Here is a 113,384-nt window from a genome sequence, read left to right as displayed (position 1 = left end):
CCAGGAGGTGAGGCCCGAGATCGCGGCCTGTCTGCCGGCGAGGCCGAACCGGTCGTCGAACGACCGCTCGTCCAGGGGGATGTCCTGCAGCAGGCGTCGCCACAGCTTGAGGCGTCGGGCCCGCTGCCGGGCCGTCTCCGGCTGGTCGTCGGCGGTCAGCTCCAGCAGGGTCCGCAACCGGGCCAGGTGCCGGTCGCTATATCCCGTCAGGCCGTGCAGTGCTGCGAGCAGCAGATCCAGCGTCGCGCCTTGGCTCGCCATCCGCGGATTCCACCACCCTCAGTCTCGGCATGGCACGGATGCCTCCGCGGCGCAGCAGCTCGACCGGCCTGTCCTCGGTGGCGCAGAACGCGATCCCGTACGCCATGCGCGCGCTGTCGAGAAGCCGCTGCCGGTCCAGCTCGTGCCGTTTGAGTTCGGGCATCCAGGGCAGCGGTGCGAGATCGAGGACGTACGGGGAACCGGCTCCGGGGGCCGTGCGCAGCCGGCGCAGCCAGTCCTGATCGCGGTGCTTCTGACGGATCGCCGCCAGATAGCCGCTGCCGAGACCGCGGCGCATCCGCTCGAGGTGCAGATACGTGCCGCGGTGCAGCAGGGAGAGCCGGTCATCGGCCGGCCGCATCGGCCGCGTACTGAGGGAAAGGATGTGTGTGCAGCCGTCGTTGACCGCGAGCCGGAACGGCAGGGCGGTGAGCACGCCGCCGTCGACGGCGCGTCGCCCGTCGGGTGTCGCGGTGGTGCCGGGGAGGGCGATCGGCAGCCAGGCGGAGGCGCGCAGCGCGGCTTTGAGGTCCTGTCTGGAGGCGAAGTCCCGCAGTACCACGGTTTCCAGCGCATCGACGTCGGTGACCGGGACGGCCAGGGGAACCGCCGACCTGAGAACGGCCTCGTAATCCAGGGGCTTGACCCGTTCCATGATGTGGTCGAAGGAGTAGGCCAGGTCCAGGATCGGGCGCCGGCGCAGTATCCGGGAGAAGTCGACGAACCGCTTGGTCGTCAGGTCGTCGTAGTAGATCGACAGCGGATACCAGGTCTCCCCGGCGAGGAAGTAGGCCGCGTTGATTCCCCCGGAGGAGCAGCCGAAGACCACGTCGAAGGCGTTCGTGAAGCCGTAGTCCTCGAGCTGGGTGAGCATCGCCGCCGAGATCACCCCGCGCATACCGCCCCCCTCGACGGCGAGGGCGACGGTCGCACCGTCCTTGCGCTGCCCCGGTAAGCTTCCGGAGTCGCGCCGGGCGCGCAGGATCTCCAGCACAGGATGCGCCGAATCCCAGTATTCAGGCGTGCTCTTGACCTCACCGGCCTGCATGGTCCCCCCGCAGGATCAGTTCCTGATCTCCCGATACCACACAACGCACCACACTGTGCCAGACAGCGCTCCCGACCGACACGGGTTCGCCTGAACTCGGCTCCCCCGCCGCTCCACCGCAGCCCTGGCCGAGCGGTGGATGCCGTGCCGCGTCCCACAGCGGCGTCCTGGCCCGTGCCGTTCGCGCTGGTCAGCGGGTGGGACATCCCAGGAGTACGGCAGTTGGGCGGCGGGGGTGGCCCTCCCGGCGGTTTGCCCCGCACGCTCGATGGCACAGCTCGGGCGGCGTGACCCGCCGCCCTCCCTCACGCCAGGGAACGCCAGAGCACCAGAGGAAAGGACTCCGCGTCATGAGGAACACGCTACGCAAGCGCCTCGTACTCGCCGTCGCCGCGGCGGCGCTCGGCGGTGGGCTCGCCCTGCCCGCCGGGCCCGCGGTGGCCGCGCCCGCGCAGGTGGGCCCCGACGACCGCGCCACCGCCGGGACCACGGAGGGCGCGGGCATCCTGGGCACCGCCCCGGGGTGCGTCCGGCGGGACGTCATCAAGCACGAGAAGAAGGTGACCGTGGGGAACGACTGCGGCAAGGCCATGCACCTGAAGGTGGTCATCGACTGGGGACCCGACTCGCGCTGCCTGACCTACCAGCACGGTCAGGCATGGACCTGGCATTGGGGCAGGGGCTCCTACGGCAAGGTCGTCACCTGCTGAGCACCTGACGTCTCAGCCGGCCCCGGTGAGGATGCGCGCCAGATCGATGACGTCCGCGGCGATGAGATCGACCTCCGCCGGTGCCGGAACCGGGGCGGCTTCCGGTCCCCACTCCAGCGGGCGCGGGATGTACGCGGTGCGGAGCCCGGCGCCGGCGGCAGCTTCGAGGTCGTCCGCGTGACAGGCGACCATCAGGAGCCGCTGTGGCTCCACGCGGAGCAGTTCGGCGGCCGACAGGTAGACCCGTGGGTCGGGCTTGTACGACGTGGCCAGCTCGGCCGAGAGGACGCAGTCGAAGCGGAGCCCGGTCCGCTTGGTGAGGCGGGTGAGGAGGCCGACCCCGCCGTTGGACAGCGTTGCGGTGATCACGCGGCTGCCGTGCAGCCGTTCCAGACCGGCCGCGGCGTCCGGCCAGGCGCGCAGCCGGTGCCAGGCTCCGACCAGCGCGTCCCGGTCCGCCTCACCGAGGGCTTCGAGGCCGTGGGCGACGAGTGCCTCGTCGAGGGTGAGCCGGTGCAGGTCGTCGAGGGGCATGCAGGGCAGCTGTCCCGTCACGACCCTGGTCAGGGCGGGCCGGTAGCGGCGGCGCCAAGTGTCGGTGACAGCGGGCCAGTCGGCGCGCAGGCCCGCCTGGTCACCGATGTCGGCCAACGCGTCGGCCACACTGGACCGCCAGTCGGTCATGGTCCCGAAAACGTCGAACACCGCGGCGTCGATATCCATGCGGCTCGCCCTCCCCTTCACTCCGTGACGCCAGGTCAAGGCCCGCTAACTGTAGCCTTCCTGTTCCCTATTGATCTTTCCTGATCCTTTTTGGTGAAACCGACTTCGGGCTTCGTCAGCCCTCCAACAGCCCTTCAACGCCGCTCCGTCGGCTCTCCTTCGGTGGCGCGTGGGCTCTTCTTCGGCGGTACGTCCGCGCTACTTCGGTGTTTCGTCCGCGCGTTGCCTTCCGGCTGACCTGTCGTTGAGAACGGCATGACCAGAATGCACCGGACTTTTGCGGCTCTTGTCCTGGCCTCCGGAGCCATGGGGAGCGTCTCGCCCGCCACCGCGAACGCCACGCAGACCGACCGTCCGCTGCTGTTCAGCGTGGACTACGAGCTGGCCAGGCTCAACGACCTCGGCCCCCAGGGCAGGGTGGGACAGGCGGCGACGTCCTTCGCACCCGTACTTGAGCTGTTCGGTCCGCTTTCCGGCGCTCCCCAGCGCTGAGGTGACGAGGAGCGTGCCCCTTGGCGCGTCCCCGTTCTACGGGACGTCCGCGACGCCGCGCGTCATGCCATGTCGTGTGCGCTCAGACCGCGTGCGGCGGCGGCCTTCGGCGCCATGGGGCCCGACCAGGAGCGGCGCGGCGGGCGGCCGACGAATGCGCCGAAGAGGAGCGCCGCAGCGGTGGCCGCGAGCACGCCGGGCACCATTTCGTAGATTCCCGACTGCAGTGGGCCGAGCAGCGGGTCGATCTGTTTCCAGAGGAGGACGGTCGCCGCCCCGGTCACGATGCCGGCCATCGCTCCGGCGCGGGTCATCCGCGGCCAGTAGAGGGACAGCAGGATCACCGGGCCGAAGGCGGCCCCGAAACCGGCCCAGGCGTACGCGACGATGTCGAGCACGGCACCGCCGCTCAGGGCGATGACGTAGGCGACGAGGGCGACCACCACCACCGTCGCGCGGGCCGCCAGGACCTTCGACGCGTCGGAGGCCCGCCGCTTGAGGAAAGCACCGTAGAAATCCTCGGTGAGGGCCATCGCGGAGACCAGCAGCTGGCTGTCCGCGCTGGATTTGATCGCGGCCAGTACGGCGACGAGCAGGACGGCCGCGCCCCACGGGTTGACCAGCTGGGCGGCGAGTGCGATGAAGACCGTCTCCGGGTTGTCCAGCGGGCGGTCCAGCGTGGCGATTCCCGCCAGTCCGATGAGCGCGGCGCCCGCGAGGCAGAGCACGACCCAGCCCACGCCGATACGGCGGGCCAAGGGGACGTCACGGGAGCTGCGGATGCTCATGAAGCGGACCAGGATGTGCGGTTGGCCGAAGTAGCCCAGCCCCCAGGCGAGGAGGGAGACGACGGCCACGGCGCCGAGCGGCTCGCCGGATGTCCAGCGGTCGGCGCCGAAGCCGGCCTTGGCGGTCACGTCCAGGAGAGAGGTGCTCTTGTCAGTGATCGCGGTACGCAGCGCGTCGAAGCCGCCGAACATGCCGATGGCGATCGCGGGGAGGGCCACGGCCGCGCCGAACATCAGGGTGGCCTGCACCGAGTGCGTGACGCTGACGGCGCGGAAGCCGCCCAGGACGGTGTAGACGACGATGACCACGGCGAAGACGGTCAGCGCAAATTCGAAGCCGCCGCCGAAGATCCCCTCGAACAGCACGCCTCCGGCGAGGAGTCCGCTCGCGACGTACACGGTGAAGAAGACGACGATGACCGTTGCCGACAGCACGCGCAGGAGTCTGCTGCCGTCTTCGAAACGTTCTTCCAGATACGCCGAGAGCGTCATGGCGTCACCGGCCCGCTCGGTGTACGTACGCAAACGGGGCGCCACCAGGCGCCAGTTGAGATAGGTGCCGATGGCCAGCCCGACCGCGAGCCATGAGGCGCCGATGCCGCCCGCGTACACTGCTCCGGGCAGTCCCAGGAACAGCCAGCCGGACATATCACTGGCGCCGGCGGAGAGCGCGGCCACCGGTGCGCTCAGCCGTCGCCCGCCCAGGGCGAAGTCGGAGAAGGTCAGGGTGTCCTGATACGTCCAGATACCTACCGCCACCATCGCGAGCAGGAAGATCCCAAATGTGATCATGACTGGAACGATCAGGCTTGTCATCGCTGCTCCTCGATATCGGCAACTGTGGGTGGCGGCAAGGGCCCGGGAGTGATCGCGCGAGTGACGGGTGAGTCGGGTCGTGGCGTGAGGACGAGTCGTGGTGTCAGGGCGAGTCGTCGCGTGGGGAGGGTGGGCGGTCGCGTGGGGGTGAGTGGTCACGGAGGTGCGCTCGGGGCGGGAATGCGCCGGCGTTCGCTGACGATACGGATCGGCCGTCGTCAGCGTCAGGGTTTTCGCAGATCTCCTGGCAAGCCGCGCCGCCGAACGGCACGCGCAAGCGCGAAGACTGTGTCAACAAAGCGTAAGAGTCGTGTAAGTTTGCGGGTGGTGAGCCGGGAAGTCTGGTCGGCGGTCAACAAACAGTTGATCTGGTAACCGATCGGGGGTTCGTCTCATGGTGCTCGTCGCTGTCTTCGGCGTCGCACTGCTCATCGCGGTTCTCCTCTCCGGGCTCGCCGCCCGTACCGTCCTGTCCACCACCTTCCTCTTCCTCGTCGGCGGGGCGCTGGTCAGCGACGGGGCTCTCGGCCTGATCCACATCACTCCGGACAGCGAGATCGTGTCCGTGACGGCGGACCTCGCCCTGTTCGCCGTGCTGTTCACCGACGGCATGCACGTCTCCTTCCCCAAGCTGCGTGCCAACTGGAAGAACCCGGCCCGTGCGCTGGGTCTGGGGATGCCGCTCGCCTTCGTCGGGATGGCTCTGATCACCCACTTCCTGGTGGGGCTCGACTGGACGACGTCCTTCCTCGTCGGGGCGGTACTCGCGCCCACCGACCCGGTCTTCGCCTCCGCGATCGTCGGGCGCAAGGAGGTCCCCGCCAAACTCCGTCAGTTGCTGAACGTGGAGAGCGGCATCAACGACGGCCTGGCACTTCCGGTCGTACTGATCCTGATCGCGGCCGCGTCCACCGGGGCCCACGCGTCGGTGGACGCCTCCGGGATCGCCCTGGAGCTGGCCATGGGCCTGGGCTTCGGCATCGTGGGACCGCTGCTGGTCTCCCAGGTGGTACGGCTGCGGCTGCTGGGTGCGGAGCCCAAGCTGCAGCCGCTGCTGCCGCTGGCCATCGGCGTGATCCTCTACGCCGCCTGCCACCTCACCCACGCCAACCCCTACCTCGCCGCGTTCTCCGCCGGGGCGGTGCTGGTACACGTCTCCCCGGAGGCGAAGGAGGCGTTCGAGCCGCTCGGGGAGGCGCTGGCGGAGCTGGCCAAGTTCGCGGCGCTGCTGGTCTTCGGCGCGCTGCTGACACCGCGTCTGTTCGCGGACCTGTCGCTGGGCGGCTATGCGGCGGTCGTGCTGGCGATCATCCTGATCCGTCCTGCCTCGCTGCTGCTGTCCCTGATCGGTACGCGCTTCACGCGACGGGAGAAGCTGACCGCGGCATGGTTCGGGCCGAAGGGCTTCGCGTCCGTCGTCTACGGCCTGCTGGTCCTGCAGGCCGGGATTCCCCAGGGCCAGGAGGCGTTCACCCTCATCGCGGTGTGCATCGCCTTCTCGATCGTCGCGCACAGCAGCACGGATGTGCCGATCGCCCGCATGTTCCACGTCGACGACCTCGTCGGCATACCCGACGACAATGACGAGGCGCGGAAGGTTCGACACCGCGACCGCGACCCGGTGCCCGCCGTCGGCGCAACGGGACGCGAGTAGGGGATTCGGCCTTGTGCGCACGCGGGCGGCACAGCGCTGTCCGTCCGTGTGCGCCCGTGCCGGCCGACGACGATGCCTGTCCGGCTGCCCGCGAGGCGGTCGAACAGGATCCGACCGCCTGCTGGATCACTTCTGCGGCGGATCACGACCGCCCTGTCCGTACGGCAGAGGCCTCTCCCCTCCGCCGTGCTGTCCCCGCCGAGTTCCGGCCCGCTCCCCCTGTATGAGGAAGGCCCACTGTGCGCGCACGCGACCTGGCCCAGGACTACGAATCCGTCCGCCTGACCACCGACGCCGTGGCCGCGGCGCGGCTGATGGCCGAGCACAAGCTGCCCGGTCTGCTCGTCCTGGACGACAACGACGAGCCGCAGGCGATCCTGCCCGCCTCCCAGCTCATCAAGGTGCTGGTCCCGGCCTATGTGATCGAGGACCCCACCCTGGCCGCCGTCATCGACGAGAAGCACGCCGACCGCCTCTGCGACAACCTGCGCGGCCGCCAGGTGGGCGACTGTCTTCCCCACTCCGCGGCGCCGCCCCCGATCGCCGCACCCGATGACACCGCCATCGAGGTCGCCGCCCTCATGGCCATCACCCGCAGCCCGCTGGTGGCCGTCGCCGACCGCGATGACGACGGCATCCACCTGCTCGGCGTCATCACCGCCGCGCACCTGCTCAACCGCCTCCTGCAGTCCGCCGGATAGACCTTGGAGCGACATGAACGACTGGCACAGCTGGGCGGCGATCGTCGTCTTCTTCGGCACCTACGCCCTGATCATCAGTGAGAAGATCCACCGCGTCGCGGCCGCCCTCGGCGGCGCCGGCCTGATGCTCGCCATCGGCGCCACCGACGATGTCTCCGCCTTCTACTCCGAGGACTCGGGCGTCGACTGGAACGTCATCTTCCTGCTGATGGGCATGATGATGATCGTCGGCGTACTCAAGAAGACCGGACTCTTCGAATACCTCGCCATCTGGTCGGTCAAGAGAGCCCGGGCCAGACCGTTCCGGGTGATGGCCATGCTGATAGTCATCACCGCCGTCGCCTCGGCACTGCTGGACAACGTCACCACGGTGCTGCTGATCGCCCCGGTCACCCTGCTGGTGTGCGAGCGGCTCGGGCTGCCCGCGGCGCCGTTCCTGATCGCCGAGGTCCTCGCCTCCAACATCGGCGGCACCGCGACCCTCGTCGGCGACCCGCCGAACATCATCATCGCCAGCCGGGCCGGGCTGACCTTCAACGACTTCCTCGTCCACCTCGCGCCGCTGAGCGCGGTCCTGATAGTCGTCCTGATCGCGGTGTGCCGGTTCCTGTTCCGCAAGACCTTCGTCTACGACGAGGACCGCGCCGCCGACATCATGGCGCTCGAAGAGCGCGAAGCCATCGAGCACCCGCGGCTGCTCGTACAGGGCCTGGTCGTCCTGGCCCTGGTGGTGGCCGGCTTCGTCCTGCACCCCGTGCTGCACTACGAGCCCAGCGTCGTCGCCCTGCTCGGGGCGGGGCTGCTCGTCGCGATCTCCGCCGTGGAGACCGGCGAGGTCCTGGGCGAGGTCGAATGGCCCACACTCGCCTTCTTCGCCGGTCTCTTCATCATGATCGGCGGGCTGATCGACACCGGCGTCATCAAGCAGGTCGCGAACGGCCTCGCCGACGCCATCGGCGGCAACGAGGCCGGCGGGTCCATGGTCCTGCTCGGAGCCTCCGCCGCCCTCTCCGGCATCGTCGACAACATCCCCTACGTCGCCACCATGGCGCCCGTGACCCAGGACCTCGTAGACGCCATGGGCGGTGCCGGCGATCACGTCATGTGGTGGGCCCTCGCCCTGGGGGCGGATCTCGGCGGCAACGCGACCGCCATCGGCGCCTCCGCCAACGTCGTCGTCCTCGGCATCGCCGAACGCAACCGCCAGCCCATCTCCTTCTGGCAGTTCACCAAGTACGGCCTCGTCGTGACCGCCGCCACCGTGCTGCTCTCCGCCGGTTACCTCTGGCTGCGCTACTTCGCCCTGGCCTGAGCGCCGCGGGCCTGAGCAAGCGCTGGTGAGGCCGAGAGCGCCGGCGCGTCGCCGCTTCCCCCCTTCTTGGGCATACGGGACGCCCGCCTGGGGGAATGCCCGGCGTTTCGGAAAGCGATCGCGCCGGCCGCGGGGCAGTCATCCCGTCATATGAGAGCTACCGAGACGTACGGGAGCGCAGGGATGAATCATGCCCGGAGCATCGCGCGGCGCAGCGTGCTGCGCGGACTGGGCGGTGTCGGTACGGGCGCCACGCTGACCGCCTTCACCGGGGCCGTCCCCGGAACGGGCACGAGCGGACGGGCCGTGGACGGGCCGCCGCTGCCCGATCTGCCCGAGGTCCGCAGTCGCGCCGGTCTGCTGGAGCACACCCTGACCGTGGCCACCACCCGCCCCACCGTGGGCGGGCAGCGGCTGCACCTGGACACCTACAACGGTCGTCTGCCCGGCGAACTCCTGCGGATCCGCCCCGGTGACAGCGTCCGCATCCTGCTGCGCAACCGGATGGTGAACACCGGCGTGCCGGTGGCCATGGACGACAGCGCGCTGCTCCAGCAGGCCGTCACCATCAATCTGCACACCCACGGACTCCAGGTCTCCCCGGCCGGCCAGGCGGACAACATCTACGTGACCGTCGCCCCGCTCCAGTCCCACCAGTACGTCTACGACGTGCCCGAGGACCAGCCGACGGGCCTGTTCTGGTACCACCCGCACTACCACGGCTCCACCACCCACCAGGCGTGGTCCGGACTGGCCGGCCCGATCGTGGTCGAGGGCGCCGTCGACCGCGTGCCCGAGATCGCCGACATGCGCGAGCGGACCATCGTCATCAACGCCCTCCGCCTCGACGGCAACGGCGAGAACCCCACCGCACTCATCCTGCCCACGGGCGGCGATGATCCGTTCACCACGCTCCCGGCCGTGCCCAGCCGGATGCAGTTCCCGCTCAACGGCCGACTACGGCCCACCGTCTCCCTCAGGCCCGGCGAGACCCAGCGGTGGCGGGTACTCAACGCGGCACCGCACCGGTCGATGTGGCTGCACGTCGAGGGCCACACGCTGCACTGGATCGGGCAGGACGGCATCCCCTTCGGGCACACCCGGCCGGTGCCCCACCTCATGCTGGGCTCCGGCAACCGCGCCGAGTTCGTCGTACGCGGCGGCGCCCCGGGCCGGTACCGCATCTACGCGGCCCTACGACCAGGGTCACCCCGGCGGCCCCCGCCCCACCATCGAACTGGGCACCCTGGAGGTCACCGGCCGGAAGACGTCCGGCGCCATCCCGCACCGCCTGGTCGAACCCCCGCGTATGCCCGCTCTGCCGGTCGCCCGCCGCCGCACCCTGACCCTCACCGGCGACATCTCCGGTGCGTCCGGAGCCGGCGTGCGCTTCTTCATCGACGGCAAGCTCTTCGACGCGGACCGCATCGACACGGAAGTCGAGGCCGGGACGGTGGAGGAGTGGCGGTTCGTCAACGTCACCGACGTCTTCCAGCACCCGATGCACATCCACGTCAACCCGTTCCAGGTCATCGACGTCAAGGGCATCCCGCCCGGGGACACCACCTGGCAGACCGACCCGGACATCTGGTGGGACACCTTCCGCGTCCCGCCCAACGGGGAGTTCACCCTGCGCACGTACTTCAGGCCCGACGCGCCCGGCAAGACCGTCTACCACTGCCACATCCTCCCCCACGAGGACAACGGCATGATGGGCAACCTCCTCATCAACCCGCCCCCCGGCACCCCCGGCAACCCGTCCCGCGCCGGCGGCGCAGCCCGATGAGCCGCCGCCTCGCAGCCGTCGCCGTCCTGGCCGGCCTCCTCCAGATCCCCGCACCCGCCACAGCGGGTCCCACCGCCGATCCCCCGCCACCGCCACCGCTCACAGCCGTCCCCGCCGATCCCGGCACTCACCGGCACCCCTACGTGTTCACCCAGGTACACCACGACAACCTGTGGTGGTGGAACGGCACCTGGCGCCCGCAGAGCGTCCCCGACGGCGCCCGCGTCCAGATCCAGCTCCCGGGCGGTCCCGCCCAGTGGAAGCCGCATACCGGCCCGGACTGCCATCCCACCGGCACCGCCGATAGGCTTCCGCACCGCGCACACAGCACCCTCACCGGCCACGGGCGCCTCCCCAACGAAGGCCGCATCGCCGGCTTCAGCGATCTCCAGACCTTCGACTACACCGTCAGCGGCCACGGTCCGGTCGCCCTCTGCCTCCGCGCCGAACCGGACCTGGCCCGCCCGGAGGACATCGGCCTGCCCTCGACCCACCCGGTCACCTACGTCCTCACCCTGCTCGTCGACACGCCGCAGAGCAGCCTGCCCTCCCCACCGTGAACGGATCCCCATGGCCCACTCCGCCACCCCAGCCCCCTCCACGGCCGCCGGCTGCGACGACACTGGCCCCGGCCGCCGCTACGAGGACCTGCGCGCGCTGTTCATCAACTGCACCCTCAAACCCTCCCCCGAGACCAGCAACACCGAGGGACTGGTCGACATCAGCCGCCGCATCATGGAGCAACAGGGCGTGCGCGTCGACGAGTTCCGTGCCGTCGACCACGACCTCGCACCTGGCGTCTACCCCGACATGACCGAATACGGGGCGCGCAGCGACGAATGGCCGGTGCTCTACCCGCGCGTCATGGACGCCGACATCCTGGTCCTGGCCGGCCCCATCTGGCTCGGCGACAACAGCTCCGTGCTGAAACGGGTCGTCGAGCGGCTCTACGCCTGCTCCGGCCTCCTCAACGACCAGGGCCAGTACGCGTATTACGGGCGCGTCGGCGGCTGCCTGATCACCGGGAACGAGGACGGCGCCAAACACTGTGCGATGAACGTCCTCTACTCCCTCCAGCACCTCGGCTACGCCATCCCGCCACAGGCCGACGCCGCCTGGGTGGGCGAAGCCGGTCCGGGCCCGTCCTACCTCGACCCCGGCTCCGGCGGCCCGGAGAACGACTTCACCAACCGCAACACCACGTTCATGACGTGGAACCTGCTCCACCTGGCCCGACTGCTGAAGGACGCCGGCGGCATCCCGGCCCACGGAAACCAGCGCTCGCAGTGGGAGGCGGGCTGCCGCTTCGACTTCCCCAACCCCGACTACCGCTGACCCCGCCGTCCCTGGCTCACTGGCCCACCCGGCCGTCGATGCGCTCGCGCAACAGATCGGCGTGCCCGCAGTGGCGGGCGTACTCCTCGATCCTGTGCACCATCAGTTCCCGAACCGAGGTCCCGTCCTTCCCCAGACGCGCGCCCAGGTCCGAGTGCTCGGCCAGCGCGGCATCGGTCGCGGCCTGCTCGCGCTCCAGATCGGAGTACGCGGCATCCACCTCGGCCTGCTCGGCGACGACTCCGTCGAAGTCCGCGTCCTTCGCGCCGTACAGCCTCGGCAGTGGGTCACCGGCACTGATCCAGTTCCGCCAGTCCCGTTCCACCTCGGCGAGGTGCCGAAGCAGGCCGAGCAGCGACATCGTCGACGGCGGAACCGACCGGCGCGCCAGTTGCTCGGCGTCCAGGCCCTCGCACTTCATCCGCAGCGTCATGCGGTAGCCCGTCAGGAAGTCCTGTAGCGTCGCGAGCTCGCCGTCCGGGCCGGCTCCTTCGCTGTGGCGCGGGTCGTCCCCCGGGTCGGCCCACATGTCGGGGTGGATGGTTGCCCGGCTCCATCGTGCGGGTTGGTCACTCATGCGTACCATGTTCAGCCGTGAGAGCCCGCGTTCGCCAGTGAGTTTCCCCGAGGTGATCACCCTCCCACTCCGTCTCCCGCTCCGTCGACGCCGCCGGGTACCGGACGCCTGAGGAGTTCGGCCAGGCCTCGGCGGGTGGCTGCCAGGACGACCCGGTCCTGGGGCTGGAGGACGTAGCCGGGGTGCAGGTCCCAGACCAGCCCGGCCGGCTGGTCCTCGGCGTTGTGCCGGCGGGGGGCCGCCAGATCGGGGAGCCGGTCGGCCGGCGGGGCGGCGTCCAGGGCGAGTACGCGCCATGCGCCGGGCCGGAAGGCGTCGCCCACGGTGCGCCCCTCCAGCTGTGCGTGGCCGGCCACCCTGATCGCGGCGATGAGCAGGACACTGCGCTCGACGGGTATGGCACCGAGGATCTGACGCCCCATCATGGCCCCGGCGAAGGCGGGCGCGGCGAGGGTGGAGACGCTGCGGCTCCGGGTGAGGGCGCTCGGGTGGGCGGTGCGGAGGGTGCGGTAGACGGCGGTGGCGAAGCCGTCGTCGTACAGGCGCAGCGCCACCCGCAGATCGGGCTTGACGGAGCGGGCGTACAGGGCGGCTTCGAGGTTGGTGGTGTCGGAGCTGGTGAGGGCGAGCAGGGCATGTGCTCGGTGGATCTTCGCGGCCTCCAGGACGCCTTCTTCCGTCACGTCTCCGATCACGGTCGGCACCCGCAGCCGTCGGGCGAGCGTGAGGCCGCGGGCCTCGGGGTCCTCCTCGACGCAGACGACGGGGATGTCGAGTTCCCGGAGCCGGGCGAGAACACGGGTGCCGACCTTGCCCAGCCCCAGGAGGACGACGTGCCCGGACAGTCCGCGGGGCGGGTTGCGCAGCTGGGAGGCGGTGCGGAAGGTTCCCAGGGCTTCGATGGCGGCGGCGACCATGACGGGCAGGAGCAGCAGGCCGAGGATTCCGGCCAGGAGTTGGAGGACTTGGCGGCCGGTCTCCTCGCCGATGGCGGGGTCGTCGATGGCGAGCAGGTCCAGCACGGTGATGTAGGCGGCGTGGCGCGGGTCGTCGCCGGTCACGATCCACGAGGTGACGGCCAGCGCGAGGACGGCGGCGGCCCCTCCGGCGAGTGACCACCGCAGTCGGCGCGAGAAGAGGGAGCCGAGGGAGACCGAGCGGCCGGCCAGGGGGCCTGTGGGGGTCGAGGGGCCGGCGTAGGAGACGGCTTCCAGGACGACGGTGCCGCGGCCCGTGGCGGCGGCCACACTGCTGTCGTCCGGAAGCAGGCGCGGCGCCTCGTCCCCGCTGCCGTCCGAACCTTCGGTGCCCGCCGGGTCGCTGGTGGTCGCCGAGAGGAGCGCGAGGGTGCACAGTCCCGGGTCGGCGATCTCCCCTCGGCCGGGCGGGGTGCGCTCCGCGGCGCGCAGCAGCAGCCCGTCGGCCTGGACGACCTTGCTGCTGCCGGCGACCGCGGTGGCGGCCAGGGCCGGAGCCGCGGTGTCCGCGTCGGAGAGCACCGTCGTGGACGCGTCCAGCTCCGCCGGATCCAGGCCCGGTGTGACGACCAGGGCGGTCTGGTCGAGGAGTTCTTCCAGATGCTGGCCGAGCTTGCGGTTGTACAGGCGGATGACGAGCCGGATACGCGGGTTGCGGCGGCGGGCGATCAACGCGGCCCGGATGTTGGTCTCGTCGTCGTCATAGACCAGCGCAAGAGCTACGGCCCGTCCGATCCCGGCTTCGGCCAGCACCGCTTCGTCCGGTTCGGGAGCCTCCATGGTGTGCGGGGTTCCCGCTTCTGAACGGGTCGTCCGCGTCATGGCGGCCGTCAACCGCTCGCGCAGTGCCGATACACGTCCGTTGCCCGGGCTCATCGGCGAAGAGCGCGCTCCGCCGGCCGAGCCGGGTGACGGGGTGACGAGTACCACCGACTGGCCGTAGATCTCCTGTAGTTCGGCGGCCAGCCGGTGGGCGAGGGCGTCGTCACCGCAGACCACCATGTGGCCTGCGGTGACGTCGGGGTGTGCATGCTGAACGTGCTGCGGATGGATCGACACGTCTGCTGTGACACTCTCTCGCAGCGGCTGGTTCCCCGCGCCGCCGATTGACGGGCTACGACGGCGCGCGGCCCGGTTTGCGCTCCGGTGTGGCGGCCCGCAGATCCGCCAGGAGATCGGCCTGACCGGTCAGCACCCCGGTGAGGATGGTGCGCGCCACCTGCAGCAGCTCGGCCACATGAGGACTGGTCAACGAGTAGTAGACGGTCGACCCTTCCTTGCGGGTGACGACCAGATTGGCTCTCCTGAGGACCGCGAGCTGCTGGGAGAGGTACGCCGGCTCCGCCTCCACCCGCGCCAGCATCTCCGATACCGCGTGCTCACGCTCGCTCAGCAGCTCCAGCACCCGGATCCGCACCGGGTGCCCCAGACTCTTGAAGAACTCCGCCTTCAGCTGATACAGCGGCGCACTCACCGGACCGGCCTCCTGCCGCCCCCCGACGGCCACAGTGGCCGTTCTCCCGCGCATCGAGTCCACTCCATCGTCACAACCATGGGGCTATCTTCGCCCAGCCCGGAGTGCCTGTGCAGGTGGTGGTCCGGTCCGGGGCGGTCCGGGGCGGCCGCTGGTCACCCGCCGGTTTCCCGCGGGCCGGTCTCACCGGTCCGTGCCCCGCACGACCACCACCGGGCAGGGCGCGTACTGGGTGCAGTGCTGGCTGACCGATCCCAGCAGCACCCCGGTGAACCCGCCATGGCCCCGGCTGCCGACGACCAGGAGGGAGGCCCCCCGGGCCGCGTCGAGCAGCACCGCGGACGCCGTTCCGTACGCCACGGTTGCCTTGACGCGGGAAGCCTCGCCCGCCTTCACCACCTCTCTGATGGCACCGTCGAGAGCCTGGCCGGCCCATGCCTTCATGTCCCCGCCGAGTTCCTGCGGCGCGTCGAGCCAGCCGATGGAACCGTAGAGCGGCGGGTACTCCCACGCGATCACCGCGTGGACGGCGGACCCGGTCAGCTCCGCCTGACGCACCGCCCAGCGCAGGGCTTCCTTGGACGACTCCGATCCGTCGACCCCGACGACGATCGGGCCGTGCTCCTCGGGTGGGCTGCCCATGGCCACCTCCACCAGGCGAATGGAACGGCCGGCGCCCCCGGCGCTGCCGCGCGCGTTCGTGCTCTGCCACCAGCTTCCGGCATCGTGCGGCACCTCGCACGGGACCGTCGTCCGCGAGGCCCGCCCGTTCCACCCGTTCCGTCCGTCCCGTCCGGCCCACCCGGTCCCCCGGCTCTCCCTCGCCCGATCGGCGGCGGGCCGGGCTCGCCCCTGAGCTGGGCGGGGCGTTTCCTCGTACCGTCGTCGCATGGCGAAGCACGGCGACGACGAGCGGGGGAAGCTGCCTCGGCCGGTGTACGAGCGCGAGCTGTACCGGCTGCAGACCGAGCTGGTGAAGCTCCAGGAGTGGGTGCGCGCCGAGGGCGCCCGGCTCGTCGTGGTCTTCGAGGGCCGCGACGCGGCCGGCAAGGGGAGCACCATCCAGCGCGTCACCCAGTACCTCAACCCGAGGGTGGCGCGCATCATGGCGCTGCCCCGGCCCACCGAGCGTGAACGCACCCAGTGGTACTTCCAGCGCTATGTGGAGCATCTGCCCGCGGCGGGCGAGATCGTGCTGTTCGACCGCAGCTGGTACAACCGGGCCGGTGTGGAGCGGGTGATGGGATTCTGCACTCCGGCCGAGTACCAGCGGTTCCTCCGCCAGTGCCCGGTCTTCGAACGGTTGCTGGCCGAGGACGGGATCCTGTTGCGCAAGTACTGGTTCTCGGTCAGCGACGAGGTGCAGGAGCAGCGCTTCCGGCGCCGGCTGAAGGACCCCACCCGGCGCTGGAAGCTCTCCGCCGTGGACCTGGAGTCGCTGACCCGCTGGGAGGACTACTCACGGGCCAAGGACGAGATGTTCGTGCACACCGACATCGCCGAGGCGCCGTGGTACGTCGTGGAGAGCGACGACAAGCGCCGGGCCCGGCTGAACATGATCGCCCACCTGCTGTCCACCGTGCCGTACCACGAGATCCCCCCGCCGGTGCTCGAACTGCCGCCGCGGCCGCCGGCCACCGGGTACCGACGCCCGCCCCGGGACCTGCAGAGGTACGTGCCCGATCACGCGGCAGCGCTTCTGGGCTGACGTCCGGCCGGCGGCCACCGCTCCGTCTCACCACCGCCGCGTCCGCCGGTCCGGGGCGGACGGTCCCGACCGCACGGGATCGTGGCCGGTCACCTCGAACTCCACGTCCACCACCCCCTCCACCGACCGCACGAGGCGCGCGAGCACCGGGACGAGCGAGGTGTCCCGGACGCGCCCGCCGAGTGTGACGACCCCGTCGGCCACCGAGACGTTCAGATCCCTGGCGGGTGCGGCGAAGAGCTCACCGATGTGCCGGCGGACCTCCTGCGCCAGGTCCTCGTCCGAGCGCAGGAACACCTTCAGCAGGTCGGCGCGGCTGACGATGCCGCGCAGCAGCCCATGCGCGTCCACCACCGGCAGCCGTTTGACGGACTTCCGTGCCATGATCCGAGCGGCCTGGGAGAGCGTGGCGTCGGCCCGTACGGTGTGCGCGGGGCTGGTCATCAGCTCACCCGCCGTGACCGCTTCCGCCCTGCGGACGTCGTCCACGCTCCGCAGCTGCTCCAGACGGTCCGGATCGGACTCCCGGAACCCCTCCTTGGGCAGCAGATCGGCTTCGGAGACCACTCCGACGACCCGGCCCTCCCCCGCCAGCACCGGCAGAGCGCTGACCTGCCACCGTTCCATGGTCTCGACGATCTCTTTGAACCGGGCCGCGCGGTCGACCGCGGCCACGGTCTGTGTCATCACGTCACTGACACGGTGCGGGGTGTGCGGCATGACCGCCTCCTTGCTGCCCGGGCCCCTTCCTGCCTTGGTGGCCTCCGTCGCGGCGGCTCATGTGTCGTCGGTCCCGTAGCGCAAGTGCTCGGCGACCGAGACCACGCCGTCCACGCTTCGGCACAGCCGGTCGAGGACCCGGATCAGGCTCTTGGCCTCGACGGATCCGCTCAGCGTGACCTGCCCGTCGCGCACCTCGACGGTCACTCCGGAGGGAGCCAGGCGCAGGGTCCGGTCCAGCACATCCCGCTTGATCTCCTCGCGGATGGCGTCGTCGTGCCGGAGGAAGATCCGGAGCAGGTCGCGGCGGCTGACGATGCCCACCAGCTTGTCGGTCTCGTCCACGACGGGCAGCCGCTTGACGTTCTGGACCTCCATGAGGCGGGCTGCCTCGACCACGTTCCAGTCCGCTCTCGCGCACACCGCGGGAGCGGACATCAGCTCCTCCGCCCTCGCGCCTTCGGCCTTGGCGCGCTCCCAGGCCTCCAGGTGCGGAATCGGCGTCAGGCCGGACGGATCGCCCTGATCGGCCGACTTGCGCAGCAGGTCCGCCTCGGAGACCACCCCCATCGGATGTCCCGTGGCGTCCACCACCGGGACGGCGGTGACATCGTTCTCCGCGAGCGTCCTGACGATCTCCTTGAACGGCATGTCCGGCCGTACCCGGACAACGTCCCTGGTCATGAGTTCTCCGACGGTTCGGTGTTCCATGTCCTTCTCCCTCGTCCACCTCCATCCTCATCCGCTCCGGGCTCACCTGAAGGGTCCAACCGGCCCCCGTCGGCGGATCAGGACCGTTCGGCCCCTCGATAAGGGCTCTCCGGGCCCATGCCGTCGGCGTGCCGTATGCCACGTTGGAGGCGCACGCTGGAGAAGAGCGCATTCGAGAGCGGTGATGACCATGCGGGCGCACATCGGCGATCAGCTCGTTGTCGAGAGTCCGGCCACGGGCGCGACCCGACGGGACGGCGAGATCATCGGCATTCATCACGACGACGGCACCCCGCCCTACGACGTGCGCTGGTCGGACACGAACGACGTGACGCTGGTGTTCCCGGGGCCCGACGCGCACATCCACCACATCGAGCACGCGCCCGAGCCCGAGGGCGAACATCCCGGAGCGGAGCCCCCGGGGAACGGCAGGCCGACCCGCCGGCCGCTCGACCCCGGAGACATCGGCCGACGCGTGGCCCATGAACGCAGACGGCAGCGGCTCACCCGCGCGGAGCTGGCCGGACGCGCCGGCATCAGCGCGCCCTATCTGGCCTACGTCGAAGAGCGGCCGGCCAACCCGGACCTCGCCACGCTCACGGCCCTCGCCGGCACTCTGGGGACCACGGTGGCCCGTCTGCGCGGCGGTGGTGCCGATCTGCCGCCCGGCGAAGGACCGGCCGCCCGCCACCCCGAGCTCCGGGAGCTGGACCCCGACCAATGCCGGGAGCGGCTCGGCACGCATGGTGTGGGGCGCATCGCCGTGGCAACGCCGGACGGACTGGCGGTGCTCCCGGTGAACTACGAGGTCATCGACGGCGCGATCGCCTTCCGGACCGCGCCCGGCACCGTTCCGGCGGCGGCCGCGGACTCCGATGTCGCGTTCGAGGTCGATCACGTGGACGAGGCCATGAGTCAGGGGTGGAGCGTCCTCGTCCACGGACGGGCACGGAGCGTCACCGAGCCCGACACGGTGCGACGGCTGAGCGAGCAGGCGCACTCCGAGCCATGGGCGGGCGGCGAACGCCCGCTCTGGATCCTGGTCGAGCCCCGGCAGCTGACGGGACGGCGCATCGACACCGGCTGACAGCGGTGACCGACGGAAGTGGTGAGAGCCGAGGGAGCCTCCAGTGACCACACAACTGCTCTCCGAGAAACGCATCATGGCGCTCGCCGACGACGCGGCCACCGCCCCGTCCATGCACAACGCCCAGCCGTGGCACTTCCGTTACCACCGGCACGACCGCATCTTCGATCTCCGCGCGGACCTCGATCGCGCGTTGCCGTACGCCGACCCCGACACCCGGGCCCTCCACATCGGCTGCGGCGCGGCGCTGCTGAACCTGCGGGTCGCGGTGTCCCATTCCGGCTGGTATCCGGCGACCCGGCTGCTTCCGGACCCCACGGACCCCGCACTCCTCGCCACGGTGCAGCTGACCGGCCTGGGCAGCAGCGAGAGCGACCTCGACGAGCTGTATCCGGCGGTTCACCGCCGGCACACCAGCCGCTACCCGTTCGACGAAACCGACATACCCGAGGCTGTCCGGTCCGCCCTGCTCGACGCCGCCCGCCGGGAAGGATGCGTACTCGACTTTCCCACCGGGTGGCATCTGCAATGGGTGCTGAAACTGGCAGCCGAGGCCGAGGCACGCAACCTCACCGACCGCGTACGGGTCGAGGAACTGCTGCGCTGGACGCGCACGGCCGCCACGGCGACGGACGCGGTCGGGTCGGGAGTCCCGGAGCACGCCTTCGGACCACGCAAACGGGGCGGCCGGGCCCCCATGCGTGACTTCGCGGGCGCCAGGCCGGTGCCCGGCCGCGGTGCCGCGGCGTTCGAGAGCTCCCCTCATCTGGCCGTGCTGAGCACGGCCGGCGATCGCCCCGCGGACTGGCTGCGGGCCGGGCAGGCCATGGAACGCGTCCTGCTGCGCGCCACCCTTGAGGGAATGGTCAGCTCCCCCGCCACCCAGGCCGTCGAATGGCGTGATCTTCGCTGGCCGCTGCGCGATCCCGTGGCCGGAACGGGGTACGTGCAGATGGTGCTGCGCATGGGGTACGGCCCCCCAGGCCCCGCTACGCCCCGGCGCCCGGTGGCAGACGTGCTCGACATCGAGCCTTAGGGCCTGTCCGACCCGGCCGGGCGGAGCCGCACTCGGGTGGAAGCTCTCACCAAGCGGAAGCTCTCAACAAGCGGCCACAAGAACCCTCAAAATAGGTAAACCGCAGCAGTCGGGCGCAACGTCCTCTAACGTTCACGTCCAACACGGACGCGGCCATGCGCCAGGGGGGTCCGGCCGCACCGGACATGAGGGAACGACCGAGTGGGGGGCCATGGGGTTGTTCGTTACCGGCGGGCCGCGGGTGGCCGCACCGCCCGCCGGGGCCACTGAGCGGGATCGTACATGCGCGCCGGGGCGGGGAGGCGGAAGCGGGGGCGGAAGCAGGGGCGGCAGTGGTTCTGAACGGCGGCTGATACAGGCGGCGTTGGTCATGGACGGGCTTGCCGCGGCGGTTCCGGTCGGCGTGCTCTGTGCCGCGGCGAGGGATCCGCAGCCGTGGCCTCAGCCGTTGCTCATGGCCGTGCCGGCCGGCGCGGCGTGGCTGGTCGTGGGGGTGGTGAGGAATCGCTACCGCAGGGGTGAACCGGCAGGAACCGGGGCGGTGTTGCCGGTGCTGTGCGACTGGCTGACCATGCTGGGCGTCCTGGCCGTCGCCTGTGTCGCGGCACGGATCGAGGTCGCCCTCGCGGACTGTGTGGTCGCGCTGGTGCCGTGTCTGGCCGTGGCCGTGGTCCGCCGCACGCTCGTCCACCGGTGTCTCATGGCCGCCCGCCGGCGTGCGCGGGCGCTGCGCCGGGTGCTGGTCGTAGGGGAGGCGGGCGCCGTCGACCTCGTGCTGGCGCGGCTGACGCGGCGCACCGACCATGAGTACGTCGTGATCGGGAGCTGCCTGGTCGGGGAGGAGCCCGGCGGGGCGGCGCTCCCGGTGCCCGGCAGGCTGGCCTGCGACGGGGACGCGCCTGAAGGGGCGGCGCGGGACGGGGAGACAGTGCTGCGGTGTGCGGCCGCGCTCGACGCCGATCTGGTGCTGGTGGTGCCCGGGCGGCGGCTGACGGCCGGGCGGGTGCGCCGCGTCGCCTGGGCACTGCACGACCACGGCCTGGATCTGGCCGTGCTCCCGGGGCTGGTCGATGTGGCGGAGCATCGGGTCCGGCTGGCGGAGGCGGCGGGGCTGACGGTGCTGCATATCGCACCGGCGGCGAGACGGGGGCTGCCGGTGCTGTGGAAGGGGGTCACGGACCGGCTGGGGGCGCTGCTCCTGCTGGTGCTGCTGTCCCCCGTCTTCGTCATGGTGGCGGCGGCGATACGGCTGTCCACGGGCGGCCCGGTGTTCTACTGGCAGATCCGGGTCGGCCGGGAGCTGATGCCGTTCCGGATGTGGAAGTTCCGCACGATGGTGGTCACCGCCGACCGGATGCGGGCCGCGCTGGAGTCGGTGAACGAGCAGGACGGCGCGATGTTCAAGATCCGGCGGGATCCCCGGGTGACCCGGGTGGGCCGGGTGCTGCGCCGTTTCTCGTTGGATGAACTGCCGCAGCTGTTCAACGTTCTGGCCGGTCATATGTCGCTCGTCGGTCCGCGGCCGCCGTTGCCGGAGGAGGTCGAGCGGTACGACGGGACGGAGCTGCGCAGGCTGTCGGTGAAGCCGGGGCTGACCGGTCTGTGGCAGGTCAGCGGGCGGTCCGAGCTCTCCTGGGACGAGACCGTCGCGCTGGATCTGAGCTATGTCGACAACTGGTCCTACGCCCGCGACATCGGCCTGCTGGCCCGTACCGTACGCGCCGTGGTGGACGGGCGCGGTGCGTACTGACCGCGGTGGCACCCGGCACGCCCCTGGTGCGTACCGCCCGGCTCCGGTGGGCTCAGGCCGGCGTGTCGGGTGCGGAGCGCCACGCCCGGTAGGTCTGGGCGATGCCCTCGGCCAGCGGGACGGCCGGTGCCCAGCCCAGGGCGCGGATGGTGCTGATGTCGAGGAGTTTGCGCGGGGTACCGTCGGGGCGGGACGGGTCGAAGGTGATCCGTCCGCGGTAGCCCACGGCGGCGGCGACACGGGCGGCAAGGTCGGCGATGGTGAGGTCCTCGCCGCAGCCGACGTTGACCGGAGCGTCGCCGTCGTAGCGGCGCAGCAGCACCTCGCAGGCCGATGCCAGGTCGTCGGCGTGCAGGAATTCGCGCCGTGGGGTTCCGGTGCCCCAGACGGTGACGTCGGTGAGCTTCGCTTCCTTCGCGTCGTGGAACCGCCGGATGAGGGCCGGCAGGACGTGCGAGGTGGCCGGGTCGAAGTTGTCGCCTGGGCCGTAGAGGTTGGTCGGCATGGCGGAGATGAAGGACGCACCGTACTGCCGACGGTAGGACCGGATCTGGACCAGGCCGGCGATCTTGGCGATGGCGTATGCCTCGTTGGTGGGCTCCAACGGCCCGCTCAGCAGGGCGTCCTCGGTGATGGGCTGGACCGCGTGCCTGGGGTAGATACAGCTCGATCCGAGGAACAACAGCCTCGGGATGCCCGCATGGTGTGCGCCGGAGATGACACTGAGCTGGATCGTGAGGTTGTCCTCCAGGAAGGGGACGGGGTGCGTGCTGTTCGCCATGATGCCGCCGACTCTGGCGGCCGCCAGGACGACCGCGTCGGGGCGGGCTCTCCGGAGGAACGCCGCGGTGGCCCGGGCGTCGCGCAGGTCGAGTTCGGCCCGTGTCCGGGTCAGTACGCGGTAGCCCTGGGCGGTCAGCCGCCGGGTCACGGCGGAGCCCACCAGGCCGCGGTGACCTGCGACGAAGACCCGGGCGGGTGGGGGCAGAAAGTCGTCCATGCGGCGGATTGTGGCAGTAAACCCGATACATCCACCGGCCGTTCCGGAAAACCGCACCTATCAGTTCGCGTGGGGGAAGCCATGTCCAAGACCGCGGTCATCACCGGCGTCACCGGGCAGGACGGTTCGTATCTGGCGGAGTTGCTGCTGAGCAAGGGCTATGTGGTGCACGGGCTGATGAGGCGCTCGTCGAGCTTCAACACCGGGCGCATCGACCACATCTACCAGGATCCACACCTCCCGGACCGGCGGCTGCTGCTCCACCACGTGGACCTCTCCGACGGGGTCGCGCTGGTGAACCTGCTGCGCGAGGTGCGGCCCGACGAGGTGTACAACCTCGGCGCCCAGTCCCATGTCCGGGTCTCCTTCGACGCGCCGCTCTACACCTGCGATGTGACCGGTCTGGGTGCCCTGCGGCTGCTGGAGGCCATCCGCGCCAGCGGGGTCCGGACCCGGCTCTACCAGGCCTCGTCCTCGGAGATGTTCGGCTCCACCCCGCCGCCGCAGCACGAGGGGACCCCCTTCCATCCGCGCAGCCCGTACGGCTGCGCCAAGGTCATGGCGTACTGGTCCACGGTCAACTACCGCGAGGCCTACGGCCTGTTCGGGGTGAACGGGATCCTCTTCAACCATGAGAGTCCACGGCGCGGGGAGACCTTCGTGACCCGCAAGATCACCCGCGCGGTGGCCCGCATACGGGCGGGCCTTCAGCAGCACCTGTACCTGGGCAACCTCGACGCGGTCCGCGACTGGGGCTACGCGCCGGAGTACGTCGAGGCGATGTGGCGGATGCTGCAGCGCGACGAACCGGACGACTATGTGGTGGCGACGGGCGTGGCCGCGACCGTACGGGACTTCCTGGAGGCCGCGTTCGGCACCGTCGGGCTGGACTGGGAGCGCAGTGTGCGCTTCGACCCGAAGTACGAGCGGCCCAGTGAGGTGGACGCGCTGATCGACGATCCGTCCAAGGCCAGGAGCCTGCTGGGCTGGTCGGCCAAGGTGCGGTTCGACGAGCTGGCGCGGATCATGGTGGAGTCCGACGTACGGCGGCTGGCGGACGAGCTCTCCGGGCCCGGTCGCGGCCACCGGGTGCGGGTGGACCGGTGACCGCCCCCGGCCCGGCCCGCCGGCTGCGCGGCTTCAGCGGCGCCGGCTACGACAAGGGCCGCGGTCTGCTGATGCAGGCCGCCTGGTTCACGGTGCTCCATGTGGTGTTCGTGAAGTGGTGGTGCCCGCCGCGGCTGCGGCCCGTGCTGCTGCGGGCGTTCGGCGCCCGGATCGGGGAGCGGGTGCTCATCCGGCACCGGGTGCGGGTGCAGTGGCCGTGGAAGCTGACGATCGGTGACGACGTCTGGGTGGGCGAGGGCGCCTGGCTGATCAATCTGGAGCCGATCACCCTGGCCGGTGATGTGTGCGTCTCCCAGGAGGCGGTGCTCTGCACCGGAAGCCATCAACGGCGTTCGCCCACCTTCGAGTTCGACAACGGCCCGATCCGACTGGACACCGGGTCCTGGGTGGCGGCCCGCGCCATGGTGCTGCGCGGGGTCACCGTCGGCGCGGGTGCGGTGGTCGGCGCGGGGGCGGTCGCCCACCGGGACGTCCCGCCGGGGACCGTGCACACCGCCGGGGGTGGCCGGTGAGGATCACCCATGTCGTCACCCTGGTCAGCGATGACGGAGCGTACGGCGGCCCGGTGAGCGTGGCGGCCGGGCAGCTGGGCGAACTGGCCGCACGGGGGCACGACGTCGGGCTGGTGTCGCTGTGGCGCGGGCGGGGCGCGCCGCCGCACACGGTGGACGGGGTGCCGCTGCACGCGCGGACCGCCCGTACGCTCGTCCCCGGGCAGGGCTTCCTCGGCTTGTTCCATCCGGGTCTGCTGCCCCTGTTGTGGCGCCGGGCGGGCCGGTCCGAGGTCCTGCATCTGCACGCCGGACGTGACCTGGTGTCGCTGGCCGCGCTGATGGTGGCCGTGGCGCGGCGTCGGCCGTTCCTGGCGCAGACCCATGGCATGGTCCAGCCGCGCGGTACGGCCGTCGCCCGGCTCTTCGACCGGGTGTACGTCCCGCTGCTGCGCCGGGCGGCCGCGGTGCTGGTGCTGACCGGGCCGGAGGAGACCGGACTGCGGCAGGTGCTGGGAGTGGGCGGGCCGCCGCTCGTCAGGCTCCCCAACGGCGTGCGTGCCACGGCGCCGGCGGTGCGGCGGAGGCCGGCGGACGTACTGTTCCTGGCCCGGCTGCACGGACGCAAGCGGCCCGAGGCGTTCGTACGGATGGCGGCGCTGGTGCATCGCGAGCGGCCGGAGGTGTCGTTCACCCTGCACGGCGCGGACGAGGGACGGCTGCCCGCGGTCCGGCGGCTGATCGCCGAGGAGGGGCTGGCCTCGGTGGTGCGGTACGGCGGCGCGCTGGGCCATGACGCGGCGGTGCGGCGGACGGCGCAGGCCACCGTGTACGTCCTGCCGAGCGTGGCGGAGCCGTTTCCGATGGGCGTACTGGAGGCGTTGGCCGTGGGCACGCCGGTGGTCTGTACGGACAGCTGCGGGATCGCCGGGGCGCTGCGGCGGCGCGGGGCGGCCGTGGTGACCGATGGCACGCCGGAACGGCTGGCGGAGGCGGTGCTGCGGCTGCTGGAGGACGGCGCGTTGCGGGCGCGGGTGGCGGAGGCGGGGCGGGCCGCGGTGGACGCGGAGTTCTCGCTGGCGGCGGTGGCCGATGAGCTGGAGCGGTGGTACCGGTCGGCGAGGCGGGTCGGGTGAGGCGGCGGCGGGCCTCAACCTCCGTCCCCTGCCGCGCCGTTGGCGGTCCCGGCCGGGCTGCCGGCGATCGTCTCACGACCGCTGCCGCCCGGCCTGGCCGCCGCCTACCGGCCGCCGCCCGCCGTGGCCGCCGCGCAGTGCAGCAGGTCGGTGACGCGGGCCAGGCCCGCCCGGCGGCTGAGCCGTTGCTCGGCGTATTGGGGGCCGCGGGCGCCGAGCCGGGCGGCCCGTGCGGAGTCGGCGGCGAGTGCGCGGAGTTCGGCGAGCAGCGCCCGGGGGTCCTCCGGTGTGATCACCGCCCCGGCGCCGGAGCGGAGGACCTCCTGGGCGGTCCCGCCCTCGGCGGCCACCGAGGCGATCACCGGCCGTCCCGCCATGAAGTACGAGGTGAGTTTGGACGGCAGGCTCATGTCGAGGACGGCGGCCCGCTGGGTCACCGCGAGCACATCGGCGGCGGCGAGTACGTCGGGGAAGTCGGCGGTGTCCGCGGTCGGCAGGAAGGACAGCGAGGAGATCCCGGTGCCGAGGCGCTGGAGATGTGCGCGGCGGCTGCCGTCTCCCATGAGCACGACGCGTACCCCGGCGGCTTCCCGGTCGGCGAGCCGAGCGGCCTCGACCAGGACCTCCAGTCCTTGTTTGAGGCCCATGTTGCCGGCGTGCAGCAGTACGGTCTCGCCGGCCGCCCAGCCCAGCCGCGCCCGGGTCCGCCGCCGGTCGCCGCTCGGGCCCCGTACATGGGACCAGTTGGGCACCAGGCGTACCCGGGAGCGGGGTACTCCCATGGCGGTGACCCGGTCCACGAAGGACTCGTGCACCACCCCGACGACCGTGGCCGCGCGGAGGATTCGGCTCTCGACCGCCGCGGCCGGGGCGGCCGCCCGGCCCCCGCCCCGGATGCCGCTCTGCTCGGCGGCCGCCCCCATCAGATCCTGGACGATCACGGCATGCGGTGCCCCGGCGCGGCGGGCCAGGCGGCCGCCCAGCACTCCCCCGGCCAGGGTGGGTATCTGGGTGAGCACCACGTCGGGCCGCACCGGTGGTGGCGCGGCGGCGCCGTGGGCCAGGACGCTCGCCTCGAACAGCGCACGGCGGGCGGCGGTCTGCCGGGCGGGGACGGTGTGCCGTCGCCGGTGGACCGTCACCCCGCCGCGGCGCTCCCGGATCCGCCACCGGCCGCGGTACTCCTCCGCCACCCGCCAGGCCGGGTAGTGCGGCATGCCGGCGAGGACGTGGGTGTCGGCGCCGGAGGCGGCGAGGTGCTCGGCGATCTGGGTCGAGTACGGCCCGATGCCGGTGTGTTCGGGTGCGTAGTTGGTGGAGATCACGAGTACACACCGGCCCGCGAATGCCTTGTCCACGGCTGCCCCCCTCAGGCTGTGCGGTCATGGTAGGAGCGGCTCGGGCCCTGCTGCCGGGAATCGGGTTGCGATTGGATACCGGAGCCGACCGGGTCGTGGGGTGTCGCTTAAATTGTGGTCACTGGTGGGGAGTTGGGGGGAGGTGGGCCGTTCCGATGGTGCCGGTGCGGCGGGCGGGCGGCGGGCCGCCGGGGCGGGCCGTCGCGGCGCTGTGCTGCTGGGTGCTGTTCCTGGTGGTGCTGTTGCCGCTGCTGGTGCTGCGGTCGTCGGATGCCCGCTTCGGTGCCGCGCTCGTCGTCCAGGGTGTGGTGGTGGTGCACACCGGTGGCGCGCTGGCGCGGGTGCTGACGGATGCGCGGGCCCGGGTGATCGCGTTCGGGTTCTGGCTCTTCTCGTATGTGTGGCTGGGGCTGGCGCCGTTGGCGATGCTGGCGACGGACGCGTATCCGCGGGGGTTCGCCGTCGATACCCGGACCGCGTTTCTGACCACGGTTCTGGTGGAGACGGGGCTGCTGGCGTACAGCGCGGGGTCGGCGCTGGCGTCCTGGCGGGCCGGACGGGCCGCCACGGTCCTCGGACCGGTGCTGGCGCGGCGGCTGTCGCCGGGACGGGTGCTGCTGTTGTGCGGGGCGGCGCTGCTGCTGGCGGCGGTGCTGGTGCCCGGGCAGGGCGGGCTGTCGGCGTTCTTCCTCAGCCGGCAGGCCGCGGGTGAGGCGGCGCGGGCCGGGTCGTCGGGGCCCGCGGACCGGGCGCTGGGGGCGTGGGTGCTGTCGGTCCCGGCGTTCTGGGCGCTGGTGGCGCTGGTGCATGTGCCGCGGTTCCGGGCGGGTGACCGGGTCCTGCGCGGGCTGCGGTGGCTGCTGCTGCCGCTGCTGATCGCGCTGAACGTGGTGGTCAACAACCCCATCAGCCGGCCGCGTTTCTGGGCCGGAACGGTACTGCTGACATTGCTCTTCGGCGCGTCCTGGCTGCGTGGGGCGCGGGCCTTCCGGGTGGCTGCGGCGGGTGTGGCGGCCGTGGTGCTGGTGGTGTTCCCGTACAGCGACTACTTCCGCTACGACGAGCGGGAGCCGGTGCGGGTCGTCTCGCTCGCCGAGCAGTTCACGTCGAACGGGGATTACGACGCGTTCCAGCAGATCGCGACGGGGGTGGACCGGGTCCGTACGCATGGCTTCACGCCGTCGGCCGCGCTGGGGCCGCCGCTGTTCTTCGTGCCGCGGACGGCGTGGCCGGGCAAGCCGGACGATGCGGGGATCCTGCTGGCCCGGCATGCGGGGTACCGCTTCGAGAACCTCTCCGCGCCGCTGTGGATCGAGTCGTACATGTGGGCGGGGTTTCCGGCGGTGGTTGCCGTGTTCGGCCTGGTCGGGGCGGTGGGCCGGCGGATCGACGACGTCCGGCACCGGCTGCGGCGGCGTCCGGGAACCCTTGCCGCGCTGCTGGTGCCGGCCTTCGGCTGCTACCAGCTGGTGCTGTTGCGCGGCAGTCTGATGGCGATCGTGGGGCCACTGGCGCTGCTGGTGTGCGTCCCGTTGTTGATCACGCGTAGGTCCCGGCGACGGCCGGCCGTTCCGTCGTCGGCGCCGGAGTCCGCGGGTGCTCCGGTGGCCACGGCGCGACGCCGTGGCGTCCGGCCGCTACCGACAGGAGGAGTACCCGGGTGAGTGTCTTCGACGAGCCGGCGGAGGAGCCCGACCAGATCCGCGATCAGCTGCGGCAGCTCTTCCGGTATCGCGCGCTGATCGTGCTGGGGCTGCTGCTGGGCGTGGTGGGCGGTGGCGCGGTGCACCTGCTGGGCGGGCCGACGTACACGGCGACGGGCGAGGTGGTGGTGCAGGCGATCGGCACGGCACCCTTCGAGGCCCGTGGGGTGTCGGCGGACAAGCAGCTCAGCATGGGTACCGAGCGGCAGATCGCGCAGAGCGCCTCGGTGGCGGCGGGCGCGGCCAGGGCACTGGGCGAGCGGACGGACCCGGCCGTTCTGCAGCGCGATCTGCGGGTGAGCAATCCGCCGGACACCCACACACTGCTGTTCGAGTACGGAGCGGGCTCGGCGGACCGGGCGGCGCGGCTGGTCAACGCCTTCGTACAGGCCTACTTGACGTACCGTCAGGAAGCCGCTGCCCGGCGGATCGCCACGACCGTGGGCAAGCTCGACGCCGAGCTCAGGCCGCTGCTGGAACAGCGGAGGGTGCTGGACCGGCGGATCGCGGGCGAGGGGGCCGGGGCGGGGCGGGCCGGCGACGAGTCCGAGCGGGGCAGTGTGGTGGCGCAGATCGCGGATCTGCAGAGCCGGATCTCCAGCCTGAAGTCCCTGGACACCACGCCGGGTGAGATCGTCCGCAGGGGCGATCCGCCGGCCTTCCCGTCCGGCCCCGGGCCGGCCGTGCTCCTGGCCGCGGGGGCGGTGGCCGGTCTGGCCGTGGGCATCCTCGCGGCCTGGGTGCGCTCGGTGCTGGAACCGCGGGTCCGGTCGGTGGCGGAGGTGCAGGAGAATCTGCGGGCCCCGGTGCTGGGCATCCTGCCGCGCCGGCGGGGTGGGGCGGGGGTGCTGGAGGTGGGCCGGCCGGGCCGCGGGAACCGCGCCGAGGCCTATCGGACGATTGCCTTCCGGATGGTGCACGACCGGCGGTTCGCGGGGCGGCGCAGCCTGCTGGTCGTCTCTCCCAGGGGGACCACCGATACCGTGTCGGTCGCGGTCAACCTCGCCGGTGCGTTCGCGGAGATCGGCAGCGACATCCTGCTGGTCGAGGCGGATCTGCGGACACCGGAGCTCGCCGGGCGGCTCCCGCTGCGCCCCGGTCACGGCCGGCCGGTGCCGGGCGGCTGGGCGGAGGGCGAGCGGTTCACCGTGGACGCAGGCGTCGACGGGCGGTTCGAGCTGCTGCCGGGACGTGAGGTGCCCAATCCCGCGCGGGCCCTGGCGTCACCGGAGTTCGCCCGGCTGCTGAACACGCCGTCGGGCCCGGACGAACATGTCGTGGTCGTCACCGGGCCGCTGCTCGCCCACGCGGACGGGCTGGCCGTCGCCAAGCAGGCGGCCGGTGTGGTCGTCGTCTGCGATCTCCACGAGGTGCGCCGGGACGACCTGGACCGGGTGCGGGAACTGATCACCGGCGCGGGCGGGCACATCCTGGGCGCCGTACTGGACAAGGGGAGCCGCCGCAGGTGGCTCCGGCGGCTCCTGGACGGCGGTCCCGCGCGCCGTGAGCGGCGGCGGCGCGCCCCGCGGACCGTCAGGCTGCCGGCCACCCGGCCGGACCCGGTGCGGGAGGACCGGCTGTCCGCCGACGCCGGCCCCTCGTCCCGGCGCGGATGACGGGCGTCCGGCCGACGGGCTCCGACGACCGCCGGAACGAGGCGGTGTCCGGTGACCGCCGGGACGAGACGGTGTCCGCACAGACGGTGTCCGTACGGAAGGAGGGCGGCGGGCGCGGGGTGGCGACGACGGCCCGCGGCAGTCTGTTCGGGCTGGCGGGCGCGGCCGCGAACGCGGTGTTCGGGTTCGTCCTGGTCGCCGTCGTCACCCACGGGCTCGGGGCGGGCGGGGCCGGCGCGGTCTTCACGGGGGTGGCGGCCTTCACCATCGTGAGCAACGCCCTGAAGCTGGGCGCCGATACCGCGCTGGTCCGTTTCGTCTCCCGGGACCTGGAGCTGACCGGCGGTGCGGGGGTACCGGGGCTGCTGCGGACCGCGGTGGCGCCGGCGCTGCTGGCGAGTACGGCGGGGGCGGCGGCGCTGTGGTCAGCGCCGGGGCTCGCCGGCCGGCTGCTGCCCGGTCTCGGTCCGGGCGAGGCCGTCGGGGTGGTGCGGCTGTTCGCGGTGTTCCTGCCGGTGACGACCGTGGCGCTGGTGCTGCTCGGTGCCACCCGGGGGTACGGCTCGGTGGTGCCGTTCGTGGCGGTGGAGCAGATCGGCAAGCCGGTGCTGCGGGTGCTGCTCGCGGTGCCGGTGGTGCTGTGGGCGCCGGGCGTGACCGGTATCGGTGCGGCCTGGCTGGTGCCCGGGGTGCTGGGCGCCGCGGCGGCCTGGGTGGCGCTGCGCAGGGCGCGGCGCGCTCGTCCCGGTACCGGCCGTGCGCCGACGCCGGTACGGGAGTTCTGGTGCTTCGCCGGGCCGCGGGCGGTCTCGGCGCTCTTCGACATCGCGGCGGTGTGGATCGGTGTGATCCTGCTGTCGGCACTGGGGACGAGCGCCGGGGCCGGTGTCCATACCGCGATCGGGCGGCTGGTCACCGCCGGGACGATGTTGCAGCTGGCGGTCCGGCTGGCGGTGTCACCGCAGATCAGCCGTCTGCTGGCGGGCGGCGACGAGGCCGGGGCGCAGCATCTGCACCGGCTGTCGACGCGGTGGATCGCCCTGTGCTCCTGGCCGGTCTTCGTGCTGCTGGCGGCCTATCCGCGGACCGTGCTGTCGCTGTTCGGGCCCGGCTTCGCCGACGGGGCGCCGGGCCTGGTGGTACTCGCGGTGGCCGGTCTGGTGAACGTCGGGGCGGGCAACGCCCAGACGGTCATCCTGATGGCCGGACGGAGCGTCTGGAACCTCGCGGTCGCGGGCACCGCGTTCGTGATCCAACTGGGCGGCGGGATAGGGCTGGTGCCCCGGTACGGCGTGCTGGGCGCGGCCGTTGCCTGGGGGCTGGCGAGCGTGGTGGACAACGGGGTCTCGGCGCTGCTCGCCCGCCGGTGTCTGGGATTCCGGACGGTGGACCGGGGGTACCTGCTGGCCGCGCTGGTCGCCGTCGGGGTGGTGGCGCCCCTCGCGTTCGGCGTGCGGGCCCTGTCCGGCGACAGTGTGCCCGGTACGTTCCTTGGAACTGTTTTGTCCATCGGGGCATGGGGGATCTTGGTCTGGCGCTATCGTGTTCCGCTGGGGGTGGGGGAGTTCTTCGGGGTACTGCGCAAGCGCGGTGCGGACAACTCACGGTGAATGACGGGCCGCGCCGGCTCGGGTCTCCTCACGTTCCCGCTTCCTGTCCCGGTCATCGCGCTCGCGCCATGCTTCCAGGGGGAACTGTGCGCCAACGGAACAGATCCGTCCATCTCTTGCTGACCGCCGCGGTGCTCGGCGCGGCGTCGACGGCTCTGGCCGCCGGCCCCGCCCGGGCCACCGATGAGACCACCACCCTCACCGCCGATCCGCTGCGCACCTGGCAGACCGACGGCGTCGTCTGGTCCCTGGCCTACGCCAAGGGCGTTGTCTACGCGGGAGGGTCGTTCAGCCATATCCGCCCGCCGGGGGCCGCGCCCGGCGCCCACGAGCTGGCCCGCACCAACTTCGCGGCCTTCGACGCCAGAACCGGCCAACCGCTGCCGTGCGCCCCGGCGTTCACCGGCGGCAAGGGTTCCGTCCGGGCGCTCAGGGCCTCGCCCGATGGATCGCTGCTCTACATCGGCGGCTCGTTCGGCAAGGCCGGTCCGGCCGGACGGTCGAACACCGCCGCCCTCAATACCGACGACTGCACCATCGCCACGAGCTGGAAGCCCACGGTCAGTTCGACCGTACGGGCCATCGACGTCACCGCCGACACGGTCTACCTCGGCGGCGGATTCACCGCCGTCCAGGGCCGGACCCGTGAGCGGATCGCCGCACTGCGGCCCAATGGTGAGCTGCTGCCGTTCCAGGCGACGGTGCGCGGTTCGTCGGTCCCCAACGATCCCCTGCCGGGCGTCAACGCCCTCACGGTCGCCCCGCAGCTGAACAAGGTCATCATCGGTGGCCGGTTCACCTCGGTGAACGGCAGTCCGCCGGGTGTGCACGCACTGGCCGGGCTGGACGCGACAACGGGCAAGGTCGTCGACACGTTCAAGGGCTGGATACCCCGGAGGTCGGCGGTCAAGGCGCTCACCCACGACGGCACCCGCTTCTACCTGGGCGCCGAGGGCACCGGCGGGGGCGTCTTCGACGGGCGGATCGCGGGCCGGCTCGCCGACGGCTCACAGCTGTGGAAGGACACCTGCCTGGGGGCCACCCAGGCCGTGCTGCCGTACCGGGGCGTCCTGTACAGCGGTTCACACGCGCACAACTGCTCCGGCACCCCGGGCGGATTCCCGGAGATCCGGAACCGCCAGCACTTCCTGGCCCAGTCGATCGAGGACAAGACGCTCCTGCCGTGGTTCCCGGACACCAACGACGGCATCGGGGAGCGGATCGGGCCGCGGGCGCTGGCCATGGCGGACGGAATCCTCTGGGCGGGCGGCGAGTTCACCACCGTCAACGAGGCACCGCAGCAGGGCCTGACCCGGTTCGCGGCGGCCCCGGACACCGGTGCGCCGCAGGTACCGCTGATGAGCGGTACGAGCCGGTCCCCCGGCCGGGTGACACTGACCTGGAAGGCCTCCTGGGACCGGGACGACGGTGTCCTGACCTACAAGATCTACCGCGACGGCGCCCAGCTGGCCTCGCTGAAGCGGGATTCGCGCTACTGGAACCGTCCGGACATGAGCTATACGGACTCCGTCGGTCCCGGTTCGCGGCACCGCTACTCGCTCGAGGTCACCGACGGAACCAATGTCTCGGGCCGCAACGGCCCGGTGTATGTGACCGCCAGGAAGTGACCGCTCACCGATGAGGGGCATGGGAGGGCATGGAGCCGCATGACGCACCGCGTGGGGTACGCGCCCGGGGTGTACGACCTGTTCCACGTCGGGCATCTGAACATTCTCCGGCATGCCAGGAGCCGGTGCGACTATCTGGTGGCCGGCGTCGTCTCGGACGAGATGGCGAGGCGGGCCAAGGGCAGAACACCGGTCGTTCCGCTCACCGAACGACTGGAGATCATCCGCAGTATCCGGTTCGTGGACGCGGCATTTGTCGAGACGGTCCCCGACAAATTGGATACCTGGCGGCAGGTACGGTTCGACGTGCTCTTCAAGGGCGACGACTGGAGGGGCACGGCCAAGGGCGACAAACTGGAACGGGATTTCGCGACGGTCGGGGTCGAGGTGAGGTATTTCCCCTACACCGTGCACACCTCGAGCAGCTTGTTGCGCAAGGCACTGGACAGCATGGCGAGTTCGGCGTGAGCCGATCCGGACTCAGCTCTCCGCCGTGCGGCCGGGGGCGGAGAGTTCGCGGTACCACTTGACCAGAAACGCCACCATGAAGAGGACATGGGCGACGAGCAACCCGCAGTACGCCCCCACGAAGAGGGCACGGCTGCCGAAGAGCAGGAACACCGCGCAGAGAACGCCGTAGTCGACCGGGAGCAGGACCACGGACCGCACGAGGGAGGCCGGTGGCGCGGGTGCCGGACGGCCGCCGGCCCCGCTCCGCAGCCGTTCCGCGCGCTTGAGCTGTTCGGTGAGGACACCGCCGAAGAAGACCAGTACCGCGGCGCATTGGAAGGCGATCGGGACGAGGAGCAGCAGGGAGTTGGAGAATCCGAAGTGTCGGTGGAACGAGACCAGCACGGCCATATGCAGGGCGAGCATTTTCGCGCAGTCGACGACATGGTCCAGCCACTCCCCCGCGGAGCTTCCGGTGCCCGTCAGCCGGGCGAGCTGACCATCGGCCGAGTCCAGGGCGAAACCGAGAAAGAGCACCAGGAAAACCGCGAGGGCCGTGGCGGCCGAGGGGCGTAACGCGGCGATCATCACCACTCCGGAGAAGGTGAATACCGCGCTGATCACCGTGACTTGGTTGGGTGTCAGTTTGACGCTGTAGGACGCCGCGGCCAGTATCCGGCCGGCCGGACGGTTCACATACCGCGAATACAGGGACACTCCCTTCGCGGGCTTCTGGGCCGCCGACAACTCTCTGACCGCACACCCGAACCGGCTCATGTTTCCCCCACCCGATTTCCCCACCCGATTTCGCTCAACGGCTCCGATGTATGCCCCTCCGAAGGAGCAATCATGGCAGGCAGCAGCGCTTCTCCGTCCCCTGGCGGCGTCACCCGCCGGACGCTGCTGGCGGGAACGGCCGCCGCCCTGGCCGCCTCCGCCACCGGATGCGACTCCTCCACCTCCCCCGACACCACCGGGAAGGCGTCCGACGGCGCCCGGCCTCCGGTCGTCTCCGGCCGTAAGCCCCAGGGCAAGGACGTCATCGACGTGGCGGCGGACTGCGGCGCCAAGGGCGACGGCCGGACCGACGACAGCCGGGCCTTCGCCCGCGCCTACTCCTACGCGGCCGGCCGGGTGTGGGACCACGTCGGCCGGACGGTGATCGAGGTGCCGGCCGGTACGTACCTCATCCGGGCGCCGCACGCCCTGCTCGACGCCCCGGCAGGCGGACTCAAGGCCAACGGCTTGCGGTTCCGCGGGGCCGGCAAGCGGATGACGCAGCTCCTCTTCACCCCCTCCCGGGCCGAGGGCGCCTATCTGTGCCGCAACGAGGACAGTTGGGCGAATGTGTCGTTCGAGCAGATGGCGTTCGCCTCCGGCACCCCGGGGGCCTCGTTCTTCTACTCCTACTCCACCGGCCAGGCGCAGGACTACCGCTTCACAGCATGCGAGTGGACCGGCGAGTGGACCTACGGGCTCGCCCTCGACGGCAGCAACACCAACTCGGAGATGCGCTGGGACGCCTGCCGGGTCGGCGGCGCCTACCGCAAGGCGTTCCTCTACTCCGGTCTGTCGCAGAAGTCGCCGAGCCCCCAGCAGCAGGACCAGTTCGTCAACTACTGGTTCAACGACATGAAGGTCGAGTACTCCTGGGGAAACTTCCTGGAGTTCCCCTACGGGGGCTCCCTCGCCTGTCGCGGTGGTTCGTACATCATCACCGGCCGGCGGCCCACGGCCTCCGGCGAGTACGGGCGCACCAGCACCTTCTTCCGCTTTCCGCGCGGGCCGCACCACGACTCCGTCCAGCGTTTCCACGCCGAGGACATCCGCTTCGAGGTGCGTCACCCGGACACCTTGGTGATCTACTGCGCCTGGGACGGCGGAACGGTGCACTTCAACGACTGCGACGACACCGCGCTGGCGTTCAAGCCGTTTGCGGCGGACACCGTTCCGCACCGCTACCAGATCGGCGCCAGAGGTCCACTGGTGCGCTACGACTCCTGTCAGCTGTCCGGACGGCACCGCTACGAGCCGGACGGCGACGGCCGGGGCGGCGCGACGGGCGGCGCCCCGGCCCACCGCGCCCGCTACGACATGTGCCTGTTGCGCCATCACTCCCCGCCGGACTTCCTCGACGGCGGGAGCGACCGGGTCACCTTCACCGACTGCCTGGGCCCTTGAGCCGGAGGGACACCTGGACGTTGCCCGACGGGCGGTATAGCGGGGAAAGTGAAAGGAGCCGTTAATAAAGAGACAGCGGTGGCGGTTTTCGGCCACAGTGTGGACCACGGACTCCGGGTGTACGGAGTGCTCGTGGACGGCTGCGAGCGGTGCACAGGGGACGCAGCGGTCGCTTTGGACCTCATTCCTCCGGTGGTTGCCGAGATCTCGCGTAAAATTTCCTGCCCACGTGAGCAAAAGGTGAAGAAAACCGACTGAAACTGTGCTCCTTGTTTTGACTGTTGATCGGCTGATACCTGAGTGTCATAGCCATGCCCGTCAGATCCCGATCCGCGGCCAGCAGCCCGCTGCGCAGGCGTGACTTCCGTTTTCTGCTCGCCGGCGCCGCGGCCGGACAGTTCGGTGCCCAGGTCACCCTGGTCGCCCTGCCCCTCGTAGCGGTACTCCAGCTCAACGCTCCCGCCTTCCAGGTGGGTTTGCTCACGGCCGCGGAGACCGCCGCGTTCCTGCTGGTCGGGTTACCCGCCGGGGCCTGGGTCGACCGGATGCGGAAGCTGCCACTGCTGATCCGGGCCGACCTGGTGCGGGCCGCGGCCATGGCCAGTGTGCCGCTGGCCGCCGTCGCAGATGTACTGACGATGACCCAGTTGTACGTCGTCGCCCTGATCACCGGCGTGGCGACGGTCTTCTTCGATGTGGCCCATCAGAGCTTCCTGCCCCAGCTGCTGCCCAAGGACCAGCTGGTCGCGGGCAACGGCGCGCTGGAGACCATCCGTTCCTCGGCGCAGGTCGCCGGACCGGGGGTCGGCGGTGGCCTGGTGCAGCTGCTCGGGGCGCCGCTCGCCATCGTGGCGGATGCGGCCGGCTACACGCTCTCCGCCCTGTTCCTGTGGCGCGTCAAACATCCGGAGAGCCGCCCGCAGCGGGAGCCGGGTGCCGCCCTGCGCAAGGACGTCGCCGAGGGGCTGCGGTTCGTCTTCGGCCACCCGCTGCTGCGGATGATCGCCGGGGCGACCGGCCTCGCCAACCTCTTCTCCGCGATGCTGATGGCCACGCAGTCCGTCTTCCTGGTCCGGGTGCTCGGTCTGGAACCGGGAGCGGTCGGCCTGGTGCTCTCCGCGTCCGCCATCGGCGGGCTGGCCGGCGCCGTATGTGCGGGCCGGCTCGCCGCCCGGTTCGGCCAGGCCCGGCTCATCTGGCTGTCCCCCCTGGTCACCGGCCCCTTCGCGGTGCTGTGGCCGCTGGCCGGCCAGGGCGCGGGTGCGGCGCTGTTCGCGGTCGGCTCCGGCGTGGTGTTCTTCGGTGCGGTCGTCTACAACGTCGCCCAGGTGAGCTTCCGCCAGATGCTGTGTCCGCCCCGGCTGCTCGGGCGGATGAACGCCACCCTGCGCTTCGTGATGTGGGGCACCCTGCCGCTCGGCGCCCTGGCCGGCGGCGCGCTGGCCGGCGCGTTCGGCGCCCGTACGGCACTGGCCTGCTGCGCGGCCGGGTTCCTCGCCGTACCGCTGCCGCTGCTGCTCTCCCCGCTCCGCCGGATGCGCGAACTGCCGGACAGCGCAGGCGATATGGCCGACCCGGGCGACCTGGACACCGGACGGCCGTCCCCGGCCGCGGACCTCGGCCGCACGGGCGCGGACGCCCTCATTCGCGAGGACGTGCCCGCCCCCGCGAATGCCTCCGACGAGCCCGCCGAGCCGCCCGCCCGCGGCTGACGCGTACCGGAGCATCCGCCCGTACCGGGCTCTCGCCGGCCTGCCCCCACTCACTGCCCGTCGTCCCGCTGTCCCCTGCGGCACGACCGGCAACGACAGAGAGGTTTCGCGTGCTCAGCATCACGCACCAGTATCTGGACCGATTCCGCCGACTCGACGACGGCGGCGAGGCATCGCCCCTGCTGCCCGTCACCGGCGCCCAGCGCCGCTTTGTGCTGGTACGGGCCATGGATCCGACCGGGCGTCCCGATCTCGTGCCGATGTTCTTCTCCTTCCCGCGCGGCACGGTCGACCTCCGGCGCCTCGCCGCGGCCGCCCGTCGCCTCGCCGCCCTGCACCCCGTCCTGCGCGGCCGGCCGGCCGTACTGCGCGCCACCCCCGTGCTCCGCCTGGGGCCACCGGAGGTTCCGGTGGAGCGGGTGGCGTGCGCACCGGGCGAGAGCGCGGCCGACGCGCTGCGGCGGGTGCTGCGCGCCTGGGCGCCGCAAGGTCCGCCGCTGCGGCTCTTTCTGACGGAGGAGGGGGCGGCAGCAGCGGACGACCGGTCCGGATCCGCCGAGTCCGGGGCCTTCGAGTCCACGGACCAGGCGCGTGAGGTGCTCGCCGTGGTGCTGGACCACGCCGCGTGCGACGGCAGCTCGCTGGCCCGGATCGTCGAGGAGCTGGGCGCCGCCTACGCCGCCGGCGGTACGGCCGAGGGGCTGTCCCCCGCCGATGTCGCCGCCGAGGTGGACGCCTACCGGGAGGCCGTGCTGCTCCAGCTGGACGAGGAGGCGCGAGCGGCCTCGCCCGCGGCGCTGGAGTACTGGGGCGACCGGCTCCGCGCGGTCCGTGAGTGCGCCCCGCCGCCCGGTCCGCAGGCCTCCGCCCCGGACGGGCTGCCGAGCGGCTCGGCCGACCTGTCCCTCCCCGTCCCGGCGGGCGGCGCGTCCTTCCCCCAACTGCTCGACGCCTGCCGCGCGGCCGCGGCGGTGCTGTACGGGCGGGGCCATGTGGTGCCGCTCGGCTATCCGTGGGGCGGCCGGCCTCCGGGCGCCGCACCGGTACTCGGCTGCTTCCTCAACACCGTGGTCTTCCCCACCGCGACGGGACAGGCCGCCGCGGCCCCGGAGGAGACCGCGGGGGCCTGGTGGGACGACCTGGACCGGGCCGCCACCCCCTTCGACGAGGTGGTGCACGCGGCCCGGGCCGCCGGCTCCGGCTGGACCGGCCGGCTCGACGGGCTGCTGACCGTCGACGACGCCCGGCGCCGTCCGCCGCTCCGGCTGGGCGGTGTGACCGGCCGCGAGACCCACATCGACGGCCGGCCGGTCCGCGGCCCCTTCGCGGTGTCCGTCACCCAGGGGCCGGAGATCCACCTGCGCATGGTCTGGGACCGCGCGGTGCACTCCGACGACACCGCGGAAGCCGCCTTCGCCGCGCTGACCGACGCCCTGCGCGCACCGGCGCCGATGGCCGGCTGACGCACCCCGGCCCGTACCGGCCCCACCCGACCACCGGACCCGCCCCGCCACGGACCGGTAGCCACCGGACCGGTATCCGCCGGACCGGACCCACGGCACCAGAACCCGACATCACGGAACCGGCATGCGCGATCCGCGGCCGGTCCGTGCACCCGCGGCCGGCCGCCCAGGCCCGCCGCCCCTTCCCCGACCCAACGACGCCTCAGGGACCGCCCATGCTTCCGCTCTCCTCCTCGCAGGAGATCGTCTGGCTGCACGAACAGGTGCAACCGGGCAGCCGCGCCTACAACTTCACCGCCGCCCTCGACCTGTGGGGCACCCTCGACGCCGAGGCCCTGCACCACGCGCTCACCGCCGTCCTCGACCGGCACCCCGGTCTGCGCCTGGAGCTCGTCGCCGTCCCGGGGGCGATGCCCGGCCAGCGGGTCGCCGAGGGCTGCCGGCCGCGGCTGCGGACCGTGGACCTCAGCACGGCCGCCGACCCCCAGGCGGCCTTCCAGGAGCTGCTGCGCACGGAGGCCGAGACACCGCTCGACACCCACGAGGCGCCGCTGCTGCGCTGGACCCTGGTGCGGCTGGCGGCGGACCGGCACCGGCTCATCCACGTGGAGCACCATCTGATCCACGACGGCCACTCCTTCGCGATCCTGCTGCGCGACGTCTTCACCGTCTACCGGGGCCGCGTCCTGGGCGAGCCGGCCGAGCTGCCCGCCGCGTCCTCGTACGCCGACCACGTCCGGGCCCGGGCGGCGGACAGTGCCGCCACCGAGGCGGACCGGCAGGCCGGGCTCGCGTTCTGGACCGGTGAACTGGGAGAGCTGGCGTACGACATGCCGCTGCCCGGGCTGACCCGGCCCGGCGCCCGGCGCCGGCACCACGGCGGCCAGCTGCGCCAGTCGATCGGCGCGGATCTGGCCGAGCGCCTGCGGGAGCACGCCCGGGACCGGGGGCTCACGCCCTTCGCCGCGCTCCTGGGCCTCTTCGCCGAGCTGCTGCGCCGGCACAGCGGCCGCTCGCAGATGGTCGTCGGCACCGCGGTCGGCAACCGCCCCCGCGGGTTCGAGGACACCGTGGGCATGTTCGTGAACACCATTCCGCTGCCGCTGCGGCTGGACCCGGCCGCACCGGCCGAGGAGTCCATGGACGAGGTGACCGACACCCTGATCCGCGCGCTGCCGCACCAGGAGGTACCGGTCCAGGAGCTGACCCGCGCGCTCGGCCTGCACACCTCCGGCGCGGACAACCCGCTGTTCAGCGTGATGTTCAGCGCCCACGACGCCGAGCTCCCGGAGATCGACGTCCCCGGTCTGGACATCACTCTCTTCGAGGGCTTCAACACCGGCACCACCCGCTTCGACCTGGACGTGGTGCTGCTGCCGGACGACCGGCGCGGCGTCAGCCCCCGGCACGGCGCCGCGGGCATGACCCTGGTCTGGGACTACGACGCCGACCTGTTCGACGAGGACGTGGCGAAGCTGCTCGCCGGGCGGCTCCTGGACCTGCTGCGGGCCTACCTCGACGCGCCGGGCACGACCCTCGCCGAGCTGGCGCCGCCGCCCGCCGCGCCCGCCCCGGCCGCCGCGCCCCGGGCGACCGGCCGCGACCCGCTCGACCCCGCCGCCGACCACGACCCGGAGCTCCCGGCGCTGCTCATCGGCGCCCGCCGGATCACCTACGGCGACCTCGACGCCCAGGTGGCCTCGCTCGCCCGGCGAATGCGCGAGGCGGGTGTGACGGCCGGTCAGCCGGTGGCCGCCGTGCTGCCGCGCGGCGCCGACTCCGTCGTGACGCTGCTGGCGTGCCTGCGGACCGGGGCGGTGTACTGCCCGCTCTCGCCGTCCGACCCGGCGGCCCGTCTGGAGCTGCTGCTGGACCGGCTGGGCCCGGCCCTCGTCCTCACCCCCTCCGGAGCCACCGCCTCCGCCGTCGCCGTCCCGGCCGGTCTGCCGGCCGCCCCGGTCGACGCCCCGGCTCTCCCCCCGGCCCGGAACGCCGAGACGGTGCCCGGCGCCTCGTACATCATTCACACTTCCGGGTCGACGGGCATACCCAAGGCCGTCGCCGTGGGGCGGGCCGCGCTGGAGAACCATCTGACCGGCACGGCCGAGCGGTTCGGGCTGGCCACGGGTGACCGGGTGCTGCTGTTCGCCCAGCCGTCGTTCGACGTGGCCCTCGAAGAGGTGCTGCCGTCGCTGCACGCCGGCGCGTGCCTGGTCGTTCCCGAGCAGGAGGTGCCCACCGGCGGCGAGCTGGCCGAGCTGCTGGCCGCGTCCCGCGTCACCGTGGCGAACCTGCCCACCAGCTACTTCCTCGCCACCCGCGAGGAACTCCGGCCCGCGCTCCGCGACGGCCGGTGGGCGCCGCGGCTGCTGGCCCTCGGCGGCGAGCGCCTCCCCGCCGATGTGCTGCGCGCGTTCCTGGCCGACACCGACGCCACCGTGCTCAACGTCTACGGGGTGACCGAGGCCGCCATCAGCTCCACCGTCCACGAGATCACCCGGGACGGCCTGGCCGACGGGGCCGAGATCCCGCTCGGCGGCGAGCTGCCCGGCGAACGGATCCACGTCCTGGACGACTGTCACCGTCCGCTGCCGGACGGCGCGGTCGGGGAACTCGCCATCGCCGGCGCCGGACTCGCCGAGGGGTACGTCGGCAACCCCGAGGCGACCGCGGCACGGTTCCGCACCCTCGACGCACTCGGCGGCGAGCGGGTCTACCTCACCGGAGACGTCGGCTACCGGGGCCGCGACGGGCTGCTGTACTTCCTGGGACGCCGGGACAACCAGATCAAGCTGCGCGGCTACCGCATCGAGCTGGAGGAGGTGGAGGCCGCCGCCTCGGCGGCGCTCGGCGGCCGGTCCTGCGCCGTCGTCCTGGACCGCGACGCTTCCGGCGGCCCCCGGCTCGTCGGCTTCCTGGAGGACACCACCGACCAGGTGGCGGCCTGCGACGAGCAGGCGCTGCACACGGAGTTGAGCCGCCGCCTGCCGACCGCCCTGGTACCCGCGCGGTGGGCGCGCCTGGACACGCTGCCGCGGCTGGCCGGCGGCAAACCGGACCGGGTGGCGCTGTCCCGGCGGGCCGCCGCGCTGGAGCCGGCCGCGCCCGTGGCGCCGGTCCCGGAGAGCGAGGCCGCCGGAGCGGTGCCCGACGACCCGCTGGCTGCGCTGCTCGCCGACGGCTGGCACGAGGTCCTGGGCCACCGCGACTTCGGCGCGGCCTCGCACTTCTTCCACATCGGCGGGCATTCGCTGCTCGCCGCGCAGCTGGCCGCCTGGCTGGAGCCCCACCTGGGCGCCCGCCCGCCGCTGCGGCTGCTGTTCCAGAACCCGGTGCTCGCCGAGCAGGCCGAGGCCCTCGCGGCCGTCGCCACCACCGTGCCCGTCCCTGCCGCTACGTCCCCCCTGACGGAGTCGTGATGACCCAGCCCGAGACCGCCCGAGCGGTCCCCGCCGTACCCTCCGCCCCGCCGGAGACCCCGCTCGGCATCGCCCATGGCGCGGCCCCCGAGGCCGGCCCCGCGGCCGGTCCGCTCGCCCGCTTCGCGGCGTGGACCGCCCGTTCGCCCGAGGCCCCCGCGGTACTCGACGGCGCCCACACCTGGACGTACCGGCAGATCGACGCCGCCGCCGACGAGGTCGCACAGGCGCTGCGCGGCCGGGTCCGGCCCGGCGACCTGGTCGGCGTCTGCCTCGACCGGTCCGCCGCGCTGGTGGTGTGCGCCGTCGCGCTGGCCCGGCTCGGCGCCGTCTATCTGCCGCTCGGCCCGCAGCCCGGTGAGCGCCGCGTCGGCGCCGTCACCGAGGACCTCAACGTGGTCTGCCTGATCGGCGAACCGGGCCTGCTGCCGTCGCGGTACCGGACGGCCGAGCGGGTGGCGCTGCCGCTGCCGTCGGCGGGCGCGAACGCCCCCGCCGAGGCGGTGGCGGCGTTCGCCGAGCCGCCGCAGGGGGCCCGGTCCGCGCCGGCCGGGGCGTTCTACGCCGTGCTGACCTCCGGTTCGACCGGCCGCCCCAAGGCGGTGGCGGTCGCCGAGGACGCGCTCGGCACACTGCTCGACTGGTTCCGCACCGAGACCGGACTGGCCCCCGGGGACCGGCAGTCGCTGCTCATCGGCGTGGCCTTCGACCCGCACCTGCTGGAGCTGTGGGCCGGGCTGACGTCCGGCGCGGCGCTGGTGCCCGCGCCGGACGAGGTCCGCTGGGACTCCGAGGTGCTCGTCGAGTGGTGGCGTACGTCCGGGGTCACGGTGGTGGTCTCGGCGACACCGATGATCGAGCCGCTGCTGGACCGGCCCTGGCCCGCCGGCCTGGCGCTGCGCCACCTGTTCACCGGAGGCGACCGTCTGCGCCGCCGCCCCGGCGCCGACGTGACCGCCACCGTCCACAACGCCTACGGGCCGGCCGAGGCCACCGTCATGGCCACCACCTGCGCCATGCGTGGCACGGACCCGGAGGCGGACGAGGAGAGCGCGCCGCCCATCGGGAGGCCGGTCCCGGGCGCGACCGTCGTCGTCACCGGCCCGGACGGACTCCCCGTCGCCCGCGGCACGGAGGGCGAACTGCTCCTGGGCGGACGGTGTCTGTCCCTCGGCTACCTGGACCCCGCCCTGACCGCGGACCGCTTCATCGCGCCGCCCGAGGGCGCCGGCCTGCCGGGCGTGGACCGCCTGTACCGCACCGGCGACCGGGTGCGGATGCGGGCCGACGGGCAGCTGGAGTTCCTCGGCCGGCTCGACGACCAGGTGAAGATCAGCGGGGTGCGGATCGAACCGGCGGAGGTGGAGGCCGCGTTCGAGCAGGACCCGGCGGTGCGCAGCGCCGTCGTCGTCGCACCGCGGACGCCTGACGGTCGGGCCCGCCTGGTGGCGTACGTACGGCCGGCGGCCGGTGCCGCCCCCACCGCGGACGGGTTGCTCCCCGGGGTCCGGGCCTGGCTGCCCGAGCAGGCCGTACCGTCGGACGTACGCATCGTCGCGTCCTTCCCCCTGGACGCCAACGGCAAGGTGGACCGGGCCGATCTGACCCGCCGGGCGACGGAGGAGGCGAGCGGAGGCGGCTCCGCCGCGCCGGCCGGCCAGGAGGCCGGAGCCGGGACCGGAACTCCCGGTGAGCGGCTGGTGCTCGAAGCGGTGCGGGACCTCCTCGCCCGCCCGGACGTCACCCTGGCGGACAGCTTCACCGGGGCGGGCGGCACCTCGATCCTCGCCGCCCGGCTGCTGACCGTCATCGAGCGGGACGGCGGGGTACGGCTGCGCGCCCCGGAGCTGCTGCGGCAGCCCGACCTGCGTGCGGTGGCGGCCCTCGTCGACGCCCGGCGCGCGGCCCTGAGCCCGGCGGGAGCCTGAGATGACCACCCACTCCCCCTACCCCCACGACCTCCGGAAGGAAGGGCCCGTGTCCACCGATCACCGCCTGCCGAGCGAGCCCGCCGCCTCCGGGGGCCTCGCCGCGCCCGCCGACCCGGGTGTGCGTCCCGGGCCGTCGGCCGGTCTGCCCGCTCTGGTGGCATGGCATGCCCAACGGAGCCCGCACGCACTGGCGGTGGCCGACGGCGACCGCACGCTGACCTACGCCCAGCTGGACGCCGCGGCCCGGGCCCTCGCCCGCTACCTGCGGCGGCACGGCGTACGGCAGGGCGACGCGGTGGCGCTGCTGATGGCGCGCTCGGCCCGTACCGTCGTGGCCCAGCTGGCGCTGTGGCGGGCCGGCGCGGTCTGCGTACCGCTCGATCCGGCGCATCCGCGCCCCCGCAGCGAGGCGCTGGCCGCGGACGCCGGCGTGTCACTGACCGTCGGGGACGGCAAGCTGCTGGAGTCCGCCGCGCCGGCCGGTGCCACCCTCGCGCTGCCCGACGAGCCGCCGGCCGACGTGTTCCTGGCCGACGACGAGCCGCTGACCGCCGAGGCACCGGCGGCCGAGGCACCGGCGGCCGGCCCCGCGTCCGCCGCCGAACCGGACCGGGACACCGCCGCGTTCATCATGTTCACCTCCGGGTCCACCGGCCGGCCCAAGGGTGTGGCGGTCGCGCACCGTGCCATCGCCGAGCTGGTCACCGATCCCGCGTATGTGACCCTGACCGCCCGTGACCGGGTGCTGTTCCATTCGCCGATGACCTTCGACGCCTCGACGTTCGAGGTGTGGAGCGCGCTCGCCAATGGCGCGGCGGTGGTGGTGTGTGCCGTGGAGCGGCCGTCACTGGAGGATCTGGCCCAGCAGGCGGAGCGCCACGGCGTCACGGTGGCGTTCTTCACCACCGCGCTCTTCCACCAGCTGGCGGTGCGCCACTCCCGGTTGTTCGCGCTGCTGCGCACGGTGGTGGTGGGCGGGGAGGCGCTGGCCGCCCACCATGCCCGCGAGGTCCTGCGGGCGTTCCCCTGGCTGGAGCTGGTCAACGGCTACGGGCCCACGGAGACCACGACGTTCGCCACCGCCCACCGGGTCACCGACGCGGACTGCGACGGGCAGGTACCGATCGGCCTGCCCATCGCGGGCGCTTCGGTGTACGTCGTGGACGACAGCGGCCGGCCGGTGCCCGACGGTGAGCGCGGCGAACTGTGGGTCGGCGGCAGCCGGCTGGCGCTGGGCTACATCGGCCGGCCGGAGCTGACCGCCGAGCGTTTCGTCTCCCATCCGGAGTGGGGCCGGCTCTACCGCACCGGCGATGTCGTCTCGCGGCGTCCGGACGGTGTGCTGGACTTCCACGGGCGCACGGACGACCAGGTGAAGGTCCGCGGCTTCCGGATCGAGCCGGGGGAGGTCGAACACGCGCTGCGGGAGCAGCCCGAGGTGGCCGACGCCGCCGTCGCCGTGCACCGCCCCTCCCCCGACGACGCCCGGCTGGTCGCCTTCGTCGTCGCCGCGCCCGGGCCGGTGCCCCGGCCGGCCGGGCTGCGGGACCGGCTGGCCGCGGTCCTGCCGGCCCATCTGGTGCCGGACGAGCTGACCGTCGTCGGGGAGCTGCCGCTCACCCCGTCCGGCAAGGTCGACCGCCGCGCGCTGACGGACCTGCTCACCGGGGACGACGGCACGGCCCCGGCCGCGCCGCTGACGCCGCTGGAGCAGGCCGTGGCCGAGCTGTGGAGCCGTTCGCTGGGGCGCGAAGTGTCCCGCCCGGACGCCGAGTTCCTCGCCCTGGGCGGCCACTCCCTGCTGGCCCTCGCCGTCACCGACGACCTGCGCGAGGAGCTGGGCGTGGAGCTGACGCTCGCCGACTTCTTCGCCGCTCCCACCGTGGCGGACCAGGCCGCCCTCGTCGAGCGGGCGCTGCTCGCCGCACACCACGATCTGCACCCGCACGCCCCGGAGGACACCGATGGCCACCACTGACCGCACCGCGGCCCCCGCCCTGCAGGAGGAGCTGCTGCGCCGGGCCCGCGCCCGGGCGCCTCGCCCCGCCCCGCGTCCCGAGGCCGCCGCCCAGGCCGGCCCGGCGCCGCTCTCCCGCGCCCAGCGCCGGATGTGGCTGATGGACCGGCTCGGCGAGGGCGGCGCGTCGTACGCCGTGCCGTTCGCCACCCGGCTGCGCGGCCCGCTCGATGTGAACGCGCTGGCCACCGCCCTGACCTCGCTGGTGCGCCGCCACGAGATCCTGCGCACCCGTTACGGGCAGCGGGACGGCGAGCCGTACCAGGAGGTGTGCGCCGCGCCCGGGACGATCGAGGTACCGGTCGTGGACGCCGGCGTGGACGAGGCACCGGCCCTGCTGGTGGCGGAGGCGCGCCGTCCGTTCGACCTGTCCGCCGGAACGCTGCCCCGCGCCCTGGTCCTTCGGCACGGCGAACGGGACCACACCGTGTCGCTGACGTTCCATCACATCTCCATCGACGGGCCGTCCCTGGACACCGTCGCGGCGGAGCTCGGGGCGCTCTACGCGGACGCCGCGGCGCCGGAGGCGGCACCCGGCGCCTGGCGCGCGGAGCCGCCGCAGTACGCCGAGTTCGCCCGGCGTGAGCAGCGGGCCGCCGACCGCCTCGACGCCGGGGTACGCCATTGGGCTGGGCTCCTCGAAGGCGCCGCTCCGCCGCCGCTGCCCGGCCCGGTACGGCCGCCCGCCGACGCCGGCGCCCGCCCCGCCGCCACGCACCTGACGCCGCTGGCCCCGGACGTGCCGGAGGCCCTGCGCGAGCTGGGCCGGCGGCACCGGGCCACGGTGTTCACCGTCGCGCTCGCCGCGGCCTTCGCCGCGCTGCACCGCTTCACCGGGCAGGACGACCTCGTCATCGGCGTCGCCGGCACCCACCGGCAGGGCGCCGATATGCGCGGCCTGGTCGGGCTGTGCGTCAACACCCTCCCGCTGCGCGTCGACGCCTCCGGTGATCCGTGGTTCAGCACGCTGCTGGAGCGGGTACGGGACGCGCTGTTCGACGCCCAGCGGTACCGCGAGGCGCCGTTCGACCTGATCCTGGAGCGGCTCGGCGCCGCCGCCCGCAGCGCGGACGGGACAGCACTCGTCCGGGTGACCGCCGACGTCCTGGGCGCGCCCACGGTGCTGGAGCTCCCGGGGACGGTGAGCGAGCACGTGGACGTCGGCGTCGGGGAGGCGAAGTTCGACCTCACCTTCGGCCTGGTGGACAGCGAACGGCCCGCCGGTCTCGTGCAGTACCGCCGGACCGCGCTGGACGAGGAGGCCGCGGCCGGCCTGGGCGCCGGCTACGCCGCGCTGCTCGCCGCGGTGGCGGACGCCCCCGGCCACCGGCTCTCCGAACTGCCCGTCACGGCACCGGCGACGGCAGCGGTACCGGCGTCCCCGGACGGGCCCGGCGGGCATCCGGCCGAGGTGCTGCTGAGCGCCCACCCCCAGGTCTCCCAGGCCGCGGTGGTGACCGCACCCGACGGCCGGCCGTACGCCTTCGCGGTGCTGCCGGAGCGGATCGGCCCCGCGCCCGCCGACCTGCGGGCGTACCTGCGGGACGGCCTGGCGCCGGACCTGGTCCCGGTCGCGGTCACCCTGCTGGACGCGCTCCCCCGGACCGCCGACGGCGCGGCCGACCCCGCGCGGCTGCCCGGGCTGCCGGCCGCCCCCGCACCGGACGAGCCCCGTGCCACGGCCGTGCGGGACGGCTTCGCGGCGCTCCTGGGCCGGACGCCCGCCCCCGACGACGACTTCTTCGCTCTCGGCGGCCACTCGCTGATCGCCGTCCAGCTCGCCGAGCGGCTGCGCCAGGCGCTGACCCTGCCGCTGACCGGCCTGGACATCATGCAGGCCCGTACGCCGCGCGCGGTCACCGCGCTGCTGGACACCCGGGCGGCCGAGCGCGCCGCCGCGCCCGCGGCACGGTCCGCCCGGCCGCGGCGGTCCCGCACCGGCGCGGTGCTGGTCACCGGCGCCACCGGCGGGGTGGGCGCGTTCGTCCTGCGCGAACTCGCCGCCCAAGGGCGGCCCGTGCTGGCCCTGGCCCGCCCCGAATCCGCCCACCTGGTCGCGGCGGACGGCGTCGAGGTGGTCGAGGGCGACCTCGGCGATCCGGACGGACTGCGCAGGGCCGTGGCCGACGCGGACGCCGTCATCCATGCCGCCTGCACCTTCACCCGGCCCGAGACCGATATGGCGGCGATGGCGGCGATGGCCGAGGCCTGGCAGCGTGGGCCGTTCGTCTTCGTCAGCAGTGTGGACGCCTACGGGCACCCCGCCGACGGGACGGTGGCGGAGGAGGCCGCACCGGGCGAGCCGCTCAGCCCGTACGGCCGGGCGAAGGCCGACTGTGAGCGGCTGCTGCTGCGGGCGGCCGGCACCGGGGGCCGGGGCGGGGCGAGCGCGGTCCGCTCCCCGCTGGTGTGGGGCCCGCACGACCGGCTGCGCGACCAGCTGCGCTGGGGGGCCACCGGACTGCTCTACCAGGCGGTCCGGGAGGGCCGGCCGCTCGACCTGCCGCGACCGGGCGCGCAGGGCCACGCGTGGTACGGAGCGGCCTGGGTGCACGCGGCCGCGCTGGCCCGCGCGGTGGTCTCGTGCCTGGACGCGCCGGTGCACGGTGTCGCCAACGCGGTCAGCGGCCATGTCGCCTGGCCGGAGCTCGCCGCCGATCTGGCCCGGCTGCTCGGCAGCGACAGCGCGTTCGGCGAGACCGACGAGGTCCATCCGGACCTCGACCACCACTGGCACTACCGCGCCGACCGGCTGGCCCAGCCGCTGCGCGCCCGGCCCGGCGAGGACCGGCACGCCGTCCTGGCCGCCATGCTCACCGGGCAGGAGGCCGCCTCGTAGGAGGACGCCCGGTCCCCGGTCCCCGGTCGGCCAGGACCGGGGACCGGGCGTCGGGTACACGAATCAACGCAGCGTGACCGGGGTAGAAGCAGCTGCGTCCGGAGGGCGGCCATGGCACAGCAGGTCATTGCCGTGGCCATACCTCGTCCACCGACGATCGGCAGAACGGGAGCTGACTCTCCGTGAGCTGGACCCGTGCCCGAAAACGAGGTGAACCTCATGAGCAGCCCCACGGCGCTGCACCGTGGCGCGACGCCGTCCGCGCACCTGGTGACGCTGGACAGTTGCCCCCACGCGGCAGCCGCCGCCCGCACCGCCACCCACGGCTTCCTGGCATCCCTCCGGCCGCCGGTGGACCCGGGCGCCGCCGATGCCGTGGTGCTCGTCGTCAGCGAGCTCGTCACGAACGCGGTACGGCACGCCCGCGGCCCCTCGTGTTCCCTGCGCCTGGCCGTCTGCGGCGACGCCGTCGCGGTGGCCGTGAGTGACGGCTGTCCGGACCCGCCGGTGGCGCGCCGCCCGGATGTCGACGGTGACCGCGGGGGCTTCGGATGGCCCATGGTCCGGCAGCTCGCGATCGCCACCTCGGTATGCCCGACACCGTACGGCAAGACCGTGCACGCGCTCCTGCCCTACCGCCGGCACGGGAGCGAGACCGCCGCGTGCGCCGAGCGGTCGCGGCCGCCCGCGCCGTGACTCTCCGCGAGTGCGCCCCGTTGTGCCGATCATGAGTGACATGGATGACCGGCTGCTGGGGCTGGTGGACGGTGTGGTGGACGCCGACGAGGAGCGCCTTCCGCTGCTGACGCTCCGGGAGGCGCAGGCGGCGGTGGAGCTGCTGCGGCTGCTGAGCTCGCGCGACGGAGAGGGGGCGTTCGCCGCCCGGCATCTGGCGGGAAACCTGGCACGCCGATTGCCCCGGAAGGCCGACTGAGGGCCGGCGATCGGTGTGCCGATGCCGGTCGTCGCGCCCCTCCGGGGCGATCGGGGCGGGGTCAGCCGGCGGCTGCGCCCGTGCCGCTGACGGCACGCTTCCAGAGGGTGTACGCGATACCGTCCGCGCTGCGGTTCAGTCCGGTGGCGTTGATGTTGTCCGTGGTGTCGCAGGACTGGTGGTAGCAGGGGTCGTAGGAGCGGTAGGCGGTGCCGCCCCACTTGGCCGCCTGTGCGGAGGTCTTCCGGGCGCCGGCTCCCATCGCGTAGCCGGACGTCGGGATGCCGACCTGCTCGAAGGAGTAGTCGTCGGAGCGGCCCGCGCCCTCGGTGTTCTCCTCCGGCTGGAGGTCGAGGGAGTCCCAGTACTCCTTCATCGGCTGGGCGGCGGCGGAGTCGACGTGGTTGATGAAGTAGCCGCCGTTGGTGGAGGCGACCATGTCGAAATTGTAGTACGCCTTGATCCTGCCGCGCTCGGCGGCGGAGAGCGACCGGACGTAGAAGTCGGAGCCGTTGAGGCCCTGTTCCTCGTCCGTCCACCAGGCGAACCGGACCCGGGCGGCCATGGCGGGGTTCTCCCGGGCGAGGGTGAGCGCCGTCTCCAGCAGGGCGGCGGAGCCGGAGCCGTTGTCATTGATGCCCGGTCCGGCCCTGACGCCGTCGAGGTGCGAGCCGAACATGTACACCGTGCCGGCGTCTCCCTGGGGCCACTCGGCGATCAGGTTGGGACCGGCCCCGGACGAACAGCCGGAGGTGCAGGGCTGTTCGCTGACGGAGTAACCGGCCGCCTTGAGCTTGTTCTTGACGTAGGTGACGGAGTCCCGGTAGCCCTGCCCGGTGGACCTTCGGTTGCCGCCGTTGCGGTTCGCGATGGCCTGCAGCTCGGTGAGGTGTGCCTGGACCTTGGCCACGTCGACGTCCGGGGCGGCGAGGTGCGCGGGTGCGGCCGCGACCGTGGGATCCGCGCCGAGCAGGGCCGCTCCGAGGGTGACCGCGAGGGAGACCCCGGTCACCGTGAATCTTCGTATCACCATGGCTCCTTGAGGGGGGTGTCGAGTACTTCCGGTGGAGGTACTGGTGAAACGCCCGGCCCTGGACGGAGACGTGCCGCCGACATGGCATGCCCATGGCCGAGCGGCCGTACCATCACACCGTGAACGGCGTGACGTCAATGGAATGACCCCGAGCAGAACGGTATTTGTCGAAAAAAGGCAGGTGGTGCCCGATATCCGGGCACGCCCGGCCTCCGGCAGGGCTCAGCCCGGGGTGGCGAAGTCCTGTACCCACCACGGTCCGCCGGTCCCGAACGTGATGCCCACACCGACCTCCGCCAGGTCGCAGTTCAGGATGTTGGCGCGATGGCCGGGGCTGTTCATCCAGGCCTTCATGACGGCGGCGGGGGTCGGCCATGCGACGGCGATGTTCTCGCCGTACACGGACCAGGAGTAGCCGGCCGCGGTGATGCGCTGCCCCGGACCGGTGCCGTCCGGGCCGGTGTGGGCGAAGAAACCACGGGCCGCCATGTCGTCCGCGTGCCGCTGGGCCGCCTGCCGCAGCGCGTCGTCCGGCCGCACCGGCGGACACCCGTGCCCGGCGCGCTCCCCGTTCACCAGCTCGACGACCTGGCGCGCGGCGACGGCAAGGTGGTCCTCGGCGGAAGCCGGCGGAACGGGAGAGGCGAGCATGCCGCACAGAGCACCACCGGCCACCGCGACGACCAGCGCCGTACGGATCCCGTCCGTCCGGGACGCGGCGTCACGAGCGCGGTGCTGGGTGCGGTGACGACACCGCCGCATCCGGTGCTTCCCCGGCATCCGGACCTCCGATTCCCGCAGGGCGTGGGCTGGGACGGGGTGATCCTTTGCCGGAGGCGGTCGTGTCCATACCCGTGACACAGGGGCTGCCGGGGCGTAGACGGGGCGCGCAGGCGTCCCCGGCGTCCGCAAGCCCTGCCGTCACGCTCCCGCCGGCCCTACGGCGGGCAGGAGTTCAGGAGCGTGACGACAGGGCCCGGCCCCGGTTGCTCACCGACCGGGTGCGGCGGCGGCCGACGGCAGCAGGCTCTCCAGCGCCGCGGGCAGCGGCCGGGTGTGTATCACGCCCAGCCGCTGGGTCGCCCGGGTGAGCGCGACGTACAGGTCGCTCGCCCCGAGTTCGTCCGGCTCCACCACCAGCACCGTGTCGAATTCCAGGCCCTTGGCCTGCCGGGGATCGATCAGCACGACCGGACTGGTCAGATCCGGCGAGGGGCCGGCGGAGACGGCCGGAAGCACGGACGCCAGAGCCTCGTGGTGGCCCCGGGGGGCGATCACCACGAGGCGGCCCGCCTCCTGGGTCTCCCGTGCGACGGCTTCGGCGACCGCACCCGGCAGGTCGTCGGTGTGCCGCGCCCAGGGCCGTACGCCGGTGGAGCGGATCGAGCGCGGCGGTGCGAACGCCGGGTCCGCGGACCGCGGCACCCGCGCCGCGACCTCCATGATCTCGGTCGGCGTGCGGTAGTTGACGCCGAGCCGGACATGCTGCCAGCGGTCGTCGACGTGCGGCGCGAGGATCGCGTCCCACGAGCCGCAGCCGCCCGGCTCCGCGGTCTGGGCCGGGTCGCCGACCAGGGTCATCGAGCGGGTCGGGCAGCGGCGCATCAGCAGCCGCCAGGCCATCGCGGAGAGCTCCTGCGCCTCGTCCACGATGATGTGGCCGAAGGCCCAGGTGCGGTCGGCGGCGGCGCGTTCGGCGGCGCTGCGGTGGTCGGCCTCCTCCTGCCGGTCCGCGAGCACCTCGGCGTCGATGAGGTCCTGGACGCCCAGCACCTCGGAGTCCTCGTCGTCCTTGTCCTCGAACTCATGGGTCCGCGAGGCGTAGGCGAGGTCCAGCACGCCCTGTGCGTAGGCGATCCGCTCCTGGCGCTCGGCCTCGGCGGCGACCCGGGCCGCCGTGTCGTCGTGGCCGAGCAGTTCGGCGGCCTCGTCCAGCAGCGGCACATCGGCGGGCGTCCAGGCGCCGCCCGAGCGGCGGATCGCCTCGGCGTCGGCGTCCGGCAGGTGCACCGGATCGGCGAGGAAGTCGGCGACCAGCTCCTCCGGTGTCAGGGCCGGCCACAACTCCTCGATGGCACGGTGCACTTCGGCGCTGGCCGCGACCGCCTTCCCCAGCTGGGCGATGTCGTCGGGCCCGAGCAGGTTGGGACCGCCGTACGGGTCGGCGCCGATCCGCTCGGTCAGCTGGGCGGTCAGCGCGTCGATGACGCGGAACGCGAAGTGGGGCCGGGCGAGGTTGTGCGGCAGCCCGGTCTCGCGCGCCCGGCGCCGCGCCTCGGACGCCATCTCCGCGTCCAGCCGCAGCTCGCCGTCCTCGTGGTCGATCACGGTCACCGGGTCGGGCAGCCGCTGCTGGTCGCGGACGAACTGCGCCAGGGCGTCCGCCATCGCCGCGCGGCCCTTGACCTCGGCCGCCCGGGCGGTGTCGGCACCGGTCGCGGTCACGCCCGGGAAGAGCTCGCCGAGGGTGGCGAGCAGCACCCCGGTCTCACCGAGCGCGGGCAGTACCTCCTCGATGTAGCCGAGGAACGCCGGGTTGGGGCCGACGATGAGCACGGCGCGGCGGGCCAGCAGCTCACGGTGCGCGTAGAGCAGGTATGCCGCGCGGTGCAGTGCGACAACGGTCTTCCCGGTACCCGGACCACCCTCCACCACGAGCACCCCGTGGTGCGGAGCACGGATGATGCGGTCCTGCTCGGCCTGGATGGTCTGCACGATGTCGTGCATACGGCCGGTGCGTGCCTCATCCAGCGCGGCCAGCAGCACGGCGTCCGCGTCGGCACCTTCGTGTCCGGTGCGCTGGGTGTCGGCGAGGTCGAGGATCTCGTCGTGCAGCGCGGTGACGCGCCGGCCCTCCGTCGTGATGTGCCGCCTGCGGCGCAGCCCCATCGGGGTGTGCCCGGTGGCGAGGTAGAAGGGGCGGGCGACCTCGGCCCGCCAGTCGATGACGAGCGGGGTGCGGTTCGCGTCCTCACGCCGGATACCGATGCGGCCGATGTGGTGATCGCGCCCGTCACGGAATGCCAGCCGACCGAAACAGAGGCCCTGCTCGCCCGCGTCAATGGCGGCGAGCAGACCGGACTGCTCGCCGATCAGGACATCGCGTTCCAGGCGCGCCTGGGCATTGGTCAGGTCCTCGGGCAGCGCCTGCCGCACCGCCGCTTCGGCCCCGGCCCGGAGTTCGGCGAGGCGCCGGTAGAGCATGTCGGCGAATTCCTGCTCATGCCGCAATTCCTCGTTTGACAATTCAGCTCCGCTCGGATATTCTTCAACTTGAAAGGTGGATCTGTTCTTTACTCTTCATCAACAGAGAAGCCCCCAATATACGCAGAGAAATACCCCGGCCGTCAATTCGGTCCGGGGTATTTCTCTATGCACGGTCACGGGCAGTAAGCCACCCACACCCACCCCCACTCACCGTCTCCCCTCCCACCCACGGGAGGGGCCGCGCCGCAGGACGCCAGTCCGGAGGCGCGGACCCGCACCCGACACACAAGGCCCGCCGCAGGCGCAACGGCGAAACGGAAGGTACGGCGGGACAGCCGACAACGTGGGAGGTCAGCCAAGCGCAGCGATTAGCCAAGCGCAGCGGAAAGCGCCAGGACCCGCCGAGCCTCCTCCACATGCATGTTCTCGATCAGCCGCCCGTCGACGGTGACGACTCCGCGGCCTTCGCGCATCGCCTCCTCGAACGCCGCGATGATCCTCCGCGAGCGGTCGATCTGCTCCGCGGACGGAGCGAACACCCGGTTGCACGGTTCGACCTGCGAGGGGTGGATCAGGGTCTTCCCGTCGAAGCCGAACTGCCGCCCCTGCACGCATTCGGCCTCGAAGCCCTCGGGGTTCTGCACGTCGTTGTAGACACCGTCCAGGATCGCCTTGCCGGCGTCGCGGGCACCCAGCAGCGCCAGCGACAGACCGGTCAGCAGCGGGGCGCGGCCGGGGACGTGCTCGGCGTGGAGCTCCTTGGCCAGGTCGTTGGTGCCCATCACCAGCACGGTGAGCCGTTCACTGGCGGCGGCCACCGCGCGGGCGTCCAGCATCGCGCGCGGGGTCTCGACCATCGCCCAGACGGCCGTACGGTCCGGGGCGCCGGCCGCCTCCAGTGCGCGCTCGACCTCCCGTACGGTGTCGGCGGACTCCACCTTGGGCACGACGACCGCGTCCGGGCCGGCCTCGGCGGCGGCCCGCAGGTCGTCGGCGTACCAGGGTGTGCCCGGCGCGTTGACGCGGATCGTCACCTCGCGGTGGCCGTACTCCCCGGAGGCCGCGGCGGCCGCGACCCGCTTGCGGGCGTCCGCCTTGGCGTCGGGGGCGACCGCGTCCTCAAGGTCGAGGATGAGGGCTTCGGCGGGGATGGACTTGGCCTTCTCCAGGGCGCGTTCGTTGGCGCCCGGCATGTAGAGCACGGAGCGGCGCGGCCGCAGGGTCGCGTCGGGCATCGGTCTTACTCCTCGTCGTTGTGCTGGGGCCTGTGTCGGAAATCCCTAGTCCTGGTGGGATTCCGCCGCGGCGTAGGCGTCGCGCAGTTCGGGGTCGCGGGCGGCCAGGGCGTCCGCGAGCCGGGCCACCACCTGGCACTGCTTGTATGTGGCGTCGTCCTGCATCTTGCCGTCGATCATCACCGCGCCGGTGCCGTCGCCCATGGCGTCGATGACCTGACGAGCCCAGGCGACATCGGCCGGGGCGGGCGAGAAGACCCGCTTGGCGATGGCGATCTGCACCGGGTGCAGACTCCAGGCGCCGACGCAGCCGAGCAGGAAGGCGTTGCGGAACTGGTCCTCGCAGGCGGTGGTGTCCTTGATGTCGCCGAACGGCCCGTAGTACGGCAGGATGCCGTGCGCCGCGCAGGCGTCGACCATCCGCGCCAGGGTGTAGTGCCACAGGTCCTGCTGGAAGGTGGCCCGGGGTGCGGTGCCGTGCGGGTCCTCGCGGACGAGGTATCCGGGGTGGCCGCCGCCGATGCGGGTGGTCTTCATCCGGCGGCTGGCGGCCAGGTCGGCGGGGCCGAGCGAGATGCCCTGCATCCGGGGGCTGGCTCCGGCGATCTCCTCGACGTTGGCGACGCCGGTGGCGGTCTCCAGGATGGCGTGCACCAGGATCGGCCGCTGGATCCGCGCCTTGGCCTCCAGCTGGGCGAGCAGCCGGTCGACGTAGTGGATGTCCTCGGCGCCCTCCACCTTCGGCACCATGATCACGTCGAGTCTGTCGCCGATCTCGGTGACCAGGGTCAGCAGGTCGTCGAGCGCCCACGGCGAGTCCAGGCTGTTCATCCTGGTCCACAGCTGCGTGTCGCCGAGGTCCGTGGCCTTGGCGATCTTCACCAGGCCGGACCTGGCCGCCTCCTTGCGGTCCGCGGCGACGGCGTCCTCCAGATTGCCGAGCAGGACGTCCACGGTGGGAGCGATGGCCGGTACCTTCGCCGCCATCTTCTCGTTGCCGGGGTCGAAGAAGTGGATCATCCGGGAGGGCCGGAACGGTACCTCGCGCACCGGTGTCGGGGCACCGACGGCCAGCGGGCGGAAGAAGTCCTTCGGAGAGCGCATGCAGTCTCCCTGGTCGGATCGAGGGGTGCGGGGCCTTCGCCGGGTACCCGGCGACGCCGTCCGGCCTCACTTTAGGGCCGCGGAGCGGTGACGTTACTGATCAGTATGTGTGCTGTTGGTCACCGGACCGACCACCCGCCGCACGGTCGGGTAGCGTCCCCATCCGTACCCGTTCCACCTCCCCAACCCCACTCCCCCGACCCGACTCCCACTCCACTCCGCAGCCCACTCCCCAACCCCACATCCACCTCCCCAACCCCGCATCCGCGACGCAAGGAGCACGAGAGCACATGCCGCACATCCTCGTTGACTACGACGCAGCGCTGCAGGAATCCTTCGACCGCCGCCGCTTCGCCCGCGAGCTGCACTCACTGGCCGCCAAGACGGCCGACGGCATCACCATCGAAAGCTGCAAGACCCGCTTCCGCCGCGTCGACGAGACCGTCATCGCGCACGACGAGCCCGGACAGGCCCTGATCCACGTGGAGTTGGCGATCCTGCCCGGCCGTACGGCGGAGACCAAGTCGGCGCTGAGCCAGTCGATCCTGGACCTGGTGCGCAGCCACACGGCATCGGTGCCCGGCGTCACGGTCCACGCCTCCGTCGACATACGCGACCTCAGCGACGCGTACATCAAGCAGGTGACGCCGGCGAGTTGAGCGGTGCCGCGGTGACACCGCCCCCGCCCCGGTTGAGCAGGACGAACACCGCGCAGACCAGCACCGCCAGGAGAGCGCCCGCCGCGAGCAGCGCGGGCACGCCGAGCGCGGCGGAGGCCAGTGCGGTGAGGGCGTAGGGGGCGAACATGCCGGTGTAGGCCAGCGTCCAGAACAGGGAGGTCAGCCGGGCCAGGCGGGCCCGCGGGGCGAGGGCGGCGACCACTGTGAGGCCGAAGCTCAGGGTCAGCCCGTAGCCGGCACCGAGGATCGCGGCGGCGGCGAGCGCGAACCACGGCTGCCGGGTGGCCGCGGCGGGTGCGGCGCAGCCGAATCCCGCCGCGACGACCAGGAGTCCGGCGACCCCGTTGGCCAGCCGGTGCCGGGTGGCGAGGTACCGGGCCAGCGGCTGGACGGCCAGCCCGGCGCCGGGGACGACGGCGGTGGCGACTCCGGCGTACATGGTCTGCCATCCCGTCACGCCGCCGTCGACCAGGCGAGGCAGGGTGACGAAACCGACCGTCGGGGCCGCGAACACCCAGGGGGCGACCGGCAGTACGGCCCGCCAGAAACGGGCCCGCGGGAACGCTTCCGGTACCGGCGCGGCAGAGGTGGCGCCGGCCTCCTCCGCCCGCCGGGGCCGCTCCGGCCGGGACTCCGGCGCGCCGAACGCGGCGGCTCCCGCTCCCACGGCCAGTACGAGGTGCGGCAGATAGGCGGAGAGCATCGGGTACGGCGCCCACTGGGCGATCAGCGCGGCGGCCAGCCCTCCCGAGGCGAAGCCCGCGGAGACGAACATCCCCGACCGCTTGGCCGCCGTGCCCGGCGGCGCCGTCAGGTCGTACGGCGGGGAGGACAGCTCCTTGACCCATGCGCTGCCGGCGGCCAGCAGTGCGCCCGCGCCGAGGCCGGTCAGCACCCGGCCCGGCAGCAGGCACCATGGCTCGGCCGAGCCCGCCATGAGCACACAGGTCGACAGCAGATTGACCCCCAGGGCGAGGAGCGCGACCGGACGACGGCCGTAGCGGTCGGCCAGCGGGCCGCCGGCCAGCAGTCCGGGGATCAGACCGAGGACGTACACCGCGATCAGCCCGGTCACCGCGGACTCCGACAGGCCCGCCTCGGTGCGGTAGGCGCCCAGCAGTGCGGAGAACTGGTTGGCGCTCCAGCCGGAGGCCATCATCATCCAGGCGACGCGTCGCCCGTAGAGGCGCCACGGCGGCGCGGGAGCAGGGCAAGAGGCGTGATCGGCGGGGCACGCTCCGGGCCGCGCCGGAAGCTTGACTGAGCTGTTCATGGCGCTCAGTCTCACCACCGCCGGCCCGCCGAAGCGGCCCGCGTTCACGAATCATGAACGCCCTTACGGGACCGCTCAGCCGTCCCTTTAGGCTGGCCGGCATGGACCTTCGCTTGCTGTCGTCGTTCCTGGCGGTGGTCGAGGAACGGCATTTCAAACGGGCCGCCGCCCGGCTGTTCCTCTCCCCGCCCGCGGTCACCCAGCATGTGCGGCAGCTGGAGAGCGAGCTCGGTACCCAGTTGCTGCACCGCAACCCGGTCTCCCCCACGCGCGCCGGAGCGCGGCTGGCCGGGCACGCCCGTACCCTGCTGGCCACCGCCAACGCCGCCCTGGACGACATCGCCGAGGTCGTACGCGAGCCGCTGCCCGATACGCCCCGCCCGCTGCGGATCGGCATCATGGGCCACGGGTCGGCCGAGCTGACGCCCGCCGCGATCAACGCCTTCCGGCGGGCCCGCCCCGACGTCCCCGTCGACCTTCGGCAGCTGAACTTCACCGAGCATGTCACCGCGCTCACCGAGGACCGGGTGGACGTGGCGTTCATCCGGCCGGCGCCGGACGATGAGCGCATCGCCGTGGACCGGCTCACCACGGAGCAGCGCATCGTGGCGGTGCCGGAGTCGTCCGCGCTGGCCGATGCCCGGGAGGAGGGCGTACGTGTCGCGGACATCGTCGACCTGCCCTTCTTCCGGGTACCGGGCCACACCCCGGCCAGCTTCACCGACTACCTGTACTTCCACCACGAGGCGCAGCGCCGCAGCCCGGACTGCGCGCTGACGCCGCAGGAGGTCCTGACCGGTGTGGTCGCCGGACGCGCGGCCGGCTCCGGCCTGAAGTCCTTCGCGCGCTACTACGCCTGGCCGGGCGCGGCGTTCGTGCCCGTCCTGGACGCCCCCTGGGAGAGCAGCTATCTCGCCGTCCGACCGGATGACGGCAACCCGGAGGTCCGTATCTTCAGGGCCCTGACCCTCGCCCTGGCCCAGGAACTGCGTCCACGCATCGAACGCTGAACCGGGACATGTACGGCGCGCCGCTGCCGCCCGGTCCGTCCCGAACTCTCCTGTTCAGCAGGTCGTTTGAAGCATCATCCATTGCCCCTGTCCGCCGGAGCCTCTACGTTGAGCGCGCTTGAATCCGGTTCAGCCCCTCTCCTCAGTGGGACTCGGAAGGACAACCCCCCATGCTCAGACGTACCTCCATACGGTTCTCCCTACGGACCGCGGCGGCCGCGGGCCTGGCCGCCGCCGCGCTGGCCGCCGGCACCGTGGCCGCGACCACGGCGCACGGTGCTCCGGCCCCGGGCCCGGGCTCTGCCCCGGAGCCCCGGCACACCCAGCGGGTCGAGTACTTCACCGGGGCCGGCGGTCATCCGCGGCATGCCACCGTCCCCGCCCCGAAGCCGCTCTCCCGGACCGCGAAGGCCGCGATCGCCGCCGGCGACGGCGAGGTGACCCCGATCGTGGAGAACGGCCCGGTCGGCGACAAGCTCGACATCGTCTTCGTCGGTGACGGCTACACCGCCGACCAGCAGGAGGACTTCCACGCCGACGTCCGCGCCAAGTGGGCCAAGATCTCCGCGGTCGAGCCGTACGCCTCGTACACCGGCCTGTTCAACATCTGGGCGGTCGACGCCGTCTCCAACGAGTCCGGTGTCTCCGGTGACCCGGCGCAGGACGTGGTGCGCGACACCGCCCTGGACTCCGCCTTCTTCTGCTCCGGAATCGAGCGCCTGCTCTGTGTCGACACCGGCAAGGTCGAGGCGTACGCCTCCAAGGCTCCGGCCGCCGACCTCGTCGTCGTCCTGGGCAATTCCACCAAGTACGGCGGGGCGGGGTACAACGACGTCTCCTCGCAGGTCGGTTACGACGGGATCGCCACCGCCTCCTCCGACAACGACCAGTCCGACCAGATCGCGGTACACGAAACCGGCCACTCGCTCGGCAAGCTCGCCGACGAGTACGACTACGGCGAGGACGGCACCTACACCGGGCCCGAGCCCGCGCAGGTCAACCTCAGCACACTGTCCGCCGACGAGATGACCGCCCAGCAGCAGAAGTGGTACCGCTGGCTCGGCCAGGAGTCGCCGGACGGCGGCCCGGTCGGCGCGTACGAGGGCGGCGGCTACTACCAGTACGGGCTGAACCGGCCCACCGAGAACTCGATCATGCGGACGCTCGGGCGGGAGTTCAACCTCCCCGGGCGGGAGGCGATGATCGCCGCCTTCTACCGCCATGCGAGCGTGCTGAGCAGTCCGGTCGCCACTGACCGTGCGCTGAACCGAGGGGACCGCATCCGCGTCGGCGTGCCCGCCTCCGCGCAGGTGAGGTGGTATGTCGACGGCCGCGAGCGGAAGGCCGCGCGGGGCCGGGTCTCGGTCGTCCCGCGTACGCTCGGCGTTCCGGCGGACGGCCGCGGCCATACGGTCACCGCCCGCGCCACCGACCGCACGGACGCGGTGCGTGAACCGGCCTTGCGCAAGCCGCTGTCCGGGGAGCTGAGCTGGCGGATCGCTCCCTGATCCGTGCGTCGGCGATCTGTGTCCGCCCCGGGTCTCCGCAGGTCAGAAACGGTTCCGTCGGAGCGGTGGGATATCGTTGAACGGAGTGTGGCAGAGAGAAGGCGGATGGCAGTGGAGCCTGACCACGTAGACGAGATCATCTCGGCATGGGGACAGGAGCTGCCCGAAATCGCCGGTCTGCCCCTGGAACTGGCCAAGCGCAGCGCCCTGCTGGTCTCGGCGTTCGACACCGCGGCGGCGGCCGAGCTGGAGAAGCTGGGGCTGACCCAGGCCGAGTACGGCGTCCTGGCCACGCTGCGGCGGATCGGCGCGCCGTACCGCCTCAAGCCGACCGATCTCACCCAGGCCCTCCTGCTGTCGTCCGGCGGCACCAGCAACGTCGTCAAGCGCCTGGTGGCCGCCGGGTACGTCACCCGCGCGGCGGCCGAGGACGACGCCCGCAGCAGCTGGGTGCAGCTGACTCCGCTCGGGGTGGAGACCGCCGAGGCGGCGGTGCGCGCCACGACCGCCGTGCACGCCCGGCTCGTCGACCGCATTCCGGAGCACACCGCCAGGGCCCTCAGCGAACAGCTGCGGATCGCGCTCGCCGCCATCGAGGAGGGTGTGCTGATCCGCCGTTGAGGCGGGGCCGGCCACCCGGGCGGGCGGGCGGCGTCATGCGGTGCCCCACCCCTGGGGCGGTGTGAGGCGGCCGGTCCGGATGTTCCAGTACTCGGTGTTGCGGCGGCAGCGGCCGTCGGGGGCGAAGAGCAGGATGTTGGTCTCCAGGAGGGTGGCCCAGTGGTCGCCGTCGGGGTTGAGCGCGGGGGACCGCAGAGTGACCCAGAGTTCGACGGCCGCCCGGTCCCCGGTGACGATCGGCGTGCCGTGACGGCCGGTGATATCGCTCTGGTCGGCGGTGACCTCGCGCCAGTAGCGCTCGATCGCCTCCCGGCCGCGGAAGGTCTGCTCCGGTACGCCGGGCACCGCCTCGTACAGGGCGTCGGGGGTGAACAGCTGGCCGCCGGCGACGTCGTTCTTGGTCCGCCAGGCCTCCAGGTAGGCATCGGTCCACCGGGCGACGGCGGCGGCGGTGAGCCGGCCGTGCCGTTCGGCGGCCGCTGCGACGGCCGGTGCCGCCGCGGTCAGCGGCAGTGCGGCGAGGCCGGCCCGGAGGAGGGTACGTCGGTGGGTGCGGTGGGTCATCGGTGCGGTGGGCCTTCCTGGAGACGGACGGTGAATTCGATGCCCTCTCCCAGCGGGAGCCGCTGGGAGAGGTAGCCGTGCCCGGCGGTGCGGACGTGGTCGAGGAATTCCGGGGGCAGCATCGGCAGGTTGTCGGAGACGATCAGGGTGCCGGCGCGCAGCTGCGGTTCGAGGACCTTCAGGACCGGGAGGTAGAGCTCCTTCCACCCGTCGAGCAGCACGAGGTCGGGCGGCCCGGGCAGGTCGGCGAGCCGCTCACGGGCGTCGCCGGTCCTGATCTCGGCGTAGTCGGCGAGCCCGGCGCGCGCCAGGTGCTCGCGGGCCCGCCCGGCCTTGCCGGGGTGCAGCTCGGAGCCGATGACCAGGCCGCCGCCATTGTCGCGGAGGGCCGCGGCCGCGTAGAGCGTGGACGCGCCGAAGGAGGTGCCGAACTCCACGACGAGTGCCGGACGCCGGCCCCGTACGAGCTGGTAGAGGAAGGTGCCGACCTCCGGGTGCACGGGCAGCGCCGCCTGTGCGCACAGGTCGGCGGCCTGCCGGGCGGTGGGCGGCCGCGGCCAGTCGGCGGCGGTGGCGTAGGCGCGCCGCATCACGTCCTGGTCGTCGCGTTCGGCGGCGCGGGCGATCTCGTCCAGGACGGCGCGGACCCGCGCGTCGTCGAGGCCGGGGGCCGCGGTGGTGCCGGTCACCCCTGTGCCCTTCCGGTCCGTACGGCCGTCAGCAGCGCCGGGTCGAGGTAGCTCTGGGCGTTGTAGACGGTCCGGCCGGGGTCGAGGATCTCGCGGCGGCCGTGCATCACCCGGGTGTTGTCGATGAGCGCCACATCGCCGTCCTGCCAGTCGAGTTCCTCGGTCAGGTCGTCGGTGATCCTGCGGAGTTCGGCGAGCAGCGCGTCGGGTATCGCGGTGCCGTCGGCGAAGGTGATGCGTGGTGCCTCGTAGTTGTAGGACGGGCCGAAGACGCTGTTGGCCCAGGCGAGCCGGCTGCCGAAGAGCGTGGGACGGGCGGCGCCGGTGCGGTACGCGTAGTGGATCGAGCCGTCGTCGTTGAGCTGGAGGGTGGTGGTGACGGTGCCGCCCAGCAGCTCCTTCAAGTCGGCGAAGGTGACGTCGTCGGGCTCCTTGCGGCCCTCCGTCTGGTGGCAGACGAACGCCTTCCACTTGGGCTCTTCGACACGGCGGCCGTACATGATGTCCTGGGTGCCGAAGACCGCGCGGGCGGTGTCGCTCGCCGCGTCCCAGACGCGGTAGCCGTCGCAGACGGTGGTCCGGGAGCCGCTGGCGGCGGCCTTCTCGCACAGGAACCAGGTGAGGTCGGGGCCGAAGGGGCTGTTGCCGTTCTCCAGGTGCAGGCCGACGGCGCCGGTGCCGGCGTCCACCTTCTGGGCGACCTCGCCGCCGTGGAAGGAGCGCGCCGGGTCGAGGGTGATCCGGCCGGAGTGCGCCTTCACGAAGGCGGTGAACTCCGCGAGGCCGGTGCGAAAGCCCCGGAAGAGGAGGAATCCGGCGTCAGCCAGCAGGCCGGTGACCCATGCGGGGTCCAGTGCGCCGAGTGACCTGTCGTCGGCGGGCAGGACGAGCCGGCCGGTGGCGGCGCCGTAGGGCAGGACGTCGGCGTGCGCGGTCATGCGTCAGCTCCTTGGTGGTCGTACAGCGTTCCGTTGACGAGGGCGGTGCGGACGGCCTGGCGCATCGGCCGTCCGGTGACGGTGAAGTACCTGCGGTAGAGGCGTGGGTCGGCGAGGAAGTGCGGCACGGCGACCCGTTCCACGTCGGAGAGGTGCGCTTCGCCGAACTCCCGGACGGCCACCGCGGCGGCCGTGATGTCGGTGGCCTCCTCGACGAGGAACAGCCCGTGCAGGGTGTCGAGCCCCTCGCCGACGACGGCGACCGCGCGGACGAAGGGCAGCCGGGCGTACTGGGCCTCGACCCATTCGGGGGCGATATTGCGGCCGGCCGCGGTGATGATGACATTCTTCTTGCGTCCGGTGATGGTGAGGAAGCCGTCCTCGTCGATCCGGGCCAGGTCGCCGGTGTGCAGCCAGCCGTCGGCGTCGAGGGCCAGGCTGGAGGGGTCGTTGCGGGTGTAACCGGCGAACAGCGAGGAGCTGCGGACCAGGAGCTCGCCGTCGTCGGCGGTGCGGACGCGGACGTGCGGCAGCGGGCGGCCGACGGTGCCGAGGCGGCGCGCGGCGGGGGTGTTCCAGCTGACCACGGAGCTGTTCTCGGACAGCCCGTACCCTTCGTGGACGGGCAGGCCGTGGGCGTCCAGGCGGCGCAGCAGGTCGGGGTGCACGGGTGCCCCGCCGCAGCAGATGAGCGGTGCTTCGCGGGTACCGAACAGGGCCGGGGCGACCGGGTGTGCGCGGTCCGCGGCGCGGTCGGCGGCGGCGGCGAGGGCGTCGACCAGCGTGGGGGTGGCGACCAGCGCGGTGGGCCGGGCGGCCGCCACATACGGCAGGCAGTCGGCGGCGGCCCCCGCCGCGGTGCCGACGAGCGCCTTGCCGGGCGGCATCAGGACGAGTGTCCCGCCGTCGAGCAGCACCATGTACAGAGCGGTGACCTGCTCGATGAGCAGGCTGAACGGTACGACCGACAGGTAGCGGGCGAACGCGCCGGACGGCATCACCCGGCGCAGGGAGCCCAGCAGTTCGTCCAGGGCCCGGGCCCGGATCCGTACGCCCTTGGGGCACGAGGTGGTTCCGGAGGTGTGGATGACCTTGCACTCCCAGTCCCGGTCCGCGGGGGTGGTACCGGCCGGCGGCGGTACCAGGGGCGTGGACGGTACGGGTCCGTCCACGGACAGCGGCAGCACCGTGCAGCCGGGGGGAAGGACCCGGCTCCGCCCCCACTCGCGCAGGCGCGCGCCTCCGGCGGCGTCCACCACGCACAGGTCGGTGTCCGCCAGCAGACCGGCGGCCTGTTCGGCGGAGAAGGCGAGCGGGACCGGTACCTCGATGGCACGGGCCATGAGCAACGCCAGGTCGGCGACGGCGAATTCGGGGGTGTTGCCGCAGAGCACACCGACACGCGCCGGCCGGCCTGACCGTCGGCCGAACCGCCGGGCGAGGTCCGCGGCCCGGCGCGTCACCTCCCGGTAGGTGAGGACGCGCGCCGGGGTGCCGTCCTCGTCCAGCACCTCGATGAGCGGGCGCCGCGACTCGGCGAACCGGGTCAGTATCTCCTCAATGGCCCGCATGTCCGGCCACCTCCAAGGCGCTGATGCTCAGTTGCAGATCGGTGACGGAGTAGCGTCCGGTGGCGTCGGAGAAGAGCCGGTCCAGCGCGTTCAGGGCGATGACGCCGACCTGTGGTTCGTGGTCGTAGTACGTGCCCCAGCGCGCCGCCTCGTCGGGCGGCAGCCGGCGCGGGTCGGCGGGAGCGAACGGCACGAAGCGGATGCCGGTGCGGCCCAGCATGGTGACCAGGCGGCGGGTGACGGTGCACAGGATGTACTCCATGCCCAGGCACCAGGCGACGATCGGGGTGGCTCTGACCAGCTCCCGGCCGATGGTGACCCGGCGGGTGGCCAGCGCCCCCACCTCCACCACCCGGCCGCGGTCCACCGCGACGCCGAGGCGGGCCAGGATGGCCTCCTCGACGCCGGTGCCGAGGTAGCGCTCGGAGAACAGCGCCTGGTCCCGGCCGAAGGTCAGCCCCGCGCAGGCCAGTGGCGCGGCGCCCGGCTCCGCCCGGCAGCAGGCGGGGCGGGCGACGATGAACGAGTCGGGCCGGGGCGCCACCTCGGCACCGTATGCCTGGGCGTACACCTCTCTCGCGAGGTCCGCGGCCATCTGCCATGAACGGGTCGACCGGTGTGCCAGATCGATCTGCATCGTGCTCCCCCCTTCCGCGGCGGCCGGCGCTACTTGCTGCCGACGACCAGCGAGACGGACGAGGGCAGGCTGATCCGCTCGACGGTTTTCAGACCCGCGTCCGTCAGCCACCCGGAGATCTCCGGCAGGCTGTAGGTGCGGTCGCCGGAGCAGGCGTACATGGCGAGGGAGAACGCGGCGTTGTGCGGTTCGGGCCGCTCGCCACGGACGTCCTCGAGGATCGCGATCCGGCCACCGGGCCGGAGAGCCTTGGCGGCCCGCGCTATCAGGTCCCGGTTCTCGGCGTCGGTGTGGTTGTGCACGATCTCGAAGAGGAACACCACGTCGTAGCCGCTGCCGAGGTCGCCGCTGAGGAAGCTGCCGCGTTGGAGGGTGATCCGGTCGGCGAGACCGGCCTGTTCGATCGCGGTGCCGGTGTCGGCGAGCGCCTCGGGCAGATCGAGGATGGTCGCGGAGAGCCCGGGGTGCCGGCGGCACATGGCGAGGGAGTGCAGTCCGTGCGAACCGCCCAGGTCGAGCAGGCGCCGGGCCCCGTCGGGCAGCGGTACGGCGTCCACGATGGCGTCCACCGTCAGCCGGGACTTGACCTTCATATACGCGGCGAAGTCCCGCCCGGCCCCGGGGTTGTCGGCCCAGCGCTCCCACAGGGACTGTGCGGGCTTGCCGTCCCGTACGGCCTGCGGGAGTTCCCACAGGACGTTGGTGAGTTCGTACGCCCACAGCAGTGCCGGGGTGAAGTCGAACTCGGCGTCCTTGCCCAGCCAGCGCTCGGCCAGCGGACCGTTGCGGTAGCGGCCGTCCTCCAGGGTGAGCCACCCGAGGACGGCGGCCACGTCGGCGACCGCCCGGGTCCCGTCGGTACCGGCGCCGATGGCCGCGGCCAGTTCGTCGAGCGTCTTGGGCCCGCCGTCCTCCAGGACGGCGAAGACGCCGAGCTTGGCGGCGGTGGTCAGCGCCGCGTAGCGGATGGTGGAGCCGATCACTTCGTCGATCGGGTTGCCGGTCAACTCGGCGTCGGTGGTGGTCTGGAACATGGCTGATCTCCTCGTGTCTCCTGGTGGGATGGCAGGACGGACGGCCACGCGGGCGGACCCTGCCGGGAATCGCCGGGCACGCGAGGTTCCGCGAGCGCGGTACGGAAAGGTGGGACTGCCGAAGGGGATGGGTGGGCCGTGGGGTGACCTCGGCCGATGCGCCGGGGGACCTGCCGCCCTGTACGGAGCGAGCAGATGGATCCGCCCGAGCCGGCTCTGATGGGGCGTCAGCGAAGGATCGGCGTACGCACCGCACCGTGCACCGGGGCACCCGGCTCAGGTCCGAGCCCCGCGTGAGGGCACCGTGAGGGGCCGCGCCTGGCACCCGGGACAGAGTCGCCGGCGCCTGCGGGCACCAGCAACCGCCCTCCCCCGGCCCGATGTTGCGCCGCCCCTCCGCCGGTACGCCTCAGGAGAGGCTGCCGGAGATCAGCCGGACACGTCCTCCAGCGACACCGCGGCGCGCCCGGCGCGGTGGACGTGGGCGGTCTCGGCGATCCGGCGGCCGAGCGCCTCCGCGGTGCGCAGATCGCCGGCGCAGGGCGTGACGTCGGGCCCTTCGTCGTTGTTCGACTGGGACATGGCGCCCAGCCAGCTGCCGAGCCGGTTGATGTCCTCGGGACTGCCGGAGGAGGTGTTCCAGCCGCCGTACTCGGCCAGGCCGACCCAGATCATGCCGTGCTGGGCGGCGAACAGGGCGATGTCGATGAGGGCGTTGAGCTTGTCCCCCGCCATGTTGCCGCTGTTGGTGAAGCCGCCGGCGATCTTGTTCTTCCAGCGCATGTTGTCGCCCCAGACCTGGCTGGTGGCCTCGACGAAGGTACGGAAGACCGCGCTGCTGCCACCCATGTACGTCGGCGTACCGAAGACGACGGCGTCGGCCTCCTGCAGCGCCGCCCAGAGTTCGTCGTTCAGTTCGGCGAGGGAGAGCAGGTGTACGCGGGTGTCGGGCACCTTCTCCGCGCCGGCCGCCACGGCTGCCGCCTGCTTGGCGGTGTGGCCGTATCCGCTGTGGTAAGCGACGGCAACGTTGATCTGCATGCTTCTCCCCCACCCAGGAAACCGATGCCATGGTTTAGCTTTCACTAAAGCTGTCCAGAAAGCTTTAGACCGCTGGGTACGTTATCCATCTCCGCACCCCGAAGGCAAGCACCTCCGGCCAACACCCCGAAAAGAACAGGTAAACCCGCAGACCGGACACTTCACCGCCCAGGAGCCGCCAGCCCCACCACCCCAACCCTCGCCACAACGTGACCCACCTCACACGCCGCGCTGTCATACGGCGCCCTCCCCGTATCCGTGTACGGAGCGACGGGCCCACACGGGCCCCGACCACTACGGGGAAAGGAAGACACGTGCGAAACAAGCGCATTCTGCTCACCGCACTCGCCGCGACGGCTCTCACGGTCGCCGGCCTGGGCGGCGCCGCTCAGGCCAACGCCACCACCGGGGAGCACACCGCGGAGTCCACCGCCGCCCACGCCCAGCACCGGGCCGAGCCGATGGACGGTCCTCCCGGAACGGTCTGGACCGGCAAGAAGTTCTGGACCCTCAGCGGATGCCAGGAGGCCGGCACCGACCTGGTCTCCAGCGGTAAGTGGGCCGACCCCTTCTGCGACGGCTCAGGCCTGCAGTGGGACCTGTGGGCCCGGCCGCTGTAAATCCGGCATGAAGACGGTTCGCCTCCGCACAGATCCGCGGCTGCGCGGAGGCGGCCGCCCCACGGCACGGCCTGACGCTCTCGGCACGGTCACCCCAGCGCCCGGTCCAGGTTGAACGCCGCGCTGATCAGCGCGAGGTGGGTGAAGGCCTGGGGGAAATTGCCTATCTGTTCGCCGGTGCGGCCGATTTCCTCGGCGTAGAGCCCGAGGTGGTTGGCGTAGGTGAGCATCTTCTCGAAGGCCAGCCGGGCCTCGTCCACCCGGCCCGCGCGGGAAAGCGCCTCGACGTACCAGAAGGAACAGATCGAGAAGGTGCCCTCCTCACCGCGCAGCCCGTCCGGACTGCGGCTCGGGTCGTAGCGGTAGACCAGGGAGTCGGACACCAGGTCCGTTCCCAATGCGTCAAGAGTGGAAAGCCATTTCGGGTCCGTGGGAGAGATGAATTTGGCCAGCGGCATCATCAGGACGGCGGCGTCGAGCACATCGTCGCCTTCGTGCTGGACGAATGCCTTGCGCTCCGCGGACCAGCCGCGCTCCATGATCCGCCGGTAGATCGTGTCACGGGCCCGGCCCCAGCGGAGCATGTCCGCAGGCAGGCCGCGGTGCCCGGCGATCCGCATCGCCCGCTCGATCGCGACCCAGCACATCAATCGCGAGTAGAGGAATTTCTGGGTGCTGCCACGGGTCTCCCAGATGCCCTCATCCGGCTGATCCCAGTTGTCGCAGACCCAGTCGACCAGATCGACGATGGTGTCCCATTCGTTGCTGGACAGCGGCTCCCCCCATTTGTCGTAGAGGTAGAGGGAGTCGATAAGGGCCCCATAGATATCCAGTTGGAGCTGATTGACGGCGTTGTTGCCGATACGGACGGGAGCCGAGCCCAGATGGCCCTCCAGGTGGGGCAGCTCGCTTTCGGGCAGTTCGCTGCGGCCGTCGATCCTGTACATGATCTGCAACGGGCTACCGCGTCCGGGGCCGGGTCCGGCCTCAGCCCCGCCCCCGGCGCCGGAGCCGGCCACGGAGACGTCGACGGAGCCGCAGTTCCGGCAGATGACGCCGGAGAGGAAGTGCACAAAAGTCTTGGCCTCATCGGTGAATCCAAGTCTGAGCAGCGCGTAGATACAGAACGCGGCGTCCCTCACCCACACATAGCGGTAGTCCCAGTTGCGCTCACCGCCGATCTGTTCGGGCAGGCTGGTGGTCGGCGCGGCCACAATCGCTCCGGTCGGTGCGTAGGTGAGGAGCTTGAGAGTGAGTGCGGAACGGTGGACCATCTCCCGCCAGCGCCCTCGGTAGCGGGACTGCGACAGCCAGCCGCGCCAGTACCGCACCGTGGCACTGAACTGCTCCTCCGCCTCCCGCACCGGGCAGGCCCGCGGCTCCACCCCGTCGCCGATCCGGTCGAGCGCGAACACCGCCGACTCGCCCTCGTGCAGTTTGAAGGACGACCAGGCGTCCGGGCCGTCGATCTCGACCGGAACGCTGGAGGTCAGTCCCAGTGAGAGATCCGGCGACTCGAAGACCGTGTGGCCCTGCCGACGACGCACGGCGTGCGTCTGCCGGCCGTAGTCGAACCGAGGCGCCACCCGGGCGGTGAAGGGCAGCGCTCCGCGTACGCACAGCACCCGGCGGATCAGCCGGTGGCGGTCCGCCTCGCGCGAGTCGTCGACGATCGGCATGAAGTCCTGGACCTCACCGACGCCGTGCTCCGCGAAGAACCTGGTGATCAGGATGTTGGTGTCGGGGAAGTAGAACTGCTTCGTCCGGGCGGGCACGTCCGGGGCCAGTTCGAAGGACCCTCCGCGATCGGCGTCCAGGATCGCGGCGAAGACGCTGGGCGCGTCGAAGCGTGTACAGCAGTACCAGTCGACGGTGCCATTCGTCCCGACGAGCGCCGACGTACGCATATCGCCGATCAGACCGTGCTCGGCGATCGGCAGGTAACGGGGCGTATCCGCCCTACTGGGGCGGGGGCTCTCGCTTGAGGTCATACACCGACCTCCCCGGCCTGGGCAGGGGCAGGGGCATCGGCTTCAGGTTACCTCCGGGGGGTTCCGACCACCTCCGGGGTGCCCTCGCACGCGTCTCGCACGTGTCCTCATGCGCTTAAGGTAGTGGCGTGATCGATTCCGCTGATGTCCGCCGTATCGCCCTCTCCCTGCCGGAGACAGTGGAGAAGATCGCCTGGGAGATGCCCACCTTCCGGGTCGCCGGGAAGATGTTCCTCACGATCCCCGACGATGAGACGTCTTTCGCCGTGCGGTGCCCGGTCCATGAGCGGCAGGAACTGATCGCGGCGGAGCCGAGGAAATTCTGGGTGCCGCCACATGAGGCCGGCTCCGCATGGGTGCGGGTGCGGATCGCCGAGCTGGAGGACATGGACGAGCTGCGGGACATCCTCGTGGACTCGTGGAAGCAAGCGGCTCCCCCGCGACTGCTGGACGTTTTCCCCACATTCCCCACAGCAGGCTGACGCTAGTCGCGCGGGCGGCGCAGATCACTCCAGTCGAGGGCCTGGGACACCTTCTGCTGCGAATGTTCGGCGACCTCACGGACTTCGGCGAGAACATCGCCGTGCTTCTCGACCATTTCTTCGTAGATCGGCGTACGGCTGGATGTCTGTGTCGTGGTGGCGGTGGTGTTCATCTCGGTGTCCGATTTCCATTCCCGTGTGTGTGATAGTTGCGGCTCAGCAGGTCTCGCCGCCCCGGGAAGAAGGAGCACCACCACTTCAGGTGTGGGCTGAACTCCTGGTGCGCTAAGGGAGGTTGTCCCCGCTCATGCGCCGCTCCCCCGTGCGGCGCGGATATCCTGTCATGCGTGCGGCGAGCACGCAAAGATCAGTCCGGAGCCTGAGACCGTTGCTTCTCCGAAGTCTGATCCGTTGGTTCCCGTTGATGACCGAACGCACGGTTTGGCTGTGGTGGATCACACCTACCGGGCGGTCCGATGACATCAGTGCGCGATGCCGTCGATCAGTTCGCGCGCGCCCTGGCGGAGCAGGGCTACCGCCACCGACGTGCCGAGCGTCTCCGGGGTGAGCGGCCCGGCCCATTCGTGCGCGTTGAGCACGGTCTTGCCGTCCGGGCTGAACACACAGGCGCGCAGGGAGAGTTCACCGCGCCGGTCGGTCTTGGCATAGCCGGCGATCGGGCTGTTGCAGTGGCCCTGCAGAACGTGCAGCAGCATGCGCTCGGCGGTGGTCTCCTGGTACGTCCGGGGATGCCCCAGGCCGCTGACCGCGTCGATGGTGTCGGTATCGTCCTCGCGGCACTGGAGTGCCAGCACGCCGGCACCGATGGGCGGGCACATCTCGTCCACGGACAGGATCTGGGTGATCACATCCGTCCGGCCGATGCGCTCCAGGCCGGAGACGGCCAGCAGCAGTGCGTCCGCCTCGCCGGCCGCGAGCTTCTCCATGCGGCGGTTGGCGTTACCGCGCATCGGTACGCACTGGAGATGCGGGTGGGAGCCGGCGAGTTGGGCGATCCGGCGGACCGACGAGGTACCGATCCGGGTGCCTGCGGGGAGTTCGTCGAGGGTGAGCCCGCCCGGATGGATCAGCGCATCGCGGACGTCATCGCGCTCCAGGAAGGCGGCGAAAACCGTGCCGGCCGGCAACGGGCGGTCGCCCGGAATGTCCTTGACGCAGTGCACCGCGAGGTCCGCCTCACCGGCCAGGAGCGCCGCGTCGACCTCTTTGGTGAACGCCCCCTTCCCCTCGACCTGCGAGAGCGCGCCCAGCCAGCGGTCGCCGGTCGTCTTGACCGGGACGACCTCGGTGGCGATTCCGGGGTGGAGCAGACCGAGTTCGGTGCGGACGCGCTCCACCTGGGCCAGGGCCATGGGCGAGTCGCGGGAGACGATACGGATCAGTTCAGGGGCGGACATGCGCCCACGATAGACCGTCGGTTACACCCGCCGGTCCGGGCGCGGGGGCGCTCGCCCGGCTGTTCCCACCTGGCGCGGGGACACGGCCGTCCGCCGATGGGAGCGGATGGGGCCGGCGCTTGGGCCGACCGGGTGAGCCGTCGTGTCGCGGGCGGGCTCCGTCGCCGCCACCCGGGTGACATGACGACGCCCAGGCCGGCGGGGAACCGGCCTGGGCCTGTCCCGCAGTACGGGCAGGGTTCTCGTACCGGCAGGGATCGCGTACCGCCGACCCCGATCAGGCACGTCGGAACGATGCCAGGTGGGCGAACACCACCACGTTGTCCACGTAATCCCTGACCTTCCGGTCGTATGCGCCGCCGCAGGTGATGATGCGGAGCTGCGCGGTCGGCGCATCGGCGTAGACCCGGTCATTGGGGAACTGTTTCTTGTTGAAGGTCTCGACGGAGTCCACCTTGAAGATCGCGACCGTACCGTCCTCACGGGTGATGTTGATCGTGCTGCCCGGCTTGATGGACTCAAGCTGCATGAACACCGCGGGTCCGGTCTTGGTGTCGACATGGCCGGCGAGGATCGACGCTCCGCGCTCCCCCGGGGAGGCGCCGTCCTTGAACCAGCCGACGAGGTTTCTGTTCCCCGCGGGCGGGGCGTCGAGCTGGCCGCTCGGGCCGAGGGACAGCGGGGTGAAGGGAGCATCGACGGCGATCGCAGGAATCCTCAGCCGTTTCGGTGCGGAGCGGGCCATCTCCAGACCGCGGACGGCCGCGGAGGAGGAGCCGTTCGTCTGGGGACTGGCGGAGGCGGCGACGGCCGGGCCGGACTGCGGCTTGGGGTCTGCCGAAGTGTCCACGGAGTTGTAGACGAGGAGGGAGCCCAGCAGGAACGCTGCCGCGGACCACAACAGGCCGCGGCCGACGGGACGGGGCGCCTGGGCGGTCCGGGACGGGTTCGGATTCGGCTGGGGCGGCGACTGCTGGGCAGTCATATGCGGATGCCTTTCATGTAGGGGGCAGCGACGAGGCAGGGAAGCCGCCGAACGCAATCGCCGCGGCCACCGTCCACGAGGAACGGTGGCCGCGACGGCATAGCGACCTCCGTACGGGGCAGCCTCTTAGGCCGTCGCAGACCCGGAGGCGTTGCGGCGACGCAGCATGTAGGCACCGGCTCCGAGACCACCGAGCATCAGCACGGAGCCGGCCGCCAGGCCGCCGCCGGTCGCCATCCCACCGCCACCGGTGTGGATACCACCGTGCGGACGGCGGTGGTGGTCGCGCCAGCCGCCGTGGTCGTGGTCCCGGCTGCCGTTGCCCCAGTCGTGGTCACGGCCGCCGCCACGCCCGTGGTCATCGTCGTCATCCCAGTCGTTGACCACGACCTTGGCGAGGGCTCCACCGCCGGTGTGGACGCCGCCGCTCGGCTTACGGCAGCGGTCCCAGGAGCCGTGGCCGTAGCCGTTGCCCTTGTCCCGGCCGTTGCCCCAGCTGTGACCATTGCCGTTGTCGTGGCCGTTGCCCCAGCTGTGGCCGTTGCCGTTGTCGTGGCCGTTGCCCTTGTCCCGGCCGTTACCCCAGTTGCGACCGTCACAGTCGTCGCGGTCGCGGTCGCGGTCACGGTCACGGTCGCGGTCCCGGCCGTTGCCCCGCCCGTGGTCGTCGTCGCGGTCGCGCTTGCTGTTCCGACCGTGGTCGTCGTCGCTGGAGGAAGCACTTCCCTTCGAGGCAATGTCCTCCATGATCATGGCATTGGCGGCAGGTGCAGAGATTGCGAGGGCCGCTGTGATGGCGGCCGAAGCGAACAGTGTGCGAGCAGTGCGCATGGGGACATGTTCCTTTCGGCGCGACTGCGAAGGCTGACTCTTTGTCGGCACATCGGATCGCAGTAGCGACGTGATCACCGTCAGCCGAATCGCGGCCGCGCACCACCGGAAAACGTTGCGTTCGAGGTACCCCCTGGGCTCTTCGGGTGGCAAGAGGCAACGAATTCACCCGTTCGATGGCGCGCGTCGTCGGCGTGTCGCGCAACGAGTGGGCTAAGGGGGCTCCGACGACGGTCCACAGCGCACCGCCGCGCAAGGACGCGGGAGAATTCCGGCTCAGCGACACGTCCGGGAACGGCTCAGCGACGTGTTCGGGAATGCGTCCGGGGGCGTGGGCGTGTCGCGAGAGCCTCCGCGACACGCCGGCGTCGTCGGGCCGGGTCCGGGAGGCTCCGTGCCACGGGCCGCCACCATGCCCGGCCCGAGCCCCGCGCCCAGCCCGCCCGGCCGGCGCGGCCCGCCCCGGCACAGCCCGCCCCGGCCCGGCCCGCGAAGGACAGCGTCACCCGTCCCCACGCCCAAATGCCTTACAAACAGGTGGAGTTGAACGGGGCGCACATCCACGGCGGCCCGCCCCCCCCGTGCCCACCTCTCCCGGATCGGGAATGCGCACGGCCAAGAGGCCTCGATTCATCCGGCGCTGTACCGGAGCGCCTTCTCCACGATCGCCTCAAGCCGTGCGTGGTGTGCACCGCGCCAGTACACCCGCCCGCAGGCGGTGCACTGCGCGAAGACGTCGTACGTCCGCTGAGTACCGTGCTGGAGGTGTTCCCGGACCGATTCCTTGTCGGCGTCCGCCAGTCGGCCGTTGCACGCCGTACACCGCGTCCAGGGCGCGAGCGTGGGGGCGAAGCGCTCCAGTACGTCGCGGAGTTGGTCGTCGGGCCGGTCACTGTAGACGAAGGCGCCCGCCCAGATCTCCCGCCGGCGCAGCAACCCCCGGTCCCGGGAGAGCAGCACCCGCCGCTCCTTCGCGGAGAGCGCGGCCAGTGCCGCGTCGCCGGGGTCCTCGTTGGTGTACGCGGCATCGACGCCTAGCAGCCGCAGCCTGCGCGCCAGGGTGCCGAGATGGACGTCGAGCAGGAACCGCAGCGGTGCGCCGGGGACCCGCTGCGGGCGTTCGACGCCACGCACCTCGATGTGCTCGCCGGCGCGCGGGATGTGCGCGACGGAGACCTCGCTGCCGTCCACGACGAGCCTGCCGACCTCGGTGAGCGGGACACCCAGCGACTCGACGACATGTCCGAGCGTCGAGGAACCGTCGGTCACCACGGGCGCGCGTGCGGTGATGTGCTCCGCCGTGACGAAAGCGTGCAGCTCAGGGGCGAAACTGAAGGAGGTCTGGGGTCCGTTCACGCCGCACAGCATGTCACCGGGCGGGCCGCGCCGGCCAGCCGATTCCTGCTGCTGGTCGCGGGCCGGTATTGGCCGTCCTCGCCTCGGCCTCACGGGACCGTGAACGCTTCGTCGCCACCGACGACTTCGACATCACCCGCGATGCCCGCGGGCACACCGCGTTCGACCACGGTATTCACTTCTGCCGTCCGGGGGACGGAACAGCTGCCGGTGCGCTGGCAGCCGGCGTCGGCGCACCGGCAGCCGGGTCGGGAAATCCCTGGTGGGGGCCGGTATCCATATGCGAAAGTGACGCGATGATGCGAACGATCGGACTGCTCGGCGGCATGAGCTGGGAGTCCACTGCCGAGTACTACCGTCTCCTCAACGAACTGACCCGGGAACGTCTGGGCGGCCTGCACTCATCGCGATGTGTGCTCTACTCCGTCGACTTCGCGGAGATCGAGCGGCTACAGGTCGAAGGACGCTGGGACGAGGCGGCCGATGTGCTCGTGCAAGCGGCCAAGGCACTGGAGTCGGCCGGTGCGGACACGCTGCTGATCTGCACGAACACCATGCACAAGGTCGCCGATCAGGTGGCCGCCGCGGTCGGCATCCCGCTGCTTCACCTCGCCGATACCACCGCGGAAGCCGTACGCGCCAAGGGCCTGCACCGCGTCGGCCTGCTCGGCACCGCCTTCACCATGGAGCAGGACTTCTACCGTGGCCGCCTGGCGAGCCACGGCCTGGACGTCCTGGTCCCGGACGCGGCCGGACGGGACACGGTCCACCGGGTGATCTACGACGAGCTGTGCCGCGGCATCGTCCGCGAGGAATCCCGTGCGGCTTTCATGGCCGTCATCGGCGACCTGGTCGCCGCCGGGGCCGAGGGTGTGGTGCTGGGCTGCACCGAGATCGAGTTGCTCATCGGCCCCGAACACAGCCCGGTACCGGTCTTCCCGACCACCCGGCTGCACGCCGAGGCGGCGGTCCGGCACGCTCTCGGCCACTCCGAGTAACAGGGCAGCAGGCTGCATGCGGCGGCCTCTCAGGGCAATACACCCAGGGCAACCGACATCCGACGGGGCGTAGGCGCCGAGGGCCGGCCCAACCCAGCCTGGTCTGGCCCGGCCCGGCAACAGTCGGTCAATGGGTGAGTGGCCGCGCCAGGATCGGCGTACGAGGCGCCTGATGTCCGCCGCTGGCCAGCATGCGCACCTCGCCCCGGTCGCTGATCTCCGCCCGTACGATCCCCGACTCGTCCTCGTACACCGGATACCCGCCCGCTCCCGCCTGCTCGGTGCGGCGGACGATCACCACGTCGTCCTCCGCCGCGAGGGCCTGAAATACCAGCTCATAGCGTTCCGGGTAATCCATCGGGGCCTCCCGATACGGCTCGGCAGGTGCTTCCGGCGCCGGTATCGCTCCCCGCCGCCGCTCCACGCGCGCCGCCGCACCCAGGCACTTCCATCGTCGCCCACCCCCGCGCACCGCGCCTCAGGAAGCGGGGAAAACGGCCGATTCCCAGAGGGACCGCCGGCACACCGGAGACGGAGCCTCGCTCCCGTGCGCTGTCACAGGAGCGAGGCGGATCCGAGGAGCGCCAGCAGCTCGGATAGTTACGGCAACCACCGTACGGGTCACCACTGACAACAGCCGCCCGAGCCGCGCCCCGCCCCAGCCACGCACCGCCGTCGGCCCGCGGCAACAGCCGCAGGCCGACGGCGGATCCCCACCCGATCGGAGTAGTGTCCGGCAGCACGGGAGAACCGCCTCCGCCGAGGGTTGAATCCGCTGAACGGCGATTCCGCCAAGGGGCGTTTAAGGGGCGTTGCCGCGCGGTCGTCCGAGCCCGGTGGGGGGCCGCTCCGCCGCGGTGTCGATCAGGTCGCGTACGAGGGCATGGTCCGGGGACAGCCGGCAGGCCGGATCGGTGGCAGCGGCATCGCCGGTGAGCGCGAAGGCCTGGCAGCGGCAGCCACCGAAGTCCTTCTCACGCAGGTCACAGCTGCGGCAGGGCTCACGCATCCACGCCGTGCCCCGGTAGCGGGTGAAGGCGGAGGAGCGGCGCCAGATCCATGCCAGCGGGTGGTCGCGGATGTTGGGGGCATCGAGGCCGGGGATCGAAGCGGCTGCCGGACAGGGCAGAACCGTACCGTCGGGCGCGATGGTGAGGGAGACGGCGCCCCAGCCCCCCATACAGGGTTTGGCGGCACCGTCGAAGTAGTCGGGGACCACCCACACCAGCTCGGGCGTACCGTCACGTCTCTCCTCCCGTCGGCGTCGCACGGTCTGCCGCGCGCGGTCGAGCTGTGCGCGGGAGGGCAGCAGCTCGGCGCGGTTGCGCAGTGCCCAGCCGTAGAACTGCGTGTTGGCGAGTTCGATGCGGTCCGCGCCCCAGCTCTCTCCGAGATCGATCAGCGCGTCCAGCGCGTCCAGGTTGTGGCGGTGCAGCACGACGTTGACGCCGAGCGGCAGCCCGGCGGCGCGGACCAGGCGCGCGGCCCGTTCCTTGCCGGCGAAGGAGCGGCGCCCGGCGATCAGGTCGGATGTCGCCGCGTCGGCGTGCTGCACGGACAGCTGCACGCTGCGCAGTCCGGCGCCGATGAGCCGGTCCAGCCGCGCCCGGCTAAGTCCGGCACCGCTGGTGACGAGCTGGGTGTGGATCCCGGCCCGGTCGGCGGCCGCCACGATCGCTTCCAGGTCGGAGCGGAGCAGCGGTTCACCACCGGAGAGGTGCGCACTCACCACCCCGAGGTCCCCCGCCTGACGCAGCACATCCGCCCACTCCCCGGCCGTCAGCTCCGCTCCCCTCCCGACGAGCTGGACCGGGTTGGAGCAGTAAGGGCAGCGCAGTGGACAGCCATGGGTGAGTTCGGCGAGCAGGGCCCAGGGCGGCTGCGGCTGCGGCCGCCGCACCGCACTCCGCCCCGGCGGTCGGGTCATCGCAGCCACCCCTCCTCCCGTATCCGCCCGAGGAACTCCGGCACCTCGGCCGCCACCGGCGCACCCGGATACCGGCGGCTCAACTCGGCCACGATGTCCGGCACCTCGCGCTCTCCGTCGCACAGCTGGAGTACAGCGCCCGCGCTCCCTTCCAGCACCACGACACGTTCCGGGAGGAGCAGCAGATCGGTGTCGCGTACCCGGTCGTGGCGCAGCTGCACGGCAGGAGCGAGCACCGGCCGCCAGTCCGTCATCGCCACTCCTCGGCTACGGGACGCTCCCCCGCTACGGGGCGTGCCTCCGCCACAGGACACTCCCCCAGCTCGACCGCGTCGAGCAGCGACCACAGCACCTGGCACTTGAACGTCAGCGCGGCCACCGCCAGCTCCTGCTCGGCCCCGGTACGCGCCCAGTCCAGGACCAGCGCCAGGGCCTCCTTGCTGTCCCGGTGCCCCTGGCTCTGCCGGCCGCGGAAGTAGCTGAGCCCCTCCGCGTCGATCCAGCGATAGTGCTGCTCGAAGGCGTCGATCCGGGTGCGCATGATGTCCGGGGCGGACAGCTCGGTGAGCGAGGCCGCGACCGCCTCCAGCGGTGAGCGCAGCCGGCAGAAGTTGACGTAGCCGTCGACGGCGAGCCGTACGCCGGGCAGCACACCGGTGTCGTCCATCAGCAGCGACCGGTCGAGTCCGGCCGCCTCCCCGAGCCGGAGCCAGCGCTCGATACCGCCCTCGCCGTCCTGCTGACCGTCGTGCTCCTGGATCCGCCGCAGCCACATCCGGCGCAGCTCCGGAGTGCGCAGCTTCGCCATGATCAGGGCGTCCTTGACGGGGATATGACGCTGGTAGTGGAAGCGATTACGGATCCACCGGCGCAGCTCATCCGGCGACAACTCCCCTCTGTGCATACGGATGTTGAAGGGGTGCCGGTCGTGATAGCTGTCGCGTGCCACAGACCGCAGCCGCTCCTCGAACGGCGTACTCACGGAGCGGCCTCCCTCGTGCTCACGCTCATTCCCATACTCATGCTCATGTTCACCGGGCGGTCTCCGTCGTGCTCACAGAGCGATCTCCATGCCTTCCGCGGCCACCGCGAGGCCGAGCGCCGCCAGCTCCTTGTGCTGCGGCGCGGCGGGGTCGACGAGCGGATTGGTGTTGTTGAGGTGGGTGTAGAGGCAGCGGGCGGCGAGCGGTGCCAGCCGGACCGCGGTGCCCCCCGGACCGCTGATCGGCAGATGCCCCATGCCGGTCGCGGTCCGGGTGGAGAAGCCACTGCGGCGCGGCTCCTCGTCGTCCCAGAAGGTACCGTCGAGCAGCACGACATCGGCCCCGGCCAACGCCTCGCGGAACGCGTCCGGCCAGGCGGCGAGCGCGGGGGCGTAGAGCGCGGTGCCTCCCGTGCGCCGGTCGTGCAGACGGAGCGCCACCACCCACGGATCGGCCGCGTTACGGGGCGATGCCTCACTTCCCGGTCCGGCGGCCACGTACCCGCCGGCGTACCGGGGTCGTTTCGCGGAGATCGGAACGGCGCTGATCTCGACGTCGGATCCCTGGCTCAGCGGTACGGGGACGGAGCCCAACTCCCGCCATTCGAGGGCGGTATAGGACTTCAGGAGACCGTCGAGGTGCGCCCGCTCGCACAGCGCCGCACGGACCGGCACGGTGGCGAGAACCTCTATCCGGTCGGCCTCGCGGAGGCGTGCGATGCCGAGCGTGTGGTCGAGTTCGGCGTCGGTGAGGACGATGCCCGCCATGGGGGTTCGGCGTGCGGCAGGGCCCGGGTGCAGGGCGGGGGTGTGCTCGATCTGATCGGCGATATCGGGGGTGGCGTTGATCAGGTACCAGTGGTCGTCGTCGGCTCGTACGGCGAGCGAGGCGTGGCGGCGGCGCCGGTCGGGGTGGGCGCGCGCGCCGGAACACCCGGGGCATGCGCAGTTCCACTGGGGCACTCCGCCACCCGCCGCGGTGCCGAGCACCTGCAGCAGCATGGCAGCGCCGTCAGCGGACGTGCAGCGCGTAGGCCGTGACCTCGAGCGCGGTCTCGACGACCCGGTAGCCGGGCTTCTGCCAGGCGCCACGCTCTGGGTCGGCGGCGGTGAGCCGGCGGGCCGCCGGGCTTTCCGTGGCTCCCGCCGTGCGGTGGTCCTGACCACGGACGGCATCGTCCGTGCGGGGGCTCTGACCACGGACCGCATCGTCCGTGCGGGGGTTCACGCGGGCGGTCGTCTGAGGATTCATGCCGATTCCAGCCTTTCTTACCGCATCGCTACTCACCGTTGTGCAGAATCCTCAGCCCCGCGGTCACGGTCAAGGGCGAAACGAAAAAATGGTCCGACCTATGGACGCATCACACAGCCATCCGGACTTCCCGCGGCCGTGGCGACGCCGCAAGAGAGCAGCCCGTAGCACGCTGGAAGAGAGCGGCCCGTGGCACGCTGGAAGAGATGAGTGCGGACAGCGCAGCAAGCCAGAGGAATCCATGAGCACCCCGCTCCCCGGCTTCGAGAACCCCCATCCCACCGCCACCGGCCGCCGGGAAGTCGCTCCCGGCGCCGTCCACGTCCCGGGCTGGCTCCCCCTGGAGCAGCAGCGCGAGCTGGTCACCGCCTGCCGTCGCTGGGCGCGCGGCCCTGCCCCGATCCGGCACACCAAGCTGCCGCGCGGCGGCGTGATGTCCGTCCAGACGGTATGCATCGGCTGGCACTGGCAGCCGTACGCGTACACCCGTACCGCCGACGATGTGAACGGCGCCCGGGTCGCCGCGTTCCCCTCCTGGATGGTCGAATTGGGCCGCCGCGCACTGGCCGACGCGTATCAGGACCCGGCCGCCGGCGACGGCTACACACCGGACACCGCACTGATCAACTTCTACGACGGCCAGGCGAAGCTCGGCATGCACCAGGACAAGGAGGAGCGTTCCGGCGCCCCCGTGGTCTCCCTGAGCATCGGCGACACCTGCGTCTTCCGCTTCGGCAACACCGAGACCCGGACCAAGCCCTACACCGATATCGAGCTTGCCTCCGGTGATCTCTTCGTCTTCGGCGGCCCGTCCCGCTTCGCGTACCACGGGGTACCCAAGGTCCGCCCCGGCACCGGCGACCCGGCCACCGGCCTGGCCGCCGGCCGCCTCAACATCACCATGCGAGAAACAGGCCTCGACACCTGACCCGGCACGCCCCGTCCCCCGTCCCTGCCCCCGTCCCCGTCCTCATCCATCCCCTGACCCCGCCCCGTCCCCGGAGGCACACTGGACTCATGTGCCGCAGCATCAAGACGCTCCGTCCACCTGTCACCCCCGAGGTCACCGATGAGGACATCCGGGCAGCGGCCTTGCAATACGTACGCAAGGTCTCCGGATTCCGCGCCCCGGCCGCCCACAATCGCGAGGTGTTCGATCACGCCGTGGCAGCCGTGACCGCCGCGACCCGGGAACTCCTCGACGGCCTCCAGGTACGCGGTTCGTCCGCCCTCGCCCACCGCGATGCCCTCACCATTCGACCTGAGCCTGCGCAGGACAGCGATCGCTCGGAAACTGTCCGTACTCGACGTACGTAACTGATCTCCCCGCGTCCCGCACGTCCCCGCCTCGTCCGTCCCACCTACCTGTCCTGCCTCCCGCCCGCCGGCCCCCGCCAGTCCGCGTACCGGATACGCGAGATCTCCCGTATGCCACCGACCGTGGCCCACTCTTCCTTCCCCAGCCGTGACAACGGCTTCAGCTGGGCGATGTCGGGGTGCCCGTCAACCAGCACGTCCTGCGAAACCACCGCATGCACCACACGCCCGAATACGACCGTCGCATCCCCGATGCCGACCGTGGTGTGCACCTCGCACTCCAGCGCCACCGGCGAGGCCGCCACCCGCAGCGGCTTGACCCGCAGACTGGGCTCGGAATCGATCCCGACCGCTTCGAATTCGCTCACCCCGTACGGGAATTCGGTACCCGTGTCATTGATCTGCGCAAAGCATTCCTCCGGCGCGAGACTCACCACGAACTGCCCGGTCGCCTCGATGTTGCGCAGCGTGTCCTTACGCCCTACGGAGCTGAACTGGACAACGGGCGGCGTGACACTGGCGACCGAGAAGAAAGAGTGCGGTGCAAGGTTGTGCGTCCCGTCCGCGGACGTGGTCGACACCCAGGCGATCGGCCGCGGCACCACTACCGCGGTCAACAACTTGTAGAACTCGTTGCGGGTCATCTCGGCGGGGTCATAGTCGATGCGCATGGTGATCAGTATCCACGCGGGCGGCCGCGGGTTCCACGCGGTTTCCACAGCGGATCCATGCCCCCAAACCCCCTGGGTGCGACGGAGAGTGACCCCGACGACCGCGGGCAGACTTTGGGCCACCGCGGGCAGACCTTGACGACCGCAGGCAGACTTTCGGCCAGGTCGGCAATGCGTTCATCCGCGTGGTGAACCGGGCCGACGGCCAGGGGCTCGTCCGCCATGACCTCAGCGAAGACGCGTCCACGCAGGCGGCGATGACCTTCGGCAGGGTCCAACGGCACGGCGGCGAGCGGAAGTTCCGCGCCGTTGGCCCGGGGTATGTGTCAGGGCTACGAGGCATCGCTCTAGACTTCGGGTCAATGTTTCGCAAAGCCAGGTGCGGCGCGGGGGAAACCCGTACAAAACGATTGGGTAGCCAGTGCTTCTGAAAACGTTCGGCTGGTCGTTCGCGGTTACCGCGCTCGGCCTGGTCGCGGCGGTGTTATACGGGGGGTGGACCGGCTTCGGGATCGTGGCGATCCTGTCCATCCTCGAGGTCTCGGTGTCCTTCGACAACGCCGTGGTCAACGCCGGAATCCTGAAGAAGATGAATGCCTTCTGGCAGAAGATCTTCCTCACCGCCGGTGTCCTGATCGCCGTCTTCGGCATGCGGCTCGTGTTCCCGGTCGTGATCGTCGCGATCAGCGCCAAGATCGGTCCGATCGAAGCGGTACGGCTCGCGCTCGACGACAAGGACACGTACCAGCAGCTGGTGACCGACGCCCACCCGTCGATCGCCGCCTTCGGCGGCATGTTCCTGTTGATGATCTTCCTCGACTTCCTCTTCGAGGACCGGGAGATCAAGTGGCTCGGCTGGCTGGAGCGTCCGCTCGCCAGGCTCGGCAAGGTCGACATGCTCTCCGTCTGCATCGCGCTCGTCGTGCTGTTCGCCTCCGCGATGACCTTCGCCACCAACGCCCACCAGCACGGCGGCAGCCATGCGGACAAGACGGAGACCGTCCTGATCGCCGGCATCGCAGGCTTGATCACGTACCTGGTCGTCGGCGGCCTCTCCGGCTACTTCGAGAACAGGCTCGAGGAAGAGGAGGAGCGCGAGCACGCGGCCGAGGAAGCGGCCAGGAGGAGCGGCAAGAAGGTCCCGGCGGTCGTGATGGCCGGCAAAGCGGCGTTCTTCATGTTCCTCTACCTGGAGGTCCTGGACGCGTCCTTCTCCTTCGACGGCGTCATCGGCGCCTTCGCGATCACCAACGACATCGTCCTGCTGGCGCTCGGCCTCGGCATCGGCGCGATGTACGTCCGCTCGCTCACGGTCTACCTGGTCCGCCAGGGCACCCTCGACGACTACGTCTACCTGGAGCACGGCGCGCACTACGCGATCGGCGCCCTCGCCGTGATCCTGCTCGTCACCATCCAGTACGAGATCCACGAGGTCATCACGGGCCTCGTCGGCGTCGTCCTGATCGCCTGGTCCTTCTTCTCCTCGGTCCAGCGCAATCGCAGGGCAGCGGCGGCCGAGGGGAAGGACACGGGGGCCGACGAGAAGGCCGAGGTCTCCTCCGGCGTCTGAGCCGGCCCGACAATCCCGTCCGAGCCGGGCAGCCGGCGCGGTCCCTGCTTCGGCACGTCCGCCTTCCTGACAATTCATCACAGGAACGGGACCGCGGCGGCTGTCCGGCACAACTCACCGAAGACCAGAGGCAGTCGGCGGTGATCGACGAGTGAGATGATGTCGTCCCCAGGGGAACAACAGGACGATCATCGTATGGTATACAGGCGCAATGCCTTTACAGCGTCCCTTCCGCTTCGGCGTCAACATGTTCGTTCCCGGTTCGCGACGTGAGTGGAGCGCGAAGTGCCGCAGAGCCGAGGAACTCGGTTTCGATGTCGTCGGAGTGGCCGATCACCTGGGGTTTTCCGCGCCGTTTCCAGCAATGGTGCTCGCAGCCGAAACGACCGAACGGGTGCGGCTGAGTACGTTCGTGTTGAACACGCCGTTCTACAACCCCGCGCTTCTCGCCCGTGACGTGGCGAGCACCGACCAATTCGTCGACGGGCGTATGGAACTCGGGCTCGGTGCGGGCTATGTGAAGGCCGAGTTCGACGCCGCGGAGCTACCGTTCCCCAGCGGCGGCAAGCGGGTCGAACAGCTGGAAGAGACGGTCACCACGTTGCGCCGTCTGTTCGCGGACCCGGAATATCTGCCGCGTCCGGCCCAACCCTCCGGGCCACCACTGCTGATTGGAGGCTGGGGCGACCGGCTGCTGCGACTGGCCGCCACGCACGCCGACATCATCGCCTTCACCGGAGGCTGGGCCAACATCACCGGGGATGTACTCCATGTGGCCGGCATCGAGCAGACCGAAGAACGGGTCGCCTACGTGCGCGGCCTACTCGGTGACCGCGCCGACGCCGTGGAGCTGAATATCCTGGTGCAGCAGGTGATTCCGCCCGCCGAACGCGCCACGGTACCTGACAGGTTCGAGCCGCTGCTGCCGCCCGATTCCGCGCACAGCCCCGAAGAGCTGCCCAGTGTGCTGATCGGGACCCCAACGGAGATGGCGCAGCAGCTCAAGGAACGCCGCGAACGCTACGGCTTCACCTACTTCACGGTGATGGAATACAACATGGAGATCTTCGCGCCGGTCATCGCCGCGCTGCGCTGAGCCACACACTTCGCCGGAATGCCGCCCACGACGGGGGCTCTGATCGAAAATCGAAAGGGGCGGCACGATGCGCATCGGCTCCAGAACCAGCAGCCGGGATGCGGCCGGCCGGCATCTCACGCTCGCCGGCCAGGGCACCCCCACGACCCTTGTGCTGCTGCGCCACGGTGAGACGGCATTGACACCGGAGAAGCGGCTGTCCGGCAGCGGCGGCTCCGACCCGGCGTTGTCGGAGACCGGGCGGCGGCAGGCCGAGGCCGCCGCGAGGATGCTCGTGGCACGCGGCACGGTCCAGGCGGTGGTGTCCTCACCACTTCGCCGAGCCCAGCAGACGGCCGAGACGGCGGCACGACGGCTGGGCCTGGAAGTCCAGGTCGACGAAGGGCTCACCGAGGTGGATTTCGGTGCCTGGGAGGGACTGACGTTCGCCGAGGTGCGCGAGCGCTACCCGGACGAGATGGCAGCGTGGCTCGCCTCCCCGGCGGCGGTGCCGGGTGGAACCGGGGAGACCTTCACCGTGGTTGCGCGCCGGGCCGCGCGCGCACGGGACCGGCTCCTGGCGCGGTACGCGGGGCAGACCGTGTTGGTCGTTTCGCATGTCGGGGTGTTGCGGACGCTGGTTCGGCTGGCGCTGGGCGCGCCACCCGCGTCGCTGTTCCGGATGGAACTGTCGGCGGCCTCCCTGTCGGTCGTGGCCTATGACGGGGAGGGGAGTGCGTCGGTGCGATCGCTGAACGACACGTCCCACCTCGCGGACCACCGCTGACCTCGGCAGACGGGGGGACGGTGCTCGGCACCGTCCCCCCGTCGGTCAGCGGCGAATCGTCTTGGTGCGCATCAGGAATTCAGCGAGGTAGCCGTCGTGCGGCAGCCCGTGTGCCATCCACGGTGTCGGATGGTCGCCGACGTAGACGTTGCCGATGGTCGGCTCGGCCACCAACTCGTCGATCAGGTTCTCGTCGGTGGTGACGGCAGTGAGGACGAGGGTGTCGCGCAGCGGCCGGATCCCGGCGCCGCGGTCCCACGGGGCAACCCACGCACAGGGGAAGCCCAACTCCATCCCGAGCTGTTCGGCGAACGGGCTGTCGAGCTGGTGCACCGCCGGCCGGAGCACCGCGGAACCATCGCCGAGATCGTGGACGATGCTGTCACCGCCTAGCCATGCCTTGGTGCCTGCTGCCCGCTGCCGCAGAGCTGTGTCCCACCGGCGGGCGGGACCGACGGGCATCACGGGCAGGACTGCGCGTTCGTCCGTCGCGGGCAGGCTGGGCAGCGCGGCGAGGCGTTCGGCGATCGCCGCGGCCACGGGGGAAGGGTCGCCCTCGACCAGGACGCCGGTGGCGTTGACGCAACCGACGCCCGCGCCACTGCTGATCGACTCCACGATGGTGTCGACGATCGGCTCCCACTCGGTTTCGGCGGTGATGAGTATCTTGGAGCGCCCGGGGCCCTGCGGCAGAATGCGTCGGTCACCGGCATATTTGCCCACGACATCCGCACCGCCGTACACCATTCCGAAGTCGGCGTGCCGGAGGATATCGTCGGCCGCGTTGTGGTCGGTGGGCAGCAAGACGATTCCCTCGTCGCCGAAACCGGCCTCGCGCAGGGCAGTGACCAGCCGATGCGGGGTGAACGGTTCACGGCGGGAGGGACGCACGGCGACGCGATAGCCGAGCGCGAGGGCATCGAGCCAACCCTGGTGCACCGCAGGGTGATTGCCCGCCGCATGGACGGCGAATACCGCACCGCGCCGGGTCCACACCGCCGCACCGCCCCGGGCCCGCGGATCGCGCCACGATCCGACCGCACCGGCCGGCCGCGCGTTCTCCACGCTGTGGTGGATCCGCTCGGCGGCCCGCGCGATGTCGTCGGTGGCATTGCGCACCACTGTGATCGGTATCCCGGTGACCGCGCTGACGGTGTGCTGATATTCCTGTGCCGTCAGTCCCGCGATCGGCTGTGTGGCGAAGGCCCGGGCCGCCTGCGCGAACGCCGCGATCCGTGCGTCGACGGGTAACGCCGGCGCTCGGCGCAGGGCCTTTATCGCGCGGGCGATGTAGAGCGAGGGTGCGAGACTCAGTGTCGCGACCGGGTTTCCAGGAAGATCTCGAATGGTCTCCTGGCGCCGGGACCGATACGGGCCGCCGGGGCCGAGCACGTCCAGGGGCAACATCAGTACACGCCCTCGATCACCGTCGTATCGCCGAAGGACGCCACGGGTGCGACGTCTGCGACCGCATCGCCGAAGCCGCCGTCCAGCGGTGCGATCCGGGTTGCGTAATCCCGCTCGATATTGTTGACCAGCAGGGCAGTTCGGCTCATGTGATGCACGACTATCTGCCCGCGCTCGCCGTACGGAACAACCTGGCCGGTGCCGGGGTCGATCACCCGGAACGTGGTGTACGGAGCGAAGGAGTCGAATACGCACGGCTCGTCGTCGCCGAGGCCGGGTCGTTCCACCGATGTCCCCAGCATCATCGTGCCGCCGTACCCGCCGACGAACGTGGCGTTTCCGAAGACCTCGTCGCGCAGCAGATCTCGGGTGTCGGCGTCCAGATGTGTACCGCCCCAGATGATCGCGCGAACCTTCCGGTTCACCAACTCGACCAGTTCGTCGTGCTGCGCGAGGCGCTCCAGCATCGGCGGGGTGGCGAAGAGGACGCCCACATCCTGGCCGGCCAGAATGTAGCCGACCTGTTCGACGAGGTGATCGGTGTAGGCCTCGGCCATGTCCGTCCGGCCCTGCGCGAGCACCTTCTTCACCCATCGTGGGTCCAGATCGATGCTGAAGTTCAGCCCGCCCCGCATCATCGCGGTGTCGATCGCCATTGCTCCGACATTGTGCGGCCCGGTGGGAACCGCACTGAGCCAGTCGACATTGCGCGGTACGCCGTGAGCGTCCAGTCGTTCGCTGAACCACTCGACGCTGCGCCGATGCCACTCCGCGGCGTACATCACTCGCTTGGGCTGCCCTGTGGTACCGCCGCTTTCGTAGACGGCCGCCCCGTGCTCGTCACCGTAGCCACGGGGAATCAGCTCACGGACGCCGACATCGCGCAGCTCGTCCACCACATTGGGAAACAAGCCGAGATCGTCGAAATCCCGGACATCGGTCAGCGGATCGAAGTCGAGCGTCTCGGCCCGCTTCAGCCAGAACGGTGAACCGGTCTCCGGACTGAAGTGCCACCGCATCATCTCCCGAACGAACTCTCCGCCAGTGTGCTCGACCATGGATTTCCCTCTCGAAAGAATGGAACAAATGACTGCTCAGGTCCTTCTGCGACCTGGGCATGGAGGTCCTGGGCTGCTTCTCCTACCCGGTCTCGGCCGAACCGCTGAGGCAGCGGGCGGTGGAGAGGTCGGCTGTGTCGATCCAGGACTCCTTGTCGAGCACGAGGTTTCGGATGATCTCTCCGGCGGCAGGCGCCTGGCACAGTCCCTGACCGGAGAATCCAGCCGCGTAGAGGAACGGGCGGGAGCGATCGCGGCCGATGAAAGCCATCCCGTCCGGACTGACATCGAGGTCTCCGCTCCACCCGTGCTCGAGGCCGTTGCCGGCGAGGGTCGGGCAGGTCGTGCCGAGGTGGTGTGACACCCGTTGTAGCCAGGCCTGTCGGGTTTCGTCCGGAGCGGGGCGGCCCATCCCGACGAGGATGCGGTCTCCCCAGCTTCGCATCCGCAGGCTGGACGGGTGCATGGTCATCGGCAGAGCATTGCGCGGGGCACTACCGGGGGTGCCGGTCAGGAGCATTTCGACGGGGTATGTGGTGACAGGAACGGGCACGCCGGCCATGGCGGCGACGGTTCCCGCCCAGGGGCCCGCCGCGCAGATGATGGTGTCGGCGCGGATGCTGCCGGCGGGCGTGTGGACCCGCCCGTCCGGGTCGATGCCGGTGACGGGTGTTTCCGTGCGCAGGATGGCGCCGGCCTGCTGGGCGGCTGTGGCATAGCCGCGTACGATCGCGGCGGGATCGCAGGCGTAGGCCTCGGGCGACCAGGCCGCCGCGAGGATGGTTCGCTCGTCGACCAGCGGGTTGAGCCGCGCCGCTTCAGCGGCGGTCACGAGTTCGACATCCACTCCGGCTGCCTGCTGGGCAGCTTGGGTGTGTTGGAAGTCCTGTACCTGGTTTTCGTCGGTGAAGAGCACGAGCAGGCCGATACGCTGCAAACCGAGGTCGGCCCCGGTCCGTTCGCTGAAGGCGTGGTAAGCCGCCAGGCTCCGGACGGCAAGGCTGCTGATGAGCGCGTTGCCGGGAAAGTAGGTACGCACCACGCCCGCCGTGGTCCCGGACGATCCCGACCCGAGCGCGCCACGCTCCAGCAGGACGGTACCGACGCCTGCCTCGGCGAGCTGGCACGCTATCGAGTTGCCGATGACGCCCCCGCCGATGACGACGGCGTCCGTGCGTTCAGGGAGTCGGCTCATGACTGGTGAATCGTTTCGCCGGTGCGCAGTTGACGCAGGTGATCTCCGGTTTCCCACGGGTACAGGTGCAGATTCCAACCGCCCAAACAGTTGATGTAGAGGGCCAGTTGGCTCGCCACACTCAGGAAATCGTCGCGATCGAGCCGGTCGAGGCAGGTCAGGAAGCGCTCGGTGAAACTCCACAGCTGCTCCAGGCCGCAGTAGCCCAGAAACTCGGCCGGAATGCCGACCAGGAGACGCGCCATGTGACGCAATGAATCCATCGGCATGCCCTGGACCGCGGCCCGGACCAGACCACCGTAGGTGGCATACCCCAACGGGCGGGTCTCACCGTTGACGAACAACAGAGTCGGCAACACCGTCTCGAAGCTCCCTGCCCCGGAAGGGATCAACCCCTCGTGGAGATCAGCGAGTTCCTGCGGTGCGGACAGCCAGGCCCGCTCGGTAGCGGTGTGCACGTCGTGTATGAGACGGTTCGCCTCGGGATCTGCGGCGGTCAAACGCGGAATACGGTGGCCGCCTTCGGCTCCTGCCTTGCGGACCTCTACCAGGATCGGCTTCTTCGTCGAATAGACCGAATCCCAGGTCGCCTTCCCCGCCTCCAGTAGTGCGGGCATATCCTCCTGCCGGATCTGGCCCACCGGGGAGGCCGGCATCGGTTCGGTCAATGTGCCGTACTTGATGCCCAAATGCTGTAGCGCGGAGCAGAATACGGTCCCATCAGGCGCCTCGCGTCGATCTGCGATCCGAGTAGACGCGGATAAGTGCAGCAGCGACGGTATCGGTGCCGCGTGATAGAGATGCTGTCCGGCCACCAGCGCGTGTCCCTGCAGGCTCTGGTAGGGCAACGCGCCCCACAGCGCGTCGGCAAGTTCAGTGTTGCGACCGTCGAGTTCCGCGGTCACGGTGATCCCCAGGTCGGGCCAGGCGATCTCTATACGCCGACCAGAAAACGTTTCAGTCAAGACTTTCCCCTTTGTTCAGTGAGTTATTTCGCTGCTGTTATTCATCTGCCACGAAAGAACCACGGGCGGAGTCAGATTTCTACGTCGCCACGGCCATGGCCGTCTCAACGACCTCGGCATCGCCATGAGAGGGCCGCGAAAACCGGGGCGCCGGCGCCGGGCGAAGGGCCGCTCCGCGAGGGCTCGCAGGCGTGCCAGGGCAGTGGTGGCCAGCACCCGCACGTTCATGCCGTGTTCGGGGTGTTCGGCCTGGCGGAGTGGATCCGGATTGGCTTCGGCAACCCGGCTGGGGGCCGGCGCGGCGAGGGTGTCGAGGTCCTCGTTGACGTAGCGGAAGGCGGACTCGGTGCCCATCCCGCAGTGGCATCCGAGCAATTCAACAGTTACACGGCCATGGACGGGCCCCCGCTGAAACCGTATGCCCCGCGAAAGTAGGCCTCGTTATGGATATATCCACTGACAGTAACTGGATAGCCAACGTGCAGCCGCCAACCGAACCGGTCTAACAAGGATCCCCCCGAGGTCTACTGAGGCCTTCCTAAACGATGCCGTTAGAGAATACATGCCAGGATCAACTGGTCAACCCTTCTCATGGGGTTCGACCCGAGGTACTCATGCAGCACCGTGGATAACTGATGCCGTATCAGGCGTCATCTCATTTGGCGCTCTGTAGCCTGTCGCTTGTGACGGGGATCGTTGAGCGGCTGGTGCCGGACGAATTGTGGGAATTGTTCCAGCGGGTGGTGCCGGAGGCGCCAACCCGGCCGCAGGGTGGCGGGCGGCGTCGGCACGGTAACCGTGAAGTGCTGGCCGCGATCGTGTTTGTCGCGACGTCGGGCTGCACGTGGCAGCAGTTACCCGCTGCGTCGTTCGGCCCGTCCGGGGCAACGGCCCACCGCCGGTTCACCGAGTGGACGAAGGCCCGGGTGTGGGCGAAGCTGCACCGCCTGGCCCTCGACGAGCTCGGTTCCTGTGGGGAGTTGGACTGGTCGCACCGCGCGATTGACTCGGTGAACACGCGGGCCATGGAAAGGGGGATGTGAGCGCTACGCCAACTCCCCGCCTCCGGAACTGGTTACGCAAGAAGCGTCGCATCGCCTGCACCCTCATCTGCTACCGCGACTCTCCAAATGAGATGACGTCCAAGTCGAGGGCCATCAGCTGTACCGACGGAAAGCGTTTGACACCCGATGGTGGCCGGCGATCGGATGACGCCCCATGAGCACAGGGCGCAAGCGCACAGGGCAGATGCAGATGCACCCCGGCCAACATCCCGTCGACGACGACCTCGTACAGCGGCTGATCGCCGGGCAGTTCCCTCAGTGGGCGGGGCTGAAGACGGTGCGTTGTCCGTCCGCCGGCGGCACGGTCAACGCCATGTACCGGCTGGGCGACGCCATGGTCGTACGGCTTCCGCTGGTGAAAGGCGGAGCCGAGGACGTATCGCTGGAGCAGGAGTGGCTGCCCCGCCTCGCACCACACCTGCCCGTGGCCATCCCTGAGGTCCTCGGGACCGGTCGGGCCGCCGAGGGGTATCCGTGGCCGTGGTCGGTGTACCGGTGGCGGGCGGGGGAAAACCCGGAGGTGGGAGCGCTGAGCGAGCCCCTGCTGCTGGCCAGGGACCTGGCCGGGTTCGTGGCGGCGATGCGGAGCATCACTCTGCCAGGGGCTCCGCAGGCACACAGAGGCGGGCAGCTCGCCTCGCTCGACGCATCGACCCGGGCGGCGATCGAGGAACTGCGCGGGATCCCGCAGGAGGGCGTCGACTGCGATGCCGCGACCGCCGTATGGGAGAACGCACTGCGGACCCCGGGCTGGGACGCGCCACCGGTATGGCTGCACGCCGATCTGATGCCGGGCAACCTGCTGGTGGACGGTGGCAGGCTGACCTCGGTCATCGACTTCGGATGCATGGGAAGGGGCGATCCGGCCTGCGATCTGTTCCCGGCGTGGAATCTGCTCCCGGCCGATGCGAGGGAGATCTTCCGCGAGGCGCTCGCCGTGGACGACGCAACCTGGAACCGCGGCCGGGGACGAACGCTCTCGCAGGCACTCATCGCGCTGCCGTACTACCGGAAGACGAATCCGGCGATGGCCCATACCGCCCGGCACGTGATCCGGGCGGTATTGGGAGAGGGCCGTGGCACTACGACCCTCGGTTAAGGGGCCGGTGCCGTTAAGGCGCCGCTACCGTCACAAACCGCGGCTGCAGTACTGATGTTGGGGCGGGCCCGCCGGCGCGCGGCTCACGTCGGGAACCTGCAAGGCCGGCGAAGGCTCCCTCCAGCGCCAGCGGTTAGCCGGGGAAACGGTCAACGGGGCAACGGTCAATGGGGCAACGGTCAATGGGGCGACGGTCAACTGGGCAATGGGGCGATCAAGTCCCAGCGGTTGCCGTACAGGTCCCTGAAGACGGCCACCGTGCCGTACGGCTCGTGCCGGGGTGCCTCGTCGAACCTGACTCCGGCCGCCCGCATGCGCGCGTAGTCGCGCTCGAACGCGTCGGTGTACAAGAACCAGCCGACCCGGCAGCCGGTTTGATCGCCGACACGGGCCTCCTGCTCACCGGTCGCGGCCCTGGCCAGGAGCACGGCCGTCTCCCGCGCTCCCGGCGGAGCCACGACCACCCACCGCTTCCGGTCATCGATCCGGGTGTCCTCCAGAAGCTCGAAGCCGAGGACGTCCTGATAGAAGGCGATGGCTTCGTCATAGTCACGTACGACAATGGTCACCAGTCCGAGATGAGGCATTCAGCGATCTTGCCTGTCGGCGGCACAACGCACCACCCCGACCCGATCGATGGCGCTCCAGGCCGACATGCTTCTCGATAGGCTGCCGGAAGGGTGGGGCAGCGGGACTCGCAGCTGTACCTGCGTACCGGCAGACGGCGTACCGGTTGTACCGGCGTACCGATCAGCAAGCGTGTCGGAGGCGGTGGGGACGGTGGAGAGGCTGAGGCTCAGTGACGTCGAGTACATTCCAACGGACGAGCTGGCGCGGCTGGTCACCGACAGCTTCGACAAACTCGTCACCGTAGCCATCGCGGAAGCCACCAACGGATACATCCCGCAACGTACCCGTCGCCTGCTGCGGAAAGCCGAGTGGCGACTGGACTGGCAGGACGCGTTGCTCTGCGCCTGCGGAGAACTCCAGGTCGCCGTTGAACGGATGCGCTACACCGGCGACCCCCGCCTGGAGGCCACCGAGCACCGGCTTCGCCGCGTTCGCCATCGGCGGCACGAGGCCGGTGTCCTGGTCAAGAAGTTGCGCCGTAACGACTTCAACCGCAGCCCCGAGCGCAAGAACGGCACCAACTCCCACCTCACCGCCCAGGGCTGGCTGAGAGTCGCGTTCCCAGGCGAGTTCGCGGATCTTCTGCAGCAGGAGCGCGTCCGCCGGAAGCTGGACGATGCCCCCGAGGAACCCTCGTTCAGCAACGTGCACGAGCACATCCAGCACGCCTGTACCTGCGGCCAGATCACCGCGCCGCGCACCCCGGAAGTCGAGGACCTCCTCGCCGCCAGCAGTATCGCCGTGAGACACGCGGCGGCCGACGACGCCAAGAACCAGGAAGAACGCAATATGGCGTTGCGCCACCCCCTGCTGCTGGGTCGCTGGGAGAACGCCCTGCGGGAGCTCGGGTTCATGGTCGCCGAACAGGCTCGTGCAGGATCCCCTCACGGGCTGGGAACGCTCCCGGACGACTTCTACGCTCTTCCTCAAGAGCAGGCGATCTCGGTACTCAATGCCCGGCGCTTCCTCGCGGCCCTCCAGCAGCGTCGCTTGGAGTACAAGCGATACGTGCGCCAGATCACCCAGGCGCTGCGCGAACGGGAGCGCGAGAGTCCGTACCTGATCGCCAACGCCGAGGCCAAAGCCACGGCCAGCCAGTTCCTCAGCGAACGACGCGCCGCCGAATACGCCTATATCCGTGCCGAGCTGCGGCCCCACGAAGAGTACGACGGTTCTCTGCCCAGGTCGCTCGCCAACAGCCCGCAGCGCGCCGAGCTCAAGCGTCGAGTTCTGGCGGCCCTGGCGGACGGCACGTGGACGCGGTCGGCACCGACGTCACCATGACACCGCTGCAAGACCTGTTCCAGGAATCGGGCAGTATCTCGGGCCGTATGCGTCAGTGGATGACGTCGAAGATGTTCCCCGAGCAGAAGCGGGAAGACGAGCAGGTGATAGCGGTCGATGAGGCCGGCGTCCGAAAGGGCCTGGTTCAGGGAGGCGCTGCCGTGGACGATGATCGGGCCGCCCTCGGTCTCCTTGAGCGCGGCGACGTCGTCGAGCGAGCGCAGGATCGTCGTCTCGCCCCAGTTCGACACCAGATCGTCCTCGGTGAGGGTGTGTGGAGACGACGTACTTCGGCATCACCTTGTAATCGGCGAAGTCCTCCATGTCGGGCCACACCGGGCTGAACGCCTCGTAGCTGGTCCGGCCCATCAGTATCGCGGTGGCTTCCTTCTGCTCCCGGCCCTTGATGTCGAACGCCTCGGGCAGGAACTCGATGTCCTTGAAGGTCCACCCGGAGTTCCGGTAGCCGGGCTCGCCGCCCGGAGCCTCCACCACACCGTCGAGCGAGATGAAAGCGGTGCTGATCAGAGTACGCATCCGAGGTCTCCTACATGTCTCGTGGCTGGATCTCAGCAGGCGCGGTCGGTGCGCGCTGCGCCGACCGCGCGGATGTAGTACACCAGCTGCCACTGACAACGCAGATCACGGAGGCACTCCCCCCACGACCAGGGCCGGAGGCGCCCTCTCCCGTTCAGTACGGCCGGGCGGCCTGCCGGTGGGCCGGGGCGAGGCGGTCCGTCTCCGTCCCGGGGAAGCTGATCTTCTTCGGGTCGCCGTCCGAAGTATACCGCCGGACCGTTCCGTCACGGAGTTTGTCCAGCCAGGCCGCCGAGGTGAACGGGGCATCCGGGCCGGTGGCCTCCTGGGATCGGATCCGTGGGATGGCCACGGGGTCGAAGGCGGTCGAGAAGGGGGAGGGCGCCGGGTTGGAGCCCACCAGGTAGACGCCCTGGTGCCGGTAGCGGACACCGTCGGCGGCGCCCTCCTGCGCCAACTGCCGGGAGTGGGGCATCGACCCGTGGGGAAGCGCCATCGACACCACCGGTGAACGGGGAACCGCTTGCGTGATGGCCCGTTGGTTGTCGGCGATGGCCTCCTGGACCTCGGCATCGTCCACCGTCCCCAACGCGGTGTGCCGCAGGGTGTGGTTGCCGACCTCGAACCCGTGCTTCACGAGCCAGTCCAACGACGTCCGGCCGCCGGGCTCGCGGAACGGGTCGGCGTTGACGAAGAAGGTCGCCACCGGGCGGAATCCCGGGTGCTTCCGGGCGACGTCCAGCAGGATGCCCACCGCGGTGTCGGAGGCGGGCCTGCCGTCCGGGCCCAGGCGGAACTGGCTGACGGTCGAGTCGTCGAAGGTCAGCACCACGGGGTGGGTACCGGCGGGGATGTCGATCTTCCCGCCGCTGAAATCCCGTGCGGTGACCGGAACGTACCTCTCCCGTGCCAGCCGTTCCAGCTCGGCACGGAAGTCCTGCGGTGTGCGGTCGTACACGCTCCGGGGCTCGGTCACCAGCTGGTGGTACATCAGCACCGGGACCGCGCCGAGCTCGTCGGCCCGCACCGTGGCCGGGTCGGCGACCGCTGCGTGCCCGCCGGCCTCGCGCACCCCTCCCGGCGGCCCGCCCCGGCCTCGGTCCGGCGGGGAGGGGGCCGTCGAGCAGGCGGCGAACAGCAGGACGGCTGACGCGGCCGCGACCATGCCGCCGCTTCGGTGAGGTGGGCGCATGGTGACCTCCGGGCTGGGGCGAGACGGTTCCCGTCGCCTCCAAGCCTCGGGCAACAGTGTGATGCACGCCCCGGCAACGTAGTCCGAATGCATGATTGTTCGGCGAAACATCATGGATGGGCGGTGTGGCGGCTATGTCCATCACGAAGAAACACCCTTCGAGAACGGGAGAGTGGACATGCGCGGACACGGCAGCGGACCCAGCACCCGGAGACGATTCGCCGTCATATCCCTTTGCCTGGTGATCCCGGGCTGCACGGCACTCGGCGCCTTCGCGTTGGAGTCCCTGTCCCGCCAGTTGCGGGTCGAAGGGCTCGGCAGCGAGGGCGTGTTGGGTCGATCCGGTGTGGCGAACTCGCGGCTCGCCATCGCGGCCAAGGAAGGGACCAACCTGGCCGAGCTGGAGGTGCGGCTCGACGGGAAGCCGGTACGCACCCACCTGGCGGGCGGCCGCCTCGTCCTCGACGCTCCCGCCCTCGCCGAGGGCAGGCATGACATGACCGCCGAGTCCCCCAGCGGGCTGCCCTTCCTCCGCGGCATATCCCGGACGTTCACCGTGGACACCACCGCCCCCAAGCTGCGGCTGTCCGACGCCCGCGCCAAGAAGCCCGGTGCACCGGTGACGGTGCGCGGCCGGGTGGAGGACGCCGGGCGGGTGAAGGTCTCGGTGGCCGGTGCGGACGTGTCCGTCGGCGATGACGGCACCTTCTCCCAACGGCTCGAACAGCCCCCCGACCGCATCGATGTGGCGGCCACGGACGCGGGCGGCAACGTCACCCGCGGACACGTGAGCCCTGCCGTGCGCTATCCCCTCACCCGGGCCGCGCACCTCACCTCCATCGGCTGGACCTCGCGCGCGGTCCGCGAGCCGATTCTCCAGCTCGTCAGAGAGAAGAAGATCAACGCCATCCAGCTCGACATCAAGGATGAATCCGGCGAGATCGGCTACGACTCCAAGGTGCCGCTGGCCCGCGAGATCGGCGCCGTGAAGGCCCGTTACGACGCCCGCGCGGTACTCGACGAGCTGCACGGCATGGGGGTCCGCGTGGTCGGGCGCATCGTCGCCTTCCGCGACCCCGTCCTGGCCGAGGCGTCCTACCGTCAGGGCAAGGACCACCGCCTGGTGCAGGCCCCCGACGGCAGCCCGTACGACGGCGGCCACTACGGCCGGCTCTCCTTCACCAACTTCGCCGACCCCGAGGTCCGCCGGTACAACATCGACCTCGCCGTCGAAGCGGCCAAGCTGGGCTTCGACGACATCCTCTACGACTATGTGCGCCGCCCCGACGGGAAGCTCTCCACACTGCGCTTCCCAGGTCTGGGCAACCGGACTCCGGAGGCGTCCATCGCCGAGTTCGTCGGTGACACCCGCCGCCGCATCCGCCCGGAAGGGGCGTACCTCGGGGCCTCGGTCTACGGCATCGCCGCCACCAGGCCCGCCGAGATCGCCCAGGACATCTCCGCGATAGCCCAGCACGCCGACTACATCGCCCCGATGGTCTACCCCTCGCACTGGGCCGCCGGTGAGTACGGGGTCGCCAGCCCGAACGCCAGCCCGTACGCGATCGTCAACCGGTCACTGGCCGACTTCGCCCACCAGGTCAAGGGCACCGGAGCCACGATCGTCCCCTGGCTCCAGGACTTCTCCCTGGGCGTCCACTACGGCCCCGGCGAAGTCGCCGACCAGATCAGAGCGGCCGCCGGGGGCGGTATGAACTCCTTCCTCCTCTGGAACGCCGGCGCCAGATATCAAGGAGCGGCACTGACCACCATGCGGTGACCGGAGCCCGGCCCCGTCCTGCCGATGGCCGGCGGGACGGGGTTCCCGGGCCGCAGGGCCCGTGCGGGGGCCGACCGGCCCCTGTCCCGGCACTCCGGGGCAACGCACGCTGGAGGGGGTGCCGCACCGGCCGTGTGCCGGCGAACCGAGGAGGCGTCATGGCGCACACACCGCACATCGTCGGCGATGTGATGACACGGACCGTGGTCGCGGTCGGCCGGGACGCGCGGTTCAAGGAGATCGTCGAAACCATGGAGCAGTGGCAGGTGAGCGCGCTGCCGGTACTGGCGGGCGAAGGGCGGGTGATCGGCGTGGTGTCCGAAGCCGATCTGCTGCCGAAGGAGGAGTTCCGGGAGTCCGATCCCGATCGGATGGAGCAACTGCGGCGCCTCGACGACACGCGCAAGGCCGGCGCGCTGACGGCCGGGGAGCTGATGAGCACGCCCGCCTTCACCGTTCATGCCGACGCCACCCTGGCCGCGGCGGCGCGGACGATGGCGCACCAGTCGGTGAAGCGCCTTCCGGTGGTGGATGCGGAAGGAATGCTCCAGGGAATCGTCAGCCGGGCCGATCTGCTGAAGGTCTTCCTTCGATCCGACGACGAGCTGGCGGAGGAGATCCGCGCGGACATCGTGGACCACCTGTTCGCGGCCCCCGCGGGGGATCTCCGGGTCACCGTGGTCGACGGGGTGGCCACGGTCAGCGGCCACGTCCGTGATACCTCGCTCGTCCCGGTGGCGGCGCGCCTCATACGGGCCGTGGAGGGAGTCGTGGACGTCCGCTTCGACGTGACGGGTCCGGATTCCGTCCACAGCCGAGCGACGCGCGCGCCGTCGCCGGACGCCCCCGCGGACGTGCCCTGACCTCGGCGCACACAGCACCGGGACGCACACAGCACCGGCGCGGCGGTCAGCTTCTCGCTCGACCACGACCAGTCCGTGGTCCTGCGCACCTCGGCCCTCTCGCGCATGGCACACACCGTCGACGGTGCCGTCGTGGCCTTCCAGGCGGACCAGTTCGACGCGGCCGCGCACAGCGGCTGGAGCGTGCTCGTCACGGGCCGCGCCGCCCTGGTCACCGACCCACGGGAGAAGGCACGGCTGCGTGCGGCCGGTCTTCGCTCCTGGGCAGCGGTCGCGGACGAGGCCTTCATCAGGATCACCCCCGAATTGGTGGACGGGCGCATCCTCCAGGGGCACGGGCCCGCAGAACAGGTCGGTGGGTGCTTTTCCGTATCCGTCCGCGCCGCGGAGACGACATGAGCTGCGGCGAGTCGCCATCTCCTGCTGAACCTGCAGGTCAGCGGAGTCAGTGGCACGCTGTGAAGCGGGGACGAAGGGACCTGAGAGATGTGTCCGTGGCTCCGGCTCCACGGAGGTGTGTCATGACCGGGTCGGTCGTCGTCGGAGTGGACGGCACGGGGAACAGCGTGCCGGCGGTGCACTGGGGCGCCACGGAGGCCGCGGCCCGCGGCCTGCCGCTGCACCTTCTGCATTCGTGGGCCTCGCAGCCGCTGAGCGTCCGCGACGCGCACCGGGACGCCGACCGGAAGCGCTGCGGCGCCGAGGTGCTGGACGCCGCCGCGGCCGCGGCGCGTGCGGCGTATCCGGGGATCTCGGTGACGACGGAGCTGGTCCCGGAGGAGGCTGTGGCGGCGTTGACGAAGCGCAGTGGAACGGCCTCGATGCTGGTGCTCGGATCGCGTGGGCACAGTGCCATCGACGGCTTCCTGCTCGGCTCGGTGAGCCTGCATGTGCTCCGCAGCGCGGAGTGCCCGGTGGTCACGGTGCGCGGGGAGCAGAAGGCCGAGTACGCCGAGCCGGAGATCGTCATCGGCGTACGGGACAGCGGGGCGGCGGTCGAGCCGGTACTCGACTTCGGGTTCACCGCCGCCGGCGTCCACCACACCAGCCTGCGGGCCGTGCGGGTGCGGCAACCGGACGAGCGAAGTCGTCCCGTACCGGGCTCGGCCGGCCGGACGCCGGGGGAAGCCGGGCCGGTGTGCGGCGATGAGCAGGCGCTCACCGACACGCTGCTCCCCTGGCGGGCGAAGTTCCCCGAAGTCGACGTGATCGAACACATGGCGAGCGGCAGAGTGGCGCCCGTGCTGCTGGCGGCCTGTTCGCAGGCCGGTCTGCTGGTCATCGGACGCGGAGTGCGACGCTCCGCCCTCGCGCCCGGCCCTGTCGTACTCGCCGTCCTGCACCACGCCCCTTGCCCGGTGGCCGTCGTCCCGGAGGTCTGAAGGACCTACCCGGCGCGGTCCGGGCGGGACGGCAGTGACGGGGTGTGCCAGCGGCGCAGCCGGGAGGAGTTGGTGACCACGGACAGGGAGGACAGCGCCATCGCGGCGGCCGCGATGATCGGGCTGAGGTGGATGCCCCAGAGGGGGTAGAGGGCTCCCGCGGCGACGGGGATGCCGACGGCGTTGTAGACGAGGGCGAAGAACAGGTTCTGCCGGATGTTGCGCATCGTCGCGCGGGAGAGGCGGATGGCGGTGACGACGCCGGTCAGGGAGCCGGAGATCAGGGTGATGTCGGCGGCTTCGATGGCGACGTCGGTACCGGTGCCGATGGCGAGTCCGACGTCCGCGGCGGCCAGCGCCGGGGCGTCGTTGATGCCGTCGCCGACCATGCCGACCGTGCGGCCTTCGGCCTGCAGGCGGCGGATCTCGTCGGCCTTGTGCTCGGGCAGCACCTCGGCCAGCACCCGTTCCACGCCCACCTGTTGGGCGATCGCGCCGGCGGTGCGGGCGTTGTCGCCCGTGATGATGACGACGTCCAGGCCGAGTTGGCGCAAGGCGGCGATGGCGGAGGCGGAGTCGTCCTTGACGGTGTCCGCCACGGCGATCACTCCGGCCGGTACGCCGTCGACGGCGGCGAGGACGGGCGTCCTGCCCGCTGCCGACCAGGCGGCGGCGACCGGTTCGAGTCCGGCGGGGTCGACGGCGGCGTCGGAGAGGAGCAGGGCGGTGCCGACGAGGACGGTGCGGCCCCCGACGGTGGCGCGTACGCCTTTGCCGGTGACCGAGGTGAACTCGCTCGTCTCCGGCAGGGTGAGGCCGCGTTGGCGGGCTCCGCTGACGATCGCTGCCGCGAGGGGGTGCTCGCTGGCTTCCTCGGCCGCCGCGACCAGGGCCAGCAGTGCGTCGCCGGTATGGCCGCCGGCCGCGTGGACATCGGTGAGGACAGGGGTGCCGGCGGTGACGGTACCGGTCTTGTCGAGCACGACGGTGTCGAGTTTGTGGGCGGTCTCCAGGGCCTCGGCGGAGCGGATGAGGATGCCCGCCTGGGCGCCCTTGCCGGTGCCGACCATGACCGACAGCGGGGTCGCCAGGCCGAGCGCGCACGGGCAGGCGATGATCAGCACCGCGACAGCGGAGACGAGCGCGAGGGTGAGGGCGGGGGCCGGACCGGTCGTGAACCACAGCGCGAAGGTGCCGACCGCGAGGGCGATCACGGCGGGGACGAAGTAGGCGGACACCGCGTCGGCGAGGCGCTGGACGGGTGCCCTGGACGCCTGGGCCTGCTGCACCAGGCGGATGATCTGGGCCAGCATCGTGTCCGCCCCGACCTTGCTCGCGCGGACGCGCAGCGATCCGGTGCCGTTGACGGTGGCCCCGATCACGGTGTCCCCGGCCCGCTTGGTGACCGGCATGGGCTCGCCGGTGACCATGGACTCGTCCACGGGGGAAGACCCCGACAGGACCTCGGCATCGACCGGCACTCGCTCTCCGGGGCGGATCACCAGCTCGTCCCCGACGACCACGTCCTCCACCGGCACCTCCTGCTGGGTGCCGTCACGGATCAGCCGGGCGGTACGGGCCTGCAGCCCCAGCAGCGCCCTGATCGCCTCGCCGGTTCCTGCCTTGGCACGGGCCTCCAGCAGCCGCCCGAGGAGGATCAGGGTGAGGATCACGCCGACCGCCTCGTAGTACACCGCGCGCACCTCGGCGGGGAACAGCGACGGAACGAGGGTGACCAGGAGGCTGTAGCCATACGCGGCGGTTGTGCCCAGGGTGATCAGGGAGTTCATATCGGCGCCGCGGTGGCGCAGGGTGAGCCAGCCCGTGACGTGGATCGGCCGGCCGGTGTAGAACATCACCGGCGTGATCAGGGCGAACTGCAACCAGTGGCCGAGCAGCCAGCCGGGCACCCAGTCGGCCTGGAACAGTTCGTGAGCCATCACGGCGAAGAGCACCGGCAGGGTCAGCACCGCGCCGACGGCGACCCGGCGGGCCAGGTCCCTGATCTCCGCCCGCCGCTCGGCGGCCTCGGCCGCCTCCGCCTCAGCCGCCGTCCCGGCAGCCGGAGCCCCGCCCGCCGGCCGAGCCGTGACCGCCGCCTCACCCGCGCCGGGCGGCGGCGCCTTCGTGCCCGCCGCGGGCTCGACCACGAGCGTTCCGCGGATCATGTTCATCCCGCAGGCGAACCCGAACCATCCGGCCCGCTCCGGGCTGACGCGTACGGTGGTGCGGGTGTAGGCGGGCAGTGCGGCGCTGACGTGCAGGTCGGGGAAGACGACGCGTGAGGTGCACTCGCCGGTCTCCTGCCGGTCGAAGACCAGCTCCGCCGGCACCCCCTGGCGGAGCAGGATCACGTCGGGGTGATAGCCGCCCCGTACGGTGACCTCGGCCCGCTGCACACCGTCCTCGACCGTCGCGGCACGGGCCTTGCGCGGGCCGAAGAAGAACCATCCCAAGGCCGCGATCAGCCCGGCCGCGGCCACCACCACGACCACGTCGGCGACACCCATCACGGACCTCCGTCCCAGGACAGGGGCCGTCCGGCCCCCGACGGCGCGGAGCCCACCGGCCGAGGCCGCCTACGCCTACGGCTACGGCTACGGCTACGGCTACGGCTACGCCAGGTTCAGCGGGTGGTGTAGCCGCCGTTGGCGAACACGGTCTGGCCGTTGAGCCACCAGCCGTCCGTCAGCAGGAACTTCACGAGCGGCGCGATGTCCTCGATCTTCGTCAACTCGCCGTTCATCGCGGAGGACTTGTGGTACGCGATGGAGTCGTCGGTCTCGGCCGGGTAGAAGAACGGCGTGTCCATCGGACCGGGCGCGACGTTGTTGACCGAGATGTTCCGGCCGAACAGTTCCTTGGACAGTGCCCGGGTGAAGTGCTCGACCGGGGACTTGCTGCCGGCGTAGACCGAATACAGGCCGGTGTAGGCGGCGAGCAGCGAGGTCACGATCGTGATGATCTTCCCGCCGTCCTGCAGACGCTTGGCCGCCTCGCGCATCATGAAGTACGCCGCCTTGGTGTTGACGGCGAACATCTTGTCGAACTCCTCCTCGGAGGTCTCGACCATGGGCTTCTTGATGACCATGCCGGCCGTGTTGACCATGCAGTGGACCTCGCCGAACGCCTCCATCGCGGCGTCGAAGAGCCGCTCCACCTCCGCGACCTTCGTCAGGTCACCCTGATGGGTGATCGCGTCCCCACCCAGCTTCTGCACGTCGGCGGCCGTCTGCTCAGCTTTGCCGCGCGAGGAATCGCTGTTGTAGTGCACGACGATCTTCGCCCCGTCCGGGGCGCACTCCTTGGCGATGAGGCTGCCCAGGTTCCTCGACGCGCCACCGATGACGACGACCTTGTCCTGGAGCGTACGACCGGGCATGAGGCTCTCCGTTCTCCTCTGGGCACACGATTTGCCTCCGGGCGCGTGACCGGCTCCGGGCACAGGGCCACAGACCACAGGTTCCGCACGGCAAGTCCACGTTATGGCGACAGAAGGCACCTGGCACGTCGGCGTCACAGCCGCCCGGCAGCCACACGGGCGGAGTGGTTACCGGGGCGCGGGCCCGTGCGTCCCGGGCGTCGTCCCGGTGAGGTCGGTGGCGCGGGCGAAGCGATAGCCGTTGATGGTCTGGGGCTGGATGCGCAGGAGAGTGTCGTGGGGGCCATGGGACCAGCCGGGAAGGGTACGCCGGTAGTGCGCCGCCTCGTCGCCGGCGGCGATGACCTCGGCCGGTCCGGACGCGGTCACCGCCCAGCCGGTGCCGGTCGCCGGATTGATCTGGTCGGCGTGGTACGTGACGGCGATCCGGCCGGAGAGGGCCCCGGCCGGGACCGGCGTACGGAGGATCAGGCGTCCGTACTCCAGGACATGGGAGGCGGGGCGGACGGCGGTCAGCTCCCGCTGCTCGTACATCAGCCGCCCCTGTGAGGCGCCTTCGAGCAGGTACAGGGCCTCCTCGCCGGAGATGTCGACCATGCGGCGGGCGGCGGTGGGCGGGGTGGTCATCGGGAGGACTCCTCGGTGATCACGGAAACGGGTCGGGGCCCGGGGCCCGGGACGGTGCCGGGGCCGGGGACGGTGCCGGTGCCGGTGCCCGGGAGGACTCCGGCGGATCGCAGGTGGGCTCGGGCGCCCTCGACCGCCTCGGTGGTGGTGGCGTACTCCCGGCCCTCCGGCCGCAGCAGCTCCCACGCGCCCACGGAGTCCAGGACCCGCCGCTGGCCGGGCCGTATACCCGAGGTCAGCACGACGATGCCGCGCCGGTTCAGCTTCTCCACAGCGCCCTTGAGGACCAGCGCCCCGGTGGCGTCGATCGTCGACACCCGCGACATCCGCAGGATCACCACCCGTACGTCGGCGACCTCGGACAGCTCCAGCAGGAAGCGGTGCGCATCGGCGAAGAACAGCGGGCCGTCGAGCCGGTAGGCCACGATGTGCTCGGCCAGCAGCGCGTGCTCGGCCACACGGTCCTCGCCCGGCAGGTGCGGTACGACGGAAATCCGCTCCATCCGGGCCTGCTTGGCCACCGCGCGCAGCGCCAGCGCTCCGGTCACCAGCAGGCCGATGACGACCGCGTAGACCAGGTCCAGAGCCAGCGTCGCCACCGCCGTCAGCACCAGGACGACGGCGTCCGAGCGGGTGGCCCGCGCCATCGCCCGCAGCGAGCCGACCTCGACCATGCGGACCGCGGTCGCCAGCAGCACACCCGCCAGCGCGGCCAGCGGGATACGGGAGACCAGCGGCGCGGCGGCGAAGACGATCACGGCGAGCACGGCGGCGTGGACCAGGGCGGCGAGCCGGGAGCCCGCGCCGGTACGCACATTGACGGCGGTACGGGCGATGGCGCCGGTCGCCGGGACACCGCCGAACAGCGGGGCCGCCAGGTTCGCCAGCCCCTGCCCGAACAGCTCCTTGTCCGGATCATGCTGCTGCCCCACCGTCATGCCGTCGGCGACGGACGCCGACAGCAGCGACTCCAGCGCCGCCAGGGCTGCCACCGCCACCGCGGGCGCGAGCAGCGACCCGAGCGCGGCCGGGTCGAGGAAGGACAGGGACGGTGCGGGCAGGCCGGCGGGGAGGTCGCCGATCGGCTCGGCGGCGTCCAGGTGGAAGAGCTGCGCGGCGAGGGTCGCGGCGAGCACCGCGACGAGGGAGAAGGGGATGGCCGGCCGCCACCGGGCGCCGATCAGCATCACGGCGGCCACGGCGAGCGCGAGGCCGACAGCGGTCCAGTTCGGCTGCCGTACGAACGCCTCGACCGCCCGCCACGCCACGACCAGGATCTGGTCGCCCTCCGGCTTGGCCACACCCAGCGCGTTCGGCACCTCCTGCAGCCCGATCACGCACGCGATGCCGAGGGTGAAGCCCTCCACCACCGGCGCGGGGACGTACTGCATGAAGCGGCCCGCCCGTGCGACGGCGAGCGCGATCAGCAGCGCACCGGCTATCAGTCCGACGGAGAGCACACCACCCGGCCCGTACTCCGCCACGATGGGGACGAGGACCACGGTCATCGCGCCGGTCGGCCCGGACACCTGGAGGTTCGAGCCGCCGAAGAGCGCGGCCAGCGCACCGGCCACGACCGCGGTCGCCAGTCCCGCCTCCGCGCCGAGGCCGGAGGAGACCCCGAAGCCCAGCGCCAGTGGCAGGGCCACGATCGCCACGGTCAGCCCGGCCAGCAGGTCCCGGCGCGGATTACGGCCCATCGCCGCCAGGTCGGCGCGGGCGGGCAGGAGGGAACGGGCCGAGGACCACACCCGGCCGGGCAGGGAGCTGCTCACCTGGCGGCGACCTCGGTTTCCCGCAGCTCGGCCAGCAGCTCGTTCCGCCCGGTCAGCATCTCGGTGAGGATCCGCCGCGCGGCCATCATCAGGTCCGCGACATCCCCGCCGGCCAGTTCGTAGACGACCGTGGAGCCCTCACGGGTGGAGGTGACGATGCCCGAGCGGCGCAGCACCGCCAGCTGCTGGGACAGCGCCGCCGGCTCGACCTCGATCTCCGCGAGCAGCTCCCGTACCGGCATCGGCCCGTCCTGCAGCAGCTCCAGCACCCGGATACGGACCGGATGCCCCAGCATCCGGAAGAACTCGGCCTTGGCCTGATACAGCGGGACCAGCACGGACATCCTCGATCGATCACTCGACGCACAGCACCGGCGGGGCGGCGCACTTCTGGGTGCCGTGCCCGCGGCTACGTACGGACACGGCCGGTACAGCATGTAGGCAATTGCAAATTTTCGCAATTCTCGACTTCCATACATCCGCATACCTGCGACTGAAATAGACTGGTGGGATGACCGAGAACCTTCCGCCGTGCCCCGAGTGCTCCAGCGCGTACACCTACGAGATGGGCGCGCTCCTGATCTGTCCGGAATGCGGGCACGAGTGGACGCCTGCGTCCGCCGAACCCGCGGGTGACACCGGCGACAAGGTGATCAGGGACTCGGTCGGCAACGTCCTGGCCGACGGCGACTCGGTAACCGTGATCAAGAGCTTGAAGGTCAAAGGCAGCCCCACCGGGATCAAGGCCGGCACCAAGGTGCGCAATATCCGCCTCGTCGACGGGGTGGACGGCCACGACATCGACTGCAAGATCGACGGATTCGGCTCCATGCAGCTCAAGTCCAGCGTGGTCAAGAAGTCCTGACCGGAACGTCGTCGGCCGCTCCGCCGGGCGAGAGGGCCACGGCGGCCGTGGCGCACAACGCGGCGGCGGCGAACGCAACGGCCGGGGACGCCAGGTCGACCAGTGTGCCGGCGAGCGCCGACCCACCGGCGTTGCCGGCGCCGAAGGAAGTGATCATCCAGGCGTGCGCTTCGGTGAGCGTTCCCGCCGGCGCCAGCCGGGCGACGAGGGCGAACGCGGAGGCCAGCACGGCGGGCAGCGCGAACCCGCTGGCCAGGGAGAGCGGCGCCATCCCGGGAACGGCCGGGGTGAGGACCAAGGGCAGATAGCCGACCGCCAGCATCCCCAGCAGGAGGAGCAGTCGGCGGTCCTCGCGCCGCGCCACCGGGACGGCGGCGTAGAGGACGCCGCCGAGCAGGGCACCGACCGCATTCAGCGCGACCAGCCAGCTCGCCGCGCCCAGGCTGCCTTCCGCGTCCGCGTAGCCGGTCATGGCCACGGTGAACGCGCCGATCGTCGCACCGACGCACACGAGCGCGGCAAACAGCCGCACCAGCCGCCCGCTGCGCAGCGGGCCCGCCCACTGGCGGCCCCCGGACCCGGACCGGGCGGCCCGCCACCGCCGGGCCGGGGAGGCCGTGGCGAACACGGCGGTGCCCGCCAGGCCGATCACCGCGGCGGTCAGCAGCCCGCCCGGAGGGCCGAGCAGCGTGGTCGCGCCGAACACCAGCAACGGGCCGCACACGAAGACGAGTTCCTGAGTGGCGGCGTCCAGCGCGAACGCGGCACGCACCGCCCGTTCGCCGTGCAGGACGTGCTCCCACAGCACCCGCAGGCACGGTTCGAGCTGCGGCGTGGCGGCCCCCGCCACGACCGCGGCGAGGGCGGCGAGGACCGGGGAGCGGACCGGGTCCAGCAGCATGAGGGCCACCAGCGCGGTGCCGGAGGCCATGGCGCCGGACAGCAGGACGGGAGGCTGCCGCGTACGGTCGATGAGCCGCCCCATGGCCGGCCCGCCGACCGCGGCTCCGGCGGCATAGAGCGCCGTCAGCACCCCGACCAGCCGGTAGTCGCCGCCGTGATGACGCACGGCGAGGACGAGCGCGAGCGGGACCATGCCGGTCGGCAGCCGGCCGATCAGCGACGCCGACAGCAGGCGCGGGACGTGGCGCGTCCGCAGCACCGTCCAGGCGGACGCGTCGCCCCGGGCGGTGTCCGAGCCCCCGTCCGGCGTCGTCGATTCCGGGACGGCGTCCGGCGCGGCGTCCGGCGCCGTCATGAAGCGGGCGGGAGAACGTGCGGGTGCAGGGAGCGACCGAATCCGGGCCCGGGCTCGGGCTCGGGCCCGGGCCCGGATGGCGGATGCGGGGGTGGCGGAACCGGCTCGGGCCCGGGCTCGGGGTACGGACCTGGGACCGGCTCGGGAGGAACGGGAGGAGGTTCGGGGGTCGGCGGCACCGGCTCGGGGTGCGGCGGGCGAGACGGCCCCGGCGGTGGCACAGTCATGAGAGCCCCTCACTCGACACGGACGTCGCTGAACCGTGATCCGGTGCCTGCCCTCGCCCCTGTCGCCGCGGGGACGGCTGCGCCAGGTCCGCCGGATCTCCCTGCGCTGAAGATGCCCCGTGGACGTCATCCAATGCGGCTCGGAAGGAAGCCATGCACGGTGCGCAGAATCTCCCGATCGGCGGATCCTGGCTCGTCGCCGGGCTTCGCCCGCTGGCCGTGAGCCGTCGCCCGCACAATGTCGCATCGGCCTCGTCCCTGGCCATCACATGCCATGCCAGTCCCGTGGTGGCGGTCGTTGCAGGCCCGGCGCGCATCTCGTACATGAAGCTCACCTCTGCTCCCGCTCGCGTGGCCGTGACCGGAGCGGACAGGACATGGGTTCGCCGGCACCGGAAGCCCTCGCCGGTACCGGAAGCGAGCCCGGCCTCGATATCACGGCCGCCGGGCCCTATCCGCCCCTTCAGGTGACCATCAGACCGCCAGCCGGACCAGCCGGACTGCTCCAATGGAATGAACCGCGGGACTGCATGACCGCAGTACAGGCAGCCGGGCAATGCCCCTGACGGCTCCCGAGAAACCGACTCGGTGCACTGATTTGCTTGTGCGGCGCTCTCGTTTGCTTGTGCGGCGCTCTCGGCGCTACCGATCTGCACGAGGAAAACCTGGTTGCCTGCGGCGAGCTCTCCTGCGTGGGCTTCTCCCCCGTCAAGGAACCGACAAGGACGGGCGACACCACGTCAGAAAGGTGTCATCGGGTCAGGAGCCGGCGCACGCCCTGCCTGGAGTCGGCGCCTCGTCCTCCGGGACGTCCACGGACGGTGGCTCGAGCTGGACCGCCGGGTCCTGGAGGCCGATCCGCTGGTGTGGCACCTCCTCGATGCCGGTGTCCGCCGCTCACTCGACCGGGGCACGCTGCGCCACGGTGCGTACGTGCTCCAGGAGTTGGCGGACCGGATCGACGGGCACGAGGCACGCGCCGTTCTCAAGGCATCCGGGTTGCTGTGAGAAGCAAGGCATCCGGGTTGCCGTGAGAAGTGGGCGGCGCCCCGGGGTGTGGGGCGTCCCGCGGCGCGCCCCTCGGCCGGGGCAGCGCCGGAGACGTGCCCGAGGCGGGCCTGGTGTCCTACGCCCCCCATCATGTACGCGTCCTACCCGGGGGAAACCACCGCCGGGACCGGTGCGGCCGGCAGGGAGACGACCATTGTCAGGCCGCCTCCGGGGGTGTCCTCGGGGGTGAGGGTGCCGCCCATCGCCTCCGTAAGACCGCGGGAGAGGGCGAGGCCGAGCCCGAGTCCGGTGGTGTTGTCGGTGTCGCCGAGGCGCTGGAACGGCTCGAACGCCCGCTCCCGGTCGGCGAGTTGCATGCCGGGCCCGCGATCGGTGATCCGCAGCTCCACCTGCCCGGCCAGCGTGCTGGCGCTGAGGGTGACCGGGCGCCCGGCCGGCGAGTGCCGTACCGCGTTGGCCACCAGATTGGCGATGACCCGTTCCAGCAGCGGCGGGTCCGCGAGCACGTCGGGGGCGGTCTCCAGCCCCTGGGTCAGTACGTCCACGAGCGCACGGGGAGGTGAGCCGGGCAGGGTGTCCAGCGCCGTGGGGAGCACCTCGGTGAGGGCGATGGGTTCCAGGCGCAGCGTCAGCGCGCCTGCCTGCAATCTGCTCAGGTCGAGGAGGTTGTCGACCAGGCGGCTGAGCTTGGCCAGGGATTCCTCGGCGGTGGCGAGGAGTTCCTCACGGTCCTCGGGCGAGAAGTCGACATCGCGGCTGCGCAGCGAGCTGATCGCGGCCCAGCTGCCGGCGAGGGGCGTGCGCAGGTCGTGTCCGACGGCCGCGAGCAGTGCGGTACGCATGCGGTTGGCCGCCTTGACCGACTCGACCTCGGCCGCGGCCTCCACGAGCCGACCGCGCTCGACGGCGGCGGTCAGGTGCGCGGCGAAGGCGGTGAGGACGCGGTGCTCGGAGGCGGGCAGCCGCCGGCCGCTGAGCACCAGCACGTTGTCGTCTCCTATCGGGACCCTGGTCTCGTGGTCGGGCACCGGGTCGCTCGCGGGCCCTGGAGCGCTCGCGGGGCCTGAAACGCTCGCGGGCCCTGAAGCCCTCACCGGGCCTGGGGCGCCGACAAGTTCGATACGGTCCATGCCGAAGGTTTCGCGCGTGCGTTCCAGGAGAACGGACACGGACCGGTCCCCCCGCAGGATGCCGCCCGCCAGCGAGGTCAGGGTTTCCGCCTCCGCGGTCGCCCGCGCGGCCCGCCGGCTCAGGCGCAGCGAGCGGTCGACGATGGCCGCGACGGTTACCGCGACGGTGGTGAAGGCGGCCTGGGCGACGACGATATTGGCCTCGGCGAAGGTGAAGTGGCCGACGGGCGGGATGAAGTAGTAGTTCAGCAGCAGCGACGTCGTCACCGAGGCGAGCAGCGCGGAGACCACGCCGCCGAGGCAGGCCACCCCCAGCACGGTCAGCAGGAAGAGCAGGGCCTCGCTGGTGAGGTTGAGGGCGAGCGGACCCGAGATGCCGCGCAGCAGCAGCGTCAGCAGCGCGGGGAGGACGAGACCGGCCGCCGGGCCGGCCACCCGGCGCGAGTGCGGCAGCCCCCTGCCGAGGGCGGTCCGTCTTCTTCCCTTCCCCTGGCCGGCGTGCTCGTGGGTGACCATGTGGACATCGATGTCACCGGAGAGCCCGACGACCGTCTCCCCCACCCCGCGGGGTGTCAGCACCCGCCGCAGCCGGCCGCGGCGGCTGGCGCCGACGACCAGTTGGGTGGCGTTCCGGGCCCGGGCGAAGTCCAGCAGCGCGGCGGGCACATCGTCACCGACCACCGAGTGGTAGCTGCCCCCGAGGCTCTCCAGGAGCTGCCGCTGCCCGGCCAGCGCGGCGAGCGACGAACCGGCGGCCAGTCCGTCGCTGCGGGTGATGTGGACGGCCAGCAGGTCACCGCCGGAGGCCCCGGACACGATCCGGGCGGCGCGGCGGATCAGGGTCGCGCCCTCCGGGCCGCCCGTGAGCGCCACCACCACGCGTTCGCGGGTCTCCCACACCCGGCCGATGCGGTGCTCGTCCCGGTATTTGCGCAGCGCCTCGTCCACCCTGCCCGCCACCCACAGCAGCGCCAGCTCCCGCAGCGCGGTGAGGTTGCCGAGCCGGAAGTAGTGCGACAGCGCCGCGTCGACCTTCTCGGGCGGGTAGATGTTGCCGTGTGCCATACGGCGTCGCAGCCCCTCGGCCGGCAGGTCGACCAGCTCGATCTGGTCGGCGCGCCGGACGAATTCGTCGGGCACGGTCTCGTGCTGAGGCACACCGGTGATCTTCTCGACCACATCGCTGAGGGACTCCAGGTGCTGGATGTTGAGCGTGGTCACGACATCGATCCCGGCACCGAGCAGCTCCTCGACGTCCTGCCAGCGCTTGGTGTGGCGGCCTCCCGGCGCGTTGGTGTACGCGAGTTCGTCGATGAGCACGACCCGTGGGCGCAGCTCCAGCACCCGGTCGAGGTCGAGTTCGGTGCAGTCCGTGCCCCCGTGCCCGCGCACCGCCCGTGGCAGTGTGTCGAGTCCTTCGAGCATCGCCTCGGTGGACGCACGGCCGTGGCACTCCGCCAGGGCCACCAGCACGTTCGTGCCGCGCGCGGCCCGGCGCCGCCCCTCGTCCAGCATCCGGTAGGTCTTGCCCACCCCGGGGGCGGCCCCGAGAAAGACTTTGAGCCTGCCGGGACACGAGCCCGGCCGGTCGGCCGTATCGCCGCACCGCCCCATCGCGTACTCCTCCACGTACCCCTCTTCCGGAAGACGGCACACCGGACGGCGTGCGACGTGTCAGAAGCATCGTCACTTCACGTCGGCAAATACCGCGCGGGAGTTCGAAGACGTTGACGTAACTCTGACCCTCCGCCGGCATCGGGTCCCGATTCCCCGTGCGCTGTGCGACGGCCAAGCCCTCAGCGCCTTACACCGCCGCAATTCCCGCAAACTTCCCCTGGACGCAAGGGAGTTAGCAGGATGACCGAGTCGCGAGGGGCCTTCACACCGCACGCGGACGCATTATCTTCGTGACTGCATGGCTCACCCTCGGTCACTGACCGGGACGACACGGAGAGCAGGGTCAA

Annotated in this window: 98 protein-coding genes and 7 pseudogenes (1 of these 105 running past the window's edge); 52 read left to right on the top strand and 53 right to left on the bottom strand. The window is 71.4% G+C overall.

The genetic code is table 11. From position 1 onward, the window contains the following. Together AZE13_RS22430 and AZE13_RS22425 are read right to left on the bottom strand one after the other, a co-directional pair. Positions 1-261 carry the beginning of a hypothetical protein gene (locus AZE13_RS22430; protein ID WP_066934846.1) on the bottom strand. The gene continues 2,121 nt to the left of window position 1, outside the view, so only the first 261 of its 2,382 coding nucleotides appear in the window; it begins with the start codon at positions 259-261; the stop codon falls past the left edge of the window. Next, positions 197-1,309, bottom strand: a complete 1,113-nt coding sequence (locus tag AZE13_RS22425) for a patatin-like phospholipase family protein (RefSeq protein ID WP_079124266.1) — start codon at positions 1,307-1,309, stop codon at positions 197-199. The genes AZE13_RS22430 and AZE13_RS22425 overlap by 65 nt, the downstream gene beginning before the upstream one ends. 350 nt (positions 1,310-1,659) lie before the next feature. Between AZE13_RS22425 and AZE13_RS22420 the strand changes: the two genes are divergently transcribed. After that, positions 1,660-2,019, top strand: coding sequence for a hypothetical protein (locus AZE13_RS22420; RefSeq protein WP_066934842.1), 360 nt, complete (start codon positions 1,660-1,662; stop codon positions 2,017-2,019). A gap of 12 nt (positions 2,020-2,031) precedes the next feature. Here AZE13_RS22420 and AZE13_RS22415 read toward each other — a convergent pair whose 3' ends face one another. Then, complete coding sequence (locus AZE13_RS22415; RefSeq protein ID WP_066934839.1) at positions 2,032-2,742, bottom strand: haloacid dehalogenase type II; 711 nt, start codon at positions 2,740-2,742, stop codon at positions 2,032-2,034. A gap of 255 nt (positions 2,743-2,997) precedes the next feature. Between AZE13_RS22415 and AZE13_RS22410 the strand changes: the two genes are divergently transcribed. Continuing rightward, on the top strand, positions 2,998-3,234 hold the full coding sequence (locus tag AZE13_RS22410) for a hypothetical protein (protein ID WP_147264700.1): 237 nt from the start codon (positions 2,998-3,000) through the stop codon (positions 3,232-3,234). Between the two features lie 62 nt (positions 3,235-3,296). Here AZE13_RS22410 and putP read toward each other — a convergent pair whose 3' ends face one another. Further along, on the bottom strand, positions 3,297-4,814 hold the full coding sequence (gene putP / locus AZE13_RS22405) for a sodium/proline symporter PutP (protein ID WP_309302206.1): 1,518 nt from the start codon (positions 4,812-4,814) through the stop codon (positions 3,297-3,299). Positions 4,815-5,232: 418 nt separating this feature from the next. Between putP and AZE13_RS22400 the strand changes: the two genes are divergently transcribed. From AZE13_RS22400 to AZE13_RS22365, 7 genes and pseudogenes are all read left to right on the top strand, one after another. Then, on the top strand, positions 5,233-6,492 hold the full coding sequence (locus tag AZE13_RS22400) for a cation:proton antiporter (RefSeq protein WP_066934828.1): 1,260 nt from the start codon (positions 5,233-5,235) through the stop codon (positions 6,490-6,492). 239 nt (positions 6,493-6,731) lie between these two features. Beyond that, positions 6,732-7,193 carry a CBS domain-containing protein gene (locus AZE13_RS22395; protein ID WP_066934825.1) on the top strand — a complete coding sequence of 154 codons (462 nt, stop codon included), beginning with the start codon at positions 6,732-6,734 and terminating at the stop codon, positions 7,191-7,193. A 13-nt stretch (positions 7,194-7,206) separates the two neighbouring features. Next, positions 7,207-8,505: an SLC13 family permease gene (locus tag AZE13_RS22390; RefSeq protein WP_066934822.1), complete on the top strand. Its 1,299-nt coding sequence runs from the start codon at positions 7,207-7,209 to the stop codon at positions 8,503-8,505. A 150-nt stretch (positions 8,506-8,655) separates the two neighbouring features. After that, positions 8,656-9,696, top strand: a pseudogene (locus tag AZE13_RS39285) (multicopper oxidase domain-containing protein); the annotation flags it as partial. Positions 9,697-9,814: 118 nt separating this feature from the next. Then, on the top strand, positions 9,815-10,291 hold the full coding sequence (locus AZE13_RS37565; RefSeq protein ID WP_066934814.1) for a multicopper oxidase domain-containing protein: 477 nt from the start codon (positions 9,815-9,817) through the stop codon (positions 10,289-10,291). Then, positions 10,288-10,851 carry a hypothetical protein gene (locus AZE13_RS22370; protein WP_066934812.1) on the top strand — a complete coding sequence of 188 codons (564 nt, stop codon included), beginning with the start codon at positions 10,288-10,290 and terminating at the stop codon, positions 10,849-10,851. The genes AZE13_RS37565 and AZE13_RS22370 overlap by 4 nt, the downstream gene beginning before the upstream one ends. Before the next feature lie 10 nt (positions 10,852-10,861). Further along, positions 10,862-11,626: a flavodoxin family protein gene (locus AZE13_RS22365; protein ID WP_079124265.1), complete on the top strand. Its 765-nt coding sequence runs from the start codon at positions 10,862-10,864 to the stop codon at positions 11,624-11,626. A gap of 16 nt (positions 11,627-11,642) precedes the next feature. Here the strand turns inward: AZE13_RS22365 and AZE13_RS22360 are convergent, their stop codons facing one another. The 4 genes from AZE13_RS22360 to AZE13_RS22345 form a co-directional block, all read right to left on the bottom strand. Further along, positions 11,643-12,212, bottom strand: a complete 570-nt coding sequence (locus AZE13_RS22360) for a DinB family protein (RefSeq protein WP_079124277.1) — start codon at positions 12,210-12,212, stop codon at positions 11,643-11,645. A 47-nt stretch (positions 12,213-12,259) separates the two neighbouring features. Next, positions 12,260-14,182 (bottom strand): NAD-binding protein, encoded by a 1,923-nt coding sequence (locus AZE13_RS22355; protein ID WP_066935032.1) that lies wholly within the window; start codon positions 14,180-14,182, stop codon positions 12,260-12,262. 112 nt (positions 14,183-14,294) lie between these two features. Continuing rightward, positions 14,295-14,654, bottom strand: a complete 360-nt coding sequence (locus AZE13_RS22350; RefSeq protein ID WP_066935030.1) for an ArsR/SmtB family transcription factor — start codon at positions 14,652-14,654, stop codon at positions 14,295-14,297. A 183-nt stretch (positions 14,655-14,837) separates the two neighbouring features. Next, on the bottom strand, positions 14,838-15,296 hold the full coding sequence (locus AZE13_RS22345) for a universal stress protein (protein ID WP_066935027.1): 459 nt from the start codon (positions 15,294-15,296) through the stop codon (positions 14,838-14,840). 247 nt (positions 15,297-15,543) lie between these two features. Between AZE13_RS22345 and ppk2 the strand changes: the two genes are divergently transcribed. After that, positions 15,544-16,362, top strand: a complete 819-nt coding sequence (ppk2, locus tag AZE13_RS22340) for a polyphosphate kinase 2 (protein ID WP_066934809.1) — start codon at positions 15,544-15,546, stop codon at positions 16,360-16,362. Positions 16,363-16,389: 27 nt separating this feature from the next. On the opposite strand, the gene AZE13_RS22335 is transcribed toward ppk2, so the two are convergent. Both AZE13_RS22335 and AZE13_RS22330 read right to left on the bottom strand, forming a co-directional pair. Next, positions 16,390-17,082 (bottom strand): CBS domain-containing protein, encoded by a 693-nt coding sequence (locus tag AZE13_RS22335; protein WP_066934807.1) that lies wholly within the window; start codon positions 17,080-17,082, stop codon positions 16,390-16,392. A gap of 57 nt (positions 17,083-17,139) precedes the next feature. Further along, positions 17,140-17,793: a CBS domain-containing protein gene (locus AZE13_RS22330; protein WP_066934804.1), complete on the bottom strand. Its 654-nt coding sequence runs from the start codon at positions 17,791-17,793 to the stop codon at positions 17,140-17,142. Positions 17,794-17,983: 190 nt separating this feature from the next. On the opposite strand from AZE13_RS22330, the gene AZE13_RS22325 reads away from it, so the two are divergent. The 3 genes from AZE13_RS22325 to AZE13_RS22315 all read left to right on the top strand — a co-directional run bounded on the left by AZE13_RS22325 (position 17,984) and on the right by AZE13_RS22315 (position 21,666). Then, complete coding sequence (locus AZE13_RS22325) at positions 17,984-18,880, top strand: DUF1918 domain-containing protein (protein ID WP_066935024.1); 897 nt, start codon at positions 17,984-17,986, stop codon at positions 18,878-18,880. Positions 18,881-18,923: 43 nt separating this feature from the next. Further along, the gene (locus AZE13_RS22320; RefSeq protein WP_398780194.1) at positions 18,924-19,916 is read left to right on the top strand and encodes an Acg family FMN-binding oxidoreductase; all 993 of its coding nucleotides are present in this window, start codon (positions 18,924-18,926) and stop codon (positions 19,914-19,916) included. A 370-nt stretch (positions 19,917-20,286) separates the two neighbouring features. Continuing rightward, positions 20,287-21,666, top strand: coding sequence for an exopolysaccharide biosynthesis polyprenyl glycosylphosphotransferase (locus AZE13_RS22315; RefSeq protein WP_066934802.1), 1,380 nt, complete (start codon positions 20,287-20,289; stop codon positions 21,664-21,666). A 52-nt stretch (positions 21,667-21,718) separates the two neighbouring features. Here AZE13_RS22315 and AZE13_RS22310 read toward each other — a convergent pair whose 3' ends face one another. Further along, positions 21,719-22,666 carry a GDP-L-fucose synthase family protein gene (locus AZE13_RS22310; protein ID WP_066934799.1) on the bottom strand — a complete coding sequence of 316 codons (948 nt, stop codon included), beginning with the start codon at positions 22,664-22,666 and terminating at the stop codon, positions 21,719-21,721. Between the two features lie 81 nt (positions 22,667-22,747). Between AZE13_RS22310 and gmd the strand changes: the two genes are divergently transcribed. From gmd to AZE13_RS22295, 3 genes are read left to right on the top strand one after another with little or no spacing between them, the layout of a single operon-like run. Next, entirely contained in the window at positions 22,748-23,773 is a 1,026-nt protein-coding gene (gene gmd / locus AZE13_RS22305; protein WP_066934796.1) for a GDP-mannose 4,6-dehydratase, read from the top strand. Next, entirely contained in the window at positions 23,770-24,306 is a 537-nt protein-coding gene (locus AZE13_RS22300; RefSeq protein WP_066934793.1) for an acetyltransferase, read from the top strand. The genes gmd and AZE13_RS22300 overlap by 4 nt, the downstream gene beginning before the upstream one ends. Next, positions 24,303-25,421, top strand: coding sequence for a glycosyltransferase (locus AZE13_RS22295; protein ID WP_066934791.1), 1,119 nt, complete (start codon positions 24,303-24,305; stop codon positions 25,419-25,421). Before AZE13_RS22300 ends, AZE13_RS22295 begins: the two co-directional genes overlap by 4 nt. A 104-nt stretch (positions 25,422-25,525) precedes the next feature. Here the strand turns inward: AZE13_RS22295 and AZE13_RS22290 are convergent, their stop codons facing one another. Further along, positions 25,526-26,746, bottom strand: coding sequence for a glycosyltransferase (locus AZE13_RS22290; protein ID WP_066935016.1), 1,221 nt, complete (start codon positions 26,744-26,746; stop codon positions 25,526-25,528). Positions 26,747-26,934: 188 nt separating this feature from the next. On the opposite strand from AZE13_RS22290, the gene AZE13_RS22285 reads away from it, so the two are divergent. The 5 genes from AZE13_RS22285 to AZE13_RS22265 all read left to right on the top strand — a co-directional run bounded on the left by AZE13_RS22285 (position 26,935) and on the right by AZE13_RS22265 (position 33,804). After that, positions 26,935-28,443 carry a hypothetical protein gene (locus AZE13_RS22285; protein WP_066934787.1) on the top strand — a complete coding sequence of 503 codons (1,509 nt, stop codon included), beginning with the start codon at positions 26,935-26,937 and terminating at the stop codon, positions 28,441-28,443. Next, positions 28,440-30,098 (top strand): polysaccharide biosynthesis tyrosine autokinase, encoded by a 1,659-nt coding sequence (locus tag AZE13_RS22280; RefSeq protein WP_079124264.1) that lies wholly within the window; start codon positions 28,440-28,442, stop codon positions 30,096-30,098. Before AZE13_RS22285 ends, AZE13_RS22280 begins: the two co-directional genes overlap by 4 nt. Next, positions 30,095-31,708, top strand: a complete 1,614-nt coding sequence (locus AZE13_RS22275; protein WP_258527925.1) for a polysaccharide biosynthesis C-terminal domain-containing protein — start codon at positions 30,095-30,097, stop codon at positions 31,706-31,708. The genes AZE13_RS22280 and AZE13_RS22275 overlap by 4 nt, the downstream gene beginning before the upstream one ends. A gap of 86 nt (positions 31,709-31,794) precedes the next feature. Next, positions 31,795-33,336, top strand: coding sequence for a fibronectin type III domain-containing protein (locus tag AZE13_RS22270; RefSeq protein ID WP_258527924.1), 1,542 nt, complete (start codon positions 31,795-31,797; stop codon positions 33,334-33,336). A gap of 39 nt (positions 33,337-33,375) precedes the next feature. Beyond that, positions 33,376-33,804 (top strand): adenylyltransferase/cytidyltransferase family protein, encoded by a 429-nt coding sequence (locus tag AZE13_RS22265; RefSeq protein WP_066934781.1) that lies wholly within the window; start codon positions 33,376-33,378, stop codon positions 33,802-33,804. 12 nt (positions 33,805-33,816) lie between these two features. Here AZE13_RS22265 and AZE13_RS22260 read toward each other — a convergent pair whose 3' ends face one another. After that, positions 33,817-34,563 carry a CDP-alcohol phosphatidyltransferase family protein gene (locus tag AZE13_RS22260; protein ID WP_066934778.1) on the bottom strand — a complete coding sequence of 249 codons (747 nt, stop codon included), beginning with the start codon at positions 34,561-34,563 and terminating at the stop codon, positions 33,817-33,819. A gap of 72 nt (positions 34,564-34,635) precedes the next feature. Between AZE13_RS22260 and AZE13_RS22255 the strand changes: the two genes are divergently transcribed. The 9 genes from AZE13_RS22255 to AZE13_RS22215 all read left to right on the top strand — a co-directional run bounded on the left by AZE13_RS22255 (position 34,636) and on the right by AZE13_RS22215 (position 50,282). Further along, the gene (locus AZE13_RS22255) at positions 34,636-35,967 is read left to right on the top strand and encodes a glycosyl hydrolase family 28-related protein (RefSeq protein WP_079124263.1); all 1,332 of its coding nucleotides are present in this window, start codon (positions 34,636-34,638) and stop codon (positions 35,965-35,967) included. Between the two features lie 311 nt (positions 35,968-36,278). Further along, positions 36,279-37,679, top strand: a complete 1,401-nt coding sequence (locus AZE13_RS22250) for an MFS transporter (protein ID WP_066934775.1) — start codon at positions 36,279-36,281, stop codon at positions 37,677-37,679. 110 nt (positions 37,680-37,789) lie between these two features. Further along, positions 37,790-39,142, top strand: a complete 1,353-nt coding sequence (locus AZE13_RS22245) for a non-ribosomal peptide synthetase (protein ID WP_066934772.1) — start codon at positions 37,790-37,792, stop codon at positions 39,140-39,142. Between the two features lie 215 nt (positions 39,143-39,357). After that, on the top strand, positions 39,358-42,561 hold the full coding sequence (locus AZE13_RS22240) for a non-ribosomal peptide synthetase (protein ID WP_066934769.1): 3,204 nt from the start codon (positions 39,358-39,360) through the stop codon (positions 42,559-42,561). Continuing rightward, a complete protein-coding gene (locus tag AZE13_RS22235; protein WP_066934766.1) occupies positions 42,561-44,489 on the top strand; it encodes a non-ribosomal peptide synthetase in 1,929 nt (642 codons plus the stop codon). The genes AZE13_RS22240 and AZE13_RS22235 overlap by 1 nt, the downstream gene beginning before the upstream one ends. Before the next feature lie 49 nt (positions 44,490-44,538). Beyond that, entirely contained in the window at positions 44,539-46,470 is a 1,932-nt protein-coding gene (locus AZE13_RS22230; protein ID WP_258527923.1) for a non-ribosomal peptide synthetase, read from the top strand. Beyond that, positions 46,457-49,348, top strand: coding sequence for a condensation domain-containing protein (locus AZE13_RS22225; protein WP_066934760.1), 2,892 nt, complete (start codon positions 46,457-46,459; stop codon positions 49,346-49,348). The genes AZE13_RS22230 and AZE13_RS22225 overlap by 14 nt, the downstream gene beginning before the upstream one ends. A gap of 219 nt (positions 49,349-49,567) precedes the next feature. Beyond that, entirely contained in the window at positions 49,568-50,044 is a 477-nt protein-coding gene (locus AZE13_RS22220; RefSeq protein WP_066934757.1) for an ATP-binding protein, read from the top strand. A gap of 31 nt (positions 50,045-50,075) precedes the next feature. Next, on the top strand, positions 50,076-50,282 hold the full coding sequence (locus AZE13_RS22215; RefSeq protein WP_258527922.1) for a hypothetical protein: 207 nt from the start codon (positions 50,076-50,078) through the stop codon (positions 50,280-50,282). A 61-nt stretch (positions 50,283-50,343) separates the two neighbouring features. Here AZE13_RS22215 and AZE13_RS22210 read toward each other — a convergent pair whose 3' ends face one another. The 5 genes from AZE13_RS22210 to AZE13_RS22190 form a co-directional block, all read right to left on the bottom strand. Then, on the bottom strand, positions 50,344-51,315 hold the full coding sequence (locus tag AZE13_RS22210) for a M28 family metallopeptidase (protein ID WP_066934753.1): 972 nt from the start codon (positions 51,313-51,315) through the stop codon (positions 50,344-50,346). Between the two features lie 222 nt (positions 51,316-51,537). Beyond that, positions 51,538-52,095, bottom strand: a complete 558-nt coding sequence (locus AZE13_RS22205; protein ID WP_066934751.1) for a CAP domain-containing protein — start codon at positions 52,093-52,095, stop codon at positions 51,538-51,540. 210 nt (positions 52,096-52,305) lie between these two features. Beyond that, positions 52,306-54,519 carry a HelD family protein gene (locus AZE13_RS22200; RefSeq protein ID WP_258527930.1) on the bottom strand — a complete coding sequence of 738 codons (2,214 nt, stop codon included), beginning with the start codon at positions 54,517-54,519 and terminating at the stop codon, positions 52,306-52,308. A gap of 371 nt (positions 54,520-54,890) precedes the next feature. After that, positions 54,891-55,757, bottom strand: a complete 867-nt coding sequence (locus AZE13_RS22195) for an HpcH/HpaI aldolase/citrate lyase family protein (protein ID WP_066934745.1) — start codon at positions 55,755-55,757, stop codon at positions 54,891-54,893. A gap of 45 nt (positions 55,758-55,802) precedes the next feature. Then, positions 55,803-56,861 (bottom strand): HpcH/HpaI aldolase/citrate lyase family protein, encoded by a 1,059-nt coding sequence (locus tag AZE13_RS22190; protein ID WP_066934741.1) that lies wholly within the window; start codon positions 56,859-56,861, stop codon positions 55,803-55,805. A 290-nt stretch (positions 56,862-57,151) separates the two neighbouring features. Here AZE13_RS22190 and AZE13_RS22185 point away from each other — a divergent pair, with 290 nt between their 5' ends. Then, the gene (locus AZE13_RS22185; RefSeq protein ID WP_066934738.1) at positions 57,152-57,520 is read left to right on the top strand and encodes a 5-carboxymethyl-2-hydroxymuconate Delta-isomerase; all 369 of its coding nucleotides are present in this window, start codon (positions 57,152-57,154) and stop codon (positions 57,518-57,520) included. Here AZE13_RS22185 and AZE13_RS22180 read toward each other — a convergent pair. Then, positions 57,495-58,814 (bottom strand): MFS transporter, encoded by a 1,320-nt coding sequence (locus AZE13_RS22180; protein ID WP_258527921.1) that lies wholly within the window; start codon positions 58,812-58,814, stop codon positions 57,495-57,497. The two genes, AZE13_RS22185 and AZE13_RS22180, sit on opposite strands and share 26 nt — an antisense overlap. 101 nt (positions 58,815-58,915) lie before the next feature. Here AZE13_RS22180 and AZE13_RS22175 point away from each other — a divergent pair, with 101 nt between their 5' ends. The 3 genes from AZE13_RS22175 to AZE13_RS22165 all read left to right on the top strand — a co-directional run bounded on the left by AZE13_RS22175 (position 58,916) and on the right by AZE13_RS22165 (position 61,953). Next, positions 58,916-59,824, top strand: coding sequence for a LysR substrate-binding domain-containing protein (locus tag AZE13_RS22175; RefSeq protein WP_066934730.1), 909 nt, complete (start codon positions 58,916-58,918; stop codon positions 59,822-59,824). Between the two features lie 170 nt (positions 59,825-59,994). Next, positions 59,995-61,332: a M64 family metallopeptidase gene (locus tag AZE13_RS22170; protein ID WP_066934728.1), complete on the top strand. Its 1,338-nt coding sequence runs from the start codon at positions 59,995-59,997 to the stop codon at positions 61,330-61,332. A 105-nt stretch (positions 61,333-61,437) separates the two neighbouring features. Then, positions 61,438-61,953, top strand: a complete 516-nt coding sequence (locus AZE13_RS22165; RefSeq protein ID WP_066934725.1) for a MarR family winged helix-turn-helix transcriptional regulator — start codon at positions 61,438-61,440, stop codon at positions 61,951-61,953. A 33-nt stretch (positions 61,954-61,986) separates the two neighbouring features. Here AZE13_RS22165 and AZE13_RS22160 read toward each other — a convergent pair whose 3' ends face one another. From AZE13_RS22160 to AZE13_RS22130, 7 genes are all read right to left on the bottom strand, one after another. Then, positions 61,987-62,517 (bottom strand): nuclear transport factor 2 family protein, encoded by a 531-nt coding sequence (locus tag AZE13_RS22160; RefSeq protein ID WP_066934722.1) that lies wholly within the window; start codon positions 62,515-62,517, stop codon positions 61,987-61,989. After that, entirely contained in the window at positions 62,514-63,206 is a 693-nt protein-coding gene (locus AZE13_RS22155; RefSeq protein ID WP_066934718.1) for an O-methyltransferase, read from the bottom strand. The genes AZE13_RS22160 and AZE13_RS22155 overlap by 4 nt, the downstream gene beginning before the upstream one ends. Beyond that, on the bottom strand, positions 63,203-64,144 hold the full coding sequence (locus AZE13_RS22150) for a TauD/TfdA family dioxygenase (protein ID WP_066934715.1): 942 nt from the start codon (positions 64,142-64,144) through the stop codon (positions 63,203-63,205). Before AZE13_RS22150 ends, AZE13_RS22155 begins: the two co-directional genes overlap by 4 nt. Then, positions 64,141-65,715 carry an AMP-binding protein gene (locus AZE13_RS22145; protein WP_066934713.1) on the bottom strand — a complete coding sequence of 525 codons (1,575 nt, stop codon included), beginning with the start codon at positions 65,713-65,715 and terminating at the stop codon, positions 64,141-64,143. Before AZE13_RS22145 ends, AZE13_RS22150 begins: the two co-directional genes overlap by 4 nt. Beyond that, positions 65,702-66,352 (bottom strand): thermostable hemolysin, encoded by a 651-nt coding sequence (locus tag AZE13_RS22140; protein WP_066934710.1) that lies wholly within the window; start codon positions 66,350-66,352, stop codon positions 65,702-65,704. The genes AZE13_RS22145 and AZE13_RS22140 overlap by 14 nt, the downstream gene beginning before the upstream one ends. A gap of 29 nt (positions 66,353-66,381) precedes the next feature. Then, on the bottom strand, positions 66,382-67,386 hold the full coding sequence (locus tag AZE13_RS22135) for a methyltransferase (RefSeq protein ID WP_066934707.1): 1,005 nt from the start codon (positions 67,384-67,386) through the stop codon (positions 66,382-66,384). A 429-nt stretch (positions 67,387-67,815) separates the two neighbouring features. After that, on the bottom strand, positions 67,816-68,427 hold the full coding sequence (locus tag AZE13_RS22130; RefSeq protein WP_066934703.1) for an NAD(P)H-dependent oxidoreductase: 612 nt from the start codon (positions 68,425-68,427) through the stop codon (positions 67,816-67,818). A gap of 314 nt (positions 68,428-68,741) precedes the next feature. Here AZE13_RS22130 and AZE13_RS22125 point away from each other — a divergent pair, with 314 nt between their 5' ends. Then, complete coding sequence (locus AZE13_RS22125; RefSeq protein ID WP_066934700.1) at positions 68,742-69,047, top strand: hypothetical protein; 306 nt, start codon at positions 68,742-68,744, stop codon at positions 69,045-69,047. Positions 69,048-69,136: 89 nt separating this feature from the next. Here AZE13_RS22125 and AZE13_RS22120 read toward each other — a convergent pair whose 3' ends face one another. Next, positions 69,137-71,038: a glycoside hydrolase family 15 protein gene (locus AZE13_RS22120; protein ID WP_066934697.1), complete on the bottom strand. Its 1,902-nt coding sequence runs from the start codon at positions 71,036-71,038 to the stop codon at positions 69,137-69,139. A 128-nt stretch (positions 71,039-71,166) separates the two neighbouring features. Here AZE13_RS22120 and AZE13_RS22115 point away from each other — a divergent pair, with 128 nt between their 5' ends. Continuing rightward, the gene (locus tag AZE13_RS22115) at positions 71,167-71,520 is read left to right on the top strand and encodes an MmcQ/YjbR family DNA-binding protein (RefSeq protein WP_066934694.1); all 354 of its coding nucleotides are present in this window, start codon (positions 71,167-71,169) and stop codon (positions 71,518-71,520) included. Between the two features lie 2 nt (positions 71,521-71,522). Here the strand turns inward: AZE13_RS22115 and AZE13_RS37030 are convergent, their stop codons facing one another. From AZE13_RS37030 to AZE13_RS22095, 5 genes are all read right to left on the bottom strand, one after another. After that, complete coding sequence (locus tag AZE13_RS37030; protein ID WP_181690415.1) at positions 71,523-71,693, bottom strand: hypothetical protein; 171 nt, start codon at positions 71,691-71,693, stop codon at positions 71,523-71,525. Positions 71,694-72,002: 309 nt separating this feature from the next. Then, a complete protein-coding gene (gene hemC / locus AZE13_RS22110) occupies positions 72,003-72,938 on the bottom strand; it encodes a hydroxymethylbilane synthase (RefSeq protein ID WP_066934691.1) in 936 nt (311 codons plus the stop codon). 277 nt (positions 72,939-73,215) lie between these two features. Then, on the bottom strand, positions 73,216-73,923 hold the full coding sequence (locus AZE13_RS22105; RefSeq protein WP_066934688.1) for a class F sortase: 708 nt from the start codon (positions 73,921-73,923) through the stop codon (positions 73,216-73,218). 126 nt (positions 73,924-74,049) lie between these two features. Then, on the bottom strand, positions 74,050-74,754 hold the full coding sequence (locus tag AZE13_RS22100) for a hypothetical protein (protein WP_066934685.1): 705 nt from the start codon (positions 74,752-74,754) through the stop codon (positions 74,050-74,052). A 630-nt stretch (positions 74,755-75,384) separates the two neighbouring features. Then, positions 75,385-76,122, bottom strand: coding sequence for a Mut7-C RNAse domain-containing protein (locus AZE13_RS22095; RefSeq protein WP_398780193.1), 738 nt, complete (start codon positions 76,120-76,122; stop codon positions 75,385-75,387). Positions 76,123-76,409: 287 nt separating this feature from the next. Between AZE13_RS22095 and AZE13_RS22090 the strand changes: the two genes are divergently transcribed. Continuing rightward, positions 76,410-77,108 carry an aspartate/glutamate racemase family protein gene (locus AZE13_RS22090; RefSeq protein ID WP_066935005.1) on the top strand — a complete coding sequence of 233 codons (699 nt, stop codon included), beginning with the start codon at positions 76,410-76,412 and terminating at the stop codon, positions 77,106-77,108. 127 nt (positions 77,109-77,235) lie between these two features. Here the strand turns inward: AZE13_RS22090 and AZE13_RS22085 are convergent, their stop codons facing one another. From AZE13_RS22085 to pqqA, 6 genes and pseudogenes are all read right to left on the bottom strand, one after another. After that, on the bottom strand, positions 77,236-77,466 hold the full coding sequence (locus AZE13_RS22085) for a DUF6296 family protein (protein WP_066934682.1): 231 nt from the start codon (positions 77,464-77,466) through the stop codon (positions 77,236-77,238). 444 nt (positions 77,467-77,910) lie between these two features. Beyond that, entirely contained in the window at positions 77,911-79,035 is a 1,125-nt protein-coding gene (gene pqqE, locus AZE13_RS22080) for a pyrroloquinoline quinone biosynthesis protein PqqE (protein ID WP_066934680.1), read from the bottom strand. Continuing rightward, positions 79,032-79,289 (bottom strand): pyrroloquinoline quinone biosynthesis peptide chaperone PqqD, encoded by a 258-nt coding sequence (gene pqqD / locus AZE13_RS22075; protein WP_066934678.1) that lies wholly within the window; start codon positions 79,287-79,289, stop codon positions 79,032-79,034. Before pqqD ends, pqqE begins: the two co-directional genes overlap by 4 nt. After that, entirely contained in the window at positions 79,286-80,017 is a 732-nt protein-coding gene (gene pqqC, locus AZE13_RS22070) for a pyrroloquinoline-quinone synthase PqqC (RefSeq protein ID WP_066934676.1), read from the bottom strand. Before pqqC ends, pqqD begins: the two co-directional genes overlap by 4 nt. A gap of 72 nt (positions 80,018-80,089) precedes the next feature. Beyond that, positions 80,090-81,019 carry a pyrroloquinoline quinone biosynthesis protein PqqB gene (gene pqqB / locus AZE13_RS22065; RefSeq protein ID WP_066934674.1) on the bottom strand — a complete coding sequence of 310 codons (930 nt, stop codon included), beginning with the start codon at positions 81,017-81,019 and terminating at the stop codon, positions 80,090-80,092. Between the two features lie 10 nt (positions 81,020-81,029). Then, positions 81,030-81,113: pseudogene (pqqA, locus tag AZE13_RS35785) on the bottom strand (pyrroloquinoline quinone precursor peptide PqqA); the annotation flags it as partial. A gap of 397 nt (positions 81,114-81,510) precedes the next feature. Here pqqA and AZE13_RS22055 point away from each other — a divergent pair. Both AZE13_RS22055 and AZE13_RS22050 read left to right on the top strand, forming a co-directional pair. Then, positions 81,511-82,197: an alpha-ketoglutarate-dependent dioxygenase AlkB family protein gene (locus tag AZE13_RS22055; RefSeq protein WP_066934668.1), complete on the top strand. Its 687-nt coding sequence runs from the start codon at positions 81,511-81,513 to the stop codon at positions 82,195-82,197. A gap of 89 nt (positions 82,198-82,286) precedes the next feature. Further along, positions 82,287-82,586: a DUF2277 domain-containing protein gene (locus AZE13_RS22050; RefSeq protein ID WP_079124261.1), complete on the top strand. Its 300-nt coding sequence runs from the start codon at positions 82,287-82,289 to the stop codon at positions 82,584-82,586. Between the two features lie 44 nt (positions 82,587-82,630). Here the strand turns inward: AZE13_RS22050 and AZE13_RS22045 are convergent, their stop codons facing one another. Beyond that, positions 82,631-83,257: a flavin reductase family protein gene (locus AZE13_RS22045; RefSeq protein ID WP_066935002.1), complete on the bottom strand. Its 627-nt coding sequence runs from the start codon at positions 83,255-83,257 to the stop codon at positions 82,631-82,633. A gap of 131 nt (positions 83,258-83,388) precedes the next feature. On the opposite strand from AZE13_RS22045, the pseudogene AZE13_RS34280 reads away from it, so the two are divergent. The 4 genes and pseudogenes from AZE13_RS34280 to AZE13_RS22030 form a co-directional block, all read left to right on the top strand. Next, positions 83,389-83,616: pseudogene (locus AZE13_RS34280) on the top strand (TerD family protein); the annotation flags it as partial. Positions 83,617-83,678: 62 nt separating this feature from the next. Next, a complete protein-coding gene (locus AZE13_RS22040; RefSeq protein ID WP_066934666.1) occupies positions 83,679-84,827 on the top strand; it encodes a DUF475 domain-containing protein in 1,149 nt (382 codons plus the stop codon). Positions 84,828-85,038: 211 nt separating this feature from the next. Continuing rightward, the gene (locus AZE13_RS22035; protein ID WP_066934664.1) at positions 85,039-85,923 is read left to right on the top strand and encodes an LLM class F420-dependent oxidoreductase; all 885 of its coding nucleotides are present in this window, start codon (positions 85,039-85,041) and stop codon (positions 85,921-85,923) included. Between the two features lie 133 nt (positions 85,924-86,056). Then, positions 86,057-86,689: pseudogene (locus tag AZE13_RS22030) on the top strand (histidine phosphatase family protein); the annotation flags it as partial. Between the two features lie 45 nt (positions 86,690-86,734). Here AZE13_RS22030 and AZE13_RS22025 read toward each other — a convergent pair. The 4 genes from AZE13_RS22025 to AZE13_RS22010 form a co-directional block, all read right to left on the bottom strand. After that, positions 86,735-88,096: an aldehyde dehydrogenase family protein gene (locus AZE13_RS22025; RefSeq protein WP_066934661.1), complete on the bottom strand. Its 1,362-nt coding sequence runs from the start codon at positions 88,094-88,096 to the stop codon at positions 86,735-86,737. Then, a complete protein-coding gene (locus tag AZE13_RS22020; RefSeq protein ID WP_066934658.1) occupies positions 88,096-89,154 on the bottom strand; it encodes an AMP-binding protein in 1,059 nt (352 codons plus the stop codon). The genes AZE13_RS22025 and AZE13_RS22020 overlap by 1 nt, the downstream gene beginning before the upstream one ends. An 82-nt stretch (positions 89,155-89,236) precedes the next feature. After that, positions 89,237-90,349, bottom strand: a complete 1,113-nt coding sequence (locus tag AZE13_RS22015; RefSeq protein ID WP_066934655.1) for an NAD(P)/FAD-dependent oxidoreductase — start codon at positions 90,347-90,349, stop codon at positions 89,237-89,239. Further along, positions 90,346-91,314, bottom strand: a complete 969-nt coding sequence (locus tag AZE13_RS22010) for a hypothetical protein (protein WP_066934653.1) — start codon at positions 91,312-91,314, stop codon at positions 90,346-90,348. The genes AZE13_RS22015 and AZE13_RS22010 overlap by 4 nt, the downstream gene beginning before the upstream one ends. Before the next feature lie 635 nt (positions 91,315-91,949). On the opposite strand from AZE13_RS22010, the pseudogene AZE13_RS22005 reads away from it, so the two are divergent. Together AZE13_RS22005 and AZE13_RS22000 are read left to right on the top strand one after the other, a co-directional pair. Further along, positions 91,950-92,345: pseudogene (locus tag AZE13_RS22005) on the top strand (transposase); the annotation flags it as partial. Between the two features lie 223 nt (positions 92,346-92,568). Next, entirely contained in the window at positions 92,569-93,477 is a 909-nt protein-coding gene (locus AZE13_RS22000) for an aminoglycoside phosphotransferase family protein (protein ID WP_066934996.1), read from the top strand. 194 nt (positions 93,478-93,671) lie between these two features. Here the strand turns inward: AZE13_RS22000 and AZE13_RS21995 are convergent, their stop codons facing one another. Then, the gene (locus AZE13_RS21995) at positions 93,672-94,064 is read right to left on the bottom strand and encodes a VOC family protein (RefSeq protein WP_066934650.1); all 393 of its coding nucleotides are present in this window, start codon (positions 94,062-94,064) and stop codon (positions 93,672-93,674) included. Between the two features lie 49 nt (positions 94,065-94,113). On the opposite strand from AZE13_RS21995, the gene AZE13_RS21990 reads away from it, so the two are divergent. Beyond that, entirely contained in the window at positions 94,114-95,391 is a 1,278-nt protein-coding gene (locus tag AZE13_RS21990) for a hypothetical protein (protein WP_258527920.1), read from the top strand. 26 nt (positions 95,392-95,417) lie between these two features. Here AZE13_RS21990 and AZE13_RS34275 read toward each other — a convergent pair. Together AZE13_RS34275 and AZE13_RS21985 are read right to left on the bottom strand one after the other, a co-directional pair. Next, positions 95,418-95,928: pseudogene (locus AZE13_RS34275) on the bottom strand (dihydrofolate reductase family protein); the annotation flags it as partial. A 154-nt stretch (positions 95,929-96,082) separates the two neighbouring features. Beyond that, a complete protein-coding gene (locus AZE13_RS21985; protein ID WP_066934647.1) occupies positions 96,083-97,120 on the bottom strand; it encodes a polysaccharide deacetylase family protein in 1,038 nt (345 codons plus the stop codon). 241 nt (positions 97,121-97,361) lie between these two features. Between AZE13_RS21985 and AZE13_RS21980 the strand changes: the two genes are divergently transcribed. The 4 genes and pseudogenes from AZE13_RS21980 to AZE13_RS21965 all read left to right on the top strand — a co-directional run bounded on the left by AZE13_RS21980 (position 97,362) and on the right by AZE13_RS21965 (position 101,145). Continuing rightward, positions 97,362-98,900 carry a putative glycoside hydrolase gene (locus AZE13_RS21980; protein WP_079124258.1) on the top strand — a complete coding sequence of 513 codons (1,539 nt, stop codon included), beginning with the start codon at positions 97,362-97,364 and terminating at the stop codon, positions 98,898-98,900. A 158-nt stretch (positions 98,901-99,058) separates the two neighbouring features. Further along, positions 99,059-99,763: a CBS domain-containing protein gene (locus AZE13_RS21975; protein WP_066934639.1), complete on the top strand. Its 705-nt coding sequence runs from the start codon at positions 99,059-99,061 to the stop codon at positions 99,761-99,763. 36 nt (positions 99,764-99,799) lie between these two features. Beyond that, positions 99,800-100,162 (top strand): annotated as a pseudogene (locus AZE13_RS21970) (pyridoxamine 5'-phosphate oxidase family protein); the annotation flags it as partial. A gap of 122 nt (positions 100,163-100,284) precedes the next feature. Then, positions 100,285-101,145: a universal stress protein gene (locus tag AZE13_RS21965; RefSeq protein ID WP_066934631.1), complete on the top strand. Its 861-nt coding sequence runs from the start codon at positions 100,285-100,287 to the stop codon at positions 101,143-101,145. 5 nt (positions 101,146-101,150) lie between these two features. On the opposite strand, the gene AZE13_RS21960 is transcribed toward AZE13_RS21965, so the two are convergent. From AZE13_RS21960 to AZE13_RS21940, 5 genes are all read right to left on the bottom strand, one after another. Continuing rightward, positions 101,151-103,655: a heavy metal translocating P-type ATPase gene (locus tag AZE13_RS21960; protein ID WP_066934628.1), complete on the bottom strand. Its 2,505-nt coding sequence runs from the start codon at positions 103,653-103,655 to the stop codon at positions 101,151-101,153. Between the two features lie 116 nt (positions 103,656-103,771). Then, positions 103,772-104,527 carry an SDR family oxidoreductase gene (locus tag AZE13_RS21955; protein WP_066934624.1) on the bottom strand — a complete coding sequence of 252 codons (756 nt, stop codon included), beginning with the start codon at positions 104,525-104,527 and terminating at the stop codon, positions 103,772-103,774. A gap of 168 nt (positions 104,528-104,695) precedes the next feature. Next, complete coding sequence (locus tag AZE13_RS21950; protein ID WP_066934622.1) at positions 104,696-105,154, bottom strand: pyridoxamine 5'-phosphate oxidase family protein; 459 nt, start codon at positions 105,152-105,154, stop codon at positions 104,696-104,698. Continuing rightward, positions 105,151-106,854, bottom strand: a complete 1,704-nt coding sequence (locus AZE13_RS21945) for a SulP family inorganic anion transporter (RefSeq protein ID WP_107288404.1) — start codon at positions 106,852-106,854, stop codon at positions 105,151-105,153. The genes AZE13_RS21950 and AZE13_RS21945 overlap by 4 nt, the downstream gene beginning before the upstream one ends. 71 nt (positions 106,855-106,925) lie before the next feature. Beyond that, positions 106,926-107,267, bottom strand: coding sequence for an ArsR/SmtB family transcription factor (locus AZE13_RS21940; protein ID WP_066934991.1), 342 nt, complete (start codon positions 107,265-107,267; stop codon positions 106,926-106,928). Positions 107,268-107,440: 173 nt separating this feature from the next. On the opposite strand from AZE13_RS21940, the gene AZE13_RS21935 reads away from it, so the two are divergent. Then, a complete protein-coding gene (locus tag AZE13_RS21935) occupies positions 107,441-107,794 on the top strand; it encodes a zinc ribbon domain-containing protein YjdM (RefSeq protein WP_066934618.1) in 354 nt (117 codons plus the stop codon). Here AZE13_RS21935 and AZE13_RS21930 read toward each other — a convergent pair. After that, a complete protein-coding gene (locus AZE13_RS21930; protein WP_079124255.1) occupies positions 107,781-109,052 on the bottom strand; it encodes an MFS transporter in 1,272 nt (423 codons plus the stop codon). The genes AZE13_RS21935 and AZE13_RS21930 overlap by 14 nt on opposite strands. A 1,091-nt stretch (positions 109,053-110,143) precedes the next feature. Between AZE13_RS21930 and AZE13_RS21925 the strand changes: the two genes are divergently transcribed. Continuing rightward, positions 110,144-110,287 (top strand): hypothetical protein, encoded by a 144-nt coding sequence (locus AZE13_RS21925; RefSeq protein WP_181690414.1) that lies wholly within the window; start codon positions 110,144-110,146, stop codon positions 110,285-110,287. A 143-nt stretch (positions 110,288-110,430) separates the two neighbouring features. Here AZE13_RS21925 and AZE13_RS21920 read toward each other — a convergent pair whose 3' ends face one another. Further along, the gene (locus AZE13_RS21920; protein ID WP_066934615.1) at positions 110,431-113,034 is read right to left on the bottom strand and encodes an ATP-binding protein; all 2,604 of its coding nucleotides are present in this window, start codon (positions 113,032-113,034) and stop codon (positions 110,431-110,433) included. Positions 113,035-113,384: the final 350 nt, after the last annotated feature.

Origin of the sequence: Streptomyces sp. NBRC 110611 (assembly GCF_001590865.1) — a bacterium.
Classification (GTDB): domain Bacteria; phylum Actinomycetota; class Actinomycetes; order Streptomycetales; family Streptomycetaceae; genus Streptomyces.
Note: the sequence above shows the minus strand (reverse complement) of the source record. Positions and strands in the feature narration are given on the sequence as shown.

Coding starts and splice junctions, on each gene's coding strand:
- AZE13_RS22425 (WP_079124266.1), bottom strand. CDS start 1,309: ATGCAGGCCGGTGAGGTCAAGAGCACGCCTGAATACTGGGATTCGGCG.
- AZE13_RS22420 (WP_066934842.1), top strand. CDS start 1,660: ATGAGGAACACGCTACGCAAGCGCCTCGTACTCGCCGTCGCCGCGGCG.
- AZE13_RS22415 (WP_066934839.1), bottom strand. CDS start 2,742: ATGGATATCGACGCCGCGGTGTTCGACGTTTTCGGGACCATGACCGAC.
- AZE13_RS22410 (WP_147264700.1), top strand. CDS start 2,998: ATGACCAGAATGCACCGGACTTTTGCGGCTCTTGTCCTGGCCTCCGGA.
- putP (WP_309302206.1), bottom strand. CDS start 4,814: ATGATCACATTTGGGATCTTCCTGCTCGCGATGGTGGCGGTAGGTATC.
- AZE13_RS22400 (WP_066934828.1), top strand. CDS start 5,233: ATGGTGCTCGTCGCTGTCTTCGGCGTCGCACTGCTCATCGCGGTTCTC.
- AZE13_RS22390 (WP_066934822.1), top strand. CDS start 7,207: ATGAACGACTGGCACAGCTGGGCGGCGATCGTCGTCTTCTTCGGCACC.
- AZE13_RS37565 (WP_066934814.1), top strand. CDS start 9,815: ATGCCCGCTCTGCCGGTCGCCCGCCGCCGCACCCTGACCCTCACCGGC.
- AZE13_RS22370 (WP_066934812.1), top strand. CDS start 10,288: ATGAGCCGCCGCCTCGCAGCCGTCGCCGTCCTGGCCGGCCTCCTCCAG.
- AZE13_RS22365 (WP_079124265.1), top strand. CDS start 10,862: ATGGCCCACTCCGCCACCCCAGCCCCCTCCACGGCCGCCGGCTGCGAC.
- AZE13_RS22360 (WP_079124277.1), bottom strand. CDS start 12,212: ATGGTACGCATGAGTGACCAACCCGCACGATGGAGCCGGGCAACCATC.
- AZE13_RS22355 (WP_066935032.1), bottom strand. CDS start 14,182: ATGGTGGTCTGCGGTGACGACGCCCTCGCCCACCGGCTGGCCGCCGAA.
- AZE13_RS22345 (WP_066935027.1), bottom strand. CDS start 15,296: ATGGGCAGCCCACCCGAGGAGCACGGCCCGATCGTCGTCGGGGTCGAC.
- ppk2 (WP_066934809.1), top strand. CDS start 15,544: ATGGCGAAGCACGGCGACGACGAGCGGGGGAAGCTGCCTCGGCCGGTG.
- AZE13_RS22335 (WP_066934807.1), bottom strand. CDS start 17,082: ATGCCGCACACCCCGCACCGTGTCAGTGACGTGATGACACAGACCGTG.
- AZE13_RS22330 (WP_066934804.1), bottom strand. CDS start 17,793: ATGGAACACCGAACCGTCGGAGAACTCATGACCAGGGACGTTGTCCGG.
- AZE13_RS22325 (WP_066935024.1), top strand. CDS start 17,984: ATGCGGGCGCACATCGGCGATCAGCTCGTTGTCGAGAGTCCGGCCACG.
- AZE13_RS22315 (WP_066934802.1), top strand. CDS start 20,287: ATGGACGGGCTTGCCGCGGCGGTTCCGGTCGGCGTGCTCTGTGCCGCG.
- AZE13_RS22310 (WP_066934799.1), bottom strand. CDS start 22,666: ATGGACGACTTTCTGCCCCCACCCGCCCGGGTCTTCGTCGCAGGTCAC.
- gmd (WP_066934796.1), top strand. CDS start 22,748: ATGTCCAAGACCGCGGTCATCACCGGCGTCACCGGGCAGGACGGTTCG.
- AZE13_RS22285 (WP_066934787.1), top strand. CDS start 26,935: ATGGTGCCGGTGCGGCGGGCGGGCGGCGGGCCGCCGGGGCGGGCCGTC.
- AZE13_RS22275 (WP_258527925.1), top strand. CDS start 30,095: ATGACGGGCGTCCGGCCGACGGGCTCCGACGACCGCCGGAACGAGGCG.
- AZE13_RS22265 (WP_066934781.1), top strand. CDS start 33,376: ATGACGCACCGCGTGGGGTACGCGCCCGGGGTGTACGACCTGTTCCAC.
- AZE13_RS22260 (WP_066934778.1), bottom strand. CDS start 34,563: ATGAGCCGGTTCGGGTGTGCGGTCAGAGAGTTGTCGGCGGCCCAGAAG.
- AZE13_RS22255 (WP_079124263.1), top strand. CDS start 34,636: ATGGCAGGCAGCAGCGCTTCTCCGTCCCCTGGCGGCGTCACCCGCCGG.
- AZE13_RS22250 (WP_066934775.1), top strand. CDS start 36,279: ATGCCCGTCAGATCCCGATCCGCGGCCAGCAGCCCGCTGCGCAGGCGT.
- AZE13_RS22240 (WP_066934769.1), top strand. CDS start 39,358: ATGCTTCCGCTCTCCTCCTCGCAGGAGATCGTCTGGCTGCACGAACAG.
- AZE13_RS22235 (WP_066934766.1), top strand. CDS start 42,561: ATGACCCAGCCCGAGACCGCCCGAGCGGTCCCCGCCGTACCCTCCGCC.
- AZE13_RS22225 (WP_066934760.1), top strand. CDS start 46,457: ATGGCCACCACTGACCGCACCGCGGCCCCCGCCCTGCAGGAGGAGCTG.
- AZE13_RS22220 (WP_066934757.1), top strand. CDS start 49,568: ATGAGCAGCCCCACGGCGCTGCACCGTGGCGCGACGCCGTCCGCGCAC.
- AZE13_RS22215 (WP_258527922.1), top strand. CDS start 50,076: ATGAGTGACATGGATGACCGGCTGCTGGGGCTGGTGGACGGTGTGGTG.
- AZE13_RS22210 (WP_066934753.1), bottom strand. CDS start 51,315: ATGGTGATACGAAGATTCACGGTGACCGGGGTCTCCCTCGCGGTCACC.
- AZE13_RS22205 (WP_066934751.1), bottom strand. CDS start 52,095: ATGCCGGGGAAGCACCGGATGCGGCGGTGTCGTCACCGCACCCAGCAC.
- AZE13_RS22200 (WP_258527930.1), bottom strand. CDS start 54,519: ATGCTCTACCGGCGCCTCGCCGAACTCCGGGCCGGGGCCGAAGCGGCG.
- AZE13_RS22195 (WP_066934745.1), bottom strand. CDS start 55,757: ATGCCCGACGCGACCCTGCGGCCGCGCCGCTCCGTGCTCTACATGCCG.
- AZE13_RS22190 (WP_066934741.1), bottom strand. CDS start 56,861: ATGCGCTCTCCGAAGGACTTCTTCCGCCCGCTGGCCGTCGGTGCCCCG.
- AZE13_RS22185 (WP_066934738.1), top strand. CDS start 57,152: ATGCCGCACATCCTCGTTGACTACGACGCAGCGCTGCAGGAATCCTTC.
- AZE13_RS22180 (WP_258527921.1), bottom strand. CDS start 58,814: ATGAACAGCTCAGTCAAGCTTCCGGCGCGGCCCGGAGCGTGCCCCGCC.
- AZE13_RS22175 (WP_066934730.1), top strand. CDS start 58,916: ATGGACCTTCGCTTGCTGTCGTCGTTCCTGGCGGTGGTCGAGGAACGG.
- AZE13_RS22170 (WP_066934728.1), top strand. CDS start 59,995: ATGCTCAGACGTACCTCCATACGGTTCTCCCTACGGACCGCGGCGGCC.
- AZE13_RS22165 (WP_066934725.1), top strand. CDS start 61,438: ATGGCAGTGGAGCCTGACCACGTAGACGAGATCATCTCGGCATGGGGA.
- AZE13_RS22160 (WP_066934722.1), bottom strand. CDS start 62,517: ATGACCCACCGCACCCACCGACGTACCCTCCTCCGGGCCGGCCTCGCC.
- AZE13_RS22150 (WP_066934715.1), bottom strand. CDS start 64,144: ATGACCGCGCACGCCGACGTCCTGCCCTACGGCGCCGCCACCGGCCGG.
- AZE13_RS22145 (WP_066934713.1), bottom strand. CDS start 65,715: ATGCGGGCCATTGAGGAGATACTGACCCGGTTCGCCGAGTCGCGGCGC.
- AZE13_RS22140 (WP_066934710.1), bottom strand. CDS start 66,352: ATGCAGATCGATCTGGCACACCGGTCGACCCGTTCATGGCAGATGGCC.
- AZE13_RS22135 (WP_066934707.1), bottom strand. CDS start 67,386: ATGTTCCAGACCACCACCGACGCCGAGTTGACCGGCAACCCGATCGAC.
- AZE13_RS22130 (WP_066934703.1), bottom strand. CDS start 68,427: ATGCAGATCAACGTTGCCGTCGCTTACCACAGCGGATACGGCCACACC.
- AZE13_RS22120 (WP_066934697.1), bottom strand. CDS start 71,038: ATGACCTCAAGCGAGAGCCCCCGCCCCAGTAGGGCGGATACGCCCCGT.
- AZE13_RS37030 (WP_181690415.1), bottom strand. CDS start 71,693: ATGAACACCACCGCCACCACGACACAGACATCCAGCCGTACGCCGATC.
- hemC (WP_066934691.1), bottom strand. CDS start 72,938: ATGTCCGCCCCTGAACTGATCCGTATCGTCTCCCGCGACTCGCCCATG.
- AZE13_RS22105 (WP_066934688.1), bottom strand. CDS start 73,923: ATGACTGCCCAGCAGTCGCCGCCCCAGCCGAATCCGAACCCGTCCCGG.
- AZE13_RS22100 (WP_066934685.1), bottom strand. CDS start 74,754: ATGCGCACTGCTCGCACACTGTTCGCTTCGGCCGCCATCACAGCGGCC.
- AZE13_RS22095 (WP_398780193.1), bottom strand. CDS start 76,122: ATGCTGTGCGGCGTGAACGGACCCCAGACCTCCTTCAGTTTCGCCCCT.
- AZE13_RS22090 (WP_066935005.1), top strand. CDS start 76,410: ATGCGAACGATCGGACTGCTCGGCGGCATGAGCTGGGAGTCCACTGCC.
- AZE13_RS22085 (WP_066934682.1), bottom strand. CDS start 77,466: ATGGATTACCCGGAACGCTATGAGCTGGTATTTCAGGCCCTCGCGGCG.
- pqqE (WP_066934680.1), bottom strand. CDS start 79,035: ATGACCCGACCGCCGGGGCGGAGTGCGGTGCGGCGGCCGCAGCCGCAG.
- pqqD (WP_066934678.1), bottom strand. CDS start 79,289: ATGACGGACTGGCGGCCGGTGCTCGCTCCTGCCGTGCAGCTGCGCCAC.
- pqqB (WP_066934674.1), bottom strand. CDS start 81,019: ATGCTGCTGCAGGTGCTCGGCACCGCGGCGGGTGGCGGAGTGCCCCAG.
- AZE13_RS22055 (WP_066934668.1), top strand. CDS start 81,511: ATGAGCACCCCGCTCCCCGGCTTCGAGAACCCCCATCCCACCGCCACC.
- AZE13_RS22050 (WP_079124261.1), top strand. CDS start 82,287: ATGTGCCGCAGCATCAAGACGCTCCGTCCACCTGTCACCCCCGAGGTC.
- AZE13_RS22045 (WP_066935002.1), bottom strand. CDS start 83,257: ATGCGCATCGACTATGACCCCGCCGAGATGACCCGCAACGAGTTCTAC.
- AZE13_RS22035 (WP_066934664.1), top strand. CDS start 85,039: ATGCCTTTACAGCGTCCCTTCCGCTTCGGCGTCAACATGTTCGTTCCC.
- AZE13_RS22025 (WP_066934661.1), bottom strand. CDS start 88,096: ATGTTGCCCCTGGACGTGCTCGGCCCCGGCGGCCCGTATCGGTCCCGG.
- AZE13_RS22020 (WP_066934658.1), bottom strand. CDS start 89,154: ATGGTCGAGCACACTGGCGGAGAGTTCGTTCGGGAGATGATGCGGTGG.
- AZE13_RS22015 (WP_066934655.1), bottom strand. CDS start 90,349: ATGAGCCGACTCCCTGAACGCACGGACGCCGTCGTCATCGGCGGGGGC.
- AZE13_RS22000 (WP_066934996.1), top strand. CDS start 92,569: ATGCACCCCGGCCAACATCCCGTCGACGACGACCTCGTACAGCGGCTG.
- AZE13_RS21995 (WP_066934650.1), bottom strand. CDS start 94,064: ATGCCTCATCTCGGACTGGTGACCATTGTCGTACGTGACTATGACGAA.
- AZE13_RS21990 (WP_258527920.1), top strand. CDS start 94,114: ATGGCGCTCCAGGCCGACATGCTTCTCGATAGGCTGCCGGAAGGGTGG.
- AZE13_RS21985 (WP_066934647.1), bottom strand. CDS start 97,120: ATGCGCCCACCTCACCGAAGCGGCGGCATGGTCGCGGCCGCGTCAGCC.
- AZE13_RS21975 (WP_066934639.1), top strand. CDS start 99,059: ATGGCGCACACACCGCACATCGTCGGCGATGTGATGACACGGACCGTG.
- AZE13_RS21965 (WP_066934631.1), top strand. CDS start 100,285: ATGACCGGGTCGGTCGTCGTCGGAGTGGACGGCACGGGGAACAGCGTG.
- AZE13_RS21960 (WP_066934628.1), bottom strand. CDS start 103,655: ATGGGTGTCGCCGACGTGGTCGTGGTGGTGGCCGCGGCCGGGCTGATC.
- AZE13_RS21955 (WP_066934624.1), bottom strand. CDS start 104,527: ATGCCCGGTCGTACGCTCCAGGACAAGGTCGTCGTCATCGGTGGCGCG.
- AZE13_RS21950 (WP_066934622.1), bottom strand. CDS start 105,154: ATGACCACCCCGCCCACCGCCGCCCGCCGCATGGTCGACATCTCCGGC.
- AZE13_RS21945 (WP_107288404.1), bottom strand. CDS start 106,854: ATGGGCCGTAATCCGCGCCGGGACCTGCTGGCCGGGCTGACCGTGGCG.
- AZE13_RS21935 (WP_066934618.1), top strand. CDS start 107,441: ATGACCGAGAACCTTCCGCCGTGCCCCGAGTGCTCCAGCGCGTACACC.
- AZE13_RS21930 (WP_079124255.1), bottom strand. CDS start 109,052: ATGACGGCGCCGGACGCCGCGCCGGACGCCGTCCCGGAATCGACGACG.
- AZE13_RS21920 (WP_066934615.1), bottom strand. CDS start 113,034: ATGGGGCGGTGCGGCGATACGGCCGACCGGCCGGGCTCGTGTCCCGGC.